Origin of the sequence: Burkholderia sp. AU27893, from assembly GCF_002223205.1 — a bacterium.
GTDB lineage: Bacteria > Pseudomonadota > Gammaproteobacteria > Burkholderiales > Burkholderiaceae > Burkholderia.
On sequence record NZ_NKFD01000001.1, the window covers coordinates 855,547 to 967,719 of the forward strand.

The 112,173-nt window shown below is 64.5% G+C and carries 110 protein-coding genes, 1 tRNA gene, 1 pseudogene and 1 riboswitch (2 of these 113 cut by a window edge); of the genes and pseudogenes, 64 read left to right on the plus strand and 48 right to left on the minus strand.

What is annotated here, in order from left to right; genetic code table 11:
* From CFB47_RS03925 to CFB47_RS03950, 7 genes are all read left to right on the plus strand, one after another.
* Positions 1-713, plus strand: the 3' portion of a protein-coding gene (locus CFB47_RS03925) for a hypothetical protein (RefSeq protein WP_009238819.1). 502 nt of this gene lie to the left of the window's left edge; only the last 713 of its 1,215 coding nucleotides appear in the window; its start codon lies beyond the left edge, outside the window; the stop codon is at positions 711-713.
* A 217-nt stretch (positions 714-930) separates the two neighbouring features.
* Positions 931-1,746 carry a hypothetical protein gene (locus CFB47_RS03930; protein WP_009238820.1) on the plus strand — a complete coding sequence of 272 codons (816 nt, stop codon included), beginning with the start codon at positions 931-933 and terminating at the stop codon, positions 1,744-1,746.
* On the plus strand, positions 1,743-2,426 hold the full coding sequence (locus CFB47_RS03935) for a hypothetical protein (protein ID WP_232295838.1): 684 nt from the start codon (positions 1,743-1,745) through the stop codon (positions 2,424-2,426). Before CFB47_RS03930 ends, CFB47_RS03935 begins: the two co-directional genes overlap by 4 nt.
* 54 nt (positions 2,427-2,480) lie before the next feature.
* A complete protein-coding gene (locus CFB47_RS03940) occupies positions 2,481-2,702 on the plus strand; it encodes a hypothetical protein (RefSeq protein WP_009238822.1) in 222 nt (73 codons plus the stop codon).
* Between the two features lie 49 nt (positions 2,703-2,751).
* Entirely contained in the window at positions 2,752-3,705 is a 954-nt protein-coding gene (locus CFB47_RS03945; protein WP_009238823.1) for a hypothetical protein, read from the plus strand.
* Between the two features lie 66 nt (positions 3,706-3,771).
* A complete protein-coding gene (locus CFB47_RS41070) occupies positions 3,772-3,942 on the plus strand; it encodes a hypothetical protein (RefSeq protein WP_009238824.1) in 171 nt (56 codons plus the stop codon).
* A 355-nt stretch (positions 3,943-4,297) separates the two neighbouring features.
* Complete coding sequence (locus tag CFB47_RS03950; protein ID WP_256946643.1) at positions 4,298-4,666, plus strand: hypothetical protein; 369 nt, start codon at positions 4,298-4,300, stop codon at positions 4,664-4,666.
* 55 nt (positions 4,667-4,721) lie between these two features.
* Here the strand turns inward: CFB47_RS03950 and istB are convergent, their stop codons facing one another.
* Both istB and istA read right to left on the minus strand, forming a co-directional pair.
* Complete coding sequence (istB, locus tag CFB47_RS03955) at positions 4,722-5,471, minus strand: IS21-like element IS408 family helper ATPase IstB (RefSeq protein WP_006397350.1); 750 nt, start codon at positions 5,469-5,471, stop codon at positions 4,722-4,724.
* Between the two features lie 16 nt (positions 5,472-5,487).
* Positions 5,488-7,044 (minus strand): IS21-like element IS408 family transposase, encoded by a 1,557-nt coding sequence (istA, locus tag CFB47_RS03960; RefSeq protein WP_011875599.1) that lies wholly within the window; start codon positions 7,042-7,044, stop codon positions 5,488-5,490.
* Positions 7,045-7,311: 267 nt separating this feature from the next.
* On the opposite strand from istA, the gene CFB47_RS03965 reads away from it, so the two are divergent.
* Positions 7,312-8,133, plus strand: coding sequence for a hypothetical protein (locus CFB47_RS03965; RefSeq protein WP_256946644.1), 822 nt, complete (start codon positions 7,312-7,314; stop codon positions 8,131-8,133).
* Between the two features lie 127 nt (positions 8,134-8,260).
* On the opposite strand, the gene CFB47_RS03970 is transcribed toward CFB47_RS03965, so the two are convergent.
* The 5 genes from CFB47_RS03970 to CFB47_RS40155 all read right to left on the minus strand — a co-directional run bounded on the left by CFB47_RS03970 (position 8,261) and on the right by CFB47_RS40155 (position 11,784).
* Entirely contained in the window at positions 8,261-8,926 is a 666-nt protein-coding gene (locus CFB47_RS03970; protein WP_009238826.1) for a serine/threonine protein phosphatase, read from the minus strand.
* Between the two features lie 71 nt (positions 8,927-8,997).
* Complete coding sequence (locus CFB47_RS03975; protein WP_165835806.1) at positions 8,998-9,357, minus strand: hypothetical protein; 360 nt, start codon at positions 9,355-9,357, stop codon at positions 8,998-9,000.
* A gap of 168 nt (positions 9,358-9,525) precedes the next feature.
* The gene (locus CFB47_RS40150) at positions 9,526-9,864 is read right to left on the minus strand and encodes a hypothetical protein (RefSeq protein WP_028646221.1); all 339 of its coding nucleotides are present in this window, start codon (positions 9,862-9,864) and stop codon (positions 9,526-9,528) included.
* A 138-nt stretch (positions 9,865-10,002) separates the two neighbouring features.
* The gene (locus CFB47_RS03980) at positions 10,003-10,503 is read right to left on the minus strand and encodes a hypothetical protein (RefSeq protein WP_089460478.1); all 501 of its coding nucleotides are present in this window, start codon (positions 10,501-10,503) and stop codon (positions 10,003-10,005) included.
* Positions 10,504-11,271: 768 nt separating this feature from the next.
* Complete coding sequence (locus tag CFB47_RS40155) at positions 11,272-11,784, minus strand: hypothetical protein (RefSeq protein WP_143330792.1); 513 nt, start codon at positions 11,782-11,784, stop codon at positions 11,272-11,274.
* Between the two features lie 144 nt (positions 11,785-11,928).
* On the opposite strand from CFB47_RS40155, the gene CFB47_RS03985 reads away from it, so the two are divergent.
* Complete coding sequence (locus tag CFB47_RS03985; protein WP_089460479.1) at positions 11,929-13,281, plus strand: hypothetical protein; 1,353 nt, start codon at positions 11,929-11,931, stop codon at positions 13,279-13,281.
* A 68-nt stretch (positions 13,282-13,349) separates the two neighbouring features.
* On the opposite strand, the gene CFB47_RS03990 is transcribed toward CFB47_RS03985, so the two are convergent.
* Positions 13,350-14,441 carry a hypothetical protein gene (locus CFB47_RS03990; RefSeq protein ID WP_089460480.1) on the minus strand — a complete coding sequence of 364 codons (1,092 nt, stop codon included), beginning with the start codon at positions 14,439-14,441 and terminating at the stop codon, positions 13,350-13,352.
* Positions 14,442-14,637: 196 nt separating this feature from the next.
* Here CFB47_RS03990 and CFB47_RS03995 point away from each other — a divergent pair, with 196 nt between their 5' ends.
* Both CFB47_RS03995 and CFB47_RS41075 read left to right on the plus strand, forming a co-directional pair.
* Positions 14,638-15,504, plus strand: coding sequence for a metal-dependent hydrolase (locus CFB47_RS03995; protein ID WP_009238832.1), 867 nt, complete (start codon positions 14,638-14,640; stop codon positions 15,502-15,504).
* Positions 15,505-15,511: 7 nt separating this feature from the next.
* Entirely contained in the window at positions 15,512-15,751 is a 240-nt protein-coding gene (locus tag CFB47_RS41075) for a hypothetical protein (RefSeq protein ID WP_157174168.1), read from the plus strand.
* A gap of 175 nt (positions 15,752-15,926) precedes the next feature.
* Here CFB47_RS41075 and CFB47_RS04005 read toward each other — a convergent pair whose 3' ends face one another.
* From CFB47_RS04005 to CFB47_RS04050, 11 genes and pseudogenes are all read right to left on the minus strand, one after another.
* Complete coding sequence (locus CFB47_RS04005; RefSeq protein ID WP_009238834.1) at positions 15,927-16,442, minus strand: hypothetical protein; 516 nt, start codon at positions 16,440-16,442, stop codon at positions 15,927-15,929.
* Between the two features lie 527 nt (positions 16,443-16,969).
* Positions 16,970-17,164, minus strand: a pseudogene (locus tag CFB47_RS40160) (metallophosphoesterase); the annotation flags it as partial.
* Positions 17,165-18,213: 1,049 nt separating this feature from the next.
* A tRNA-Lys gene (locus tag CFB47_RS04010) sits at positions 18,214-18,290 on the minus strand.
* 108 nt (positions 18,291-18,398) lie between these two features.
* Positions 18,399-19,148 carry a tol-pal system protein YbgF gene (gene ybgF / locus CFB47_RS04015; RefSeq protein ID WP_071333989.1) on the minus strand — a complete coding sequence of 250 codons (750 nt, stop codon included), beginning with the start codon at positions 19,146-19,148 and terminating at the stop codon, positions 18,399-18,401.
* A gap of 19 nt (positions 19,149-19,167) precedes the next feature.
* Positions 19,168-19,680 carry a peptidoglycan-associated lipoprotein Pal gene (gene pal / locus CFB47_RS04020; RefSeq protein WP_089439314.1) on the minus strand — a complete coding sequence of 171 codons (513 nt, stop codon included), beginning with the start codon at positions 19,678-19,680 and terminating at the stop codon, positions 19,168-19,170.
* A gap of 17 nt (positions 19,681-19,697) precedes the next feature.
* The gene (tolB, locus tag CFB47_RS04025) at positions 19,698-20,993 is read right to left on the minus strand and encodes a Tol-Pal system beta propeller repeat protein TolB (RefSeq protein ID WP_089439315.1); all 1,296 of its coding nucleotides are present in this window, start codon (positions 20,991-20,993) and stop codon (positions 19,698-19,700) included.
* Between the two features lie 109 nt (positions 20,994-21,102).
* Positions 21,103-22,176 carry a cell envelope integrity protein TolA gene (gene tolA / locus CFB47_RS04030; protein WP_089460481.1) on the minus strand — a complete coding sequence of 358 codons (1,074 nt, stop codon included), beginning with the start codon at positions 22,174-22,176 and terminating at the stop codon, positions 21,103-21,105.
* A complete protein-coding gene (gene tolR / locus CFB47_RS04035; protein WP_011351075.1) occupies positions 22,173-22,622 on the minus strand; it encodes a protein TolR in 450 nt (149 codons plus the stop codon). The genes tolA and tolR overlap by 4 nt, the downstream gene beginning before the upstream one ends.
* A gap of 10 nt (positions 22,623-22,632) precedes the next feature.
* Positions 22,633-23,310: a protein TolQ gene (gene tolQ / locus CFB47_RS04040; protein WP_021157170.1), complete on the minus strand. Its 678-nt coding sequence runs from the start codon at positions 23,308-23,310 to the stop codon at positions 22,633-22,635.
* Between the two features lie 129 nt (positions 23,311-23,439).
* Positions 23,440-23,925 (minus strand): tol-pal system-associated acyl-CoA thioesterase, encoded by a 486-nt coding sequence (ybgC, locus tag CFB47_RS04045; protein WP_089439317.1) that lies wholly within the window; start codon positions 23,923-23,925, stop codon positions 23,440-23,442.
* A 102-nt stretch (positions 23,926-24,027) separates the two neighbouring features.
* Positions 24,028-24,774 (minus strand): SDR family NAD(P)-dependent oxidoreductase, encoded by a 747-nt coding sequence (locus tag CFB47_RS04050; RefSeq protein WP_089460482.1) that lies wholly within the window; start codon positions 24,772-24,774, stop codon positions 24,028-24,030.
* 180 nt (positions 24,775-24,954) lie between these two features.
* A riboswitch (ZMP/ZTP riboswitch) is annotated at positions 24,955-25,055 on the plus strand.
* 137 nt (positions 25,056-25,192) lie between these two features.
* On the opposite strand from CFB47_RS04050, the gene glyA reads away from it, so the two are divergent.
* The 7 genes from glyA (at position 25,193) to CFB47_RS04090 (ending at position 29,978) form a co-directional block, all read left to right on the plus strand.
* On the plus strand, positions 25,193-26,440 hold the full coding sequence (gene glyA, locus CFB47_RS04060) for a serine hydroxymethyltransferase (RefSeq protein WP_021157166.1): 1,248 nt from the start codon (positions 25,193-25,195) through the stop codon (positions 26,438-26,440).
* Between the two features lie 6 nt (positions 26,441-26,446).
* Positions 26,447-26,926 (plus strand): transcriptional regulator NrdR, encoded by a 480-nt coding sequence (gene nrdR / locus CFB47_RS04065; protein WP_050011738.1) that lies wholly within the window; start codon positions 26,447-26,449, stop codon positions 26,924-26,926.
* Between the two features lie 153 nt (positions 26,927-27,079).
* Positions 27,080-27,643, plus strand: coding sequence for a GspH/FimT family pseudopilin (locus CFB47_RS04070; RefSeq protein ID WP_089460483.1), 564 nt, complete (start codon positions 27,080-27,082; stop codon positions 27,641-27,643).
* 5 nt (positions 27,644-27,648) lie between these two features.
* A complete protein-coding gene (locus CFB47_RS04075) occupies positions 27,649-28,050 on the plus strand; it encodes a hypothetical protein (RefSeq protein ID WP_089461344.1) in 402 nt (133 codons plus the stop codon).
* Complete coding sequence (locus CFB47_RS04080) at positions 28,040-28,873, plus strand: PilW family protein (protein WP_089460484.1); 834 nt, start codon at positions 28,040-28,042, stop codon at positions 28,871-28,873. The genes CFB47_RS04075 and CFB47_RS04080 overlap by 11 nt, the downstream gene beginning before the upstream one ends.
* 200 nt (positions 28,874-29,073) lie before the next feature.
* Positions 29,074-29,535, plus strand: coding sequence for a pilus assembly protein (locus tag CFB47_RS04085; RefSeq protein WP_089461345.1), 462 nt, complete (start codon positions 29,074-29,076; stop codon positions 29,533-29,535).
* Positions 29,532-29,978, plus strand: coding sequence for a type IV pilin protein (locus CFB47_RS04090; protein WP_089460485.1), 447 nt, complete (start codon positions 29,532-29,534; stop codon positions 29,976-29,978). The genes CFB47_RS04085 and CFB47_RS04090 overlap by 4 nt, the downstream gene beginning before the upstream one ends.
* Before the next feature lie 57 nt (positions 29,979-30,035).
* On the opposite strand, the gene CFB47_RS04095 is transcribed toward CFB47_RS04090, so the two are convergent.
* From CFB47_RS04095 to CFB47_RS40165, 4 genes are all read right to left on the minus strand, one after another.
* A complete protein-coding gene (locus CFB47_RS04095) occupies positions 30,036-30,479 on the minus strand; it encodes a DUF3318 domain-containing protein (protein WP_089439323.1) in 444 nt (147 codons plus the stop codon).
* Between the two features lie 43 nt (positions 30,480-30,522).
* Complete coding sequence (locus tag CFB47_RS04100) at positions 30,523-30,912, minus strand: phage holin family protein (protein ID WP_089439324.1); 390 nt, start codon at positions 30,910-30,912, stop codon at positions 30,523-30,525.
* A gap of 123 nt (positions 30,913-31,035) precedes the next feature.
* Complete coding sequence (locus tag CFB47_RS04105) at positions 31,036-31,338, minus strand: YqjD family protein (RefSeq protein ID WP_006494044.1); 303 nt, start codon at positions 31,336-31,338, stop codon at positions 31,036-31,038.
* A gap of 19 nt (positions 31,339-31,357) precedes the next feature.
* On the minus strand, positions 31,358-31,657 hold the full coding sequence (locus CFB47_RS40165) for a hypothetical protein (RefSeq protein WP_143330793.1): 300 nt from the start codon (positions 31,655-31,657) through the stop codon (positions 31,358-31,360).
* On the opposite strand from CFB47_RS40165, the gene CFB47_RS04110 reads away from it, so the two are divergent.
* Positions 31,656-32,294 (plus strand): peroxiredoxin, encoded by a 639-nt coding sequence (locus CFB47_RS04110; RefSeq protein WP_069247250.1) that lies wholly within the window; start codon positions 31,656-31,658, stop codon positions 32,292-32,294. The genes CFB47_RS40165 and CFB47_RS04110 overlap by 2 nt on opposite strands.
* Before the next feature lie 148 nt (positions 32,295-32,442).
* On the opposite strand, the gene CFB47_RS04115 is transcribed toward CFB47_RS04110, so the two are convergent.
* On the minus strand, positions 32,443-33,630 hold the full coding sequence (locus CFB47_RS04115) for an acyl-CoA dehydrogenase (protein WP_046545018.1): 1,188 nt from the start codon (positions 33,628-33,630) through the stop codon (positions 32,443-32,445).
* A 262-nt stretch (positions 33,631-33,892) separates the two neighbouring features.
* Between CFB47_RS04115 and CFB47_RS04120 the strand changes: the two genes are divergently transcribed.
* Both CFB47_RS04120 and CFB47_RS04125 read left to right on the plus strand, forming a co-directional pair.
* Positions 33,893-34,684, plus strand: a complete 792-nt coding sequence (locus tag CFB47_RS04120) for an IclR family transcriptional regulator (RefSeq protein WP_047850652.1) — start codon at positions 33,893-33,895, stop codon at positions 34,682-34,684.
* 133 nt (positions 34,685-34,817) lie between these two features.
* Complete coding sequence (locus CFB47_RS04125) at positions 34,818-35,228, plus strand: GFA family protein (RefSeq protein WP_089430670.1); 411 nt, start codon at positions 34,818-34,820, stop codon at positions 35,226-35,228.
* Positions 35,229-35,430: 202 nt separating this feature from the next.
* Here CFB47_RS04125 and CFB47_RS04130 read toward each other — a convergent pair whose 3' ends face one another.
* Positions 35,431-36,234 (minus strand): EAL domain-containing protein, encoded by an 804-nt coding sequence (locus CFB47_RS04130; RefSeq protein ID WP_089460486.1) that lies wholly within the window; start codon positions 36,232-36,234, stop codon positions 35,431-35,433.
* Positions 36,235-36,604: 370 nt separating this feature from the next.
* Between CFB47_RS04130 and CFB47_RS04140 the strand changes: the two genes are divergently transcribed.
* From CFB47_RS04140 to fahA, 5 genes are read left to right on the plus strand one after another with little or no spacing between them, the layout of a single operon-like run.
* Positions 36,605-38,257 carry an FAD-dependent oxidoreductase gene (locus tag CFB47_RS04140; protein WP_089461346.1) on the plus strand — a complete coding sequence of 551 codons (1,653 nt, stop codon included), beginning with the start codon at positions 36,605-36,607 and terminating at the stop codon, positions 38,255-38,257.
* Between the two features lie 28 nt (positions 38,258-38,285).
* A complete protein-coding gene (locus CFB47_RS04145; RefSeq protein ID WP_069247256.1) occupies positions 38,286-38,516 on the plus strand; it encodes a DUF2783 domain-containing protein in 231 nt (76 codons plus the stop codon).
* The gene (locus tag CFB47_RS04150) at positions 38,513-39,874 is read left to right on the plus strand and encodes an MFS transporter (protein WP_089460487.1); all 1,362 of its coding nucleotides are present in this window, start codon (positions 38,513-38,515) and stop codon (positions 39,872-39,874) included. Before CFB47_RS04145 ends, CFB47_RS04150 begins: the two co-directional genes overlap by 4 nt.
* A 15-nt stretch (positions 39,875-39,889) precedes the next feature.
* Positions 39,890-41,224, plus strand: coding sequence for a homogentisate 1,2-dioxygenase (gene hmgA / locus CFB47_RS04155; RefSeq protein WP_089439328.1), 1,335 nt, complete (start codon positions 39,890-39,892; stop codon positions 41,222-41,224).
* Entirely contained in the window at positions 41,221-42,525 is a 1,305-nt protein-coding gene (gene fahA / locus CFB47_RS04160; protein WP_089460488.1) for a fumarylacetoacetase, read from the plus strand. Before hmgA ends, fahA begins: the two co-directional genes overlap by 4 nt.
* A 255-nt stretch (positions 42,526-42,780) precedes the next feature.
* Here fahA and CFB47_RS04165 read toward each other — a convergent pair whose 3' ends face one another.
* The 5 genes from CFB47_RS04165 to CFB47_RS04185 all read right to left on the minus strand — a co-directional run bounded on the left by CFB47_RS04165 (position 42,781) and on the right by CFB47_RS04185 (position 48,396).
* A complete protein-coding gene (locus CFB47_RS04165; protein WP_089455672.1) occupies positions 42,781-43,941 on the minus strand; it encodes an MFS transporter in 1,161 nt (386 codons plus the stop codon).
* A gap of 93 nt (positions 43,942-44,034) precedes the next feature.
* Entirely contained in the window at positions 44,035-45,204 is a 1,170-nt protein-coding gene (locus CFB47_RS04170; protein ID WP_089460489.1) for an MFS transporter, read from the minus strand.
* 234 nt (positions 45,205-45,438) lie between these two features.
* Positions 45,439-46,203 (minus strand): 5,6-dimethylbenzimidazole synthase, encoded by a 765-nt coding sequence (gene bluB, locus CFB47_RS04175; protein ID WP_089460490.1) that lies wholly within the window; start codon positions 46,201-46,203, stop codon positions 45,439-45,441.
* A 180-nt stretch (positions 46,204-46,383) separates the two neighbouring features.
* Positions 46,384-47,382 carry a 2-hydroxyacid dehydrogenase gene (locus CFB47_RS04180; protein WP_089460491.1) on the minus strand — a complete coding sequence of 333 codons (999 nt, stop codon included), beginning with the start codon at positions 47,380-47,382 and terminating at the stop codon, positions 46,384-46,386.
* Positions 47,383-47,412: 30 nt separating this feature from the next.
* On the minus strand, positions 47,413-48,396 hold the full coding sequence (locus CFB47_RS04185) for a LysR family transcriptional regulator (protein ID WP_089460492.1): 984 nt from the start codon (positions 48,394-48,396) through the stop codon (positions 47,413-47,415).
* 753 nt (positions 48,397-49,149) lie between these two features.
* On the opposite strand from CFB47_RS04185, the gene CFB47_RS04190 reads away from it, so the two are divergent.
* Positions 49,150-50,361: an alanine--glyoxylate aminotransferase family protein gene (locus CFB47_RS04190; protein WP_039361540.1), complete on the plus strand. Its 1,212-nt coding sequence runs from the start codon at positions 49,150-49,152 to the stop codon at positions 50,359-50,361.
* A 28-nt stretch (positions 50,362-50,389) separates the two neighbouring features.
* Here the strand turns inward: CFB47_RS04190 and CFB47_RS04195 are convergent, their stop codons facing one another.
* A complete protein-coding gene (locus CFB47_RS04195; RefSeq protein ID WP_089460493.1) occupies positions 50,390-51,325 on the minus strand; it encodes a helix-turn-helix domain-containing protein in 936 nt (311 codons plus the stop codon).
* Positions 51,326-51,460: 135 nt separating this feature from the next.
* Here CFB47_RS04195 and CFB47_RS04200 point away from each other — a divergent pair, with 135 nt between their 5' ends.
* The 3 genes from CFB47_RS04200 (at position 51,461) to CFB47_RS04210 (ending at position 53,729) form a co-directional block, all read left to right on the plus strand.
* The gene (locus CFB47_RS04200; RefSeq protein WP_089455676.1) at positions 51,461-52,351 is read left to right on the plus strand and encodes a DMT family transporter; all 891 of its coding nucleotides are present in this window, start codon (positions 51,461-51,463) and stop codon (positions 52,349-52,351) included.
* Positions 52,352-52,475: 124 nt separating this feature from the next.
* Entirely contained in the window at positions 52,476-53,126 is a 651-nt protein-coding gene (locus tag CFB47_RS04205) for a hypothetical protein (protein WP_089461347.1), read from the plus strand.
* Positions 53,127-53,162: 36 nt separating this feature from the next.
* On the plus strand, positions 53,163-53,729 hold the full coding sequence (locus CFB47_RS04210) for an RES family NAD+ phosphorylase (RefSeq protein WP_256946645.1): 567 nt from the start codon (positions 53,163-53,165) through the stop codon (positions 53,727-53,729).
* A gap of 36 nt (positions 53,730-53,765) precedes the next feature.
* On the opposite strand, the gene CFB47_RS04215 is transcribed toward CFB47_RS04210, so the two are convergent.
* Positions 53,766-54,980: an MFS transporter gene (locus CFB47_RS04215; RefSeq protein WP_089460494.1), complete on the minus strand. Its 1,215-nt coding sequence runs from the start codon at positions 54,978-54,980 to the stop codon at positions 53,766-53,768.
* A gap of 337 nt (positions 54,981-55,317) precedes the next feature.
* Here CFB47_RS04215 and xdhA point away from each other — a divergent pair, with 337 nt between their 5' ends.
* The 4 genes from xdhA to CFB47_RS04235 all read left to right on the plus strand — a co-directional run bounded on the left by xdhA (position 55,318) and on the right by CFB47_RS04235 (position 60,572).
* Complete coding sequence (gene xdhA, locus CFB47_RS04220) at positions 55,318-56,868, plus strand: xanthine dehydrogenase small subunit (protein WP_089460495.1); 1,551 nt, start codon at positions 55,318-55,320, stop codon at positions 56,866-56,868.
* 18 nt (positions 56,869-56,886) lie between these two features.
* On the plus strand, positions 56,887-59,250 hold the full coding sequence (xdhB, locus tag CFB47_RS04225; RefSeq protein WP_089460496.1) for a xanthine dehydrogenase molybdopterin binding subunit: 2,364 nt from the start codon (positions 56,887-56,889) through the stop codon (positions 59,248-59,250).
* Positions 59,251-59,464: 214 nt separating this feature from the next.
* Positions 59,465-60,082 carry a xanthine dehydrogenase accessory protein XdhC gene (xdhC, locus tag CFB47_RS04230; protein WP_089460497.1) on the plus strand — a complete coding sequence of 206 codons (618 nt, stop codon included), beginning with the start codon at positions 59,465-59,467 and terminating at the stop codon, positions 60,080-60,082.
* An 88-nt stretch (positions 60,083-60,170) separates the two neighbouring features.
* Entirely contained in the window at positions 60,171-60,572 is a 402-nt protein-coding gene (locus tag CFB47_RS04235) for a nuclear transport factor 2 family protein (protein WP_089460498.1), read from the plus strand.
* 34 nt (positions 60,573-60,606) lie between these two features.
* Here the strand turns inward: CFB47_RS04235 and CFB47_RS04240 are convergent, their stop codons facing one another.
* From CFB47_RS04240 to CFB47_RS04250, 3 genes are all read right to left on the minus strand, one after another.
* Complete coding sequence (locus CFB47_RS04240) at positions 60,607-61,554, minus strand: LysR family transcriptional regulator (protein ID WP_089439341.1); 948 nt, start codon at positions 61,552-61,554, stop codon at positions 60,607-60,609.
* Positions 61,555-61,622: 68 nt separating this feature from the next.
* Positions 61,623-62,261 (minus strand): 2-hydroxychromene-2-carboxylate isomerase, encoded by a 639-nt coding sequence (locus CFB47_RS04245; protein ID WP_089439342.1) that lies wholly within the window; start codon positions 62,259-62,261, stop codon positions 61,623-61,625.
* Positions 62,262-62,355: 94 nt separating this feature from the next.
* Positions 62,356-63,798, minus strand: a complete 1,443-nt coding sequence (locus CFB47_RS04250) for a TAXI family TRAP transporter solute-binding subunit (RefSeq protein WP_089460499.1) — start codon at positions 63,796-63,798, stop codon at positions 62,356-62,358.
* A 438-nt stretch (positions 63,799-64,236) separates the two neighbouring features.
* On the opposite strand from CFB47_RS04250, the gene CFB47_RS04255 reads away from it, so the two are divergent.
* From CFB47_RS04255 to CFB47_RS04270, 3 genes are all read left to right on the plus strand, one after another.
* Positions 64,237-64,602, plus strand: coding sequence for a BON domain-containing protein (locus CFB47_RS04255; protein WP_089424630.1), 366 nt, complete (start codon positions 64,237-64,239; stop codon positions 64,600-64,602).
* Between the two features lie 136 nt (positions 64,603-64,738).
* Positions 64,739-66,829 carry a D-(-)-3-hydroxybutyrate oligomer hydrolase gene (locus CFB47_RS04260; protein ID WP_089460500.1) on the plus strand — a complete coding sequence of 697 codons (2,091 nt, stop codon included), beginning with the start codon at positions 64,739-64,741 and terminating at the stop codon, positions 66,827-66,829.
* A 615-nt stretch (positions 66,830-67,444) separates the two neighbouring features.
* A complete protein-coding gene (locus CFB47_RS04270) occupies positions 67,445-69,280 on the plus strand; it encodes a S10 family peptidase (protein ID WP_089430682.1) in 1,836 nt (611 codons plus the stop codon).
* Positions 69,281-69,422: 142 nt separating this feature from the next.
* Here CFB47_RS04270 and CFB47_RS04275 read toward each other — a convergent pair whose 3' ends face one another.
* The 5 genes from CFB47_RS04275 to CFB47_RS04295 all read right to left on the minus strand — a co-directional run bounded on the left by CFB47_RS04275 (position 69,423) and on the right by CFB47_RS04295 (position 74,830).
* The gene (locus CFB47_RS04275; protein WP_089455689.1) at positions 69,423-70,211 is read right to left on the minus strand and encodes a sulfite exporter TauE/SafE family protein; all 789 of its coding nucleotides are present in this window, start codon (positions 70,209-70,211) and stop codon (positions 69,423-69,425) included.
* A gap of 344 nt (positions 70,212-70,555) precedes the next feature.
* Positions 70,556-71,992: a DHA2 family efflux MFS transporter permease subunit gene (locus CFB47_RS04280; protein ID WP_089455690.1), complete on the minus strand. Its 1,437-nt coding sequence runs from the start codon at positions 71,990-71,992 to the stop codon at positions 70,556-70,558.
* Between the two features lie 136 nt (positions 71,993-72,128).
* Positions 72,129-72,860 carry a DsbA family oxidoreductase gene (locus CFB47_RS04285; RefSeq protein ID WP_089439350.1) on the minus strand — a complete coding sequence of 244 codons (732 nt, stop codon included), beginning with the start codon at positions 72,858-72,860 and terminating at the stop codon, positions 72,129-72,131.
* Positions 72,861-73,064: 204 nt separating this feature from the next.
* Positions 73,065-73,859, minus strand: coding sequence for a transcriptional regulator (locus tag CFB47_RS04290; protein ID WP_089439351.1), 795 nt, complete (start codon positions 73,857-73,859; stop codon positions 73,065-73,067).
* Positions 73,856-74,830, minus strand: coding sequence for an ornithine cyclodeaminase family protein (locus CFB47_RS04295; RefSeq protein WP_089460501.1), 975 nt, complete (start codon positions 74,828-74,830; stop codon positions 73,856-73,858). Before CFB47_RS04295 ends, CFB47_RS04290 begins: the two co-directional genes overlap by 4 nt.
* A 378-nt stretch (positions 74,831-75,208) precedes the next feature.
* Between CFB47_RS04295 and CFB47_RS04300 the strand changes: the two genes are divergently transcribed.
* The 9 genes from CFB47_RS04300 to CFB47_RS04345 all read left to right on the plus strand — a co-directional run bounded on the left by CFB47_RS04300 (position 75,209) and on the right by CFB47_RS04345 (position 84,618).
* Positions 75,209-75,988 carry an ABC transporter substrate-binding protein gene (locus CFB47_RS04300; protein WP_089460502.1) on the plus strand — a complete coding sequence of 260 codons (780 nt, stop codon included), beginning with the start codon at positions 75,209-75,211 and terminating at the stop codon, positions 75,986-75,988.
* A gap of 73 nt (positions 75,989-76,061) precedes the next feature.
* Positions 76,062-77,306 carry an FAD-binding oxidoreductase gene (locus CFB47_RS04305; protein ID WP_089460503.1) on the plus strand — a complete coding sequence of 415 codons (1,245 nt, stop codon included), beginning with the start codon at positions 76,062-76,064 and terminating at the stop codon, positions 77,304-77,306.
* Between the two features lie 485 nt (positions 77,307-77,791).
* The gene (locus CFB47_RS04315) at positions 77,792-80,977 is read left to right on the plus strand and encodes a hypothetical protein (protein WP_089460504.1); all 3,186 of its coding nucleotides are present in this window, start codon (positions 77,792-77,794) and stop codon (positions 80,975-80,977) included.
* A 294-nt stretch (positions 80,978-81,271) separates the two neighbouring features.
* The gene (locus CFB47_RS04320) at positions 81,272-81,631 is read left to right on the plus strand and encodes a hypothetical protein (RefSeq protein WP_089460505.1); all 360 of its coding nucleotides are present in this window, start codon (positions 81,272-81,274) and stop codon (positions 81,629-81,631) included.
* A gap of 34 nt (positions 81,632-81,665) precedes the next feature.
* A complete protein-coding gene (locus tag CFB47_RS04325) occupies positions 81,666-82,181 on the plus strand; it encodes a sigma-70 family RNA polymerase sigma factor (RefSeq protein WP_089439357.1) in 516 nt (171 codons plus the stop codon).
* Positions 82,178-82,960, plus strand: a complete 783-nt coding sequence (locus CFB47_RS04330) for an anti-sigma factor (RefSeq protein ID WP_089460506.1) — start codon at positions 82,178-82,180, stop codon at positions 82,958-82,960. Before CFB47_RS04325 ends, CFB47_RS04330 begins: the two co-directional genes overlap by 4 nt.
* A gap of 31 nt (positions 82,961-82,991) precedes the next feature.
* On the plus strand, positions 82,992-83,429 hold the full coding sequence (locus CFB47_RS04335) for a quinol oxidase (protein ID WP_179258918.1): 438 nt from the start codon (positions 82,992-82,994) through the stop codon (positions 83,427-83,429).
* On the plus strand, positions 83,426-84,058 hold the full coding sequence (locus CFB47_RS04340; protein WP_089460507.1) for a DUF1571 domain-containing protein: 633 nt from the start codon (positions 83,426-83,428) through the stop codon (positions 84,056-84,058). Before CFB47_RS04335 ends, CFB47_RS04340 begins: the two co-directional genes overlap by 4 nt.
* Before the next feature lie 44 nt (positions 84,059-84,102).
* Entirely contained in the window at positions 84,103-84,618 is a 516-nt protein-coding gene (locus tag CFB47_RS04345; RefSeq protein WP_089460508.1) for an SRPBCC family protein, read from the plus strand.
* Between the two features lie 86 nt (positions 84,619-84,704).
* Here the strand turns inward: CFB47_RS04345 and CFB47_RS04350 are convergent, their stop codons facing one another.
* The 6 genes from CFB47_RS04350 to CFB47_RS04375 form a co-directional block, all read right to left on the minus strand.
* On the minus strand, positions 84,705-85,754 hold the full coding sequence (locus tag CFB47_RS04350) for an ABC transporter ATP-binding protein (protein WP_089439361.1): 1,050 nt from the start codon (positions 85,752-85,754) through the stop codon (positions 84,705-84,707).
* 28 nt (positions 85,755-85,782) lie between these two features.
* Positions 85,783-87,381: an iron ABC transporter permease gene (locus CFB47_RS04355; RefSeq protein WP_089460509.1), complete on the minus strand. Its 1,599-nt coding sequence runs from the start codon at positions 87,379-87,381 to the stop codon at positions 85,783-85,785.
* A gap of 2 nt (positions 87,382-87,383) precedes the next feature.
* Complete coding sequence (locus CFB47_RS04360; protein WP_089439363.1) at positions 87,384-88,418, minus strand: iron ABC transporter substrate-binding protein; 1,035 nt, start codon at positions 88,416-88,418, stop codon at positions 87,384-87,386.
* A gap of 65 nt (positions 88,419-88,483) precedes the next feature.
* Positions 88,484-89,794 carry an iron uptake transporter deferrochelatase/peroxidase subunit gene (efeB, locus tag CFB47_RS04365; protein WP_089460510.1) on the minus strand — a complete coding sequence of 437 codons (1,311 nt, stop codon included), beginning with the start codon at positions 89,792-89,794 and terminating at the stop codon, positions 88,484-88,486.
* A gap of 11 nt (positions 89,795-89,805) precedes the next feature.
* Entirely contained in the window at positions 89,806-90,939 is a 1,134-nt protein-coding gene (locus tag CFB47_RS04370) for a hypothetical protein (RefSeq protein ID WP_089455703.1), read from the minus strand.
* A gap of 65 nt (positions 90,940-91,004) precedes the next feature.
* Positions 91,005-92,471 (minus strand): carbohydrate porin, encoded by a 1,467-nt coding sequence (locus tag CFB47_RS04375; protein ID WP_089460511.1) that lies wholly within the window; start codon positions 92,469-92,471, stop codon positions 91,005-91,007.
* 680 nt (positions 92,472-93,151) lie between these two features.
* On the opposite strand from CFB47_RS04375, the gene groES reads away from it, so the two are divergent.
* Together groES and groL are read left to right on the plus strand one after the other, a co-directional pair.
* Positions 93,152-93,445: a co-chaperone GroES gene (groES, locus tag CFB47_RS04380; protein ID WP_039361157.1), complete on the plus strand. Its 294-nt coding sequence runs from the start codon at positions 93,152-93,154 to the stop codon at positions 93,443-93,445.
* A gap of 46 nt (positions 93,446-93,491) precedes the next feature.
* A complete protein-coding gene (gene groL / locus CFB47_RS04385) occupies positions 93,492-95,132 on the plus strand; it encodes a chaperonin GroEL (RefSeq protein ID WP_039361154.1) in 1,641 nt (546 codons plus the stop codon).
* Positions 95,133-95,321: 189 nt separating this feature from the next.
* Here groL and CFB47_RS04390 read toward each other — a convergent pair whose 3' ends face one another.
* A complete protein-coding gene (locus CFB47_RS04390; RefSeq protein WP_089439368.1) occupies positions 95,322-96,188 on the minus strand; it encodes a hydroxymethylpyrimidine/phosphomethylpyrimidine kinase in 867 nt (288 codons plus the stop codon).
* A gap of 254 nt (positions 96,189-96,442) precedes the next feature.
* Here CFB47_RS04390 and CFB47_RS04395 point away from each other — a divergent pair, with 254 nt between their 5' ends.
* The 8 genes from CFB47_RS04395 (at position 96,443) to CFB47_RS04430 (ending at position 103,052) form a co-directional block, all read left to right on the plus strand.
* Positions 96,443-96,613 (plus strand): rubredoxin, encoded by a 171-nt coding sequence (locus CFB47_RS04395; protein WP_004186709.1) that lies wholly within the window; start codon positions 96,443-96,445, stop codon positions 96,611-96,613.
* A gap of 104 nt (positions 96,614-96,717) precedes the next feature.
* Positions 96,718-98,019 (plus strand): hypothetical protein, encoded by a 1,302-nt coding sequence (locus tag CFB47_RS04400; protein WP_089460512.1) that lies wholly within the window; start codon positions 96,718-96,720, stop codon positions 98,017-98,019.
* A gap of 194 nt (positions 98,020-98,213) precedes the next feature.
* On the plus strand, positions 98,214-98,792 hold the full coding sequence (locus tag CFB47_RS04405; RefSeq protein WP_011351143.1) for a YqgE/AlgH family protein: 579 nt from the start codon (positions 98,214-98,216) through the stop codon (positions 98,790-98,792).
* Positions 98,789-99,238: a Holliday junction resolvase RuvX gene (gene ruvX / locus CFB47_RS04410; RefSeq protein ID WP_011351144.1), complete on the plus strand. Its 450-nt coding sequence runs from the start codon at positions 98,789-98,791 to the stop codon at positions 99,236-99,238. The genes CFB47_RS04405 and ruvX overlap by 4 nt, the downstream gene beginning before the upstream one ends.
* Positions 99,225-99,737, plus strand: coding sequence for a bifunctional pyr operon transcriptional regulator/uracil phosphoribosyltransferase PyrR (gene pyrR / locus CFB47_RS04415; RefSeq protein WP_039361132.1), 513 nt, complete (start codon positions 99,225-99,227; stop codon positions 99,735-99,737). Before ruvX ends, pyrR begins: the two co-directional genes overlap by 14 nt.
* A gap of 73 nt (positions 99,738-99,810) precedes the next feature.
* Positions 99,811-100,842, plus strand: a complete 1,032-nt coding sequence (locus CFB47_RS04420) for an aspartate carbamoyltransferase catalytic subunit (RefSeq protein ID WP_006476735.1) — start codon at positions 99,811-99,813, stop codon at positions 100,840-100,842.
* 52 nt (positions 100,843-100,894) lie between these two features.
* Positions 100,895-102,175 carry a dihydroorotase gene (locus CFB47_RS04425; protein WP_089460513.1) on the plus strand — a complete coding sequence of 427 codons (1,281 nt, stop codon included), beginning with the start codon at positions 100,895-100,897 and terminating at the stop codon, positions 102,173-102,175.
* 19 nt (positions 102,176-102,194) lie between these two features.
* On the plus strand, positions 102,195-103,052 hold the full coding sequence (locus CFB47_RS04430; protein WP_089460514.1) for a 1-acyl-sn-glycerol-3-phosphate acyltransferase: 858 nt from the start codon (positions 102,195-102,197) through the stop codon (positions 103,050-103,052).
* Positions 103,053-103,084: 32 nt separating this feature from the next.
* Here the strand turns inward: CFB47_RS04430 and CFB47_RS04435 are convergent, their stop codons facing one another.
* Positions 103,085-103,924, minus strand: coding sequence for a symmetrical bis(5'-nucleosyl)-tetraphosphatase (locus CFB47_RS04435; protein ID WP_089460515.1), 840 nt, complete (start codon positions 103,922-103,924; stop codon positions 103,085-103,087).
* 338 nt (positions 103,925-104,262) lie between these two features.
* On the opposite strand from CFB47_RS04435, the gene rfbB reads away from it, so the two are divergent.
* From rfbB to CFB47_RS04475, 8 genes are all read left to right on the plus strand, one after another.
* Positions 104,263-105,324 (plus strand): dTDP-glucose 4,6-dehydratase, encoded by a 1,062-nt coding sequence (gene rfbB / locus CFB47_RS04440; protein WP_089455709.1) that lies wholly within the window; start codon positions 104,263-104,265, stop codon positions 105,322-105,324.
* Positions 105,325-105,335: 11 nt separating this feature from the next.
* Positions 105,336-106,229, plus strand: coding sequence for a glucose-1-phosphate thymidylyltransferase RfbA (rfbA, locus tag CFB47_RS04445; protein WP_089439374.1), 894 nt, complete (start codon positions 105,336-105,338; stop codon positions 106,227-106,229).
* Positions 106,214-106,762 (plus strand): dTDP-4-dehydrorhamnose 3,5-epimerase, encoded by a 549-nt coding sequence (rfbC, locus tag CFB47_RS04450; protein WP_089460516.1) that lies wholly within the window; start codon positions 106,214-106,216, stop codon positions 106,760-106,762. The genes rfbA and rfbC overlap by 16 nt, the downstream gene beginning before the upstream one ends.
* Positions 106,759-107,655, plus strand: coding sequence for a dTDP-4-dehydrorhamnose reductase (gene rfbD, locus CFB47_RS04455; protein ID WP_089439376.1), 897 nt, complete (start codon positions 106,759-106,761; stop codon positions 107,653-107,655). The genes rfbC and rfbD overlap by 4 nt, the downstream gene beginning before the upstream one ends.
* A gap of 76 nt (positions 107,656-107,731) precedes the next feature.
* Positions 107,732-108,538 (plus strand): ABC transporter permease, encoded by an 807-nt coding sequence (locus CFB47_RS04460; RefSeq protein WP_089455712.1) that lies wholly within the window; start codon positions 107,732-107,734, stop codon positions 108,536-108,538.
* Positions 108,528-109,841, plus strand: a complete 1,314-nt coding sequence (locus CFB47_RS04465; RefSeq protein ID WP_089439378.1) for an ABC transporter ATP-binding protein — start codon at positions 108,528-108,530, stop codon at positions 109,839-109,841. Before CFB47_RS04460 ends, CFB47_RS04465 begins: the two co-directional genes overlap by 11 nt.
* A 79-nt stretch (positions 109,842-109,920) precedes the next feature.
* Positions 109,921-111,066 carry a DegT/DnrJ/EryC1/StrS aminotransferase family protein gene (locus CFB47_RS04470; RefSeq protein ID WP_089460517.1) on the plus strand — a complete coding sequence of 382 codons (1,146 nt, stop codon included), beginning with the start codon at positions 109,921-109,923 and terminating at the stop codon, positions 111,064-111,066.
* Positions 111,053-112,173: the 5' portion of a glycosyltransferase gene (locus CFB47_RS04475; RefSeq protein ID WP_089455713.1), read on the plus strand. It continues 190 nt past the right edge of the window; 1,121 of the gene's 1,311 nt are visible here — the first part of the coding sequence; it begins with the start codon at positions 111,053-111,055; the stop codon falls past the right edge of the window. Before CFB47_RS04470 ends, CFB47_RS04475 begins: the two co-directional genes overlap by 14 nt.

Consider the following 112,173-nt stretch of genomic DNA (forward strand, 5'->3'; position numbering starts at 1 on the left):
TTGCAGGCTCGGGCTATTCCGTTCCTTCGGACACGACCAAACTGGCCGGCGACTATTTCTTCATTGGCACATCCCGCAATGCCAGCAACGGCGGAGTTCCAGCGTTCATGGGCGGCACGTTCCGCATCGCGGCCAATGGAACCGATGTCACGCTGTGCGATAGCGGCCTGATCAACGCGTCGGGTACCTGCAATGCCGTTTCAGGTTCGAGCACGCCGGGCCAGTACGCCCTCAAGCTGGTGAAGAACGCCGCCGATGGTTTGATCCACGTCCAACAGAACGGCTCGGATTTCGGCATTTTGAGTTTCCAGGCGGGTGACCGCGGTCCCGTTCTGGTCATCGACCGCTTTGGCTACAACCAGGACACTCCCCCGGTGCTGCGCACGGGCGTGTTCTACGCGGGCAAGCAGCAAGTGCTTTCGGGTACCGAACTCAACGGCACGTGGACATGCTCGGATCGAGGGGCGGTCTTCGGCACGGTCACGATCAATGGCACCACCGTGAAAACGGCGGATACCTCCGGGGCGTCCACGGCAGAAACGCTGTACTTCAACGACATCAGCACCAACACCGGGCTGGTTGCCGCCAATGGTGCAGCGACCTCGGTCGTGAACGGTCAGGCTCCCAGCGCTGGCGTGATCGTGCTGCCGCTGTCATCCAGCATGTTCGCTGTCGAGCGCGACGCCGCACAGTCCGTCGGCGTGTGCCGTTGACGATTCTGGATTTCTGCGTCAAACATTTGCTCGCCCACGGGATGCTAGACATCCCGTGAAGCCCCTTTTTCGGAGTGCCCCTTCATGCGCAATTTATGTCGGACTGCCGTGATGGCAATATGACGGCCACCTCTGATGGAAAAAAAGGATGCGTGCCGTGAGGAACGCCAGGCAATGCTGTTCCACCTTGACGTAGTCAACCCATGTTGAGATACCAATGAAAACAGAGGCTTACGTAGAACATGGCAAGTGGGTGACGGACCACATTGCTCCGATCAATGCGGTCATGACGATCTCCACTGCCGTTTTCATTCCGCTCCTGGACGTCCTGCGCCCATACTTTCCCTACATTGGCTATGTGGCTGGCCTGGCGGTTCTTGTGTTCCTCGCCCTGCTGGTCATGAAGGTGCTGGGGATTCCAAGAGGTAAGCAGTTGCAAACCAGCATTGTTATCTGCTCTGGGGTATGCGCAGCAGCCTTTAGCGTGGGAGCCATTGCCAGCGCTCGCCATGCCGATCAAGGCGGGGCAATAGCAGCCAGTGCGCCTTGGGTGGCCCAACTTCAGCAGACCCTCTTGGACATAAAGGATGGCAAGAGCGATAACCCTCGCGTGGAGCTCAAGAACATGGGCGTGGAATGGACGCCTGGCAATCTGCTCCAAGCCTCCAAGGATGGCGACACGAAAGTGGTGGAGCTGTTCTTGAAGGGAGGGATGCCCGTGACCCTTAATGGCACCGGGAATGATCGACAACTACCATTCTATGTCGTTGCGAACAATTATCCCAAAGCCAAGGAGCAGCTAAAGCTCTTCAAGGAAAATGGCGTGGATCTGAACGATCCGCAGCTTGCTGCTTTCAATAATACGGATCTATCCACGCAGCCGCCGAATCTTTACGCTGTAGCCAAGGATCATAGGCATGAAGAACTGGCGTCCTATCTTGCCGAGCTTGGTGTGAAAACGGACGGCTACCCCGCTTGGCAGAAGAGGAAAGAGGAGATGCAGAAGAAGAATAAAGGAATATATCTTTCTTGAAAATAGATAAATTATTTAATAATAAAATGAAGACAACAATTGATGCTCCGATTCAGCCGAAAAGAAAGTGTCGGGTGGAGAAAGTGTCGGATCATGAGGCGGTCATTCATTTTCGCACGGGCTGTTGGCATACGATATTCGACTGGCTGCTTATCGGTATCATTCTTGTCGCTACGTTCGTCGCGTGCGTAATCGCTGGAGGTGCTTTGTCATCTGTAATCGGAAGTATATTTTTGCACCAGAATTGGTTGCTGAGCGAATGGTGGCGAGACGTGATTTTGATATTTGGTCTTTATATCATGTTTGCAATCTGGTTCATAAAGCAAACATGGCCAGGAAAGGCGGCGATCACAGTGATTCCTGAGGGTGTCAAATGGGAGGCGCACCAAGTGACATTTGATGATGTGTTAGAGCTATCCGTGACGTCCGTGACAGAAAAATCAGCAGACCGTTATAGTCGCCTCGTTTTGTCGTTAACTAATAAAGCTCGTGCATCCCTCTCCCACGGTTGGACAAAGGGGTCGATTTTGCGAGACGTCCGAGACACCATTCTTGAGATTGGCCTGATGTTTCAGCCCCAGGGCGCGGGTCGCCATGTCGTCATGCGATCTATCGGTTCGAGCACTCTACCGCCCTCAAGAAAACTTGAGGATTACATAGCAGGATTGGAGAATCGTTGATTGCAATTGACGTGGCTGGATTTATAGAGCATTTTCACGTGATTTGGAGAGGAAATGTCAGATAAAACTGGAGTGAGATTCGTCATGGGCCTGCCTGAGCAACAAGAAGCCGAAAACCGAACCCATGCCATAACAATCCCTCGGAAAAATCCGCAAAATAATGAGCCACATGACAAAATATGGGAACGCTTGCTCAACACCGAGGAGAGCAAAGAGTTTCTTGACGGAGAGGTAAGGAAAGCTGCAAATTTCGTAGGTAAAAATCAGGTCGAGTGAAGTCCTATGCAGTATCCTTTCAGGAATAAACAGAGAACGGGAGATTGTTATGGGATTTTTTAAAACCGCTGCTACGTTGCATGCGCTGGAAAAGGTCGCCGATAATGAAAGAGCGCAAGCAAAGCAGAATCAAATCATCAATGAACAGAACGACAGAATTACCGGCCTGGAAGAAGAACTAAGGCGTGCCAGAAGAGCCAACGACAACTATCTCCCCGCTCCTTCGGGTCGAGAAATGGACCTGGAAAGAAAGGTTCAAGAATTAGGGGATATTGAAAATCTTCTGGCTCGTCCGATGAAGGAGATTGCGGAGAAGAATTTTTTCTTCAAACATACTTACATGAAACAGCAGGAGTTACTGTCTAACTGGATGGTCTCACAGAAAGCTTTTCATGAAATTGCGCTTCGGTACGGAAAAGCGCTGGGGAAGAGTGTTGAAGAAGTATTGGTTGAGGTCAGGCAGGCAGAAACGACCGTCATTGAAGGACGGGCGGAATTTGGTTCTCCAATGAATCCAATGGCAAAGGAGGCATTGGGATATGGCGCACGCCATGCTGTCAAGGTTGAGAGCGAAGAGAAAGAAAAGAAGAAAAGGTTCTTAAAGATTCAACGCGGTTGGTTGGCGGATTGGGAGGATCTCGAGAAGAAGCGTCCTCTCTCGAAAGAAGAGACGGATAAGCGGGATGATCTCATCAAGGAAATCGGCGACATGGAAGCCGAGCTTGCCATGCCGCCTGCTACTCCTGAACTCCACGTGAAATCCGCTTTTTCTTATATTGAGGAGGCGCAGGCGGAGGCGAAAAGGGGCGAGGCGGAAGAATTCGAGAGAAGAAGAAAGGCACAAAGAGAGGCCGATGAGAGTCATTTGGGGAGTGTTGAAAGATCATTGGAGAGATGGAGGCTTGTGGAAAAACAAAGGGAATTGACGAGTGAGGATAAAGAAAAAATTGGACGTATACAAAATTTGTTGAAAGAATGTAAAGAAAGACTTGGATTGGCGTGAGGCACGCAACACACCTTGCGATAAGGTGATCTGATGTATTAATTGATTTTCTAAGCGGAGCTTGCCATGCAATTCGATGAAAATCCCCGTTGGGTGATAAATCAAGCGGAAGCTCTGCTCAAGCTTCTTGAGCTTGGCGAAGCTGAGATCGCCAAAGGAAATTTCTGTACGGCCGAAGATTTCTTTGCAGAAATGGACCAACTTGATGACGCTAACAACGGCAAAATTGATCAGTGACGGAAGCGGCCCCCCTCAACACACGCTCCGCGAGACTTGCTGACGGCAGACCTTACGAAGAACCTGCATGGCGACCGGATGCAACGCGAAAGCATGTTGGAAATATCAAAGTCGCACGCCTGTCGAGACTGGAGTGGTGAGAATAATGCGCTTGATAAGAAAATTTATGCTCCCAATGGAATTGGGCCCGTCGTTGAGGGCTGGCTTCGTATATTGCAAGGCTTGAGGTAAAGCAGGTGGCTATTCCGTGTGAGGGAGGGTGAGGGGTGCGTAGGGTTGTAATAATAAATTTCACATTAGAGTTTTATTTTTTGGTGTAGCAGTCAGAAAGAAAAATCAAGAATAGGACCAGTCAATGAATATTTTCTACCCTCCAGTTGCTTTGGCGGTCGTTGCGATTCTCTATTTCAGGAGAAGCAGATATCCGTTCATGTTAACTTTTGGACAAAAGGTAACCAAGGTAGTTCTCCAAACTGGGCTCATATTGATCGGTGTTTTTCTTGTTGCTGTTCTAAGCGAGGTGGGGCGGCGTCTAACGGGAAATGATCCGGGACTGATGTCTGATCATGCCTTTCTCGATCTGATGATTATTACTATTGCCGCTTATTTCGTCACCTGCTATAGGGGGCATCCAAAAGGGAGTCCAATAGCTAAGCTTCGGAGCTTCTTGGCTACCTTGACTGCGGATTTCGGCGATGGTGATCAATCGTTTCGGCGAACGTGATCAGTCTGGAAGGTGGTGTTGCGCGGTCAATGGATTATAGCGACGGTGATCACGATCAGGCGTCAGCGGACTCGGATTTCGTTTTCTTTCTCATCGAATCGCCCTTGACCGGAAGCTTGTGGGCCTGATGCACGAGCCGATCGAGAATCGCATCGGCGAGCGTGGGGTCCTGCAGCCACGCGTGCCAGTGTTCGAGCGGCAACTGGCTGGTGATCACAGTCGAGCGCGTACCGACACGATCATCAAGTACCTCAAGCAGATCATTGCGCGCCGCCTGGTCGAGATCCTGCAAGCCCCAATCGTCGAGGATCAGCACATCAATCTTCGCGAGTTGCGCAAGCCGACGTGTGAAGCTGCCGTCGCCGTGCGCGATTTTCAGCTCTTCGAACAGCCGCGCGACGCGCACATAGAACACGGAGAAGCCCTGCCGGCACGCCTGCTGGCCGAACGCGCAAGCGAGCCACGTCTTGCCCGCGCCGGTGGGGCCGGTCAGGATCAGGTTCTGAGCATTGCGCACCCAGTCGCAGCCGGCGAGCGTGGCGACGATGCGCTGGTCCAGCCCACGGGTTTGCCGGTATTCAATGTCTTCGACGCAGGCCTGTGGGTTCTTGAGCTTCGCGGCGCGCAGCAAACGTTCGAGTCGTCGCGTATCACGCCAGGCCAGCTCGCGATCTACGAGCATGCCCACGCGTTCCTCGAATGACAGGCTGGTGCTTGCCGTGAGCGTTGACTGCTCCTCGAACGCGCGAGCCATGCCGTCCAGTTTGAGCGCCTTTAGCTGGGTAAGGGTGTGCTGCATCAACATCGTGACCTCCTTCGGGTCAGTGGTAGTAGTCGGGGCCGCGCACGTTCTCGTGCTCGGGCGAGCGCCATTCGGCGGGCGTGGTCGGGAGCGAGGGCTGCAGGTCAAGTCCCGCTTCCAGGATTGACAGCACGGAGCGACGCGTGGGCGAGCCGATCTTCAATGCACGCTGGCATGCGGCCTCGAGGCGGTGTTTGCCGTACTTGCGCGCGAGCGAGAGAAGACCGAGACAGGCGCGATAGCCCATCTCGGGGTGAGGTTTGTTGGTCAGCAGATGCCGCACGACAGCCTCGGCGCCGGGGCCGACGGATGCGCCCCAGTTGAGCAGGCGCCCAGGCGTCCATTCCATGTGCGCGCGATGCGCAGCCGGCATGTGTTCGGCGATGGTCGTGTGTTTGCCTTTGAGGCGCGAGCGAGCGTGCGCAGCGACACGCTTGCCGCCATGCAGGATCTCTACGCCGTGGCGTGTGATACGCGCCCAGACCTCCTGCCGTGCGAGGCTATGCGGGACGCTGTAATAGTGGCCGCCGACATCGACGTGGTAATCGATGTTCACACGGCACTTCTGGAAGGTGGCGATCTCGTAGCGACGCACGGGCAACGGGCGCAGGACGGGTTGGTCCAGCCGTTCGAACCATTCACGCCGGTTGCCTTCGAGCCGCTTGAACGGGCGCTGGTTTAGGTCGGCGATCAGTTCTGCAATCGCCTTGTTGAGTTCAGCCAGACTGTAGAAGCGATAGTGGCGCAGTCGGGCCAGCACCCAGCGCTCGACGATCTGCACGCCGACTTCGACCTTGGCCTTGTCCTGCGGTTTGCGCGGACGCGCCGGCAGCATCGCGGTGCCGTAGTGGTTCACGAAGTCCTGCGTGGTCGTGCCGAGTCCGGGTTCGTAACGGTCGGGTCGCGCGATCAGCGCCTTCGGGTTGTCGGGCACGAGCAGCTCGGGCACGCCGCCAATGAACTCTAGCGCATCGCACAGGCTGCCGATCCAGTCCGCCATCGTCTCGGTGCGCGTCGCGCACGCGAACGTGTAGTTGGATGCGCCGAGCACGGCAACGAACACGTGCGCCTCGAACTCGACGCCGCCATCGCTCGCCAGGACCGGCACGGTGGGACCCGCGAAGTCCGCGAACAGCTTCTCGCCGGCGCGGTGCTGCTGACGCATCGAGCGCTTGATCGACTTCGCCCAGTCCTTGTACTTCTGGCAGAACTGCGTGTAGCGGTACGTCCGCTGGCCGGGGTTCGCTTCAGCGTATTCTTCCCACAGCAGTTGCAGCGTCACGCCCTTGCGGCGCAGCTCGCGATGCAATGCCGTGTAGTCGGGCTCGATGCGTCGCGTCGTCGTCGCCGCGGCATTGGTTGCCGCAGGCCTCAGGCGCGCGTCCAGTTCGTCGTCGGACATTGCTTCGGCTGCCGCCCAATCGAGTCCCGCCTGGCTGGCTTGGGCCGCGAACTTCGAGACGGCACCGACGCTGATGCCGATAGCCCGGCTGATCTGCCGATGCGTCAGGCCACACGCCCACTTTAGTCGCAGGACTTCCTTCAATTTGCGCATGCTCATCCGAGGTGTCGGCATCGGCACTTCTCCCGCAAAAAAGGGAGCAGGCTAACGCCGTCGGTGAATACATGCGCAACGCCACCGCCAGACTCAAACCCGGATTACGTTCCGGTTACGTGATCACCCGTTTCGGTCCCGTGATCGCTCATTCCGGCATCGTGATCACGCGTTTCGGAAACCTGTGATCAGCGATCACGATCAACCGAAACGGGTGATCACGATCATTCGGAATCCATGATCACGATCCGCCGAAATGCGTGATCACGTTCGCCGGAATACGCAACCTTGACTGCAATTTTGGTCAGTCTTTTAGTTTTTGGCATCGTTGCAAGCAATATGAACATGGCAGCGGCATCTCTAATTCCATCATTACTTATGGTGTTTGGTGCTACTGATAAACTTATCCTTAGAGAGATGAGTGTTCAGCAAGGGGCCGCTGTTTCGCCTACCCACTATATCTCAAAGAATTTTGAAATTAAACTTATCGACAACTCTTCTGCCGAGAAGTTGGAGGATAGATTTTCTGTGTATTTGCGATATGATTCTGGAAAGAATCATGGAAGACTAATTGCGGACCTCAAGAAACGCTATGGCGATGAAATTGAGCCGAACAAGGTGGTGGCAGATTTTGATGGCCATATCGTAGCCTACGGGGTTGAATTTTCAGGTGACAAGCTGTTGTATGCCGAATACGGCTGTGCATTTAGTTGGGGCTGTCAAGAAAAGGTGGTTACCCGAACGGGTAGAGATGTGAAACGCACCGTAGTAGGGGGTGGCACTAGTTTGGGCATGACGACTGGTGGAGAAATGGTCTTTGTTAGCAATCCAACAACGACTGTGACTGAGTATGGCGACACGTACACCTACGACAATAGATATGGTATTTTTGAGTTTTTCATGTTTTTTGATGAGGTTGCTTCAATTTCTCCTGTCTCGAATTCAGACCCGTTTTCGGGATATGAGCGAAATGATGAAGGGCGCGACGATTTGAGTAAGCAATTGTTTGTTAAATATTTTGATAAGAATGGTATTGAAACTCTAGGGGGCGTCCTTTCTCAAATAAGAAAGGTATTGATCGAGTCTGGAAATGGGGTTAGGAGGCGGTGAGGCATAAAAAAGCGCCTTCGGGCGTTTTTTTGTTAGATAGATTGTCCTGGTAGCTCGAATCTAATGGAGGTATGCCGCGAGTAAGAGCTATTCATAAATTCAATCTTCGTCAACAGATAGATGTCAATCAGAATTTGGCAGGGTTAATTTGTAGGGTGGCAAGTTCTAAGAACATGAAGTGCCCCCGAGGGGTCCAGCCGCCTGTATCCAAGTAGTGGACGTTTCCTAGCAATAGCGCCTCTGAAACAGTGGTGTGTCCCACAACCACTGCCCGTACGTCCGGAATGATTGGAGCATGAGCGCGCCGTTTCATGTATCGCTGGCGGCTCCATAGAATGTGTTCTTTGACCTCTTCTATTTCTTCACGAGAGGCATCATTGTGCATTTTCTCCCACATGTCGCGCCACGTTGACTCTGATAGGTCCGCATGAACCAAGCCAACGAGGCCACCTGATGTTTCAACCTGTATGGCATAGGGTAGTTCAGCTAAGGCTGTTACATAGGCAAGCTGGTCTTCGTGGCTCATGCTCATAAGCCGTTCTCCGCCATGCCTCTTGTAATCGTCTACACTTTCCCCCATATGGCCCCAGACAATTGCCATTTCCTCATGGTTGCCTTGGACAGCATGGAACCAAGGCTTTTCTACTCCAACATGGATGCTTGGATAAACTAAGGCAATGAAGATCCCCTCCCCCAAGGTAAGGTTCGTATCGACAAGAAAGGCTACTGGCTCACCAGCAAAAAGGAACTGAACGTAAGGGTTGGTAGACGCCGTATCGTGATTGGATTCCATTGTGACACTCACATGAAGTTGGACGTCTTCGCCAAGTCATGTGGTTGAGGGTCATACAGGTATAGCTTGACTTATTCATAGTCCAAAGAACTTGCGTTGTCAGGATTCTTGTACTTTTTATCGATCTCAGCCGCAGCTCGTACTCGCTTAACTGTTCTAGCCTTGTCCAAACCCTTGCTTTCCTCAACCTCGATAAGTGGGTTCTCTTCGTCACAATCAGGAGTCATTTCCCAAACAGGAATAAAGGCAGCAAGAGCTTTAATATTTTCTGGTGTGGCAGGTGCAGTGAAAAGCGAGGCACCTACTGTGAGATACAACAACTTGGTGCCATTGGGTAGTGTTTGGACCGTGACATGCCCAAATCCCATGAGCTGCTGACACTCAATAGGTGTTGCTGGCTTCTGACCTACAAGGGTGATGGTTTGGGTCACGAAGACATCCTTAATGACGAAGGCGATTGAGGAAAATATTCCGCTCGGTAGTGTATATGATAGTGACATATGTTGCTCCTGTTTAAAAGCAACATACAAAGTCCTATGTGGATGTCAAGAGGAAGCAACGAACTAGAAAGCTCATTCTATCAATTTAATACACTAGTCTTATTGCTTATTTTTGGGTGATACCGAAAGATCATCATCATGATTCTGTTCTTGCAGAGATTCCTGAGCACCCGGTGCAGGCTCTTGTCCCCAAGGCAATCCTGAGCCAATGATCAAGGCATTGAGTTCAGCAGAGTATGGCTCATGGGATGGAGCACCTTCACCACTTGGATAGGCGATTACCAAGAAAGGCTTTCCGTTCCAAGTCAAAACTACAATGCGCTCAATCTTTGATGCATCCAACTGACCGCCTTTACGAGGAAGCATAGGTTTTTTTCTCTTTGCAAGAACTAGTTTGAATCTACGATAAATGGCCTTCTTTATTCTTCTTATGCTCATGTATGTCTCCTCTCTATCTGAGAATCATACAAACTCCTATATGGATGTCAATATATATAGGAACATACGACAAAAGCACCCGAAGGTGCTTTTATGAGGGTGGTTATACCCATAGTGTTCCCAAAAAACTTATTCTTTTCAGGCGGAATGAGTGGCTTTGGCTGCTTTTTCTTCACGAGCCTTCTTGCGATTCAAATTCTTTTTATCACCATCAGGTAAATCGTTACCGAACTGCGATTGGCCATTAAGAATGATTTCCTTGGCTGCCATGCCTTCCGCCTGAATTTCTTCAGGGGTTTTACCAGCAAGGGCGCCATACTTCATAGCCAATTCTTTAAAGGCACGTTGGGAAAGCACCCAGTTAGACAACAACTCTTGTTGCTTTTCATAGGTTTCGCGGAAACGCCCATTCTTAGCAGCAATCTCAGCCATAGGCTTGGACAGAAGTGCTTCCAATTCGTTAGCACGATTGCGTTGGAATGCTGCACCAGCCTCCGCCATCCCCGCATCTTCTTGGGAGCGGCGCAATGCGTCCCCCATGCTATCAAGAGCACGGCCTTGACGATCAATGGTGCGGCCTTGTTCGCCCATCTTTTCCAAGGTATGTAAAGTACCGATAGTATTCAAAAAGTCGCTCATTTTCTTATTCCTTTTAGATCCACAAATCGTTAAATTTGTCAAGCATTATCTGTACACTACCGTACAAATTAAGAAAAAGCAAATTTTATTGAGTTTTCAAGCGATTACTGCCTATCTTGAATAAAGTTTTGCTGAGAGAGCTTTCTTTTTGCAACCCATCTAGTGAAAAACAACCACCTCCCAGACCACGTTCTATGAATGAAGATAGGACAGACAATCATGAAGAGAAGTCCCGCCAAGACATATTTTACCGCCTTTACATCAAAACTTAGTGTCTTTAGTAAAACCACTCCACCTATCCCAAACATCATGGAGCCAACTAGAATTGTTGCAAGGCAGATAACTGTTACTCCAATCTTCAACCACCTTACTATGAACTCACACAACCAATCTACTAACCTGTCCAGTTCATCCATATTCAATCCCCAACCAATTGAATAGATGTATGAAACTGAGTAGTCCTTGTCAATGCTCTAACAGCGTTACCGTGGATCGCAAAATAGTCTGAAATAGACTATAGCACATGTGCTTCCCAGCCAACGAAGCATGGCACCAGGTGCATTGTCGAGATACCTGTAAGAAGTGACAGGGTGAGGCAAAACTGACAGTATTGGGGTCCCGCAACCCTACCCCACTGCTCCCCTCAAAAAAGAGCCTTTATGCTGCTTTCTCCCAATCAGTTGACAGCAGAGAAGGATGCACATTTTTCTCAGACGAATAAAAGAAAGCACCTTTCGGTGCTTCTTATCTTCTCTCATCCACTATGTTTCAACCAGGAGTGCCAGTGCTTCCGATTTGTTTAGGCATATGCAGATCCCATGAGGTGTCTCTCATATTCCTAATATTGCTCTTGATTTTTTCAATCGCTGCACTGTCAGCCTCAGGATCTAACCTACCACCACTCTTCCATTTGGCAGCAAGGTATTCGCCGGAGACCTTTCTATCCAACTGAAGCTCTGCCATAGTGTCCTTAAACTGCTTGGGATTATCAAACAGCCCCTTGTTTTCTGCCTGAGCAATTTGCTCCTCAACAATAGGCAACTTCACAGCAAGAACATCCCTATTTTTCCCATTATATGCAAAGGCGGTGTACTCTCCCTTCATATAGTCATGTGCAGGCTGGAAAACGGTTGTGTTGAGGTGATTGAAAGCATAACTATCAATCTCGTTTGAAATTCCACTGTCAGCCAGAACTTGAACACCAGCCAAAGCGACTCCTGCAACAACAGCCGTTGCCCCTAATGTTTTGAATGCACTCGCTGCAAATCTATTCATTTTCATATTAACACCATTTAGTTATATCTTTCATCTTAGCCCAGAAATCATCAAAGTCAATTCTACTAGGCAAACAAAACCCAAGCACTTGGCCTTTAGAAAATCCTCGTTATAATTGATGGCATAACAAGAACAAAATAAGGACATGCCATGTCAAAATTTGAACAATTATTGGAAGGTGGTGAGGTAACAGTAAAGACCGTTGGCCAACCAAAGAATGGTGGCGTCATCAACAAGATGATCGTTGGTTTGACTGCTGCTTTCGCTATTGGTGGAGCTGGACTATACATTCACAATCACTCAGCCCAACCAGAAGCTCCAAACACACCTACTGCCCAACAACCGACAACCACCGTCAAGGATCAGGGTGTCTTGGCTGCGCTCAAGGACAAGATCGCTCCTGCCGCTCACAAGGCAGAGACAAAGTTCCCCATCTACGAGGCATCCCCCTTGGTCAACAGCAAAAACAAGGAGGTCTTGAACCAAGCCGGGAACTTTGAGCTGCCCAGCGGATTGGCAAACAACCAGGTTGCACGCAAGGTGTCTCAGATCCAGTTCTCTGACGAGAATTACTATCTGGCGTTGACCAGTGAGGCTGAGGGCTACCGCTCTACCGTCTACAACGATGTGGGCTTATATGCGACTGGCAACGGCTACAACCTCTCAGTGCAGAGCAAGCACTACAACGAGAACCTATTAAAGGCGATCTCCAAGGATAAAAATCTCGTGGGTCAGTTGAGTTCTCTAGCAGGCAAGCACTTCGATCCTGCCACAGCCGGTGCCTACAAGGGCCTAGGAATCGTTCCTCAGCGTTCCATGCAGATCTCCCAGCTCATGGGGGAGAAGTTTGAGGAAGGGGTCATCAACAACATAGCCAAGCACATGGCGAAGAACCCAGAAGCAATCCAGCTTCACAACCAGACCCACAAGCCCTACCAGCAGTTGGCACAGGAGATGGAGGCCAGCTTGGCACCCAACGAGCGTGCTGCAATGCTCTACCACACCTACAAGGTGGGAGAAGGCGGTTCCGCGAAGTATGGCGAGCTCCACAAGGCATTGATCCACTACGGCTTGAGCAAGAACCGAACACCAGATATGGCCAAAGAGGTTGCTGACAAGTTCACCTACAAATACACCATGAACGGTCAGACCTTCAGCGATGAAAGAGCCTCGATCCTTATAGGCACCATGTTCGCCTCCAAAGATGGATTCGGTTATGTGATTGGGCAGAATGTAGCCCCAAGAAATTTCAGCGATCTCACCTCTGCTATCAAGAGAGCGAACTTGGGCGAAAGTGCTACACCAGGCGAGCTAAAGATTCCCGATCCTGTTGGTGAGGAGAAAGCCAAACTGGAAGCTGACGGCAAGCCATTCGATATGGAGCTTTCTACACCAGATGCAGATAGCTTATCAACAAAAACAGATATTCAGAACAGCATCAAGAACATGAGAGCTAAAGCTCATCATGCTCCTGCTTCAGGAGGATTCCATCCCGGAATATAATTTTAGTAGATATTTAGTACATGTAAAAAGGGAGCCTTATAGCTCCCTTCTCTTTTTATCGCATGTATTTAGATACCAGGGTGGAAACCACCTTGATTGTTGCTATGGTGAATTTTCTTTGGCTTTTGAGGCTGAACCTGCTCTTGGCTCTGAACATTTATCTGAGCTTCGGGAAGACTCTCACTGCTTGGAATGACAATCTGTTGTGCAATAGGTTTGCCTTGTGCAGTCAGTTGCTTGATGAGATCCCCAAGAGGGTCTGCCAACTGCTCACCAGTAGGCTTGGTCAGATCGACTCCCAACTGGGTCAACAAGCTTTGATCCTGAGGCAATGCACCAGCACCAACAAGGTAGTCAAAGGTAGCGGGATCAAGGAACAAGCTGATGATCAAGCTCTTGGTCTTGGTGTCCTCGATATCCTTTCCATTGACACGAACAATGTAGTTGATGTGTTCGGTGACTGCTTTGGCATTCTCAGCAGTCTGATTGTCAGCATAAGTGTTGACTGCCTTGATCAAGCCTTTGTAACGAGCAACCCCCTTCGCCCCAACCTTGGAAGTGAACAACAACAAGGCATTCTGTTGGTGTTCAGGCAAGGTCTTGAATCCCTTGATCTGGTCGACCAGAGGCTTTTCAAGTTCAGGACGGTTGACAAGTAGCTGAGCCAACATCGCATTGACCTTATCTAGCTTGGCATTGGTTTCATCGTTCTGCTTCTTGATGATCTCGGTATCCTGCTTGATATCGACCAGATACTTGTCCTGCCAAGTCTTGATGACTGGCACAAAGTGGGCAATCACTCCATTGGGGCTACCCATGGCATAGCTGGCACAAGCTGCAACACTGGTGAAGCCGAAAGCGGTCAGGCACAAACGAAGGCGTTTTTTGATCTGCTCGGTGGACTGTTTGTTCTTTTTGCCTAGGTACAAGATAACGGAACCAACACCCGTTGCAACGGCACCAGCCAACAAATATTCGCTATGGCGACCAATGATATCAATGGCACCACTTCCAATTGCTGATACTGCGATTGGGAAATTATAGAAAGCATTAGGGAGACCAATATGGTCACGAACAAAAATCCATGTCTTGTTCTGCCCACCCTCCTTCTTAACATCGAAATTCACATTACTTAATTCTTGCTGTTGGTTCTCACTCATCTCTCGCCCCCGTTGAAAATTAGTACACTATCGTACAACTTTGAAAAATGCAAATTTGTCAAGCACTTAGCAACACCCAACTTTAGGATGGGATTGTCTCACCGTCCCAACTCTGCCCGTCAGCACCCGCCTCAAATTTGACAAGAATAAAGTTTTTTCATAAAAGAGAATGAGGAGCCTAATGTGAAGGAGTGCCATGTTAATAGCAAGAAAACTGAAGGTGGAATTTGGGGATGATTTACCTTCTTGCATCGTAAAAGACAACCCATTCCTATCCGCCTTTCTCATAACAATGTCTTTCTATCTACCTGTAGGTGAGAAGTACATCATGTCTTCGCTGGGTGGAGCAATTAAGCATCTGGACAAGGATAAGGATAGCGAGCTCATCAAGGAAATCAAAGTCTTCATTCACCAGGAATCCTTCCACAAGGACCTGCATGATTCAATGAATGCCGTCTTCGAGAGAAAGACCAAGAACAAGATTGGCGAATGGATTAACAAAAAGATTGAAGAGCATAAAGACGACTATATCAAAGGGCGAGTTGGACTAACGATGGCATCTGAACATACTACTTGCCTATTGGCAAACTGGTTGATCAACAACAGACATCAATTCCAAAGTGCTGACGAAAGAATCTACAAAGTGACAATTTGGCATTGTGCCGAAGAGATCGAACATAGAGCAACCGCATTCAAGGTCTCCCCCACTGAGCCATACATTCACTGCGCAACCCAAATGTTGCTGCTTTTTGCTTTATACGAGACAGGCTTTATAGCAGGCAAGCAGTTGTATCACGGTGTCTATACAGACTACAAAAGGTTCAGCATCTCCAGGTTCTTCCGAATCTTCCCTCCCTGCTGGTTGATGCTCGGGCTGAGCTTTCTTCTCATGCCCAATTCCATGCTGTACCTTCGTGAAGGTGGGAACGTGTTCTCCGACATAGCCTCTCTGGACTTAGGCGACAAAATTTTCTATTACGCCTCACACGTCTTCCTGCTCATCAACCTCCTATTCTATGTGTCCTACGACAAGGCAACTCATAGCTTAGATTCCCTATCATGAGACCATCATGGAAAAGGTGGAAGCGATCAAAGAGTGTGGAGTAGATCTATCAGAAACTACCGCTCGTGAATTAGGTGAGTTGGTAGGTGCTGAGAACATTAGTCGATTCCGAGGAGTTCTCTATTCCAATGCCGTTCCCTATAAGCGGGTGCGTGAGCTGCTGACACTCAATAGGTGTTGTTGGCTTCTGACCTACAAGGGTGATGGTTTGGGTCACGAAGACATCCTTAATGACGAAGGCGATTGAGGAAAATATTCCGCTTGGTAGTGTATATGATAGTGACATATGTTGCTCCTGTTTAAAAGCAACATACAAAGTCCTATATGAATGTCAATATCTAGACGAACATACGACAAAAGCACCCGAAGGTGCTTTTATGAGGGTGGTCATACCCATAGTGTTCCCAAAAAACTTATTCTTTTCAGGCGGAATGACTGGCTTTGTTTTGTGCTGCTTGAGCCTGCTTTTCTTCACGAGCCTTCTTGCGTTTGACAGCTACTTTTGTTTCTTCGTTCACCTTGTTGCCAAACTGGGATTGGTCATCAAGAATAGCTTTTTCAGCAGCATCGCTTTCAGCATTGATCTCTTCACGAGTCTTGCCAGCCAAAGCACCATACTTCATGGCAAGTTCTTTGAAGGCACGCTGAGAGACGATCCATGAAGCCAACATCTCTTGCTGCTTATCGTAGGTTTCGCGGAAACGACCATTCTTTGCAGCAATCTCAGCCATGGGCTTGGACAGAAGTGCTTCCAATTCGTTAGCACGATTGCGTTGGAATGCTGCACCAGCCTCAGCCATCCCCGCATCTTCTTGGGAGCGGCGCAATGCGTCCCCCATGTTATCAAGAGCACGGCCTTGACGATCAATGGTGCGGCCTTGTTCGCCCATCTTTTCCAAGGTATGCAAAGTACCGATAGTATTCAAAAAGTCGCTCATTTTCTTATTCCTTTTAGATCCACAAATCGTTAAATTTGTCAAGCACTAATTGTACACTACCGTACAAATTAAGAAAAAGCAAATTTTATTGAGTTTTCAAGCGATTACTGTCTATCTTGAATAAAGTTTTCTGAGAGAGCTTTCTTTTTGCAACCCATCTGGTGAAGAACAACCACCTACCAGACCATGTTCTATGAATGAAGATAGGACAGACAATCATGAAGAGAAGTCCCACCAAGACATATTCTACCGCCTTTACATCAAAACTTAGTGTCTTTAGTAAAACCACTCCACCTATCCCAAACATCATGGAGCCAACTAGGATTGTGGCAAGACAGGCAACTGTGATTCCAATCTTAAACCACTTTACTAAGAAGTCCCACAACCAATCTACTATCTTCTCAAATTCATCCATATTCAATCCCCAACCAATTGAATAGATGTATGAAACTGAGCGGTGCTTGTCAATGCTCCAACAGAGTTACCGTGGATCGCAAAATAGTCTGAAATAGACTATAGCACATTTCAAGCCATTCAAGAATCAAATGGCATTCGGGGCCTCGATCAACCAAGTCACCAACTGAGAACAGCCTATCTTTGGATGGGTCAAACTCTATAGTATTCAATGCACTATTCAAGCGAGAGAAGCAACCATGAATGTCGCCCACGGCAAAATCTCGCCCGATTGAATTGGGACCAAAGTGTTTGACGAACTTTGTCATTGGTGGGAGGGGCTGTTGAGCGATAAACTTGATTATATCGCATTGCGCCTATTTTAGATAAGAAATCGGCTTAATGATGAGCTTTAATTGCCGTCGTTTGGCTATATTTATTTGTGGGGTATATTTCCTGGGGAGGTTGCATATTTTTATGTTTTTTGTATGAATATCTAGCTGACTGGGCTTGTTCTATTTTCTCGTAAATCATATTGACTGGTGTTGGTAAAGCCTTAATTTTATTGTGCAAGAAAATTCAGTTCGGGACTTTGCTCAACTTTCGAGGTCAATGTCGTTTACTTTTCTATATCGAAACAGAATGCCGCGAGGCATAACCTATTGAGTGGGCGCGTCGACTACCGCCGATAATACTGACGGCTATCACAATTTAACTATTTCGCCATGCGGTAGGGACTTTCCGCGCCACTGTAGTCAAGGACAGCGATCGCACGTCTATCGGTAGGAGCGAGATTTTCGTTACAGGCTACTTCTTCGTCCTTTGATCGCGGCGAGCATCAGCCTCTGCCGTGGACGATACCTTCTGACCGTCCAGCCAATCTTGAACGTCCCTGACAAGGTAGGCGACACGCCTTGGCTTGCGAACGAATTTTGGTCCCTTGCCTGAAACCCGCCATTTCCTTAGGGTGCTCAGGCTTTCCCTGATCCAGTCTGCCAGCTCCTCCTCCGTGATCAATTGATCGGGAGTAAATGCAACAGGAGCGGAAGGTTGAATCTGCTGAGATTGAGCGGAGAGACACTCCACCGCGACAGCGAGCTGCCCAATGGTAGCGGCAGCGTCCTGAGGCAACTGCCTAAGTCTGAAGAGAAGCTCGGATGGATGCATGGTCATCTGGCAGGTTGGGAAGGATGCCAGATGCTTGCGTACTCAATCGAAAAATGGAGCCCCCGTGCAAGAACAGCCTTGGGACAGCAGTGTGCACTACCCAGAGAACATTAACTGGGCGGGGCTGTAGCCTAATGAGTAGTTTTTGTAGCTTAACAGAAACGCAGCCCAAATGAACAAGGGCTTAGCATGCGCTAAGCCCTTGATTTTATGGTGGGATGGGAGGGACTCGAACCCTCGACTCTCTGATTAAAAGTCAGATACTCTAACCAACTGAGTTACCACCCCACGTTCTTGAAACCTGTTGGTTCGTTGCTTCAACAACTTGGGCAACGACCCAAAGAGCAAAAGATTATAGCGACGGATTGTCAGGCTGTCAACAACCCGCCGCGATAATTATTTGATCGACTCGATCTTGCCCTGCGCGGTCTGCGCTGCGTTCGACCCGGCGTACTGCGACACGACCTGCTCGAACGTCTTCTTCGCGGCCGCCTTCTGGCCTTGTTCGAGCTGGTTCGTGCCGATTGCCACCAGGGCGTCGGCTGCGCGCGGATGTTGCGGGAACTTGCTGACGATCCCTTGCCACGTTGCAGTCGAACCGCGGTAGTCGCGCAGCGCGTATTGCGCATTGCCGTACCAGTACTGCGCGGTCGGCTGGTAGGGGCTCTGCGGATACTTCGCGATGAACGCGCGGAACGAAGCCGCGGCCGCCTTGAAGTTGCCGTTGCGGAACTGCTGCTGCGCCGCATTGAGCGCATCCGTTTCACCCGGCTGCACGGTGCCTTCGACACCATCGATCGTCGCCTGCTGCGGCTCGAACTTCTTGAGCCGCGTGTCGAGATCCTGGTAGTACTCCTTCTGCTGCCGCTCGAGCGTCGTCAGCCGGTTCGTCAGGTCCTCGTTCTCGCCGCGCAGCGTCGCGACCTGCTGGTTCAGCTGGTCGAGACGGCCGGATTGATCGAGGATCGTACGCTGGGCGGCGGACAACTGGCTCGCCAGGTTGTCGGTTTTGCTGCGCAGATCGAGCACGGCGCGGCGCGCTTCGTTGTCGTCGAACACGCCGGCGTGCGCCGGCGCGGCCGACCACGCCGCGCCAGCGACGCAGAATGCTGCGGCAACGCGCAGCAGGGATACACGGTGCGTCATACGGCGATTCTTCCGTTACTTACTGTTGGTAGACGAGGTCGGCGCGACGGTTCTGCGCCCACGATGCTTCGTCGTGACCCGTTGCCTGCGGCTTTTCCTTGCCGAGGCTCACGGCTTCCATTTGCGAATCGTTCACGCCGAGCAGTGCCATCGCGCGACGGACGGCTTCCGCACGCTTCTGGCCCAGCGCGAGGTTGTACTCGCTCGTGCCGCGCTCGTCGGTGTTGCCCTGGATCAGCACGTGGCGCTGCGGGTGGCTCTTCAGGTACTGAGCGTGCTGCTGCATCAGCGGCTGGTACTCGTCCTTCACCGAATAGCTGTCGAAGTCGAAGTAGATGCTGCGCTTCGCGAGCGGGCTGTTCGGGTCGTTCAGCGGATCGACGTTCACTTGCGCGACGTTGTCGGCGCTCGGCTGCGTGCTGACCGCACCGCCGGCATTCGCCTTGTCGTCGAGCTTCACGCCCGACTTGCACGCTGCGAGCGCGCTGATCATCATCACGGCCAGGGCCAGACGAGCTTTATTCGACATCATGTTTACTCTCCTTGTGGTCATTGCATGAAGGGCCCCCACGACGGCTCACGTACGGAGCCGCCCTGGACGGACAGGATTTGCGGCGGCGCGCTGCCGTCCGAGGGCACTGCTGCCAGAACATTGCGACCACCCGACTGGGTAGCGTACAGAAGGTACTGGCCGTTTGCCGCGAAGCTCGGCGATTCGTCGCGATTCGTATTCGTGATGGCGTTCGCCGCGCCGGACTGCAGATCCTGAACGTACAGCTTGAAGCCCCCGCCCGTGCGGGAGATGTAAGCGAGCAGCTTGCCGTCCGGGCTGATACGCGGACTCGTGTTGTAGCTGCCGGTGAAAGTCACGCGCTGCGCGGCACCGGCGCTTTCGCCCTGTGCCGGCATCCGGTAGATCTGCGGCGCGCCGCCGCGATCGCTCGTGAAGTAGATCCAGCGGCCGTCCGGCGAGTAGAACGGCTCGGTGTCGATCGAGCTGCTCTGCGTGAGGCGGCGCAGGCCGCCGCCCGTCGAGTTGACCGTATAGATTTGCGTGTTGCCCGTCAGCGACAGCGCGACGGCCAGCGTGTTGCTGTCCGGCGACCAGGCCGGTGCGCTGTTGTTGCCCTTCTGGTCGGAGACGATGTAGCGATGGCCGGTCGGCAGGTCGTGGATGTAGACGATCGGCTTCTTGCGCTCGAACGAGACATACGCGACCTTCGTGCCGCTCGGCGACCAGGACGGCGAGATGATCGGTTCGGTGCTCGACAGCGCGATGCGCGCGTTCTGGCCGTCCGAATCCGAGATCTGCAACTGGTAGCGGTTACCGGTCTTGATCACGTACGACAGGCGCGTGGCGAACACGCCGCGCACGCCGAGCAGCTTCTGGTAGATGTAGTCGGCGATCTTGTGGCCGGCCGTGCGCAGCGTGGTGTCGGTGGCCGTCAGGGACAAGCCGCCGAGGCTTTGCTGCTTCACGGTGTCGTACAGGATGAAGTTGACCTTGTACTGGCCGTTCGCCTCGCGGTTCACGCTACCGGCGACGAACGCATTCGCGCCCTTGGCCTTCCATGCGCCGAGATCGACCGACGCGCTCTCCGGCACGGGCGTGCTGCCGGCGTCGATGTTGGTGAATTTGCCGCTGCGGGCGAGGTCGGCGCGGACGATCGACGTGACCTGCTGCGGCAGGTTCGCCTCATTCGCGAAATTCGCCGTGGCGATGGGGAACTGGGTCGACCCGACACCGGTGATCAGCACGTTGACCTGGGCGTTAGCGGCGCTGCCCGCCGTAATCAGACACGAGGCCACGAGTGCCCTGAAACCTAGCTTTGTCATCAAACTCATGCTTCTTGCTTCCCGTATGGCTTGGATCGCTGCGCAACGGCAGAGACAGTAAAAATACCCGATTCGTTCCCGTCCGACAGCGACGCCCGGAGTGTAAGCGCATTTCTTTTCACTCCGCCGCCTTGAAGGTAATCGTAATGTCCGACGGGGTACGACCGTTAGAATCGGGCGGCAACGGGACCGAAGCGTGGATTGCACTCACCACGGCTTGATCCCACCCCGAATTCCCGCTGGAGCGGGAAACCGATGCGCTCAATACGTCACCGGACGGCGTGCACCGAATCTTGACGACGGTGGTCAGGCCTGCTCGCTCACCGCCCCAAACGATGTTCGGTTTGACGCGGCGGCGCACCTTGTCGGCATAGCCGGGCGTCGCGGCATTGCCGCCTGAGCCCGTGCCCGTGCCGCTTTTCGCGAGGCCTTCGCCGCCGCCTTCACCGGCGCCGGACAGGCCCTGCATCTGTGCCAGGCGTGCGCTGCGCTCGCGGTCGAGCTTCGCGTTCGCTGCCGCTTCGGCCTTCGCGCGCGCCGTGGCTTCGGCCTTCGCCTTGGCCTGGGCTTCCGCCTTTGCCTTCGCGGCCGCGTCGGCCTTCGCCTTCGCCGCCTGCTGCGCTTCGAGCTGCGCCTGCTTCTGTTGCTGGAGTTTCTGCTGTTCGAGCTTCTGCTGCTCGGCGAGCTTCTGCTGCTCGGCGAGCTGCTGTTGCTTGAGCTTGTCGGCCTGCTTCTGCTTGTCGCGTTCCGCGGCCTTCTGCGCGGCGAGTGCGGCTGCCTGCTGCGCCGCGAGCTGCGCGCGCCGGGCTTCCTCTTCCCGCTGGGCCTTCAGTTGCTGCGCGCGGCGCTGCTGCTCGAGCAATGCTTCACGCGCGGCCGCTTCCTGCTGCCGCTTCTTCTGCTGCAGCGCGATGTCGGCCTGCTCGTCGCGCACCGGGGGAGGGGGCGGCGCGACCTTCACGGGCGGTGCGGGTGTGACAACGGGCCGCGGCGCCGGGACATCGGGTACCTCGGTCCACAGCTCGGCTTCGGCGCCGGCCGGCGTGCTGTTCTGCCACTGCACGCCGTGATACAGAAACAGCGCGAGCAGCACGTGCATCAGCGCGGCGAGCGCGAATGCGCGCCAGGTGCCGCGCTCGCGGGGAGGCTGAGGCGGGTAGGCGGAGCTGCGCGTGGATTGCTGCCGGTTCATTGCGATTTGACGAGGAGGCCGACGCGCTTGACGCCGCGCGCCTTCAGATCGGACATCACGGTCATGACGGCATCGTACTGCACCGTCTTGTCGGCCGCGATCACGACCGGCTGATCGGGATGGTCAGCCTGCCGGGCCACGATGAAGCTGTCGAGCTCGGCCTTCGTCATCGTGTCTTCCTGGGTCGCGCCCGAGTCGCCCTTGTACTTGACGCTCATCGTTCGATCGGCCTTGATGTTGACGACGACGGGCGGCGTCTGCTCCTGCGGCGCGGCGTTGCCGACGGTCGGCAGGTTGATGATCGACGGGGCGACGAGCGGTGCGGTGACCATGAAGATCACGAGCAGCACCAGCATCACGTCGATGTACGGCACGACGTTGATGTCGGCCATTGCGCGGCGCGAGCGGCCGCCGCGCATGCTGGATCGGATGGGACTTCCTGCCATGGCGCGCTCCTTACTGGGCCTGACGCTGCAGGATGTTCGAGAACTCTTCGATGAAGGTCTCGAAGCGGATCGCGAGGCGGTCGATGTCGTGCGCGTAGCGGTTGTACGCGACCACCGCCGGAATCGCGGCGAACAGGCCGATCGCGGTGGCGACGAGCGCCTCGGCGATGCCCGGTGCGACGTTGGCGAGCGTGGCCTGCTGCACGTTCGCGAGGCCGCGGAACGAGTTCATGATCCCCCAGACCGTGCCGAACAGACCGATGTACGGGCTGACCGAGCCGACCGAGGCGAGGAACGCGAGGTTCGCCTCGAGCACGTCCATTTCACGCTGGAACGACGCGCGCATCGCGCGGCGCGCACCGTCGAGCACGAGGCCCGGATCGCTGATGCGCTTTTCCTTCGCCTTCAGGAATTCGCGCATGCCCGATTCGAAGATCCGCTCGAGCGCGCCGATCGTGTGGCGGTTGTTGGCTGCGCTCTGGTACAGCGCCTGCAGGTCGCCGCCCGACCAGAAATCCTTCTCGAAGCGTTCGGTCTGCGCGCGTGCGCGGCGGATCGCAAACCACTTGCGGAAGATGAAGGTCCACGACATCAGCGACAGCAGCAGCAGCAGCCCCATCACGGCCTGGGCCAGCACGCTCGCATTGAGGACGAGGGAAATGATCGACAGGTCTTGAGAAGTGTTCATAGAGGTTTGAGTAACGTCCCTTCGGGGCGCCGGTATGCGTGCGGCGCGGCGCGCCGGCCATGCCTGGCGCCGAACCTTGCTTAGTATCGAATCAGAAAGGCAAGTTCATAGGCTTTGTCTAAACGGCGCTCATGCGAGCTTCGTTGACAGTGCAGTCTGCCCGTCGTCGATGACGGGCCCGCGCTGCAGCGCGTCGAGCACGGCCGGCGGGATGGCCGCGGGCCGGATGCCGGTACGGTCGACGCAGCCGAGACGGATGTGCCCGGCCACGAGCAGCGTGTCTCCGCACCAGGCTTCCTGCGCGAATTCCACCGACGCGCGGCCGATGCGTCCGGGCCGGCTCGTGATCGCCAGCGTGTCGTCGAGTCGCGCCGGGGCGCGGTAGTCGAGCGACGTGCTGCGGACGACGAAGATCGCGTCGGTATCGTCGGCGAGCTGGCGCTGGTCGATGCCGCATGCGCGCAGCCACTCGGTGCGGGCGCGTTCGAAGAACTTCAGGTAGTTGGCATAGAAGACGATGCCGCCTGCGTCGGTATCCTCGTAGTACACGCGCACCGGCCAGATGAAGCCGGAGGGCGCTTCCGGGGAGCGGGTAGGCTGGGTCATGGCGCGCATTCTACCGGAAGGCAAGGGCCTGATTCGTAACCGATTCGTAACGGAATGTAGTATGTCGTAGCACACCGCGGGCCGGCCCGGAAGGGCCGGGCCCGCGTGGCTTCAGCCGCGGTGGACGGTCGGGCCGCCGGGGGCTTGCGCGACCGGCATCAGCTCGATCGTGTTGATGTTGACATGCGCCGGGCGCGTCGCGATCCAGTAGATCGTGTCGGCGATGTCGTCGGGCATCAGCGGCTGCACATTGTTGTAGACGTTCGCCGCTTTCGCGTCGTCGCCGCGATAGCGGACGTTCGAGAATTCGGTGCCGCCGCACAGGCCGGGCTCGATGTCGGTGACGCGCAGCGGCGTGCCGAGCAGGTCGGCGCGCAGGTTCAGGCTGAATTGTCTGACGAAAGCCTTGGTCGCGCCGTAGACGTTCCCGCCCGCATAAGGGTACGAACCCGCGACCGAGCCGATATTGAAGATGTGGCCGCGGCCGCGGTCGATCATGCCGGGCAGCAGCGCGTGCGTAACCGTGACGAGGCCCGTGCAGTTCGTGTCGATCATCGTGTGCCATTCGTCGAGACTGGCCTTTTGGGCCGGCTCGACGCCGAGCGCGAGGCCGGCGTTGTTGACGAGCACGTCGAGCGCCGCGAATTCGGCGGGAAGGGCGGCCGGTACGGCCTCGACGGCCGCACGATCGCGGACGTCGAGCTCGAGCGGCAGAAGGGAATCGCCGAGTTCGGCGGCGAGCGCATCGAGACGATCCTTGCGGCGCGCGGTCGCGACGACGCGGTGGCCTCCCTTGACGAAGGCACGGGCGATGGCGGCGCCGAAGCCGGCGGACGCGCCTGTGACGAACACGATCATTGCTGCTCCTGGTGGATGACAAAATAGCGAGTGGTATCCCGCAAGCCTACTGAGATTGCCGCACCGCGGCAAGGCGGCACAGCGTTCCCGCACGGGCGCGTAGAGTCTGGCCCCAATTGCTTCCGGCGCACCGCCGTGCGGTTGCCTATTCATGACGCATCCAATACACTAACGCGCTCATCACCCCTGCGTGACTGGCGATAGAACCCTTCGGGTTCAAGGTGGAGCATCCCACCGTGAAGCGCGGGGCGCCGTTTTTGCCGTTCGCCTGGGCAGCCGTTGTGCGCCGTCGCGTGCATCGCCGGTGGCTGTCCTGCCTCGCGTCATACGGATTCTTCCGCCACGTCGAGCTGGTCCCGCCAGCAGCGCACCGTACTCGGCCGCTCCGGTCAACCTGTACACACTTAACGGAAACCGTATGTTTGACAGAGCCCAAAGCACCATTGCGAACGTCGATCCCGAAATCTTTGCCGCGATCGAACAGGAAAACCGCCGCCAGGAAGATCACATCGAGCTGATCGCGTCGGAAAACTACACGAGCCCGGCGGTGATGGCCGCACAGGGTTCGCAACTCACGAACAAGTACGCCGAAGGGTATCCGGGCAAGCGCTACTACGGCGGCTGCGAATACGTCGATGTGGTCGAGCAGCTGGCGATCGACCGCGTGAAGCAACTGTTCGGCGCGGAAGCCGCGAACGTGCAGCCGAACTCGGGCTCGCAGGCGAACCAGGGCGTGTTCTTCGCGATGCTCAAGCCGGGCGACACGATCATGGGCATGAGCCTCGCGCACGGCGGCCACCTGACGCACGGCTCGCCGGTGAACATGTCGGGCAAGTGGTTCAACGTGGTGAGCTACGGCCTGAACGAAAACGAAGACATCGACTACGAAGCGGCCGAGAAGCTCGCGCAAGAACACAAGCCGAAGCTGATCGTCGCGGGCGCGTCGGCGTTCTCGCTGAAGATCGATTTCGAACGCCTGGCGAAGATCGCGAAGTCGGTCGGTGCGTACCTGATGGTCGACATGGCCCACTACGCCGGCCTGATCGCAGCGGGCGTGTACCCGAACCCGGTGCCGCACGCGGACTTCGTGACGACGACGACGCACAAGAGCCTGCGCGGCCCGCGCGGCGGCGTGATCCTGATGAAGGCGGAATACGAGAAGCCGATCAACTCGGCGATCTTCCCGGGGATCCAGGGCGGCCCGCTGATGCACGTGATCGCGGGCAAGGCGGTGGCGTTCAAGGAAGCGCTGTCGCCGGAGTTCAAGGCGTACCAGGAGAAGGTGGTCGAGAACGCCCGCGTGCTGGCTGAAACGCTGGTGAAGCGTGGCCTGCGGATCGTGTCGGGCCGCACGGAAAGCCACGTGATGCTGGTGGACCTGCGTGCGAAGAACATCACGGGCAAGGCAGCGGAAGCGGCACTGGGCGCGGCGCACATCACGGTGAACAAGAACGCGATCCCGAACGACCCGGAAAAGCCGTTCGTGACGAGCGGCGTGCGCCTGGGCTCGCCGGCGATGACGACGCGCGGCTTCGGTCCGGCGGAAGCGGAGCAGGTGGGCAACCTGATCGCGGACGTGCTGGACAATCCGGAAGATGCAGCGACGATCGAGCGCGTGCGCGCGCAGGTCGCCGAGCTGACCAAGCGTTTCCCGGTCTATCGCTGATCGACGATGCGCTGCCCGTTCTGCCGGCATGACGACACGCAGGTCGTGGATTCCCGCGTGTCCGAAGATGGCGCCGCGATCCGGCGGCGCCGTCGCTGCTCGGCTTGCGACAAGCGCTTCACGACGTACGAGCGGGTCGAGCTGTCGCTGCCGTTCGTCGTGAAGAAGGACGGCAGCCGCACGGAATTCGACCGTCGCAAGATCGTCGCCAGCATGCAACTCGCGCTGCGCAAGCGGCCGGTTGCTGCCGACGCGATCGACGCGGCGGTCGCCCGCATCGAATATCAACTGCTCGCGACAGGCGAGCGCGAAGTGCGTAGCGAGAAACTCGGCGAACTCGTGATGAACGAGTTGCGCGGGCTCGATACGATCGCTTATGTCCGCTTCGCATCGGTGTATCGCCAGTTCGAGGACGTTTCCGAATTTGCCGACGTGATCGAAGAGTTCCGTCGCGCCTCTCCCGCCAAGACTCCCCGTAAGCGCTGACGCGCTGCGTTCGTTCATCGTCTTCTCCGTTGGATCAGTTCGCGCCGATTGTGTCGGTCGCGATCGCATGCCACCAGTCAGCCATTCGGCAAATGGTGCGTGTCCGCACGTGTCGCTACAGTCGTCGCATCACCTTGGCGAAGGACGACTGCGATGGGACTGCACGCTCAACCCCTGAAAACTGTATTGCGACGCGCGGGCGGATTCACGCTCGTCGAACTGATGGTCGCCATCTCGCTGGCGGCCGGGCTCGCGCTTTATGCTGCGCCCGCGTTCGACCAATGGCGCATGCGCGAACGTGTGGACGCACGCTCGCGCGCGTTGCTCGGTGCGCTGTCGTTTGCACGTACCGAGGCGACGCGCCTCGGCGTGCGCGTCACGCTGTGCCGCGCGGGTAGCGCCGGCACCTGTCTGCGTGCGGGTGAACGGTGCGATCCGGCTGAATGGTCGTGCGACTGGATCGTCAGCGGGCAGGTCGACGGGCAGTCGCGCGTGCTGCGGCGCTATCCGCGCGATGCCGAGGTGGCCGTCGCGGGTGCCGCGCACGATCTCGCGTTCGCACCGCCGGTCGGTCAGGCAATCGGTGGCATCCGGCGCTTCGAATTGCGTCCGCGACGCGACGTGCCGGGGGCGGATGACGCGCATGCATCGCGTTGCGTGCGGATCGCGGCAGGCGGCCGGGCGCGGGTTGTCGCCGGTCGTTGCGACGCGGCGTGAGCTTCATGCGCAACGCCATGCGCGGCACGTCGCTGATCGAAGCGATGCTGGCCATCGCGCTGCTCGCGACCGTCATGCTGGCTGTAGCGGGCAGCCAGCTTGCGATGGCGCGTGCGCAGCGCGCGACGATCTGGCGTGAACGCGCGCTGTGGCTGGCCGATGCACGCATCGAGCGCATGCATGTCGCTGCGGAGGCCGGTGATGACCTCGCGGCGCGGGCCGCAGCGTCGCTGCCCGGCGGCACGATGACGCGCGGTGACGGGCCGGATGGCGTTCGCTACACGGTTGTCGGCTGGCGTGGCGGCAATGCGGCCGCCGGGCCGCGATGCGAAGCGACGGGAAGCTCGGCGCAACCGCCGTCGTGCGTCCGGATTCCGTATCGGGAGGCGGAAGCCGATGAACGCTGATCGCCGCATGCGTGCACATACGTTGCTTGAAGTGTTGATTGCGATGACCGTCGGTCTGCTCGTGCTCGCGGCGGCCGGTGCGCTGTACCACGCGCAGCGCGTCGCACAGCGGCGCGCGGACGACGGGTTCCGGATGCGCGATGCGGCTGGCACCGCACTGATGCTGATTGGCCAGCAGATCCAGATGGCCGGATTTTGGCCGCTCGATTTGGAAGGTGTCTCGTCGTTGCCACCCGTGTTCGGCTGTTCGATGGCGCGCGTCAGGGGAGAGGGCGCGCAGGTACGGTGCGAGCCTGTGCGCGGTGCGTCGGACGCGTTGCTGATCCGCTACGTCGGCGATGCCGTGTCGACGTGGCTCACCGTGAGCGGCCACGTGTCGGATTGCCTCGGGCAGGGTGTCGGCGTGTCCGGCGAACGTGCGCCGGTGGAGAACCGCTTCGATGTGCACATCAGTCCGTCGACGGGCGAGCCTGAACTGTATTGCGAAGGAAGCGGCCGTCCGGGCACGCCGCAGCCGCTCGTGTCGGGAATCGATCAGTTGCGGGTGCGCTATCTTCGCCGCGGCGGCGCGCAGTTGGTCGAGGCCGATGCATTGCGCGGCGACGACTGGCACGATGTCGTGGCCGTGCATGTCTGCGTGCGGGCGCGCGGCGAACCGACGGGCGAACCGGTGCGGCACGTCGACTGCGACGGCCGTACTGTCGTTGCGCAAGACGGCCGCGCGCGTCTGACGCTCGATCGCATCGTCGCGTTGCGCAATGCCGCGCGCACATTCGACGATACGTCGCGTGACGCCACGGATGAAACCGAGGTGCCGCGATGAACGGAACGGGGCAGACGCGGGAGAAGTCGCGGTGCGTCGCGACACGCAACCTGCATGAGCGAATCGAAACACGCCGTGACGATCCGCGGCAGGCAGCAGGTGCGAAAGTCCAAACAGCGAGCCAGCAAGCGCCGCACACACGTTTGCGGTCAGCCAGCCGCGATTGGCGTCGCGACGCGGGCCTCGCATTGCCTGCGGTGATCGCGGTTGGCGCGGCGGTGGCGGCGCTGACCGGCACGTGGTTCGAAGCCGCACTGACGGAATCGCGCCGCACGCGCGCGTTATCCGATCGGCTGGTCGCGTTCCACGCGGCCGATGCCGCACTGGCAGCGTGCACCGCGCGATTGCGCCGGGGCGCGGCCCCATACGTGAGCGAAGGCGAGTCGCACGCGGAGCCCGACGCGTGGCGGCGCATGCCGGCGCTGGTGGCCGCCGAAGCGTTCGCGCCGTTCGCCGGATGGCCGATGGCCGTTCAACCGCCACGATGCCTGATCGAAGCGTGGCGCGGGGCGGGGCCGGCCGGCGGCCGCGCTTACGTCGTCACCGCGCGCGGCGTCGGTGCGCATGCATCGAGCGCAGTCTGGCTGCAGCATCAGGTCGCGATCCGTGATGGACACGTCGTCGCCCTGCACTGGCGTCGCGTCGCGACAGTGCTGCGATGAACGGTCGCGCGTGTGTGTATCGCTCGGCGGGATTCACGCTGATCGAACTGATGATCGTGCTCGCGATCGTTGCGGTGCTGGCCGGATGGGGCATCCCGTCGTATCGCGAGCATGTCGTGCGCGTTCATCGCGCGTCGGCGGTCGCCGCGTTGTACCGCGCGGCCCAATATCTCGAAACACTGGACGGTGTGCCGCCATCGGCATTGCCGATGGCGCTCACGCAAGCGCCGCCGGACGGGCGCGCGGTCTATCGATTGGCGCTCAGGCGGCCGGACCGCGACGAATCACCGGTGAGTTATGACCTGGAGGCCATCCCGCTCGACACGGGCCCGATGCACGGCGATGCGTGCGGTGCATTCACGCTGCGTTCGGACGGGACGAAAGGCAATGCGCGAAGTGATGGTGCCGACGGACAGATCGCGGCATGCTGGGGCGTGCGTTGAGTGCGGCCGGAAGGCGCGCCACGGCGCTTGGCCGTGCGCGCAGGATGCCGAAGGCGGTCAGTCGTCCTGCGTGTCGAGGCCACGCTCGTCGCGGGACTGCTTCCAGATCCGGTAGACCTCCCATGCAGCGAAACCGAGGGTGCCCCACTTCAGCGCGGGGCCGGCACTCGCGCGCAGCAGCGAGCGAACGGGTTTGGCGAGCACGAGCGATGCAAGCGAGCTCAGCATCGGATACTGGTTGACGAGCTGTCCGAGGTTCGCGTTCAGGTTCTTGGCAGACTGGCTGAACTTGTTGCTGGACAGGCCGGGGATGAACACCTTGAGCCAGCTGAAGCGCGTCACCGCGCGGCGCATGTCGCCGGCGGCTTCCGCGAGTTCGAGCCGCTCGACTTCGGATCGCAGGATCAGCAGTTCCTTGCGGAGCGCGCGATGCTGCGACGCGCTCCAGTTCGATCGCGACGAATGGGAGCGGGGTGGATTGCCCGTGATGTTCTGGCTCATGGCGCGTCGGCGAAGTAGGTGGGAGGGGGGAGCGCGATTGCGTTCACGGCTTGCCGCGGAACAGTTCGCGGTCTTTCTCGAGTTCGGCGAGCGTCGCCTCGAATACGGTCGGCGCGTCGCGCAGGCCCGAGCGGGCCTTTAGCGCGCATGCGATTCCGCCCGCGGCATACAGCGCGGTGATCGCCGCGAGCGACTGCCAGCGGTAGGTATCCCAGAACGCGATCGCGATGAGCACGGTCAGGCTGATGAGCGCCATCGTGGCGAGCATCATCGCGGCGAGCCCGAGGAACAGCACGCCCATCAGGCGCTCCTTCTCCTCGGCAAGCTCGATGCCCACCAGTTCGAGGCGTGTTTGCAGAAGGCCGATCGCGGAGCCGACGAGGCGGCGCAGCGGTCCTTGGCCGGACGGCTGCGAGGGGGTGTCTGTCGTCATGGGTAAGGTGCGTGCGCGTGCAGTGTGCAGCCAAGACAAAGCCGGCAGGCGGAAACCGCCGGCTGGCTTCGACGCCCGCAAGCCGCGCGACGCGGCCCACGGGACGAAACAGCGCAGAGCGCGTTACTTGCGGTTGATCAGCAGGCCGATCAGCACGCCCACGCCGGCGGCAACGCCGATCGACGTCCACGGATGCTCGTGCACGTAGTCGTCGGTCGCGCGTGCGGCCTTCTTGCCTTTCTCGACCACCACGACCTGGACGTCGGCTGCCTTTTCCTTGGCCTGCTTGAGGCGCGACATGGCTTTCTCGCGCAGCTCGGCCGCACGGTCGCCCGTGCTGCTCGCAGCTTGCTTGAGCAGGTCTTCGGCGTCCGAGAGAACGGTTTTGATATCCGACATCAGTTTCTCCTTGTTGATTTCCGACATTGCAACTCCCTTCGTGCTGTCATGCTGCAGGTTCACATCGTAGCGAAACGCCTGCCTGCTGGCGAGCCGGGAAGACACACAACGGCAGTGCAAGACCGCATGGTAAACGACTTGTAATCATGAACAGAGCGGCAAACGGGGTGAAAAGTTTCCCAGCGGCCGCCTGTCCGGCACCGGCATCAGGCAAAAATGACAAAAAAGTATGAATATCAAACGGAATAATCGTTCGCACGCCCCATTGCTTCCCGTAAGCTGACAGACTTTCCCGCGCCGATCCGGGCGCGGTTTCAACCAGCATCGTTCGAGGAGGGAACATCATGAGTCTGCGTCTTGGCGACATCGCACCGGATTTCGAGCAGGAATCGAGCCTGGGCCCGATCAAGTTTCACGAATGGCTCGGCAACAGCTGGGGCGTCCTGTTCTCCCATCCGGCCGACTACACGCCGGTGTGCACGACCGAACTCGGGCTGACCTCGAAGCTGAAGGGCGAATTCGAGAAACGCAATGTAAAAGTGATCGCGCTGTCGGTCGACGGTGTCGAGTCGCACAAGGGCTGGATCAACGACATCAACGACACGCAGTCGACGGTCGTCGGCTTCCCGATCATCGCCGATGCGGACCGCAAGGTTTCGCAGCTGTACGACATGATCCACCCGAACGCGAACGAAACGCTGACGGTGCGTTCGCTGTTCGTGATCGACCCGAACAAGAAGGTGCGGCTCACCATCACGTACCCGGCCAGCACGGGGCGCAACTTCGACGAAGTGCTGCGCGTGATCGACTCGCTGCAGCTGACCGACAACTACAAGGTCGCGACGCCCGGCAACTGGAAGGATGGCGACGACGTCGTGATCGTCCCGTCGCTGCAGGATCCGGAAGAGCTGAAGAAGCGTTTCCCGAAGGGCTTCAACGCGGTGCGTCCGTATCTGCGCCTCACGCCCCAGCCGAACAAGTAAGCATCGGCTGCAGAGGAACACGATACCGGGCCGGCGGCCCGGTGCGCGGATCCGATGAAAAACGGCCCGCCCGGCATGATTGCCGGGCGGGCCGTGTCTTTTGCGCGAGCGCGGCGCGGCGCGGTTGCCGCGCGCCGCATCCGGACGATCAGAAGAATGCCTGGATGCCCGTCTGCGCGCGGCCGAGGATCAGTGCGTGGATGTCGTGCGTGCCTTCGTAGGTGTTGACCACTTCGAGGTTCACGAGGTGGCGCGCGACGCCGAATTCGTCGGAGATACCGTTGCCGCCGAGCATGTCGCGCGCGAGTCGTGCGATGTCGAGCGCCTTGCCGCACGAGTTGCGCTTCATGATCGACGTGATCTCGACGGCCGCCGTGCCTTCGTCCTTCATCCGGCCGAGGCGCAGCACGCCTTGCAGGCCGAGGGTGATTTCGGTCTGCATGTCGGCGAGCTTCTTCTGGATCAGCTGGTTCGCGGCGAGCGGCCGGCCGAACTGCTGGCGGTCGAGCACGTACTGGCGCGCGGTATGCCAGCAGGACTCGGCGGCGCCGAGCGCGCCCCATGCGATCCCGTAGCGCGCCGAGTTCAGGCACGTGAACGGGCCGCGCAGGCCGCTCACGTTCGGCATCAGGTTCTCTTCCGGCACGAACACCTCGTCGAGGACGATCTCGCCGGTGATCGACGCGCGCAGCCCGACCTTGCCGTGGATCGCGGGCGCCGACAGGCCTTTCCAGCCTTTCTCGAGGATGAAGCCGCGGATCGCGTCCTTGCCGTTCTCTTCGAGCTTCGCCCACACGACGAACACGTCGGCGATCGGCGAGTTCGTGATCCACATCTTCGCGCCGGACAGCGAGTAGCCGCCGGGCACTTTCTTCGCGCGGGTGACCATGCTGCCCGGATCGGACCCGTGGTTCGGCTCGGTCAGCCCGAAGCAGCCGATCCATTCGCCGGTGGCGAGTTTCGGCAAGTATTTCTGCTTCTGCGCGTCGGAGCCGAATTCGTGGATCGGGACCATCACGAGCGACGACTGCACGGACATCATCGACCGGTAGCCTGAATCGACGCGCTCGACTTCGCGGGCGATCAGGCCGTAGCTCACGTAGTTGAGGCCGGGGCCGCCGTATTCCTCGGGAATCGTCGGGCCGAGCAGGCCGACTTCGCCCATTTCGCGGAAGATTTCGGCGTCGGTGCGTTCGTGGCGGAACGCTTCGGTGACGCGCGGTGCGAGCTTGTCCTGCGCGTACGCTTGCGCGGCATCACGCACCATCCGCTCTTCTTCCGTCAGTTGCTGGTCGAGCAGCAGCGGATCGTCCCAATGAAAAGTTGCAGCACTCATCGTCTCATCTCCTGTCGACCCGAGTTAGCGCTTTAGCGCTTACTCGGGTCCCATGCTTCGCGGTCGACCCGAGTTGGCACTTCAGCGCTTCCCCGGGCCTCATGCTTTGCGGTCGACCCGAGTTAGCACTCCAGCGCTTCCCCGGGTCCCACGCTTTACGGTCGGTCCCTGATTCAGCCGGGTTTATTGCCTGAGAGTTTGCTTGACGGAAGTTCCGCTGTGCGGAACAATGTTTTGCAAATCGACCCCAGTGTAGCACCAGATGACACTTTCAACCATCGACGAAACCACGATCGACGAACGCAAGTTCGTCGTCGCGCTTGCGCGCGGGCTCGACTTGCTGCGCGCATTCCGGCCCGGGGAGACGATGCTCGGCAACCGCGACTTCGCGGAGCGCACCGGGCTGCCGAAGGCGACGGTGAACCGGCTCGCCTACACGCTGACCGTGCTCGGCTACCTGCGTTACGACGAGACGCTCGGAAAGTATGCGCTCGACGCCGGCGTGCTGTCGCTCGGCTACGCGCTGCTGTCGGGCTCGGGCACGATCGACCTCGCACGGCCGCACATGCAGGCGCTCGCGCGCGACATCGGCGCGGCCGTGTCGCTCGGCTGCCGCGATGGGCTCGACATGATCTATCTGGAGACGATCCGCAGCGAGACCGCACTGACGCTCGGGCTTGCGCCCGGTTCGCGGCTGTCGATGCTGACGAGCTCGATGGGGCGCGCGTACCTGGCCGTGCAGCCGGAAGACGTGCGCCGCGCGCTTTATGCGGAGCTGCATCGTGCGGCTGGCGGCGCGGCCGACGCCGATGCGCTCGTCGCCGCTGCGCAGCAGGCGGTGGCCGAGTTCTCGGCGGGGGGCTGCTGCTATTCGTTCCGGGCGTGGCACATGGACGTCAACGCGGCGGCCGTGCCGTTTCGCGAGCCGCGCGAAGGGCGCTGGCTGATCCTGAGCTGCAGCGGCCCCGCATCGTCGATGGACGAGGACGTGTTCCGTACGCAGGTCGGGCCGAAGCTGAAGGCGCTCGCGCAGCGACTCGGGCAGACGGCCTAAGCGAGGGGCGCACGCGGTGGGGGTGCCGTCGCCGGTACGGTCGGCAGCGTACGAGCGTGACACCGCCGCCGGTTGTGCCACGAACGAACCGCGCGCATGATCGTTCGCCAGCTCACCGACGAAGAGGCTTGCCATGTCTCACGCAGAATCGATGGAAGGCGGATGCGCATGTGGCGCGATCCGGTACCGGATCACCCATGTTCCGGCCGACGCCGGTTTTTGCCACTGTCGGCTCTGTCAGCGCACGACCGGCGCGGCGGTCGTCGCGTCGGCATCGGTGCCGATCGACGCGTTCGAATATCTGCAAGGCGAGCCGACGGTGTATGCGTCGAGCGCGTGGGGCGAGCGGCGCTTCTGCGGCCGTTGCGGCGCGCAGCTCGAATACCGGCTCAGTGATGCACCCAGGACGGTCGAGATCAATTACGCGACGCTCGACGAGCCGTCGCGGCTGCGTCCGGCCTGGCATGTCTGGTATGGGGATCGCTTTCCGGGCATCGAGATCGACGACGATCTGCCCAAGTACGATGACGGTGGAAGGGCGTAAGCGGTAGGTCAGCGCCGACATCGGTTTTGCCGGAAACGAAGCGCGCGTTCCCGCGAAGCCGGTCTTTCCACGAGGCCGGCAACCGCCCGCAGGATCTCGGACGACGGGGCAAGCCAGACGGCCCGACTCCCCCGTTACATCACCTGCATTCAACTGTCGGCACGCGACGCCCCGCGTGGGCGAACCCCTCATCCACCGAGGCTCAGGCCGTCACGACCTTCGCGAACACGGGCCCCTGCATGAATCGCACGTCGTACTGTCGCAGCAGCTCGCACTGCGTTTCGTCGACGACGCCGTCGAAGATCAGCGGAATCCGCACGCGCTGCGCATACGCGACGAGCGCCTTGACCATCCCGTCGCGCAACGCGATGCCCGCATCCATCTTGATGTAGTCCGGGCGCGCCATCTCCGATTCGACCGCGAGGATGCGGCCCGGGTCCGGCAGCTTGTCCGCGACCTTGAAGCCGTGATGCTGATAGCTGCGCGTCAGGTAGCCGAGGAAGGTCTTGTGCGCGACCGCGACCGCCGGCAGCTCGATCACGATCCGCTCGGTCGGCAGCCCGAAGCGCTGCAGCACCGACGAGAAATGCTTGCCGTGGTCGTACTTCACGCTTTTCAGCAGCCGTTCGTGCACGCGCAGGAACAGCAGCCCGTGGCGCTGTGCGCCAAAGAAATTGATGGCATGCAGCGCGCGCGACAGGCGGTCGATCGCGACGAGCGTCTGGTCGTCGACGGCCGAGTCGACCGGATCGTGCGGCGCACCCGTGACGACCGTCACGGCCTGGAAGCCGAGCTCGTCGCCGTAGCGCTCGATCGCGTCGGCGAACGACGTCGATTGCGGTGCACCGGGCATCGTCACGTCGTAGATCGGTTCGTAGGCGCTGCCGAGCGTGCGCTCCGGCAGGTTCGCGCTTGCGGTGCCGCCATCGGCGAGCGCGAGGTGATCCCGCAGATACGGCAGTTGCCCGGCACGGGCGACCAGCTCGGGAATGGTGGGCGGAATCATCGGCGTAAGAAGGAAAAACGGCGGCCGAACGGGCCGCCTCGTAGCTTGATATTAGCAGTGCCGGCCAAGCTCGGCTTGGCGTTTCGCTCATATGGTTATCCCGTCCGCGACGCTTCGCCTAGGGTTTACGTTGATTTCACTATTCGTAATTGGTTTTACTATTCGTAAATCCAGGATTTGTCGCCGATCAAGAAATGCGGCATGCGGGCGCCGCGAAACGGCGCCGTTCACGAATCAACAGGAAGCAAGGAGCGAGACGTGGCGGTTGACAGGAATGGCACGCGGGAGAGCGGCGCGGCGCGCCGGCAGGCGACGGGCGGGATGACGGGCGCGCCGGCCCGTGTCCGGCAGGGTTGAGGAGCGGATGGCGATGAGCATCGATTACCAGACGCTGAAGTTCGAATACCGCCCGCGTGCGCAGGACACGGCCGTTCACCCGGTGATCGTCGTCGGCGCGGGCCCGGTGGGCCTCGCGGCCGCGATCGACCTCGCGCAGCAGGGCGTGAGCGTCGTGCTGCTCGACGACGACGACACGCTGTCGACCGGTTCGCGCGCGATCTGCTTCGCGAAGCGCACGCTCGAGATCTTCGACCGGCTTGGCTGCGGCGAGCGCTTCGTCGACAAGGGCGTGAGCTGGCACGTCGGCAAGGTGTTCCTGCAGGACGAGCAGCTTTATGCGTTCGACCTGCTGCCCGAGGAAGGGCATGCGCGCCCCGCGTTCATCAACCTGCAGCAGTACTACGTCGAAGGCTACCTGGCCGATCGCGCGTTCGAGTTGCCCAATATCGATATCCGCTGGAAGCACAAGGTCACGGGTATCGACCAGTCGGCCGAACACGCGGTGCTGACGATCGAGACGCCGGAAGGCATCGCGACGCTGCGCGCGCAGTACGTGATCGCGGCCGACGGTTCGCGCAGCCCGATGCGCACGATGATGGGCCTCGAAAGCCACGGCCGCACGTTCAAGGATCGCTTCCTGATCGCCGACGTGAAGATGAAGGCCGAGTTTCCGACCGAGCGCTGGTTCTGGTTCGACCCGCCGTTCCACCCGAATCAGTCGGTGCTGCTGCATCGCCAGCCCGACAACGTGTGGCGCATCGACTTCCAGCTCGGCTGGGATGCCGACCCCGTCGCCGAGAAGCAGCCGGAGCGCGTGATCCCGCGCGTGCGCGCGCTGCTCGGGCCGGACGTCGAGTTCGAGCTCGAATGGGTGAGCGTCTATACGTTCCGCTGCCAGCGGATGGAATCGTTCCGGCACGGCCGCGTGTTGTTCGCGGGCGATTCCGCGCACGGCGTGTCGCCGTTCGGCGCGCGCGGCGCGAACAGCGGCGTGCAGGATGCCGACAACCTCGCGTGGAAGCTGAAGCTCGTGCTCGATGGCCGCTCGGCCGACAGCCTGCTCGATACGTATGCGAGCGAGCGTGAATTCGCGGCCGACGAGAACATCCGCAACTCGACGCGCTCGACCGACTTCATCACGCCGAAGAGCCCGGTGTCGCGCGTGTTCCGCGATGCGACGCTGAAGCTCGCACGCGACTGCGAGTTCGCGCGCAAGCTCGTGAACAGCGGCCGCCTGTCGGTGCCGGCGGTGCTCGCCGATTCGCCGCTGAACACGCCGGACCGCAACGGCGACGCCTTCGCGGGCGCAATGCGGCCGGGCGCGGCGGCGGCCGATGCGCCGGTGCGGGCGCAGGGTGTGCCGGGCTGGCTGCTGCGGCATCTGGGCAGCGGTTTCACCGGCGTGCTGTTCGGGTTGCCGGGCGATGCGGCCGCGCTCGCGCAGGCGCTCGACGGCCTCGCGCTGCCGGTGCGGCCCGTGCTCGTCGTGCCGGCCGGGCATGCGCAGCCGGTCGCGGGTGTCGACGTCGTGGAGGACGTCGACGGCTTTGCTGCACGGCGCTACGACGCGCAGCCCGGCACGTTCTACCTGCTGCGTCCCGACCAGCACGTGTGCGCGCGGATGCGCATGCTCGACCGTCAGGCGCTGGCCGACGCGCTGGCGCGCGCGACCTGCGCATGCTGAAAACGATAAAGACACCGGAGACTCCGTCATGCCCCCACTCGACACCCGCCCGCGCCTGGCCGACCCGGACGCGTTCTACGAAGCGCTGATCGACATGCATCGCGACCTGTCCGACGCCGACAGCCAGCTCGTCAACGCGAAGCTGATCCTGCTGCTCGCGAACCAGATCGGCGACGCCGACGTGCTGCGCGAAGCGATGGCGCTCGCGCGCCAGGGCGTGACGCCGCCCGTGCATCCGGCTGCCGAGGTGACGCAATGAGCGCGGCGCCGGCCGACGCGCGCGTGCTCGAAGTCGAGCGCGTGATCGACGACACCCATCGCCCGGGCTTCCACTGGATGCTGCTCGTGTTGTGCGGGCTGTGCCTCGTGATCGACGGTTTCGATGCGCAGGCGATGGGCTACGTCGCACCGAGCGTGATCGCCGAATGGGGCGTGCCGAAGCAGGCGCTGGGGCCCGTGTTCAGCGCGAGCCTGTTCGGGATGCTGCTCGGCGCGCTCGGGCTGTCGGTGCTGGCCGACCGGATCGGACGGCGCCCGGTGCTGATCGGCTCGACGCTGTTCTTCGCGGTGACGATGCTCGCGACGCCGTTCGCGAGTTCGATTCCGGTGCTGATGGCGCTGCGCTTCGTCACGGGCCTCGGCCTCGGCTGCATCATGCCGAACGCGATGGCGCTGGTCGGCGAGTTCAGCCCGGCCGCGCATCGCGTGAAGCGGATGATGATCGTGTCGTGCGGTTTCACGCTCGGCGCGGCGATCGGCGGCTTCATCAGCGCCGCGCTGATTCCGGCGCTCGGCTGGCGGTCGGTGTTCTTCGTCGGCGGCGCGGTGCCGCTCGTGCTGACGATCGCGATGGTCGCGCGGCTGCCGGAGTCGCTGCAGTTCCTGGTGCTGAAAGGGCGCGTCGCGCAGGCACGCGAGTGGCTCGCGCATTTCGCGCCGCAGGCCGGCATCGATGCGAACACGCGGCTCGTCGTGCGCGAGCGCGCCGCGACCGGTGCGCCGGTCGCCGAACTGTTCAGCCACGGCCGCCTGCCGGTCACGCTGCTGCTGTGGGCGATCAGCTTCATGAACCTGATCGATCTGTACTTCCTGTCGAACTGGCTGCCGACCGTGATGCGCGACGCGGGCTATTCGCCGGGCACGGCGGTGATCGTCGGCACGGTGCTGCAGACGGGCGGCGTGATCGGCACGCTGTCGCTCGGCTGGTTCATCGAACGCTACGGCTTCGTGCGCGTGCTGTTCGCCTGCTTCGCGTGCGCGGCCGTGTCGGTGGGGCTGATCGGCTCGGTCGCGCATGCGCTGCCGTGGCTGCTGGTGGTGGTGTTCGCAGGCGGGTTCTGCGTGGTCGGCGGGCAGCCGGCCGTGAACGCGCTCGCGGGCCAGTATTACCCGACGTCGCTGCGCTCGACGGGCATCGGCTGGAGCCTCGGCATCGGCCGGATCGGCTCGGTGCTCGGGCCGCTCGTCGGCGGACAACTGATTGCGCTCAATTGGTCGAACGGTGCGCTGTTCCATGCGGCCGCGGTGCCCGTGCTGTGCTCGGCGCTGTTCGTCCTCGGGCTTGCCGGTGTGACGCGGCGAAGCGGTGCGCAGGCGCCGAACGCCGCGATGAATTGAGGGAGAAAGGAAACGATGACGCTTGACCTGTCGAAACCGGCAACCGCCGGCTACCAGAGCGGTTTCGCGAACGAATTCGCGACCGAGGCACTGCCCGGCGCGCTGCCGCACGGCCGCAACTCGCCGCAGCGCGCGCCGTACGGGTTGTACGCGGAGCAGCTGTCGGGCACGGCGTTCACCGCGCCGCGCGGCCACAACCGCCGCTCGTGGCTGTACCGCATCCGCCCGGCGGCCGTGCACCGGCCGTTCGAGCCGTACGCGGGGCCGCAGCGGCTCGTGTCGGAGTTCGGCGATTCGGCCGACGTGCCGCCGACACCGCCGAACCAGCTGCGCTGGGATCCGCTGCCGATGCCGGCCGAGCCGACCGATTTCGTCGACGGCCTCGTGACGATGGCCGGCAACGGTTCGGCCGCCGCGATGAACGGCTGCGCGATCCACCTGTACGCGGCGAACCGCTCGATGCAGGACCGCTTCTTCTACAGCGCGGACGGCGAACTGCTGATCGTGCCGCAGCAGGGGCGCCTGTTCATCGCGACCGAATTCGGCCGCGTCGACGTCGAGCCGTTCGAGATCGCGGTGATCCCGCGCGGCGTGCGTTTTGCCGTCACGCTGCCGGACGGCGATGCGCGCGGCTACATCTGCGAGAACTTCGGCGCGCAACTGCGCCTGCCGGATCTCGGCCCGATCGGCTCGAACGGTCTCGCGAACCCGCGCGACTTCCTGACGCCGCAAGCCGCGTATGAAGACCGCGAGGGCGCGTTCGAGCTGATCGCGAAGCTGAACGGCCGGCTGTGGCGCGCGGACATCGGCCATTCGCCGCTCGACGTCGTCGCGTGGCACGGCAACTACGCGCCCTACAAGTACGACCTGCGCCTGTTCAACACGATCGGCTCGATCAGCTACGACCATCCCGATCCGTCGATCTTCCTGGTGCTGCAGTCGCAGAGCGACACGCCGGGCGTCGACACGATCGACTTCGTGATCTTCCCGCCGCGCTGGCTCGCGGCCGAGGATACGTTCCGCCCGCCCTGGTTCCACCGCAACGTCGCGAGCGAATTCATGGGGCTCGTGCACGGCGCTTATGACGCGAAGGCCGAAGGCTTCGTGCCGGGCGGCGCGAGCCTGCACAACTGCATGTCGGGCCACGGGCCCGACGCGGACACGTTCGAGAAGGCATCGGCGAGCGACACGACGAAGCCGCACAAGGTCGACGCGACGATGGCGTTCATGTTCGAAACCCGCACGCTGATCCGGCCGACGCGCTACGCGCTCGACACCGCGCAGCTGCAGGCCGACTACTTCGAATGCTGGCAAGGCATCAAGAAACACTTCAACCCGGAGCAACGATGAGCGATACCCAAGACTGGCGCGCGACGCTCGACCCGGCCCGCAAGAGCTGGGTCGAGACGGCGAACGACGCCGCCTGCGATTTCCCGATCCAGAACCTGCCGTTCGGGATCTTCAGCGATGCGAAGCAAGCGTCGCGCCGTGCAGGCGTGGCGCTCGGCGACCAGATCGTCGATCTCGCGGCGCTCGCGCGCGCGGGCCTCGTGACGCTGCCGGCCGGTGCCGACGTGTTCGCGGCACCGACGCTCAATGCATTCATCGCGCTCGGCCGTGACGCATGGCGTAGCGTGCGCGTGCAGCTGTCCGATCTGTTTTCGCGCGACAACGCGCGGTTGCGCGACGATACGGCGCTGCGCGCACAGGTGCTCGTCGCGCAGCGCGACGCGACGCTGCATCTGCCGGTCGACATTCCCGGCTATACCGATTTCTATTCGTCGAAGGAGCATGCGACCAACGTCGGCTCGATGTTCCGTGATCCGAAGAATGCGCTGCTGCCGAACTGGTCGGAGATGCCGATCGGCTACAACGGCCGCGCGTCGTCGGTGGTCGTGAGCGGCACGCCGGTGCGGCGCCCGAACGGGCAACTGAAGTTGCCCGACCAGGAGCGCCCGGTATTCGGTGCGTGCCGCAAGCTCGACATCGAACTGGAGACGGGTTTCATCGTCGGGAAGGGCAATGCGCTCGGCGAGCCGATCGCGTGCGAGGACGCGGAAGCGCATATCTTCGGGATGGTGCTGCTTAACGACTGGAGCGCGCGCGACATCCAGCAGTGGGAATACGTGCCGCTCGGGCCGTTCAATTCGAAGGGCTTCGCGACGACGATCTCGCCGTGGATCGTCACGCTCGACGCGCTCGAACCGTTCCGCGTCGCGCAGCCGGAGCAGTCGCCGCAGCCGCTCGCGTATCTGCAGCACGCGGGCAAGCATGGGTTCGACATCGCGCTGGAAGTGACGCTGCGCGCGGAAGGGGCGGCCGAAGCCACGTCGATTTGCCGCACGAACTTCAAGCACATGTACTGGACGATGGCGCAGCAGCTCGCGCATCACACGGTCGCGGGCTGCAACACGCGCGTGGGTGACCTGATGGGTTCGGGCACGATCAGCGGGCCGACGAAGGATTCGTTCGGCAGTCTGCTCGAACTGACGTGGAACGGCAAGGAGCCGGTCGCGCTGAACGGTGGCGGCAGCCGCACGTTCATCGAGGACGGCGACGAGCTGACGCTTGCCGGCTGGTGCCAGGGCGACGGTTATCGGGTCGGTTTCGGCACGTGTGCGGGGAAGATTTTGCCGGCGCGCAGCGCGTGACGGATCGCAGCGCGAAACGTTATGCGTAGGTCACGTGTGGATCGCGCGTAGTCCGGAAGGACAGGGCGGCCCGCATTGCGCGGGCCGTTTTCGTTTACCGCGGGAGGGACGCGAGCGGGCTGACGCGTATCGGTGCATGATGCTGCGCGCCAACGCCAACGCCAACGCCAACGCCAACGCCAACGCCAACGCCAACGCCAACGCCAACGCCAACGCCAACGCCAACGCCAACGCCAACGCCAACGCCAATCTGCATCAGACCGCGCGCTGCAGCGCGACGCGGCGCTCCCACAGCGCGGCCGCGACGAACGCCGCGACGCAGACGACCAGCACGCCGACCAGCGCGTGGCTGCCCAGTTGTTCCATCAGCGCGCCGGCGACCAACGGGCCGCCGAAGCTCGCGGCGCTCCACGACGCCGACACCAGCGAGCTCGCGGTGACGAGCGCCGCACCGCGGAAGCGTTCGCCGCACGCGACGAGCGACAGCGTGTAGATGCTGCCGGCCGCCGCGCCGAGCACGAACAGCAACGGCCAGCACAGCCACGGATTGGCGATCACGAACGGCAGCAGCGGCAGGCCGGCGAGCACGATCCAGCCTGCGCCGAGGTGCACGCGTTCGCGGCCGAGCTTGTCCGCGAGCCAGCCGATCGGGAACTGCATCGCGGTATCGCCGAACAGCATGATCGACGCGAGCAGCACGGCGGTGGCGCTCGCGACGCCGTGATCCATCGCGTAGAGCGGCAGCAGCGAGAGCGCGAGCGTATCGAACAGCGCGAAGAAGCCGGTGCCGATGATCAACGCGGGCATGCGCGGCAGGATGTCGAGCCAGCGGCCGTGCGCTTCGTGATGCGCGTCGTCGCCGGCGAGCGGCGCGCGCCGGATCGTCGCGAGCGTCGGCAGCGCGAGCAGGAACAGCGCGCCGCACAGCGCGAAGCGGATGCTCGTCGCGCCGGCGATCTGGCTTACGAGCACGGGGCCCGCCATCTGGAACAGCGTGAAATTGGTCGCGTAGATCGCGACGACGCGGCCGCGCGTCGAATCATCGGCGAGCTGGTTGACCCACGCCTCGCCGATCGTGAACAGCAGCATCAGCGCGGCGCCGCACAGCACGCGCAGCGCGCCCCACAGGATCAGGTTCGACGTGAACTGCATCAGCGCGGTGGCCGCCGCGAGCAACACGACCGACACGACGATCGCGCGGCGCGAGCCGATGTGCCGTGCAAGCGCGGTGACGAACGGGACGATCGCGAGGCCGCCGAGCGCCTGCGCGGCCGTCAACATGCCGACGACGTTGGTGCCGTGTCCGGCTTCGGTCAGCGCGAGCGCGGTGAGCGGCAGCGTGGCGCCGGTGCCGAGACCGACGACCGCGACGCTCAGGATGAGTGCGAGGAAATCGCGATTAAGAATGGCTTTCATCGGCGGGGATGCTACACCGCGGATCTTGAAAGGTCCATGAAGGCCATCAGCTTTGAGTGGAGTTGTGCCCGCAACGATTTCAGCAGGGTTGCGTCACACGTACTCGGTCGGCACGGCCACCGGCCGACGTTCGAGCGACGCCGACCACAGCGTGAGCGCGAGCGCCGCGACGGCCATCGCGACGCCGACCCACGGCAGGTTCACGAGCGACACGCCGGAGCCGATCGCCATCCCGCCGAGCCATGCGCCGGTCGCGTTGCCGAGGTTGAACGCACCCTGGTTCAGCGTCGACGCGAGGTTCGGCGCGTCGCTGGCGCGGTCGACGATCAGGATCTGCAGCGGCGGCACGATCGCGAACGCGAGGATGCCCCACACGAAGATCGTCGCGAGCGCGGCGAACGGCAGGTGCATCGTGCCCGCGAACAGCGCGAGGACCACGCCGATCAGCGCGAGCGTCGCGATCAGCGACGGCATCCGGCGCCAGTCGGCGAGCTTGCCGCCGAGCGTGCCGCCCACCGTCAGCCCGAGGCCGAACAACAGCAGCACGTAGGTGACCTGGCGCGGCGAGAAGCCCGTCACATCCTCGAGGATCGGCGTGATGTACGTGAACACGCTGAACAGGCTGGCCGACGCGAGCACGCTGATGCCGAGCACCATCAGCACCTGCGGATGCTTCAGCACGCTGAATTCGCGCGTGATGCTGGTGTCGGGCATCGCAAGGTTCTTCGGCAGGCAGACGGCGAGCGCGGCGGCCGCGGCGATGCCGATGCCGGTGACGGCCCAGAACGTCGCGCGCCAGCCGTATGCCTGGCCGAGCGCGGTGCCGAGCGGCACGCCGAGCACATTCGCGAGCGTGAGGCCGGTGAACATCAACGCGATCGCCTGCGCGCGACGGTTCGGCGCGACGAGGTTGCTCGCGACCACCGAGCCGATCCCGAAGAACGCGCCGTGGCAGAACGCCGTGACGACGCGCGCGGCCATCAGCACCGCATAGCCCGGGGCGATCGCGCAGAACAGGTTGCCCGCGATGAACAGCCCGATCAGGCCCATCAGCGCGCGCTTGCGTGGCATCTTCGCGGTGACGATCGCGAGGATCGGCGCACCGATCGTCACGCCGAGCGCATAGCCCGACACGAGCATGCCGGCGGCCGGGATCGACACGCCGAGATCGCGCGCGACATTGGGCAGCAGCCCCATGATCACGAACTCGGTGGTACCGATTCCAAATGCGGCGACGGCGAGGGCGAAAAGAGGTAAGGGCATCGCGGTGGGCTCGGGAAAAGCCGCCGCTCGGGCGGGCGCAGGATGCGCGGGACGGGCGGACGGTAAGGCGAACGACAGTCGCGATTCTACTTCAGTGAAAACCCCTATGCTTGGGGCCAAAACGGTTGTTGCCGGGGTGCGACGGGATTGTCCGCGTGGCGCTCACAGTGTGGGATTCGGCGGGGTTGGCGGCGGTGAAATTCCGGGGGCGGAACGATGGCCGCGGCGGACTCGTCAGGCGATGCGTTCGGGAGAGTCGTCGACGCTTTCGGTTGATGCGCATGCCAGGTCTGTGCCCGTTTCCGTTGCCGCGTCCGCTACGTCGGCGGGCGACGAAGGCGACCCTGCGGCATCGATCGCGGCCGGATCGTCCCAGCCGTTCTCGAACAGGCACGCTTCGATCGGCATCCGCGCGGCCCAACGCTCCTGCTCGAGCATCGGCTTCGCATAGAACGCGTCGACGTGCCCGACGCACAGCACGGCGATCGGCTTCGCGCCGTCGGGCATGCGCAGCAGCGTGCGCAGCGCATCGACGTCGAACAGCGATACCCAGCCCATCCCGAGCCCTTCGGCGCGGGCCGCGAGCCACATGTTCTGGATCGCGCAAGCCGCGGACGCGAGATCCATCTCCGGCAGCGTGCGACGGCCGAACACGTGGCGCTCGCGACCGTCGGCGAGCGCGACGACCAGCAGCTCGCCGCATTCGCGTACGCCTTCGACCTTCAGCCGCATGAATTCGTCCTGGCGCTCGCCGAGTGCGTCGGCGGTTGCGCAGCGCTCGGCCTCGACCAGTGCGTGGATCGCGGTGCGCAGCGCCGGATCGGTGATGCGGATGAAGCGCCACGGCTGCATGAAGCCGACGCTCGGTGCGTGATGCGCCGCGCGCAGCAGGCGCGCGAGCACGGCGGGATCGACGGGTGCCGGCGTGAAATGGCGCATGTCGCGCCGTTCGAAAATGGCGCGGTAGACGGCGGCGATGTCGGAGTCGTCGAAACGCATGGACGGGAGGAGGCGGGATAACGTCGGCGCAACGATAGCAGACGGCGCACGCGCCGCGTTACATCATTTGAAACAAAGCACGAAATTGTTGACGCAAAAGGTCGTGTTTTCAGCGGCGATCAAAAGCAAACGATTGCGGTATCGCTTGCCGCCATGAAATGAGCCGGATTCGTCGATTTCTCAGCGATTCGCGGTCACGACGTTCTGCGCCGTGCCGGCATGCCATGCCTCGATGTTCAACAGCGTGGTGTGCGCGATCTCGGCGAGCGCCTCGCGCGTGAAGAATGCCTGGTGGGACGTGACGATCACGTTCGGGAACGTCAGCAGCCGCGCGAGCACGTCGTCCTGCAGCGGCAGGTCGGAGTGATCCTCGAAGAAGAGCCCGCTTTCCTCTTCGTACACGTCGAGCCCGAGATGGCCGAGCTGGCCGCTCTTGAGTGCGTCGACCAGTGCCTGCGCGTCGACGAGGCCGCCGCGCCCGGTGTTGATCAGCATCGCGCCGTGCTTCATCCGCGCGAGCGTCCGTTCGTTGATCAGATGGTGCGTCGACGGCAGCAACGGGCAGTGCAGGCTGACGATGTCGGCGTGGTGCAGCAATTCGTCGAGCGCGACATAGCGCGCGCCGAACGCGATCAGCTCGTCGTTGTACGGCGGCACCGAATGCGCGAGCACATGCATCCCGAAGCCCATCATGATCTTCGCGAACACGCTGCCGATGATGCCGGTGCCGATCACGCCGACGGTCTTGCCGTGCAGGTCGAAGCCGAGCAGGCCGTTCAGCGAGAAGTCGCCCTCGCGGGTGCGCGCGACGGCGCGCGGCAGGCGGCGGTTGAGGGCGAGGATCAGCGCGACCGCGTGCTCGGCAACCGCGTGCGGTGAATAGGCAGGCACGCGCACGACCGTGATGCCGAGCCGCTCGGCGGCCGCCAGGTCGACATGGTTGAAGCCCGCCGAGCGCAGCGCGATCAGGCGCGTGCCGCCGTCCGCCAGCCGTTCGAGGACGGCAGCGTCGACGGTGTCGTTGACGAACGGGCAGACGACGTCATAGCCATGCGCAAGGATCGCGGTTTCCGCGTCGAGGTGCGACGGCTGGAAGTGCAGCCGATAGCCGAACTGCCGGTTGGCGGCAGCAAACGAATCGTCGTCGTACTGCCGGCTGCTGAACAGGATCACGCGCACGCTGCACCTCCGAAGGCTGACGCGCGCAGTTTACTGCAGCCCCGTGACGATGTCGGAGCGGTCGGGCCCGCGCGACGGCCGCAGGAAGCCGTAATCGGTGTGTTCGCGGGCCGGCTGCGCGCTGAAGTGATCGAGCGCGTGCTCGACGAAGCTGCGCGTGCGGGCCGGCACGTACTGGCGGTTCGGGTAGACGAGCGACAACTGCGTGTCGGGATCGTCGATCCGGTAGCCGGCCATGAGCCGCACGAGCGCGCCGCTGGCGAGCGCGCTGGCGACGCACGGCTCGGGCAGCACCGCGATGCCCGCACCGGCCACGGCGGCCGCGTGGACGAGCGCGAGCTGGTTGACCGTGCAGGCCGGACGCACCGTGACGGAATGCGCGACGCCGTCGTGGCCGACCAGTTGCCACGCGGGCGCATGCTGGTGCGGTGCGAGCGTGACCCAGTCGTGGCCCGGCAGGTCGTCGGGCAGCCGCGGCTCGCCGCGTCGCTCGAGATAGGCCGGCGCCGCGACCGCAACGAACGGATTCGGTGAAAGGGCGTGGCCGATCAGCGTCGGGTTGCCGTCGAGCCGGTTGCCCGTGACGATGCCGACGTCGTACCCGGAATCGAGCACGTCGAGCGGCCCCTCTGCGACGGTCAGCTGCACGCGCAACTCGGGGTAGCGGCGCCGGAAGCTGCTGACGAGCGGCGTCAGCGCAAGCGGCGACAGCAGGCCCGACGCGACGACGCGCAGCGTGCCGGCCGGTTCGCGCACGGCATGCGCGACGGACGACTCGAGGTGATCGAATTCCTCGAGCAGCGCCCGGCAGCCGTCGAGGTAGCGTACGCCGGCCTCGGTGAGCGACAGGTTCCGCGTGGTGCGGTGGATCAGCCGGGTGTTCAGGTGGCCCTCGAGCATCGCGATCGAACGCGTGACGAGTGCATTGGACACGCCGAGATGGTGCGCCGCGCGCCGGAAGCTCTGTTGCTCGGCGACGCAGACGAATACACGCATGGTCTGAATCTGGTTCATGGCTTGCGTATTTTTGGCCCGGTTGATTGATTATGGTTGTGGTTTTGCGCTGCGCGACCTCGAAAGCGCCTCGCGCGGCCCTCGGTTTTCCATCGTATCGAAAAATCGTTTTCTTCGATTCCGCAGACGATTGTTCAATACCGCGCGATATCCGTCAACCTGAGAAAAGCGGCGGGTTGCGGAAAATCGAAATCGGGAGTAACGCGTTAAACGTCGTGCTGTCTGGTATGCCTGCCGTTCAAAGGTGGTGCGATATTGGGCACGCATGTTGGGTGCGAATATTGTCTATTTAATTCAACGAGTTGAGAGATATTTTTGTGAGTTTGTTCAGGTGTTGATGGGAGGCGCGCCCCAATTCATGCTGCACTAGTGGATGTTTTCGATGGTGCGAGGGTTTTGCGTATCGGATTCCGCGCGATGATTTTCATCACGGATCGGGTCTATTTCAATCGATACGGAAGTCGCACTGAAGCGGAGAAATCGACGGGGCACGGTGTTATTGGCGAAGAAAATCGTGCGCTTGATGCACGCGTGGAACCGTTTCACACCGTTGCCGGCAATCCTTTTTCAATCCGGATGACTGGTATGCGACCCGCGCACGGCCGGCTGGCCCGGTTCGGCGACCGGGCCACCATCGCGCTGTCCGGCCGCGCGTGCCTCTTGCGCGAGGCGGCGGAACGCGGAATGATCGATCAGTTCGCCCCGCAGCGCGGCGGGCGTCCGTGCACGTCCTTTCCTCACCTTTTACCAGCCATGTCCATCGATTACTCGCCGATTCCCTGTCCCGTCGTCGTGCCGCTCGACGCGATCCTGCCCGAAGAACCGCTGCTGATGATGGGGGCCGGCCCGGTCCCGATTCCGGCCGCCGTCGCGAAGGCGAACACGGTCGTGATCAACCACCTCGGCGCGACGATGGCGAAGATCATCGAGCAGGTGAAGGAAATGGCGCGCTACGTGTTCCAGACCCGCACGAAGTGGGTGCTCGGCGTCGCGGGCCCCGGTTCGGCCGCGATGGAAATGGCGATCTCGAACCTCGCGTGGCGCGGCACGCGCGTGCTGTCGATCCGCAACGGCTTCTTCAGCGCGCGGATGGCCGAGATGGCCACGCGCGTCGGCGCCGACGTCGCGACGCTCGAAGTGGCCGACCGCGCGGTCGCCAGCCTCGACGAGATCGCGGACGCAATCGCGCGCGAGCGGCCCGAGATCGTCACGATCGTGCAGGGCGAGACGTCGAATACCGTATGGAACCGCGACCTGCGCGACATCGCGGCGCTCGCGAAGGCGGCCGGCGCGCTGGTCGTGGTCGACGCCGTGTGCACGCTGTCGACGATGCCGCTCGAGATGGACGCGTGGGGCATCGACGCGGTGATCACCGGCGGCCAGAAGGGGTTGTCGTCGATCCCGGGCGTGTCGCTGATCGCGTTCTCCGACGCCGCATGGGAGCGGATGAAGACTCGCCCCGAGCCGAACGCGCACTGGTGTCTCGACATGGCGCTCGCGGAGAACTTCTGGCACAACGCCGGCTATCACTACACGGCGCCCGTGTCCGGCGTGCTCGCGCTGCACGAGGCGCTGCGGCTCGTCTGCGCGGAGACGCTCGAAAGCCGCTTCGCGCGCCACCTGCGCTGCTCGCTCGCGCTGCAGGCGGGCGTCGAGTCGATGGGGCTCAAGCTCTACGCGCCGAAGGACTGCCGACTCAATTCAGTGGTCGGGATCGAGACGCCGGAAGGGCTCACGCCCGGAATGGTCTGCGGCCATATCTCGAAGCAGTACCAGGTCGAGATCTCGGGCTCGTTCGGCTTGCCGATCGTACGGATCGGGCAGATGGGCGAGCAGTGCCGCGAACACAACCTGTTCCGCACGCTGCATGCGTTCGGCCGCACGATGGTCGACCTGAAGGTGCCGGTCGACCTGCCGGCCGGTGTCGCGGCGCTCGAACAGGAACTGTCGCGGCGCGGCGCGTAAGCGGGGAAACGGGAAAAAGGGGCCGCGCTCAGCGGCCCTGCATCGCGCGTCGGTACGTATTCGGCGTCGTGCCATGTGCGTCGCGAAAGCGATGGCTGAAGTGGCCGGCGTTCGCATAGCCGCAGTCGGCCGCGATCTGCGCGAGCGGCAGCGCCGTCGTGCGCAGCAGCTCGCGTGCCCGCGCGAGGCGCTGTTCGGCCACCCACGCGTGCGGCGCGCGGCCGAACGACAGCCGGAACATCCGCGAGAAGTGGTACTCGGACAGTGCGGCGACATCGGCGAGTTCGCCGAGCGTCAGCGGTTGCGTCAGGTACGTGTCGATGTAGTCGCGCACGCGGCGGCGCACGGCCGGTGCGAGCCCGCCGCGGAACGACGTGTCGGTGCGGGTCGTGCTCTGCCCGCGCAGCAGCAGGCTCAGCACCTCGTGCGCGGTCTCGTTCACGCGCAGCCGTTCGTCGGCATCGTCCCAGCCGTCCAGCGCGAGCGAGCGCAGCAGCGCGGCGACGCGCGCATCCTCGAAATAAGTGCGGTCGGCGAGCTTCAGCTCGCGAGGCTCGCGGTCGAGTTCGCGGATCGCGCGCTGCGTGAAGTGCTCGGGCAGGAAATACAGGTGGATGAAGTGCATCTCGCCGCGCACCCACCAGCGCGATTCATGGTCGCCCGGCAGCGCGCACAGCAGGCTCGGCGCGCCGTAGCGCGGCACGCGCTGGCGTTCGGTCCGGTAACCGCCGTCGAGGTAGCACGACAGCGTGTGGTGGCCCGGCTGCTCGTAGACCGTCTCGCTTTCGTCGGTGATCCGCGTCCATTCGGCGATCGCCAGGTGATCGCCGAGCCACGCGAAGCGCTCGAGCGTCGCGTTCGCGTCCGCGAGCGTGCGGCAGACCGACTGCAGGCCGAACGGCAGATCGCCGCCAGTCGGAGCGGTGGGGTGGTCGACGGGGGGCGCGGAAAGGGAGAGGCTCATGATGGCCCGAGTATAAGCGGGCGCGCGGCGCCGCGTGCGGCGGCCCGAAAAAGACCGCAATTCCGGACAATCGGCGCGCGCCGGGCGGCGGCATAGTCGGGATCCGTTTCACCTGCTTTCTGGATCGTTGCCGCCATGAACCTGTCGCTTTATTTCGTCACCGTGCTGATCTGGGGCACCACCTGGATCGCGATCAAATGGCAGCTCGGCGCCGTGCCGCCGCCCGTGTCGATCGCCTGGCGCTTCTGGCTCGCGGCCGCCGTGCTGTTCGCGTTGTTGCGCGTGATGCGCCGGCCGGTGCGCCCGCCGCGCGAAGCGTGGCGCTTTCTCCTCGCGCAGGGCTTTGCACTGTTCTGCCTGAATTTCCTGTGCTTCTACTATGCGGAGCAGGTCGTGCCGAGCGGCCTCGTCGCGGTGATCTTCTCGACCGCGCCGCTGCTGAACTCGATCAACGGCCGGCTGTTCATGGGCCGTCCGCTGCGGCCATCGGCGATCGCCGGTGCGCTGCTCGGGCTGGCGGGCATCGCGTGCCTGTTCTGGCAGCAGATGGCCGGCCATCTCGACGACCACGCGACCTGGATGGGGCTCGCCATCGCGTTCGCGGGCACGATGTGTTTCTCGATCGGCAACCTGCTGTCGAGCCGGATGCAGTCGATGGGGCTGCACCCGCTCGCGACCAACGGCTGGGCGATGCTGATCGGCGCGGCGATCCTGACCGTCGGCAGCATGGTGGCCGGGATGCCGTTCACGCTCGACACGAGCCCGCGTTATCTCGGCGCGCTCGTCTACCTGGCCGTGCCCGGTTCGGTGATCGGCTTTACCGCTTATCTGACCCTCGTCGGCCGGATCGGGCCGGAGCGCGCCGCGTACTGCACGGTGCTGTTCCCGATCGTCGCGCTGGCCGTGTCGACGGTATTTGAGGGCTACCAGTGGTCGCCGCTCGCGGTGGTCGGGCTGCTGCTGGTGGTGGCCGGCAACCTGGTCGCGTTCGACCTGACGCGGCGGTTGTTTTTGCGGGCGGCGTGAGACGTTCGGGGCTGCGCGAACGCACGATCGAGGAACGTGGCGCACGGTCGATTCGGTTGACACGGTTGACTTGGTTTCGAGTCGGGGCTACGCTTGATCATTCCGGTCGTGACGGGAGGTGATGATGATTGCGCGGGCTCATACGCTGGAAGGGACGGCCGTCGTTCTTGACGTCGAGACGGAGGAAGCGCTGCGCAGCGCTGTCGGCGCGGCGACCATGCTCGGCCCGGATCGCGCGCGGGCGCTGCTCAGCCTGTCAGACGAGCAATTGGGGCACCTGTTCAAGGTCGGCATCGCGCAGGTCATCGATCTGGCCGGCACGATCACGTTCGGCATCGCTGCGGCCGCGACGCGCGACAGGAAGCCGACCGCCGGGAAGAAGCGGGCGGCGGGCGTCGTCGCCGATCCGGAGCGGCAGGTGCAGGCGGAACGGCGCACGCTGGTCGCCGACGGCAAGCTGCTGCCTGCCGCGCACACATGGGTCGGCCTCGGCATGACGCGGCAGGCGCTCAGCAAGGCCGTGGCGTCCGGCCGGATCTTCACGGTCGATGTCGGCGCCGCACAGTACTACCCGGCCTTCTACCTGGCGGGGGACATCGATCGCAAGACGTTGGGCAAGGTGACCCAATGTCTGGGCGGTTTGCCGGGATGGAGCAAATGGCAGTTCTTCACGACGCCGAAGGCGTCGCTGGGCAACGTTACGCCACTCGTCGCGCTGTCGCGCGGGAAGGTGGATGAAGTCGAGCGTGCCGCCACGGCGTTCGCCGAGCGCTAGGTGGTGCGTTTTCTGACGGCGCCGGGGGAACATTTCGTGAGCGCAACGCTGGTGACTCGCGACGTTGCGCCGGCGGCGCTGGTGCGTATCTCGCGATATGCGACCGGCGAGCCTTACTTCGGGAAATCGGGCGGTAATCGCCTCGACGATCCGCGCATGCGGCGGCGGTACGGCACGAGCTATTTCGGCTTCGATCTGCATTGCGCATTCGCCGAGACGGTGCTGCACGACGAAGTCGCCGATCTGGTGCTGGGCGGTTTTCCGCTCGTGACGACCGAACTCGATCGCTACGTCCTTTCATTTGACGGCGCGCCGCTGACCGTCGCCGTCCTGCACGGCTTGCCGCTGAAGAATCTCGGTGGTGACGGTGCGTTGTCGACCATCGCACCGTACGACGTTCCGCAACAGTGGTCGCTTGCCGTCCACCGGCATCCCCGTCGCGTCGACGGGTTTTTGTACATGTCGCGCCATCTCAACACGTCGGAAGCGCTCGTGCTGTTCGATCGTGCCAAACCGAAGCTCTCGCTCGGGCGCGCCGTTCCATTCAGGCGTCATCCCGATGCTGCCGGCGTATTGCGGGACTTCAACATACTGCTGCGTTGACCCCGCGTGGCGCGCGCGGCAACGCGCCTCCGCTTCTCATGCCGTCGCGCCGCTCTCCGCCACCCGCGCCTGCCGCTGGTACAGCACCATCGACAGCGCGACACCGGCCGCCGCCGCCACCGCCGCGAACAGGAACACCTGCGGATAGCCGAACGCGCCCGCGACATAGCCGGCGAGCGGGCCCGTGATGCCGAGCGACAGGTCGAGGAACACCGAGTACGCGGACAGCGCCGCGCCGCGGCTCGCGGGCGGCACGAGCGCGACGGCCTCGACGCCGAGCGCCGGGAAGATCAGCGCGAAGCCGAAGCCGGTCAGCGCGGCGCCGACGAGCGCGATGTGCGGCACCGGCGCGAGCCACAGCAGCAACAGGCCCGAACATTCGAATGCGAACGACACGATCGCGACGCGGAAGCCGCCATATGTCTTGATCGTGTTCGCGAACAGCAGGCGCGCGCCGATGAACAACGTGCCGAACACGGTCAACGACAGGGCGGCGTTCGGCCAGTGGCGCGCCGCGTAGTACAGCGTGACGAAGGTCGCGATCGAGCCGAAGCCGGCCGAGCCGAGCGCGAGGCCGAGGCCGTGCGGCAGTACCCGCGTAAACACGCTCGCATACGACATCCGTTCGCCGTGCACGAGCGGCACCGAAGCGATCAGGCGCGCCAGGTAGAAGCCGATTGCGGCCAGCGCGATCACGATCACGCCGATCAGCGCCGGATTCAGCGTATTCGCGATTGCGACGCCGACCGGCGCGCCGAGCGCGAGCGCGCCGTAGGTCGCGATGCCGTTCCACGAGATCACCTTCGCGTTGTGCGTGACGCCGACCCGCCCGATGCCCCACAGGATCGCGCCGGTGCCGCACAGGCTCTCGCCGACGCCGAGTACGAGCCGGCTCGCGACCAGCAGCACGAGGCTCGCGACCGGCCAGTGCGCGAGCAGCAGCGCGACGAGCAGCAGCACGCCCGACACACCGCAACCGACCAGCCCGCGCAACACCGTCTGCTTCGGGCCGAGCGTATCGGCCAGGCGCCCGGCGAGCGGCCGCGACGCGAGCGTCGCGAAATACTGGACGCTGATCGCACCACCCGCGACGATCGCGGAAAAGCCGAGGTCGTCATGGACGAAGCCCGGCAGCACCGCGAGCGGTAGGCCGATAGTCAGGTAGCAGATGAACGTGAAGCAGACGACGGACACGATTTGCAGCGTGACCGCGAACCCGCTGCGCGGCGGTGTGGCGGAATCGGTTGACATGGGGTCGGAACGAATGAACGAAACGGACAGAGGACGGCGAAAAAGGGAATCGGGATTTTCCCATGGAACCGGTTTTCCCGCAGGTACCATTTAGTTAATCGCGACCTGTTTTCGGGGACACCGGACGGTCGCGAGCGCGCAGGAAAGGGGCCGGGAGCGCCGTGTGGAAAGGCCGCCGGGCGGGCCCGGCGCTCATATCGCGGCAGTTATATGGGCCCCATGCGTGATGGGCTATGGGTTGCGAAATTTGATGGTGATAGCGTGCAAACTGTCAGAAAAACGTCGGTCGAGCGCACAGCGCGGGCCGCCTTGCCCCCATTTGAAGAACCATCGAGACATGAGTGAGCCGATCCGCTTCTACCATCGTCACGCGATCCGCGAAGTCAGCGGCGCGGACGTTACCCGCACCGTGCTGCAATACCTGCGCGAGGACGCGCATTGCACCGGCACCAAGGAAGGCTGCGCGGAAGGCGACTGCGGCGCGTGCACGGTCGTCGTCGGCGAACTGACCGACGCCGGCGCGGTCGAGTTCAAGGCCGTCAACGCATGCATCCAGTTCCTGCCGACGCTGGACGGCAAGGCGCTGCTGACGGTCGAGGACCTGCGTCAGCCGGACGGTGCGCTGCATCCGGTGCAGCAGGCGATGGTCGACTGCCACGGTTCGCAATGCGGGTTCTGCACGCCCGGCTTCGTGATGTCGATGTGGGCGCTGTATGAGAAGCACGGCCACGAGGGCTGCGGCCGTGCCGGCACGTGCGCGAAGGCGAAGGACGTACCGACGCGCACCGAGATCGCCGATGCGCTGACGGGCAACCTGTGCCGCTGCACCGGCTATCGTCCGATCGTCGATGCGGCCGTGCAGATGTTCGATGCACCGGCACCGTCGGCGCCGGTCGACACGGCCGCGCTGGCCCGCGCGCTCACGTCGCTCAAGCGCGACGAGACGTTCGACTACACGACGATCAACGGCGCGCGCTTCGCGGCGCCGCGCACGCTCGACGCGCTGGCCGCGCTGAAGGTCGAGCGGCCCGACGCGCGCATCCTGGCAGGCAGCACCGACATCGGTTTGTGGGTCACCAAGCAGATGCGCCGGCTCGACGACCTGATCTACGTCGGCCAGATCGCCGAACTGCAGAACATCGTGCACGGCGACGACTGGATCGAAATCGGTGCTGGCGTGACGGTCGAGAAAGGGTATGCGGCGCTGGCTGGCCCGTATCCGGAACTGACCGAGATGTGGAAGCGCTTCGCGTCGCTGCCGATCCGCAACGCGGGCACGATCGGCGGGAACGTCGCGAACGGCTCGCCGATCGGCGATTCGATGCCGGGCCTGATCGCGCTCGGCGCGCGCGTGGTGCTGCGCGGCGGCGACACGGTGCGCGAACTACCGCTCGAGGCGCTGTACACGGGCTATCAGCAGAAGGACATGGCGCCGCACGAATTCGTCGTCGGCCTGAAGGTGCCGACCCGCACCGGCGCGCGCGAGAAGCTGCAGTTCCGCACGTACAAGCTGTCGAAGCGGTTCGACTCTGACATCTCGGCCGTGTGCGCGGCGTTCGCGTTCATCGCGGACGGCGACACGATCCGCGAGCCGCGCGTCGCGTTCGGCGGGATGGCGGCGACGCCGAAGCGCGCGGCCCAGACGGAAGCCGTGCTCGACGGCGCGCAGTGGCACGAAGCCACCGCGCAGGCCGCGATGCAGGCGCTCGAGCGCGACTACCAGCCGCTGTCCGACATGCGCGCGACGAGCACGTACCGTCTCGATACCGCGAAGAACCTGATGTATCGCTTCTGGCTGGAGACGCGCCCGCACGACCCGCTGCCGCCGCAAGCCCTGAATGTGCGTGAAGTGGCCGCCGAACCCGGCACCGACGCGGCGCGCGTCTGAAGACGGAGAACACCGAACATGAACCAGCAAGCAGAACCGTTCCTGAGCACCCTCGACCCGCAAGCCGACGCCGCGCAGGTCCACGTATCGCGCGCGCACGAATCCGCGCACCTGCACGTCAGCGGGCGTGCCACCTACACCGACGACATCCCGGTCGTCGCGGGCACGCTGCACGCGGCGCTCGGCCTGTCGGCGAAACCGCACGCGAAGATCGTGTCGATGAACTTCGACGCGGTGCGCGCGACGCCCGGCGTGGTCGCCGTGTTCACGGCCGACGACATCCCGGGCGTCAACGATTGCGGCCCGATCATTCACGACGACCCGGTGCTCGCGAAGGGCATCGTGCAGTTCGTCGGCCAGCCGATGTTCATCGTCGTCGCGACGTCGCATGAAACCGCGCGGCTCGCCGCGCGCCGCGCCCAGGTCGACTACGAGGAGCTGCCGGCGATCCTCACCGCGCAGGAAGCGCGCGCGGCCGAAACCTACGTGATCCCGCCGCTGAAGCTCGCGCGCGGCGACGCGGTCGCGCGGCTCGCCGTCGCGCCGCATCGCGAGTCGGGCGAAATGCTGCTCGGCGGCCAGGAGCAGTTCTATCTCGAAGGGCAGATCGCGTACGCCGTGCCGAAGGACGACGACGGGATGCACGTGTACTGCTCGACGCAGCACCCGAGCGAGATGCAGCACCTCGTCGCGCACGTGCTCGGCGTCGCGTCGCACAACGTGCTCGTCGAGTGCCGCCGGATGGGCGGCGGGTTCGGCGGCAAGGAATCGCAGTCGGGCCTGTTCGCGTGCTGCGCGGCGCTTGCGGCGTGGAAGCTGCTGTGCCCGGTGAAGCTGCGTCCGGACCGTGACGACGACATGATGATCACCGGCAAGCGGCACGACTTCCATTACCGCTTCGACGTCGGCTACGACGATGACGGCCGCATCGACGGCGTCGCGCTCGACATGACGTCGCGCTGCGGTTTCTCGGCCGACCTGTCGGGCCCGGTGATGACGCGCGCGGTGTGCCACTTCGACAACGCGTACTGGCTGGGCGACGTGAACATCGCCGGCTACTGCGGCAAGACCAACACGCAGTCGAATACCGCGTTCCGCGGCTTCGGCGGCCCGCAGGGGGCGTTCGCGATCGAGTACATCCTCGACGACATCGCGCGCGCGCTCGATCGCGATCCGCTCGACGTCCGCTATGCGAACCTGTACGGCAAGACCGAACGCAACGTCACGCCGTACGGGCAGACGGTCGAGGACAACGTGCTGCAGGAGCTGCTCGGCGAACTCGAGGCGACGAGCGACTACCGCGCGCGGCGTGCGGGCGTGCGCGAATTCAACGCACGCAACACGGTGCTGAAGAAGGGCATCGCGATCACGCCGGTGAAGTTCGGCATCGCGTTCAACGTCACGCACTTCAACCAGGCCGGCGCGCTGGTGCATATCTATACCGACGGCTCGGTGCTCGTGAACCACGGCGGCACGGAGATGGGGCAGGGGCTCAACACGAAGGTCGCGCAGGTCGTCGCGCACGAGCTCGGCATCCGCTTCGGCCGGATCCGCGTGACGGCAACCGACACCAGCAAGGTCGCGAACACGTCCGCGACCGCTGCGTCGACGGGCTCGGACCTGAACGGCAAGGCTGCGCAGGATGCGGCGCGCCAGTTGCGCGAGCGGCTCGCGGTGTTCGCGGCGAAGCAGTTCGGCGACGGCAAGGTCGATGCGGCCGATGTGAAGTTCGCCAACGACATCGTGTGGGTGGGCGGCAACGGCGTGCCGTTCGGCGAAGTGATCGCAAAGGCGTACCTCGCGCGCGTGCAGCTGTGGTCCGACGGTTTCTACGCGACGCCGAAGCTGTACTGGGATCAGTCGAAGCTGCAGGGCCGGCCGTTCTACTACTACTCGTACGGCGCGGCCGTGTCGGAAGTCGTGATCGACACGCTGACCGGCGAGATGCGCACGCTGCGCGTCGATGCGCTGCACGACGTGGGCGCGTCGCTGAACCCGGCGCTCGACATCGGCCAGGTCGAAGGCGCGTTCGTCCAGGGGATGGGCTGGCTGACGACCGAGGAGCTGTGGTGGAACAAGGGCGGCAAGCTGATGACGCATGCGCCGTCCACGTACAAGATCCCGACGGTGAACGACACGCCGCCCGAATTCAACGTGAAGCTGTTCAACAACCGCAACGTCGAGGACAGCATCCACCGTTCGAAGGCCGTCGGCGAGCCGCCGCTGCTGTTGCCGTTCTCGGTGTTCTTCGCGGTGCGCGATGCGGTGGCCGCGGTCGGCGACTACAAGGTGAACCCGCCGCTCGATGCGCCGGCGACCGGCGAGTCGATCCTGCGTGCGGTCAGCGCGGTGCGGGCGGCACGCGCCGCACAGGCAGACTGAGATGAAACGGTCTCCACGTTCTCCTCGTTCACTGTCGACCGGAGTTGGCGCTTCAGCGCTTGCTCCGGTCCCATGCACGGCCCCCCCGAGGGGGCGGTCAGCCTCCTTGGGGCGGCCCGGCGGAGGCTGAGATGAAACAGCACCCACGCTCACTTCGTTCGCTGCCCCCCGAGGGGGCGGTCAGCCTCCTTGGGGCGGCCCGGCGGAGGCCGACATGAACGGCCCCGCCCGCTCGCTCCGCACCGCGTCGGACCCGGCGTTCGCGCCGGGCACCGGCCAGCGCAACCGCGCGACCGGCACGCCGGCGCCGATGCACATCGTGCTGTTCGGCGCCGGGCACGTCGGTCACGCGCTCGTCACGCTGCTCGGCGCGCTGCCGTGCGTGGTGCAGTGGGTCGACACGCGCGACGAGCTGTTCCCGGACGAATGTCCGCCGAACGTGCAGCCGGAGCCGACCGACACGCCGGAGGCCGTCGTCGACGCCGCGCCGCCCGGCGCGTACTTCCTCGTGATGACGCACAACCACGCGCTCGACTTCTCGCTCGCCGCGCAGATCATGCGGCGGCGCGACTACGCGTACTTCGGGATGATCGGCTCGCGCACCAAGCGCGTGAAGTTCGAGCGCCGGCTTGCCGCGCGCGGCGTCGATCCGGCGCGACTCGCGGAGATGGTGTGCCCGATCGGTGTCGCGGGGATCGTCGACAAGGCGCCGGGCGCGATCGCGGTGGCCGTGTGCGCGGAGCTGCTGCAGGCACGCTCAGGCATGCCGGTGGCCGACGCGAAGGCCGCCGCTTCGGGGCGTGCGCGCGACGACGTGTCCTGCGCGAGGTAGCGCCGCGCGGCCAGCGCAGGGCCGCGCGATTTTGCATACACTGCACGACGACGCGCGGCATCGGGCCGCGCCTTACCGTGCACGTGCCATGTCCGATCATCAGGTTTATCTCGACGCGCTCGATGCGAGCCTCGTCGCCATCGAGCGCTGGCTGTCCGGCGTCGATACCGCACCCGAGGCGCTCGATGCGCTGCTCGCCGCGTTTTCCGCCGAATTCACGATGATCCTGACCGACGGCCGCGAGGTCGATCACGACGGTACGCGCGCGTTGTTCGACAAGCTCGCCGGCGCGAAGCCGGGGCTGCGCATCACGCTGTCGGACATCCGGGTGCTCGCGGCCGATGCGTCGCATGCGACCGTCACCTATCTCGAAGCGCAGCACGCGGCGTCGGGCGAGCTGCCCGCGCGCCGCGCTACCGCCGTGTTCGAGCGCGACGCGGCGGGCGTCGTGCGCTGGGCCCATCTGCAGGAAACCTTCTGTACGGCCTGAGCTCGAGCGGCCGTGCCGCGCTTTGTGCCGCGGCTCAGCGCTTGCGGCTGCGGGGAACCGTCAGCTCGTCGGACACGCTCTGCATCAGCGCGCACAGCCACGCGATGTCGGTCGGGCGGTCGGGCTGAGGATGCGTGAGCAGGTAGCTCTTGATGCGCGGGAACGGCACGGGCGGCGTGACGACCACGAGCGGCAGCAACTGCGCATAGTGCGTCGCGAAGCGCCGCGTCGTCGTGAAGATCAGGTCCGACTGCAGCAGTACCTGCGGCACGATGCCGAAGTAGGGCAGCGTCGTCACGATGCGCCGCGTGAGGCGCGCGCGTGCCAGGCCGATCTCGATCGCGTTGCGCTTGTCGCCGGTGTACGGCGTCGGCGCGACGTGTGCGGCTGACGCATACGCTTCGCGCGTGAGCGGCTCGCGTGCGAGCGGATGCGCATCGCGCATCAGGCACACGATCGTGTCGGAGAACAGGTCCTGGCGTGCGAACTGCGGGTCGGGCTTCGGCCAGTTGCCGATCACGAGATCGAGTGCGCCCGATTCGAGCGCGCCCGCGTGATCGAGCGCGGGATTCAGCGAATCGATTTCCAGATGCGCATGCGGCGCCGCGTCGCGAAAGCGCTCGATCAGCGTCGGCATGAAGAAATCGTTCAGGTAATCGGGGGCGGCGACGCGGAACGTGCGCCGTGCGGACGACGGATCGAAGTCGCCGTGCGGCGTCGCGATGAAGTCGACCTCGCGCAGCGCGCGCTGCGCGGCCTCGAGCAGCGACGCGCCGTATTCGGTCGGCACCATGCCGGATTTGCCGCGCACGAGGATCGGGTCGTTCAGCGTCTCGCGCAGCTTGCGCAGCGCGGTGCTGATCGCCGGCTGGGTCTGGTTCAGCCGCAGCGCGGCCTGCGTCACGCTGCGCTCGAGCAGCAGCGTGCGCAACACGCGCACGAGCCAGATATCGAGCGAGGCGGTACGGTCGTTTTCTTCCATCGTAGAAGGGGATTCCGGGGAAGCGTAACCTTACCGCAGCCGCACGTTGGCGTGCGTGATACCGGCCATCACACGCGGCCCTTCGGCAGCACGCTGATCCGCTTGACCTCGCGCGATTCGAGCCAGTTCGGCGTGCGCGCGCAGTACAGCACCATCGGCAGCGCGTCCTCGCCCCAGAACAGCTGCTGGTTCATCCAGAACGTCGGCACGCCGAACACGCCGAGCGCGATCGCGTCGTCGGTGTTGCGGCGCAACTGCGCGCTCGTCTCCTCGAATTCGATCAGCTCGTCGCCATGGCCGACGCCGACGCGCTCGCACAGTGCCGCGAAGCCTTCCGGCGTCGACGGGTCGTTGCCGTCGTGCCAGATGAAGCGGAACATTTCCAGCACGGTCGCGATGTCGGCGCGCAGCGCGATCGCGAGGCGCAACACCTTGTCGGAATCGAACGGATGGGCGGGCGGCATCTTGAAGCGGATGCCGAGCTGCTCGGCGCGAAACAGTGCGTGACGGTACGTGAACACGCGCTTGGCGGGCACGTCCGCGCTCGAGCGCTGCCCCCAGTGGCGCTGCAGGTCGGGCAGCGACACCGCGACGGGCTCGAACGGCACGTCCGGCCATTTGTCGAGCTGTTCGAGGAGCAGGTAGGAGAACGGCGACACGAAGTCGTAGAACCAGGCGGGTTGGGCGGTGTCGAGGCCGGTTGTCATGGCGATCTCCAGAGGGTGGGGCGAGCGGCGCCTGGCGGCGGCCTCCATGTTACGCGGCGGCGCGCGCATGCGGCAATGATCGCGGATCGTCCGCTTACGCGGAACCGGGAGTCGCCCGAGGGGGCGTGCCGGCCGGCGGCGCGGCTTCGGCACGTGCCTGCGGCGGGCCGCCGGCGCCCGGCGGGCTGGCCGGTGTGTCCTGGTCGTGCGCGGTGAGCCGTTCGCGCACGAAGCCGATGTGCTCGCGCAGCACGTAGAACTGCCCGGCATAAGCGAGCGGCATCTTCATCCGGTTCACTGCTTCCTCGATGTCGTCGAGCTCGTCGAGCAACTGCACGCGTTCCTCGGCCGTGTGCTCGCCGAGCGCGCTGCGCTCGAGCGCGATCAGCGCACCGTACCAGCGGTAGATGCGCGAGCGCACGCGCCAGCCGTACAGCGACGGCACGAGCCGCAGCCCGGGGATCAGCACGACGATCAGCGGCACGACCACGACGAGCAGCCGGTCGACGAGGCTCGCGACCCAGAACGGCAGCCGCCGGTACAGGAAGGTCTTGCCTGATTTGTAGTAGCGCGCGGCGTCGTCGGAGAGCGGGAAGCCGCGCGTGACGGGCGACGGGAATTCACCCGCGTGCTGCAGGATCGTCGCGTGGCCGTGCACCTCGCGCGCGGCCTCGATCAGCAGGTCGGACAACGCGGGGTGCAGCGCGTCGCGCGCGACGAGTTCGATGGTCGGCGCGACCGTGTGGATGTCGGCGGGCGGCAGGTTCCGGCCGAGATCGTAGACCCCCATCGGCAGCGTGATCGCGGTCAGGTACGGAAAACGCCGCGCGTACGCCTCGGCCTGCGTGAACGAATACACGTGCACGCCGGGCGCGCGGAACAGTTTCGCCATCACCGGGATCTGCGTCGAGTCGCCGGACAGGAACGCCGCGTCGATCTTGCCGTCGAGCAGCGCGGTGGCCGCGTCCTCGCCGGCGGTCGGCAGCAGCTCGGTCGAGCCGCCCGGCACGATGCCGTTCATCTTCAGCAGCGCGAGGCTCAGCTCGCGCGCGCCGCTGCCCTCCGCGCCGAGCGCGAGCCGCTTGCCCTTGAAGTCGGACAGGCGCGCGACGACCGGGCCGCGATACATGATCGCGAGCGGCACGTAGCCGATGCTGCCGAGCGACACGAGGTGTTCGTCGCGCTCCTTCGGACCGATGCCGCTCTGCACGAAACCGACGTCGACCGGCGCGTTCGGGTTCGACAGCCGCGCGAGGTTCTGGGCGGACCCTTCGGACGACTGGACGTCGAGCGTGACGCCGTTCTTCGCGAGGATCGTCTTGTATTTCTGCGCGGCGTTCCAGTACGTGCTGCCGGGCGGCCCGGACGAGATCACGAGCGTGGACGGCGGGGCCGGCTGGATCAGCTTGACCGCGAGCCAGACGGCCGCGCCGGCGAGCAGCACGGTAGGGCCGATCGACAGCGCGAGGTCGCGCCACGACACCGCGACGAAGCGGGCGAGGATGCGGCGAGGCGGGCGAGGGCGGGCTGGCTTCATGGGGGCGGTGGATGACGCTGGCGTGACGTATCGGTGACGATCGGACGGTGGTCATGGACGACGCCGATGCTCGCGGCGATGGTACCCGGTTTCACCGGGCGTGCGCGAGTGGGGCGGCCTGGCGCGGCCCCGCGGCGACAGCGGCGGGCTACCCCGCGTCAAAAGCTTTGCGCTTCCGCGGGCGCTGGATTACATTGTGCGACGCAGCCGCGCCCGATTTGCGCGCGACCCGGCACGCAATGAGACCGGGCGCGTTCGGCCGGCGGCTGTCCGGCCCGGCCGGCCCGCTTTCGCGTGCGCCTGCCGCCAGCCCGTCTCGCCTCTCTCGTATCGCCGTGGAAAACACCGGCTGTCCCGCCCGTTCGCGCGCGGGCCGGCTGCTTTTGGGGGTAATCGGCCGTACTGTGCACGGCCGTTCCGGAGTGATAAGGAGATAGCATGAAGTCGATCGTGTTGAGAGCGTTGGGTGTCGCCGCCGTGGCGGCCTGTCTGTCGGGCAGCGTGTATGCGCAGTCGAGCGACGCCGCGGCAACGGAAGCGCCCGCGGCCGCGACCAGCGCGCCGAAGGCCGCCGCGAAGACCGCGAAGAAGGCGAACCGCAAGCTGGGCTATGCGGTGCGCAAGGCCATTACGAAGGCGGGCGGCATCGACGTGGCGAACATCGTCGTGCGCTCGAAGGGCGGCGCGATCACGCTGGAGGGCACGGTGCCCGACCAGGCCCAGATCGACAAGGCGGAAGAGGCGGCGAAGGGCGTGAGCGGCGTGACGTCGGTGTCGAACAAGCTGACGGTTCAGCAGCAGTAACGCCGGGCGGCGGCGCGCGAGCGCCGCATGCGCCCGTTTTCAGGCGGGCCCCGGCATGCCGGGGCCCGTTTGCGCTTGAGAGGCCGCAAGCCGCACGAAGCGGCGGCGGACCGATAACGATATCGAGAGGGCGGCGATGACGAGACTCGGGTGGGGCAGGCGGATGGTTTTCGGCGCGGCGCTGGCCGCGGTCGCGATACTCGGCGCCTGTAACGGCGACGAGTCGGCCGAGCGCAACCGGTTGCCCGGTTTCGTGTCCGGCAGCGTGCGCACGACGGCCTATGACGGCGCGAGCGACGACCTGCTGACGGCCGGCCTCGGCAAGACGGGCCTTGGCGCGGCGAGCGCTCCCGGCTTCGCGAATGCCGCCCGGCCGACGGCCGCCGAGCTGCGCCGCCTCGCGATCTGGTCGAACTACCGCGCGCTCGTCGACATGAGCGCAAACGGCGGCTACGGCCGCTTCTGGGGGCCGAACGTCGACCTCGACGGCAACGACACGCTCGGCGAAGGCAAGATTCCCGGCACCGAATATCTCGCGTACGCCGACGACGGCAGCGGCAGCAAGAACGTCACGCTGCTCGTGCAGGTGCCCGCCAGTTTCAATCCCGCGCAGCCGTGCATCGTCACCGCGACGTCGTCGGGCTCGCGCGGCGTGTACGGCGCGATTTCCGCGGCCGGCGAATGGGCGCTCAAGCGCGGCTGCGCGGTCGCCTACAACGACAAGGGCGGCGGCAACGGCGCGCACGAGCTGATGTCGGACACCATCACGCTGATCGACGGCACGCTCGCCAACGCAGTGCTGGCCGGCACCGCGAGCCTGTTCACCGCGAACGTCACCAGCGGCGATCTCGCCACGTTCAATTCCCGCTTCCCGAACCGCTATGCGTTCAAGCACGCGCATTCGCAGCAGAATCCCGAGCAGGACTGGGGGCGCGTGACGCTGCAGTCGGTCGAGTTCGCGTACTGGGCGCTCAACGAGCAGTTCGGGCCGCTGGTCGACGGCTCGCATCACGGCGTGCGCTATCGCGCGGGCGACATCACGACGATCGCCGCGTCGGTCAGCAACGGCGGCGGCGCGTCGCTCGCGGCGGCCGAACAGGACAACCGCGGCTGGATCACCGCGGTCGTGGTCGGCGAGCCGCAGATCAACGTGCGGATGGCGCCGAACGCGGTCGTGCGCTCGGGCGGTCAGCCCGTGCCGTCGTTCGGCCGGCCGCTGGCCGACTACGCGACGCTCGCGAACCTGCTGGAGCCGTGCGCGGCCGCGTCGGCGTCGCTTGCCGACGCACCGTACCTGAGCGCGCTGCCGGCGGCGACCACGGAGTCGATCCGCACCCAGCGCTGCGCGACGCTCGCCGCGGCCGGGCTCGTGTCGGGCGCCGATACGCAAAGCCAGGCCGCCGACGCGCTCGCGCAGCTCCACGCGGCTGGCTACCTCGCCGATTCCGACCTGCTGCAGGCGCCGATGTGGGATTCGCAGGCGATTCCGGCGATCGCGGTCACGTATGCGAACGCGTACACGCGCTCGCGCGTCACCGACAACTTGTGCAATTTCAGCTTCGCGACGACGAACCCGGCGACGGGCGCCGTCGCCGCGCCCGCCACGTCGCCGATGCCGGCGGTGTTCGGCGTCGGCAACGGCGTGCCGCCGACGGCCGGCATCAACCTCGTGTTCAACACGGGCGCGGGCGTCGACCACCGGCTCGCGACGCCCGACGGGAGCTTCGCGGGCGCGCTGTGCCTGCGCCAGCTCTGGACGAACGGGATGCTCGGGATGCCCGCGAACGTCGACGCGGTGCGCGTGAACGCGAACCTGCAGGGCAAGCCGGCGATCATCGTGCAGGGCCGCAGCGACGCGCTCGTGCCCGTGAACCACGCGTCGCGCGCGTATGTCGCGCAGAACGGCATCAGCGAAGGCGGGCGCAGCCAGCTCGTGTTCTACGAGGTGACGAACGGCCAGCACTTCGACGCGTTCCTGCCGGTGCCGGGCTTCGACACGCGCTTCGTGCCGGTTCATTACTACAACTTGCAGGCACTGAACCTGATGTGGAAGCACCTGAAGAACGGCGCGCCGTTGCCGCCGTCGCAGGTGATCCGCACGGTGCCGCGCGGCGGCACGCCAGGCGCCGCGCCCGCGCTGACGAGCGCGAACCTGCCGCCGATCTCGGCCGCGCCGGGCGCGAACGCGATTCCCGTCGGCGCCGGCGCGATCGACGTGCCGCTCTGACGGCGCGCGCCGCGCCGCCCTCACGAAGCCGGACCGTCGTCCGGCTTTTTCTTTCGGGGGCTCTGGAATCGGTCCCGAACTGCCTTTTATCGGAATGGCGAGCGCCGTAACAAATTATTACTTTACGGGGATAAATCGGAACCCTAATATGCGCCGGTATTTTCACTTAATTTAATAAATTCCAGATACGAGATATTCCTTTCCGTTTAGTTAATCGATCCTTTCGATTTTATTAAATCGGCTCGAGTCGCGATTGATCGTCGTTTTGCGATTAATCGGCATCTCGCCGAGGGGGATTGTTCGTCTGTTCGAAGCGAGGCGACCTTGCTGGGTCTGGCCTGGCGGGGCATCCCTTTGCCGTCGATTTTGTGCGTACGCAAATGCGCTGAATGAATCGGTATTGCTGCGGATTATCGAATTGTCGTTCGCAATGGAATTGATTTCATTGTGCAGTCGCAAAAAAATATGGGTGGGGTAAATCATGCCGGTCGGTATTCGCCGAACCGGTAAAAAACTCGGAGTGCGTCGCATAACGAATGCATTCCCGGTGCGGAGCGCCGGCGCAAATGATCCTTTGCGACCGGCGGTATTTATCGTTCTGTTCGAGAGGCAATAATGACGACACGGAAGTCCTTGAAAGACGGTTTCGCGCTATTCGGAACGACACTGAGCGTGCCGCTCGCCGCGGCTGCGGCCGCTGCGCTGCTCGTCACGGGGTGCGGCGGCGACGACGGGTCGAGCCCGGCTGCTTCGGCTGCCGCCGCCGCCGCGACGTCGGCCGGCGCCAGCACGTCGGCCAACACCACCGCAACGGCCGCCGCGGCCGACCAGCCGTACGTCGACAACGACGTGTACGGCACCGGGCCGAACGACGCGGTCACGGATTCCACGGAAGGGGCGGCCGTCGTGCACCGGACGGTCACGATCGGCGGCAAGACCATCAAGTACACGGCCACCACGGGCCACCTGACGACGATCGATCCGGTCACGTCGGCACCGAACGCGAAGATGTTCTACGTCGCGTACACGCAGGACAATCCGGATCCGTCGAAGCCGCGCCCGGTCACGTTCTTCTACAACGGCGGCCCCGGCTCGTCGTCGGTCTACCTGCTGCTCGGCTCGTACGGGCCGAAGCGCCTGCAGTCGTCGTTCCCGAACTTCACGCCGCCCGCGCCGTACAAGCTGCTCGACAACCCGGACAGCCTGCTCGACCGTACCGACCTCGTGTTCATCAACCCGGTCGGCACCGGTTACTCGGCGGCGATCGCCCCGGCGAAGAACAAGGACTTCTGGGGCACCGACCAGGACGCCCGCTCGATCGACCGCTTCATCCAGCGCTACCTGACCAAGTACTCGCGCTGGAATTCGCCGAAGTTCCTGTACGGCGAGTCGTACGGCACCGCGCGCAGCGCGGTCGTGTCGTGGGTGCTGCATGAGGACGGCATCGACCTGAACGGGATCACGCTGCAGTCGTCGATCCTCGACTACGCGAACGCGCTGTCCGCGCCGGGCACGTTCCCGACGCTCGCGGCCGATGCGTTCTACTGGAAGAAGACGACGCTCAACCCGACGCCGACCGACCTCGACGCGTACATGGTCCAGGCCCGCAACTACGCGGACAACACGCTCGCGCCGCTCGCGCAGAAGCCGAACCCGCAGGACGGCGGCTTCGTGAACGTGCGCCTGAACCTGAACCTGCAGACCGCGCAGCAGATGGGCGCGTACATCGGCACGGATCCGACGTCGCTGATCCAGACGTTCGGCAACCCGGCCGCGCTCGGCAACGTGCCGTCGTCGAACGACAACCCGCCGTACACGTTCTTCCTGACGCTCGTGCCGGGCACGCAGATCGGCCAGTACGACGGTCGCGCGAACTTCACGGGCAAGGGCATCGCGCCGTACATCCTGCCGAACTCGGGCAGCAACGATCCGTCGATTACGAACGTCGGCGGCGCGTACACGGTGCTGTGGAACAGCTACATCAACACCGACCTCAAGTACACGTCGACGTCGTCGTTCGTGGACCTGAACGACCAGGTCTTCAACAACTGGGACTTCAGCCACACGGATCCGACCGGCGCGAACAAGGGCGGCGGCAATACGCTGTACACGGCGGGCGACCTGGCGTCGACGATGAGCGTGAACCCGGACCTGAAGGTGCTGTCGGCAAACGGCTATTTCGACGCCGTCACGCCGTTCCACCAGACGGAGCTGACGCTCGCGCAGATGCCGCTCGACCCGACGCTCAAGGCGCAGAACCTGACGATCAAGAACTACCCGTCGGGCCACATGATCTACCTGAACGACGCGTCGCGGACCGCGCTGAAGGGTGATCTCGCCAACTTCTACGACGGCATCCTCGCCAATCGCACGGCGCTGCAGCGCGTGCTGAAGCTGCAGATGCGCACGCAACAGCTCAAGCAGCAGAAGTTGCAGCAGCAGGGGCAGTAAGCGCTGTGGGCGGCTTGCGCCGCCCCGGATGGACGACAGCCCGATCGGCGCAGGCCGGTCGGGCTGTTTTTATGTGCGGCGGGCGATGGGCCGGCCGCGAAATGGCATCAACCCGTTGAGGACAGCGCAGTCGCGCCGCGTGTTACGCCAGCACGAGCCGCACGCCAACCGCGACGAGCGTCGAGGCGAGCAGGTTGCGCAGCAGCCGCTCGGGCGCGCGCGCCGACAGCAGGCTGCCGAGCACGATGCCGGGCAGCGAGCCGAGCAGCAGCGACAGCAGCATCGACCAGTCGACCGAGCCGAGCAGCCAGTGCCCCATGCCCGCGACGAGCGTGAGCGGCACCGCGTGCGCGATGTCGGAGCCGACGATGCGGGTGGTCGCGAGCGCTGGATACAGCAGCAGAAGCACGGTCACGCCGATCGCGCCCGCGCCGACCGACGTCATCGACACGAGCATGCCGAGCACGGCGCCCGTCAGCACGGTCGACCACAGCGTGCGCGCGGGGCTCGGCACGAGCGGATTGCGTGCGGCGAACGCGGTGAGCTGTGGCCGGAAGATCAGCGCGAGCGACGTGAGCAGCAGCGCGATGCCGAGCACGAGCTGGATCATCCGCGCGGTGCCCGGCGTGTTCATCCCGTGCGTATGCAGCCACCACAGCGTGACGGCCGCGGCCGGGACGCTGCCCGCCGCGAGCCGGCCCGTGATGCGCCAGTCGATCGAGCCTTTCAGGCCATGGACGAGCGTGCCGGTGGCCTTGGTCGCGGCCGCGTACAGCAGGTCGGTGCCGACCGCCGTTGCCGGGTGGACGCCGAACAGCAGCACGAGGATCGGCGTCATCAACGAACCACCGCCAACGCCCGTCAGGCCGACGAGGATGCCGACGAACAGGCCGGACAACGAGTACAGCAAATCGATATGGGGAAGCGACATCGGAAGCGGACAGTTATGCGGCGACGGTTATGCGGCGTTCGGCGGCGGCACGTGGCCGCGGCGCGCGCGTCAAAGTCCGCCATTGTCGCAAATGTGGCGGGTCGATGTACGACTGCGTTAGAAATCGGTGGGGAAAGCCCGTGGCGCGGGCATCCGGCCTGAAATAAAACAGGCGTTTGAGCGGAGCGGGGGCGGGGTGGCCGTCTTCCTCGCGACTGATCCGCCCGAAACGCCCGGTGAAGCGAGAGCGAGTGTCCGGCCCGGCACGTATAAAAAAGGGCGCGACGGTGCGCGCCCTGGTTCGAGAGGGGCGGCGGTCGATGCCACCCGCCGCCGGTCGCCGGTCAGTGCATCGCGGGGCCGACGCCGCCGACCGCGCCCTGCTGCCGGATGCGCAGCGCGAGGCCGATCAGCGCGGCGGCGGCGGCGAACGCCGCGCCGAACGCGAAGGCCGCATGGTAGCCGCCGTTCAGCGCGTCGAGCGGCGCGTGCGTCGCCGCGAGCACGTCGGTGCGGGCGGCCGCGAGGCTCGCGAGCACGGCGAGGCCGAGCGCGCCGCCCATCATGAACGCGGTGTTGACGATCCCCGACGCGAGCCCGGAATCGGCCGGATCGACGTCGCTCATCGCGGCGAGCAGCATCGGGTTGAACGCGACGCCCGCGCCGATGCCGAGCAGCGTCATGCCGGGCAGCACGTGCCAGACGAAGCCGCCGTCCACCGGCGCACGCGAGAACAGTGCGAGGCCGCACGCCGCGATCAGCAGGCCGGCCGCGATCGGGCCGCGGATGCCGAAGCGCATCACGATCCGCGCGGATAGCCCGAGCGAGAACGCGGCCATGATCAGGTTCGCCGGCAGGAACGCGAGGCCGACCTGCAGCGGCCCGTAGCCGAGCACGCGCTGCATGTACAGCGCGGACAGGAAGAACCACGCGAACATCGCGGCCGCCCACAGCACGGCGATCACGTTCGCGAGCGCGACGTTGCGCGAGGCGAACAGCGAGAGCGGCATCAGCGGATGTGCGGCGCGTGCCTCGATCGCGATGAACAGCGCGAGCAGCGCGGCGGCCGCGCCGATCAGCGCGACGGTCTGCGTCGACAGCCAGCCGGCCTCGTTGCCGCCGACGATCCCGTAGACAGCGAGCATCAGCGATGCAGTGACGGTGATCGCACCCGCGACGTCGAGCCGCGCGTTGCCGGCCGGCGCGCGCAGGCGTGGCAGCAGCGCGACGCACATCGCATAGACCGCGATGCCGATCGGCAGGTTGACGAGGAAGATCCAGTGCCACGACAGCGAGCTCGTCAGCAGCCCGCCGAGCAGCACGCCGATGCTGCCGCCACCCGCGCAGACGAAGCCGTACACGCCCATCGCGCGGGCGCGTTCGCCGGGCTCGGTGAAGAGATTCATGATCAGCGACAGCGCGACGGCCGATACGACCGCGCCGCCGATCCCCTGCACCGCGCGCGCGGCGATCAGCATCGCCTGCGATTGCGCGAGGCCGCACGCGAGCGATGCGAGCGTGAAGACGACGAGGCCGGCGAGGAACATGCGCCGCTGGCCGTACAGGTCGCCGAGCCGTCCACCGAGCAGCAGGCAGCCGCCGAACGTCAGCAGGTACGCGTTGACGACCCACACGAGGGCCGTCTCGGTGAAATGGAGGTCGGTGCTGATCGACGGCAGTGCAACGTTCACGATCGTGCTGTCGAGCACGATCATCAGCACGCCGAGGCAGAGGACGATCAGCGCGTACCAGCGCTTCTCGCCGTGAATCCCGTGGGTCATGGGCTTGCCGCCTTCTGATAGTTATTTGAAAGGCTGCATTGTAGACCCCCTCGGCGCGGGCTTCCTGCCGGTTTGTGGCAGCAGCGATGCGTAGTCGCGCGTCCGCGCGGGACGCGCGCGATGGATGTGACGGGCGTTACGAGCGCGCCGGCAGTTCGCAGCCATCGGGGCCGCACGCGGCTGCGTCGCCGCCGTCGAGTTCGACGATGCCGTCGCGCCATGCCTGGTCGAGCGCCTGCGCGAACGCGTCGGCCGGTTGCGCCCCCGACACCGCGTAGCGGCCGCCGAACACGAACAGCGGCACGCCGCGCCCGCCGATCTGCGCGGCGCGCGCGGCATCGGCTTCGACTTCGGCGCGGTACAGGTCGCTGCGCAGCACGGCTTCGACGGCCGAGCGCTCGAGCCCCGCTTCGACCGCGAATTCGGTCAGCTCGGCGTGATCGAACAGCGAGCCGTGCTCGCAGAAATACGCGCGGTACAGCCGCTCGGTCAGCGCGTGCGCGCGGCCCGTCGCCTCCGCGAGCTTCACGAGCCGGTGCCCGTCGAGCGTATCGCCGACGAGCGTGCCGGGCAGGTCGTAGCGCAGCCCGACGCTCGCGGCCGCATCGGTCACCTGGTGCAGCATCTGGTCGACCTGCGCGGGCGACATCCGGTACTTGCCGCCGAGCATCGCCTCGACCGGCTCGACGGGCTGGCCGGGCATCAGCCGGTACGCGCGCAGCGCGACGTCGACGCGGTCGGCGTGCGCGAACGCGGCGAGCGCCTCGTCGAAGCGGCGCTTGCCGATCCAGCACCACGGGCAGATCAGGTCGGACCAGATTTCGACGGTCAGGGTCGGGCGGGCAGTCGGGGCGGGAGCGGTCGTCATGGGCAATTCCGGGCAGCAAAAAATGTAACCGGGACTATATCATTTTGTACTTCGACGCTTCGTCCCGGCCGGGCGGCCATGCGGTCATATGAAGCGGGCGCCCGGCGTATCACGAAGCATAGACGCGGAAGCGGCGCCCCGATAGCGAATGCCGAGGCCCGGCCGTCGCCGCGTGCGGCGGCGAACCGGCCCGAAGGGGGGCGCTTACGCGTCGCCCTGCGTTTCCTTCAGGTGCTTGAGGTGCTTGTAGACCGTCGCGCGGCCCATCCCGAGCACGTTCGCGACGTAGTTCGCCGCGCTCTTGCCGCGGAACGCGCCCTCCGCGTAAAGCGCTTCGACGAGCTCGCGCCGGTGCTCGCGCGTGAGCCCGTTCAGCCCGACCTGCCGCTCGCGCAGCCAGCCGTGCAGGAACGTGTTGATGCGCTCCTGCCAGTCGTCGCGGAACAGCTCGTCCGGCTGCGCGACGACGCCCGCGCCCTTGATGAACAGGTCGAGCGTCGCGCGCACCTCGTCGAACACCGCGATGTTGAAGTTGATGCACATCATCCCGGCCGGGCGGCCTTCGTCGTCGAACAGCACGTTGCTCACGCAGCGCATCCGCCGGCCGTCCCAGTTCAGCTTCTCGTACGGGCCGATCACGCGCTCACGCGCGGAATGATCGATTTCCTCGAGTGCGGAATCGTCGCCGACCTCGCGCTTGGACAGGTTGTTTGCGAGATACAGCACGGTCTGGTCGTGCAGGTCGTGAATCACGACTTCCGCGTACGGGAAGAACAGCGCGGCGATACCGTCGGCGATCGGCGCATAGCGGGTGAGCAGCAGGTCTTTGACGGGGGATTTCTTCTTGCGCATCGGGTTCGCCATCTCGGGTGGGCGGGAGCCGGGCAGCGCATCGGGCCGGCGTGCCGGCGCACCGTTGGCCGGCATGCCCGTGCGCCCGCGCGCGGCCGCCGCGGCGGTTGCGCCATTGTATCGGCCCCGCGCGCGCGTGCCGCTCATGCGCGTGCCAGGTGCGTGTACAGCGCGTGCGCGATCGCGATGTCCTCGAGCCCGAGGCCGATCGAGCGGAAGAACGCGTGACGGGCATACGACGGTGCCGGGCAGGTGCCGGCGACGAGCGCGGGCAGGTCGCCGGCGATCCGCGCGGCGTCCCAGCCGTGTTCGGCCGCCGCGATCTGCATCTCGCCGGCGCTCGCGGGCGTCGTATGCCGGTAGTCGCAGTACACGTCCATGTCGGGCAGCCAGGCGGGCGGGATCTCGTGGGCGCGCGCGACGTTCGTGCTGATCGACGTGACGAGCGCGGGGCGCGTGAGCATCCCGTCGCCGAGCACGGGCGTGCCCGACGACGTGCACAGCATCACGACGTCCGCGTCGCGCACGCAGGCTTCGACGCTCGCCGCGGCGCGCGCGCGCGGATCGAGTTGCGCGAGTGCCGCCTGCTGCGCCGCGTCGCCGGCGAGCGACGGCGAGTACACGCGGATCGTCTCCCAGTCGCGCAAGGCCGCCGTGTGCCGCAGGTGCGCGAGGCCGGCCGCGCCCGCGCCGACGATCGCGAGATGGCGCGCGGCGCGCGGCGTGAGGCAGTCGACCGCGAGCGCGGTCGTGCCGGCCGTGCGCTCGATGGTGAGCAGCCCGGCGTCGCACCACATCAACGGCTGGCCCGTGCGCATCGACATCAGCGCGGTCCACGCGGTGACGATCGGTTTCCCGTCGGGCTTGCCGCCCGTCACGACATACGGCGACAGCTTCGCGCCGAATACCTGCGCGTCGGCGAGCGCGCCGAGATACGTGATGAAGTCGCCGGCCTGGTCGGGAAACAGCGTCAGCGTTTGCGGCGGCTGCACCGCGCGCGCCGCGGCGAGCGACGCGAACATGCTGCGCAGCGTGCCGAGCACGTCGAGCGACGGCAGGGCCGCGCGCACCGCGGCTTCGTCGACGGTCAGCGGCAGGGTCGGGGCGGTTTGCGTCATGGGGACATCTCCGGTCGGGGCCGGACAGGACAGTCTCGATCGACGGTGTCCGGCAGTGTTCGTGATGGACGAAAAGTCTAATATAGACAAACGAAGTCGGGAGAATTTTTCTTTTCGAGATGCCGTTCCGTCGCGTGGTTCGGAAAAATGGCAGGTAAATCAATGGGGTAAGGACGGGTATCGAATTTTCGACGTCGCGTATCGGGGCACGATTCTCGTATCCCCTATAGTCTATAGTAGACTTTGAGTCTATATTTCGTGTGCAGGACACGACACGTCGCCGCGTGGCGGCTGCCTGGTTCGAATGCCGATCCGACCTCCGGCCCGGGCCGTCGTGTACCGATCTTCATCGCCTCAATCCGGAACGGAAGGACCGTCATGAACTGGAAGCTCTCCTTTTGCGCCGCTGCGGCGCTTGCCTGCGCGGCCGTCACGGCCCATGCGGAACAGACCACGTTGCGCTTCGGCATCGAAGCCGCCTATCCGCCGTTCGAGAGCAAGACGCCGGCCGGCCAGCTGCAGGGCTTCGACGTCGACATCGGCAACGCGGTGTGCGCGAAGCTGAACATGAAATGCGTGTGGGTCGAGAATGCGTTCGACGGCCTGATCCCGGCGCTGCAGGCGCGCAAGTTCGACGTGATCAACTCGGCGATGAACATCACGTCGAAGCGCCGGCAGAGCATCGACTTCACGCCGGCGATCTACGTGGTGCCGATCGTGACGATCGCGAAGCACGGTTCGCCGTTGCGGCCCGACGTCGCGAGCCTGCGCGGCAAGCACGTCGGCGTGCTGCAGGGCTCGTCGCAGGAGGATTTCCTGAAGGCGCACTGGGCCAACGCGGGCGTGGCCGTCGTGTCGTACCAGGATCAGGACCAGATTTATGCCGACCTCGTCGCGGGGCGTCTCGACGCGGCCGTGCAGGAAGCGCAGACCGCGCAGGACGGTTTCCTCGACAAGCCGGCCGGGCGCGACTACCAGATCGTCGGCGAGCCGCTGAAGGATCCGGCGACGCTCGGTGAAGGCACGGGCTTCGGGATGCGCAAGAACGACAAGGCGCTGCAGGCGAAGGTCGTCGGCGCGCTCGACGCGCTGAAGAAGGACGGCACGCTCAGCGCGCTGTCGCAGAAGTACTTCAAGCGCGACATCGTCTCGAAGTAATCGCAATCACCGCCGTGCGCCGGCCGCCGCGCCGGCGCGTGTCGCATCGAATCTCGACGCAGTACGGGGAACCATGGATTTCGACGTCATCGTTCTGGGGGCCGGCATCGTCGGCGTGTCGTCGGCGCTGCATCTGCAGGATCGCGGGCTGCGCGTCGCGCTCGTCGATCGGCGCGCGCCCGGCGAGGAAACGAGCCACGGCAATGCGGGGCTGATCGAGCGCTCGTCGGTCGTGCCGTACGCGTTTCCGCGCCGGCTCGGCACGCTGCTGCGCTATGCGCGCAACCGCTCGGTCGATCTCTACTGGGACTACCGCGCGCTGCCCGCATATGCGGGCTGGCTCTCGCGCTTCTGGCGCGAATCGTCGCCGCAGCGGCTCGCGGCCGCCGCGCGCGACCTGTTACCGCTCGTCGCGGCGAGCGTCGTGGAGCACGACGCGTTGCTCGCGCGCACCGATGCGCAGCCGCTCGTGCACGACGGCGGGTGGATCGAGGCGTTCCGTTCGCCCGCGCTGTTCGATGCGGAAACGCGCGCGCAGCAGCGCGTGGCCGACGCGCACGGGCTGCGGATGACGGTGCTCGACGCACGTGCGTTGCGGGCGCGCGAGCCCGGTATCGGCGACGCGTTCTGCGGCGCATTCCACTGGCAGGACCCGAAGACCGTGTCGAGCCCGGGCGGGCTGACCAAGGCCTACGCGCGGCTGTTCGAGCGCGACGGCGGCACGTTCGCACTCGGCGATGCCAGGACGCTCGTGCAGGTGGATGACGGCTGGCAGGTCGGTACCGAGCACGGGCCGATTTCGGCGCGCTCGGCCGTGGTGGCGCTCGGGCCGTGGTCCGATCACGTGTTCGAGCCGCTCGGCTACCGAATTCCGCTGCGCGCGAAGCGCGGCTATCACATGCACTACCGGCCGACGCGCGCGCCGCTGAACGTGCCCGTGTGCGATACCGAGGCAGGTTTCGTCGTCGCGCCGATGGAAGGCGGCCGCCTGCGGCTCACCACCGGCGTCGAGATCGCGCCGCGCGGCGCACCGCCGACCGGCGTGCAACTCGCGCGCGCCGAACCGTTGGCGCGTGACGCGTTCGGCATCGGCGAGCGGCTCGATCCCGAGCCGTGGCTCGGGATGCGGCCGTGCACGCCCGACATGCGCCCGGTGATCGGGCCCGCGCCGCGCCATCGCCACCTGTGGTTCGCGTTCGGTCATTGCCATCACGGGCTCACGCTCGGCCCCGCAAGCGGACGCCTGCTCGCCGAAATGATGACGGGCGCGCCGACCTATATCGATCCCCATCCGTACCGGCCCGCGCGTTTCGGCTGATCCGGCGGCGCGCGTTGCGTCGCGCGCGCCGGCCTTCACAATGTTTCAGTTTGCTATCCGAATTATCGGAAATCGTGCGATCGGAAATGATCTGCGTAATCGGCAAGAAAGATAATCGCGAAATAAATAAAATCAACAAATCGGCGATTTATCAATGCATTTTCATATTGGTGAAATGCGTAATGAGCAGCCGCTCGTGACGGTGTCGCACGTCGTTGCAGCGGATGTTCCGGTGTTACGCGGAATGTACCCGGAACACGTTACCACGGGGCTCGCAAACGTTACGTTACATCCGCGTTCCGTCGACCTTTTTCATCAGATGATTGCGGCGCCAGGGCCGTGTATTTCGTCTGAAATCGATTAAAAAGGCGTTATTGGCCGTCAATAGGCAGACGAATCAATCCTGTTTTTCGAATTGGCACACTTCGTGCAATCGGTCCCCATGCTTTATCAACGTTGTGCCAACCGAGATGGGGAAAATAAAGATGGGACACAATTTGAAATTGACGGGTGTAGCGCTGTCGGTCGCGACGGTGTTCGGGGTACTGGCTTCGGGTTCCGCGATGGCGGGGGCCCTTGATGCGCTGCCGATTCCGCAAGTGATCGTCAACCCGCCGACGAACAGCGTGTCGGTCGGGTTGGTCGCGACGGGGACGTCGCCGCTGGGCTCGGTCACCGTGGCGGCAGGCGGGGCAGGCGCGATCCAGACGTCGCTGGGCGATCCCGGCCAGGTACTGTCGGGCGCCGTGGGGGCGGTGACGAGCGCACTCGGCGGTGGCGGCGGCACGGTGCAGCCGCTCGCGCCGGTCCAGGGTGTGCTGAATCAGGTGACGGGTGCGCTGAGCGGCGGCAACCCGGCAGGTGCGTTGACCGGTGCGCTGAATACGGCGACGGGGACGCTGAGCAATGCGGTTGGCACGGTAACGGGGGCACTGGGTAATGTCGGCGGTGGGGCGAACCCGCTGGCGCCGGTTCAAGGTGTTGTCAATCAAGTAACGGGTGCGCTCGGTGGCGGCAACCCGGCGGGTGCATTGACTGGCGCACTCGGTACGGTGACGGGCGCACTGGGGGGCATCGGCGGTGGCGCGGACCCGCTGGCGCCGGTGCAAGGTGTCGTTAATCAAGTGACGGGCGCGCTCGGTGGCGGAAATCCGGCTGGCGCGTTGACCGGGGCACTTGGTACGGTGACGGGTGCACTGGGCGGTATCGGCGGTGGTTCGAACCCGCTGGCGCCGGTGCAAGGCGTCGTCAATCAAGTGACGGGTGCACTCGGCAGCGGCAACCCGGCAGGTGCATTGACTGGCGCACTCGGTACGGTGACGGGCGCGCTGGGCGGTATCGGCGGTGGTTCAAATCCGCTGGCGCCGGTTCAGGGTGTCGTGAATCAAGTGACGGGTGCGCTCGGTGGCGGCAACCCGGCAGGCGCACTGACCGGTGCCCTTGGCACGGTGACGGGCGCGCTGGGCGGTATCGGCGGTGGTTCAAATCCGCTGGCGCCGGTTCAAGGTGTCGTCAATCAAGTGACGGGTGCGCTCGGTAGCGGCAACCCGGCAGGTGCGTTGACCGGTGCGCTGAACACGGCGACCGGGGCACTGAGCAACGCACTCGGTACGGCAACGGGTGCGCTCGGCGGTATCGGCGGCGGCTCGAACCCGCTGGCGCCGGTTCAAGGTGTCGTCAATCAAGTGACGGGTGCGCTCGGTAGCGGCAACCCGGCTGGCGCGTTGACTGGTGCCCTTGGCACGGTGACGGGTGCACTGGGCGGTATCGGTGGCGGCTCGAACCCGCTGGCGCCGGTTCAAGGTGTCGTCAATCAAGTGACGGGTGCGCTCGGTGGCGGCAACCCGGCAGGCGCACTGACCGGCGCGCTCGGCGCGGTGACGGGTGCGCTGGGCGGTATCGGCGGCGGCGCGGATCCGCTGGCACCGGTACAAGGCGTCGTGAACCAAGTCACGGGCGCGCTCGGCAGCGGCAATCCGGCCGGTGCACTGACCGGCGCTCTCGGCACGGTGACGGGTGCACTGGGTGGTATCGGTGGCGGCTCGAACCCGTTGGCACCGGTACAAGGTGTCGTGAATCAAGTGACGGGCGCACTCGGCAGCGGCAACCCGGCCGGTGCACTGACCGGTGCCCTCGGCACGGTGACGGGCGCACTGGGCGGCATCGGCGGCGGCTCGAACCCGCTTGCGCCGGTACAAGGCGTCGTGAATCAAGTCACGGGCGCACTCGGCAGCGGCAATCCGGCAGGCGCGCTGACCGGCGCTCTCGGCACGGTGACGGGTGCACTGGGTGGTATCGGTGGCGGCTCGAATCCGTTGGCACCGGTACAAGGCGTCGTGAATCAAGTGACGGGCGCGCTCGGCAGCGGCAATCCGGCAGGCGCGCTGACCGGCGCTCTCGGCACGGTGACGGGCGCACTGGGCGGCATCGGTGGCGGCTCGAACCCGCTGGCACCGGTACAAGGCGTCGTGAACCAAGTCACGGGCGCACTCGGCAGCGGCAATCCGGCAGGCGCACTGACCGGCGCACTCGGCACGGTGACGGGCGCACTGGGCGGCATCGGTGGCGGCTCGAACCCGCTGGCGCCGATCCAGAGCGTCGTCGACCAGGTCACGGGTACGCTCGGTAGCGGCAACCCGGCCGGTGCACTGAGCAACGCGGTCAACACGATCACGGGCACGCTCGGCAACGTCGGCGGCGCGGGAAGCCCGCTGGCGCCGGTGCAGGGCGTCGTCACGCAGCTCGCCGGCACGCTCGGCGGTGCGGGAAGCCCGCTGGCGCCGGTGCAAGGCGTCGTGAACCAGGTCGTCGGCACGCTGTCCGGCGCCGGTGGCGGTAGCCCGATCACGCCGATCACGAACCTCGTCAACGGCCTGCAGAACGCGCTGCCGACGGGCGGCAACGCAGTCGGCGCGCTGAACGGCGCACTGGGCTCGGTGACGGGCGCACTCGGCAACCTCGGCGGCTCGAACCCGCTGGCACCGGTACAGGGCGTCGTGAACCAGGTCGTCGGCACGCTCGGCAGCAGCAACGCCGTCGGCACGGCCACGAACGCACTGGGTAACGCGGTCGGCTCCGTCGTGGGCGCACTCGGCAACCTCGGCGGTTCGAACCCGCTGGCGCCGGTACAGGGCGTCGTGAACCAGGTGGTCGGCACGCTCGGCAACCTCGGCGGCTCGAACCCGCTGGCGCCGGTGCAAGGCGTCGTCAACCAGGTCGTCGGCACGCTGTCGGGCGCGACGGGCAGCAACCCGATCGCACCGATCACGAACCTCGTGAGCGGCCTGACGGGCGGCAGCAACCCGGCCGGCGCACTGACCGGTGCGCTCGGTTCGGTGACGGGCGCACTCGCGAACGGTCCGGCGGCCCTCGGGCAGGCGGCCGGCGCGCTGTCGGGCGCGGCCGGTTCGACGGCAGCGGCGGGCGGCAGCCTGCTCGGCTCGGGCGCGAACGCGGCCGGCGGCACGGCGGGTGCCGTCGGCTCGCTGCTGACGACGGGCGCCAACGCGACGGCGACGGTCGTCAACGCGGTCGGCACGACGGTGGGCACGGCGCTCGGCTCCGCGCCGGGCCTGTCGGTCACGCCGCATTCGGGCAACAGCGCGCCGGGCAACCCGCTCGCGCCGGTGTCGTCGCTGCTCCAGTCGCTGACGGGCGCACTGCCGAAGTAACTTCCCGCGCACGCACGGCGGAGCCGGATCTGCCGCCGTGCGCAACGGGCCGCACAACGCGGCATGACATCGCTGTCATGCCGCGTTGTCTTTTGGTGCCCCTTTTTCTTTCGTCGCACGAATGGTTGCTGCTGCCGCCAGCGACGCTCGCCGGCCGGCGTGGAATAACCGGTCGCCTCCATCCGTTTACCTACCGAATCCCGGCAGCGCCGGCCGGCCGGATAATGGTCGTGACGAAGCCGATTGTCCCGGCCGGTTCCGCCGTGTCGCGATGCCGTGTCAAGGAGAAAGGGCATGAAACGGATACTCGTCGTCGCCGCGCTGACGGCGTCAATCGTGCGGCCGGCCGCCGCGGAACCACCGCGAGCCGGCGAAGGAAAGCTCGTCGACGCAGATCGCATGACGCTGTACGTGTTCGATCGCGATGCGCCCGGCAAGAGCGCGTGCGACAGCGCGTGCGCGGCCAACTGGCCGCCTGCGCGCGCCGACGCGTACGACAAGCCAGTGGGCGCGCTGAGCCTCGTCGCGCGGGACGACGGCAGCAAGCAATGGGCGTACCGCGGGCGCCCGCTCTATCGCTGGAAGCTGGATCACAAGCCCGGCGACGCGGGCGGCGACGGGGTCGGCGGCATGTGGCACGTCGCGCGTCCGTGACGACGCGTGGTGGGGCGCTACGCGAGGCATCCTGATGAGCTACGAATCGGATCTGCTGGTGTGGTTGCCGCATCTCACGCGTTATGCGCGTGCGCTGACGGGTGACCGCGCCTGGGCGGACGATCTCGTGCAGGACACGCTCGAGCGGGCGCTGAACCGCCCGCCGCGCGACGGCGGCAACCTGCGCGCGTGGCTGCTGACGTTGCTGCGGCACCGCTTCATCGACCAGTTGCGCGCGCGGCACGAGATCGCGGTCGACGACGCGACGGCGCCGTGGCAGACGATGGCCGCACCGGCCGGCGAAATCGGCGGGCTGGTGCTGCGCGACGTGCAGCGCGCGCTGTACCGGCTGCCGGTCGAACAGCGCGAGGTGCTGCTGCTGGTCGCGCTTGAGGAATTGAGCTATCGCGATGCCGCGGCGGTGCTCGGCGTCCCGGTGGGAACGGTGATGTCGCGGCTTGCACGGGCGCGCGGGCAGATGCGCGTGCTGTTGTCCGACGAGCCGCCGGCGCACGGCACGGCGGCATTACGGGTGATCGGGAAAACATGATGGACGATCCGCACAAGCCTTCGAACGAGCGGGACGACGATGCGTCGGCGCAACTGCTGTCCGCGTTGCTGGATGGCGAGCTGTCCGGGCACGAGCGTCGCGAGGTGCTCGAGCGCGTGCTGGCCGATCCGCAGGAGGCCGAACGATTCGCGCATTATCGGGCGCAGCGCGACGCGCTGCAGGCGCTGTTCCCGCTGCCGGCCGCCGCGCCCGCGCTGTTCGTGCAACGTCGTGCGCCGCGCCGGCGCGGGATCGCCTATGCGTTCGCGGGGCTCGCGGCCGGGCTGCTGATCGGTGTCGCGCTGCATACGGGCTGGGTGGCGTTTGGTGGTGAACCGGCGTTCGCCGCACGCGCGGATGCCGCCTATGCGACGTACGTGACCGACCGCGACCATCCGGTCGAGGTCGGGGCGGGCGACCCTGACCATCTCGTCGCGTGGCTGTCCGCGCGTCTCGGGCGGCCCGTGCGTGCGCCGTCGCTCCACGAATACGGTTACCGGTTGCTCGGCGGCCGGCTGCTCCCCGGCGAACCGGGGCCGGCCGCGCAACTCATGTACCAGCGCGCGGACGGCGAGCGCGTGACGCTGTACATGACGGCCTACGACACACGGCGTCTCGCGCCGAAGGCGATGTCGGCCGGCGGCCGCTACACGTATTTCTGGTCGGATCGCGGGATGGGCTACGCATTGTCCGGCCAGGGCGACGAACGGCGCCTGCGCGAACTCGCGATCGACGCGTGCGGCGCGCTAGGCGGCCCGACCGACGCGTGGAAGGGGTAACGCGCGTGGCGCCGCCGGCAGGGAGCAGGTGATGAAGACGACGATGACGAAGGGGCGCGTGCCGATGCTGGCGCTGGCGCTGGCGGCGCTCGTCGCGGGCACGGCGCTTGCGCAGGCGGACGGTGATACGCCGCTGCGCGTGCCCGTCGGCGCCGACGGCGTGCAACGGGTGGCGATCGTCGGCGGCAGCTATTTCTTCCGACCGAACCACGTGATCGTGCGGGCGCACGTGCCGGTCGAGCTGACCGTGTCGGCCGAGCCCGGCCCGGTGCCGCACAGCTTCGAAATCGATGCGCCGCAGGCCGGCATCGCGGTGCACACCGCGCTCGGCACGACGCCGAAGACGTTTCGCTTCACGCCGACGCAGCCGGGCCGGTTCGCCTACTATTGCACGCATCGGCTGCTGTTTTTCAGGAGCCATCGCGAGCGCGGGATGGAAGGCGTGCTCGATGTCGAGGCGGCGCCGTGATCGCCGCGTTGCTGGCCGCGAGCCTGATAGGAGCGAGCATGACCGCCGATCCCGTGACCGTTGCGCAGGCGCATTTCGACCACGTCCGCTCGTACCGCGCGACGATCCGCTCGTCCGCGCGCGGCGGCGAGCGCACCGAAATCCATTACGCGTACCTGAAACCGGGCTTCGTCCGGATGGATTTCGTGTCGCCGCATCACGGCGCGGTGCTCGCGTACGATCCCGACGACGGCAAGGTGCGGCTGCGTCCGTTCGGCGTGCATGCGCCGCCCGCGCTGACGCTGTCGCCGTCCAATCCGCTCGTGCGCGACCGCAGCGGCCACCGGGTCGACCGGTCGGACGTCGGCGAGCTGCTGCGCAACGTCCATGCGCTGCAGGAAGGCGGCGCGACGGTGACCGAAGGCGAGGAGGCCGTCGGCGGCCGGACCGCGCTGCGCGTGTCGGTCACGGGCGCGCCCGCGCACGCGGTCGACGGCGTGCATCGCTACCGGCTGTGGCTCGATACCGAGGACGGCTTTCCGCTGAAGGTCGTCAGTTTCGCGGACGGTGACGACGTGCCGCTCGAAACCGTGACGCTCGACGATATCGAAATCGACGTCGCGTTTCCCGAACGCTTCTTCGCGCCCTGAGCGGTGCGCTGACTCATGCCCGTGACGGGCATGCCGGAGGCTGCATGGCGGAATACCGGTTCTCGACGACCTGGCGCGTGGACGCGCCGCTCGCGCCGGTGTGGGACGCGATCTACCAGGTCGACCGCTGGCCCGACTGGTGGAAGGGCGCCGTGCGCACCGTCGAGATCGAGCCGGGCGACGCGCGCGGCGTCGGCGCGCTGCACCGTTATACGTGGAAGGGGGCGCTGCCGTACCGGTTGACCTTCGACATGCGCGTGCGACGCGTCGAGCCGCCGCATGTGCTCGAAGGCCGCGCGAGCGGCGCGATCGAAGGCGACGGATGCTGGTCGTTCGTCGCCGACGGCGCACGTACGATCGTGCGCTACGACTGGCACATCCGCACGCACGTGCGCTGGATGAATTGGCTGGAGCCGCTCGGTCGCCCGCTGTTCCGATGGAACCACGACATCGTGATGCGCGAAGGCGCGAAGGGGCTCGCGCGGCTGCTGGGCGCGACGGTCGAGACGGAGGGCCGGACCTTCCGGCCGTTGCCGGATGCGGGCTGCGCCGATGCCTGAACGCGGGTGAACGCGAGCAAACGCAAGTAAGCGCGAGCAAACGCACGTAAGCGCAAGTAAGCGCCCGCAGCGACGGCCCGCGCCGCTCAGCGCGCGTACGCCATCACCGCGCCATCCACCACCAATGCGACACGTTCGCCGACGGCCGGACACCGGTGTCCCGGCACGCGTGCGCGCACGCGTACGTCGCCATCGGCATCGAGGCGCACGAGCACGTCGGCGTCCTGGCCCGCGAACTGCGCGGCTTCGACACGCGCCGTATGGCCGCGCGCCGCGTCGCCGTGCGTGACCGGCACGATGCCGATCTGCTCGGGACGCAGCATCGCATCGGCCGGCCCGTCGGGCAGCGGCGCGACGAGCGGCAGGTCGCCGAGCGCGCAGGCGATGCGCATGTTGCGCACACGCCCGGCGAGCAGCACCGCCTGCCCGACGAACGACGCGACGTCGCGCGTGACGGGCTGCCGGTACAGCGTCTGCGGTGCGGCCGTCTGCACGAGCCGGCCGTGCCACATCACCGCCACTTCGTCGCCGAGCGTCATCGCCTCGGGCTGGTCGTGCGTGACGAGCACCGAGGTCGCGCCTGCCGCGGCGAGCGCATCGGCGACCGCGCTGCGCGTTTCGTGGCGCAGCGACGTGTCGAGCGCGGAGAACGGTTCGTCGAGGATCACGAGCGACGGCTCGGGCGCGAGCGCACGAGCGAGCGCGACGCGCTGCTGCTGTCCGCCGGACAGTTGCTGCGGCGCACGGCTCGCATACGACGCGGGCAGCCCGACCATCTCGAGCAGTTCGTCGACGCGATGATGGCGCCGCCGCGCCGCGCGCGGCAGCCCGAACGCGATGTTGTCGGCCACCGACAGATGCGGAAACAGCGCGCCTTCCTGCGGCACGTAGCCGATCCGGCGCTGCTCGGGCGGTACGTGCACGTCGGGCGCCGCCACGCGGCGCCCGTCGATTTCGACGGTGCCGCGCTCGGCGCGCTCGAAGCCGCACAGCACGCGCAGCAGGGTCGTCTTGCCGCTGCCGGACGGGCCGAGCAGCGCGAGGCGCGAGCCGCGCCGCACCGTGAGGTCGATGTCGTGCAGGACGGTATGCGATCCGAACGATTTCGACAGGCCGTGGATGCGTAGTTCGCTCATGGGCGGTTCCGGGGAAAAAGGGCGGCGCTCAGTCGCGCACCGACGCGCGGCCGAGCAGCAGGAACAGCAGTCCCGATGCGCCGAGCGACAGCGCGACGAGCAGCGCCGCGTAGGGCGCCGCGGCGGAGAATGCAAGCGTTGCCGTATCGCTCCACACCTGCGTCGCGAGCGTGCGGGTGCCGATCGGCGACAGCAGCAGCGTCGCGTTGAGTTCCGTCACGACCGAGATGAACACCATCGTCGCGGCCGCGCCGAGGCCGGGCGCCGCGAGCGGCAGCACCACGCGCGTGAGCGTCGCGCGCCAGCCGAGGCCGAGCGAGCGTGCGGTTTCCTCGAGCCGGACCTGCACGTGCGACAGCGCGGCGCGCACGCTGACGACCGCGAGCGGCAGGAACAGGATCGCGTACGCGGCGACGAGCGCCGGAGCGCTCTGGTAGAGCGGCTGCAGCAGCCGCACGGTGATCGACACGATCGCCAGCGCGACGACGATGCCTGGCACGCCCTGCACGGTCATCGCGGTGCGCTCGAGGAGCGTCGCGACGCGGCCCGGATAGCGGACCAGCAGGAACGCGAGCGGCAGCGCGAGCAGCGTCGTGACGGCTGCCGCCATCAGGCCATAGCCGGACGACGCGAGCGTGGCCTGCCACAGCAGCTCGGGCAACACGTCGGCCGGCGTGACGGCGGCTGCGCCCTGTTGCGTGAGCCAGTAGCCGATCATCGCGAGCGGCACGCCGAGCGTTGCTGCCGCGAGCGCGGCGAACGCGACGGTGACGGGGCCGCGCAGACGGCCGAGCGGATAACGCATCGCGACGCGGCGCGCGGCGCGGTGCGTATGACCGTAGCGCGCATGGCCGCGAGCGCGAGCCTCGATCGCGAGGCACAGCAGGCATAGCGCGATCAGCACGCAGCCGAGCAGCGAGGCGCCGCCGCCGTCGAACGCGGTGCGGTATTCCGCATAGATCTCGGTCGTGAACGTGCGAAAACGCAGCAACTGGAATGCGCCGAACTCGGACAGCACGCCGAGCGCGACGAGCAGCATCCCGCCGCACAGCGCGGGGCGCAGCTGCGGCAGCACGACACGGAAGAAGGTATGCCACGGCGAGCAGCCGAGCGTGCGCGCGCTTTCTTCCAGCGCGGGATCGAGCTCGCGCAGCGCGGCGGCCACCGGCAGGTAGACGAGCGGGAAGTATGCGGAGCTCAGCACGATCAGCGCGCCGAGGAAATCCTGCAGGTCGAGGCTCAGCGATACCCACGCATAGCTCGTGATGAACGGCGGCACCGCGAGCGGCGCGGCCGCGAGCGCGGTCCACAGCGGCCGCGCGGGCAGGTCGGTGCGCTCGATGAACCACGCGAGCGCCGTGCCGAGCAGCGTGCACGCGAGGGTCACGGCGAGCGTGATCGACAGCGTGTTGACCAGCAGTTCGCCGACGAGCGGGCGCCACAGCAGCTCGATCGCATCGTCGACACCGAAGGTGGCCGCGCGATACAGCGTGAAGCCGAGCGGCAGCAGGATCGCGAGCGGCCCGCACGCAGCCGCGGCGACGAGCGCGCGTGACGGGCGGCGCCGTGTCGCGGTGGGCTCGCCGTCGCGTGCGGTGCTTGCCGTGCGGGACACGGCGTCGCTCATGGTCAGAGCAGGCCGGCCTGGCGCAGCAGCTTGCCGGCCTGGCTGTCGTCGCCGAGCTGTTCGAACGATAGTGCCGGCGGGCTCAGTTCGTTGAACGGCTTCAGGATCGGATCGGGCGCGACGCCCGGATGCAGCGGATACTCGAAGCTGATATGGCCGCCGGCCATCAGTTTCTGCGCGCGCTCGCTGACGAGATACGCGACGAACTTCTGCGCTTCCGGCTGGTGCTTCGACGCCTTCAGCACCGCGGCGCCGGACACGTTGACGGCCCCGCCGACGTCGCCCTTGCCGAAGTGGTAGATCGCGCTGCGGGTCGACTTGTCGCCGAGCTCGGCGTGCAGGCGATCCCAGTAGTAGTTGTTGACGATGCCGGTCAGCACGCCGCCGCGGTTGACGGCCGCCGTCACGCCTTCGTCGTCGTCGAAGATCTGCGCGTTGGCCTTCAGGCCCTTCAGCCATTGCAGCGTCGCGGCTTCACCGTGCAGCGCGAGCACCGCGCTCACGAGCGGCAGGAAGTCCGCGTCGCTCGGCGCGACGCCGACCTTGCCCTTCCATTCCGGCTTCGCGAGATCGAGCAGCGAAGCGGGCAGCTGCTGCGGCTGGATTTTCGCGGTGTTGTAGATGAGCACGTTCTCGCGCGCGAGCACGCCGACCCAGTTGCCGTCGGCCGGGTTGAAGCGCGCGGGCACCGACTGCAGCGTGGCGGCGTCGGTCTTCGCGAACAGGCCCTTGCGGTCGAGCAGCACGAGCTCCGGCGAGTTCTCGGTGAAGTACACGTCGGCCGGCGTGCGGTCGCCTTCCGCGACGAGTTGCGCGGCGAGCGCCGGGCCTTCGCCCGAGCGCACCTTCACGGTGATGCCGCTCTGCGCTTCGAAGTCCTTGACGAGCTGGTTGACGACCTGCTCGTGCTGCGCGTTGTACAGCGTGAGCGTCGCGGCATGTGCACGCGCCGCGTGCAGCGCGCCGGTCAGCATCAGCGCGGCGGCCGCCGCGGAAATCAGGTGCCGCAGCGGGCGGCTAACGGGTGAAGTGTTCATGTGGTTTTCAGCAGGTTGCACCCGGCCGGGCCGGGAAGGTGTGCGTTGCCTTGCGTTGTGCGTCGTCATGCCTCGAACAGCGCGGCGCCGATGTACGAACCCGGTTGCGCGCCCGGCGGGCACGCGAAGATCGCGCTGCCGACGTGCGTGGTGAACTGGTTCATGATGTCCAGCTTCGCGAGCTTCTCGTTGATCGGAATGAAGCCCTTGCGCGGGTCGCGCTGGTGCGCGACGAACATCAGCCCCGCGTCGTACTCGGTCTGCTGGCGCCACGGCGGCCAGCGCTCGATGTAGAAGTTCGTGCTGTCGTTGTACGAGTACGCACGGCGCAGGATCTGCGCGCCGTTGTTCAACTGCGGCGACGCGAGACGCGCGTGAGAATTGTCGGGAATCACCGGGTTGCCGTCCTTGTCGGCCGCATCGAGATCGAGTGCCTCGAACTCGTGCTTCTGGCCGAGCGGCGCGCCGCTGTACTTGTGACGGCCGACCACCTGCTCCTGGAAGCCGAGCTCCGTGTTGTCCCAGTGCTCGAGCGTGATGCGGATCCGGCGCACGACCGTGTAGGTGCCGCCGTTCATCCATGCCGGGCCTTCGCTGCCGGCCCACACGAATTCGTTCATCGCGGCCGGGTCGGACATCGGCGGGTTCATCGTGCCGTCCTTGAAGCCCATCAGGTTGCGCGGCGTTTCGCCGGGCTTGCCCGACGTGAAGCCGGCCTGGCCCCAGCGCATCTGCGTTGCCTTCGCGCCGAGGCGCACGAGCTGGCGCACCGCGTGGAACGCGACCTGCGCGTCGTCCGCGCACGCCTGGATGAACAGGTCGCCGCCGGTCTTTTCCGGCAGCAACTGGTCGCCGTTGAAACGCGGCAGGTCGACCAGCGCGGCGGGGCGATGCTTCGCGAGGCCATAGCGGTCCTTGCCGGCGAGCGCGAACATGCCGGGGCCGAAGCCGAACGTGATCGTCAGGCGCGCGGGGCCGAGGCCGAGCGCGTCGCCCCCGTCCGCCGGCGCGACTTCGTCGCTGCCCGTCGTGGCGAGCGGTTGCGCGGTATCGCCGCGCGTCATGCGCGCGGCGGCGTCGGTCCAGGTTTTCAGCAGCGCGATGACGTCCGCGCGCTGGGCCGTCGTCAGGTCGAGCGCCGCGAAATACGCATGGCGCTGCTGCGGCGTCGTGATGCCGCTCTGGTGCTTGCCGTAGAACGGCTCGACGCCGTCATGCGCGGAAGCGGGCGTGGGTGCGGGCGCGGCGGCCGGCGCATCCGCGGCCTGCGCGGCCGGGATCGACGCCGCCGCGAGGCCGGCGGCCACCGCGGCGCCGCCCGCCTTCAGGAAGCCGCGCCGTGCGGGGCGCGGTGGCTGGTTGGAATCGTCTGCCATGATGGGTTCCGTTACTTCGCGAGCAACAGCGTGTTGACGTCGTCGGCGACGTAGTAGAAGCCGTCGCCTTCGGGCGTCATCGCGATGCCGAACAGGTTGCCGTTGCCGGGGGGCGTCTGCGCCTTGTCGGTATTGATCCAGCGCGCGTAGATCTGCTTGCCGGCAACCGGGTCGATCTCGACGACCTGGCCGTTCTGCGCGTTGGTCGCGAGCAGGTGGCCGTTCGGTGCGGTGGCAAGCGCGAGCGGGCGGCGCAGGAAGCCGTCGGCGGTGACCTGGCGGCCGACGCCCGCGCTGGTGTCGCGTGTGAGCGGATCGTCGATTTCGACGATGCGGTTGCCGATCGCGTCCGACACGTACAGCTTCTTCTGGTCGCCCGACAGCGCGAGGCCGGTCGGGCCGACTAGGAACACGCCCTTGTCGGCCTGCGCGCCGAGGCCGCTCGCGACGACCGTTTCCTGCTTGATCACCGGCGGCTTGCCGGCCGGCACGTCGAGGTCGAGACGCAGCACGGTCGCCTGCTTGTAGACGGGCGGGTTGCCGTCCGCGCCGCCGACGCCGAAGCCGGCCATGCTGACGAACAGCGTCGCGCTGTCGCCGCGGTCGACCACGGCCATGTTGCCCCACGGGTCGTTGATGTTCGGGGTCGACCACGTCGACGCGATCTTGCCTTGCGGATCGAGCACGATCAGGCAGCCGGCGCCCTTGGTGTTGGTCGTGCCGTCGTTGCTCGGCGTGCTGCCGACGATCACCCAGCCGGATTTCAGCATCGTCATCGCCGTCGACAGGCCGACGCCGCCGGGGCAGGCCTTCAGGTCGCGCGGAATCGACGCGAACAGGCTCAGCTGCTTGGTCGACGGGCGGTAGTTGACGATCGTGCTGCCGGTGCCTTGCAGGTTCGCCGCGTTGTTGAAGTTGTCGACGAGCACGTCGCCCGCCTGGATCGTGCCGGCCGACACCGGCGCGACCGCGATCGCGTACGGGTTCTGGTCGCCGTTGTCCGGCACCGTGTTGACGAGCGTGGTGTGGCGATGCACGGTCTCGAGGAAACCTTGCGGCTCGGCGAGTGCGCCGGCGGCGGCCGTCAGCGCGGCGGCGGCCAGTGCGCCCGTCGCGAGGCGGCGAAGCGGGGCGGATTGAATCATGTGAATCTCCTGGGGAGCGCGCCGTCCGGGCGGCGCGCGAAAATGGTCGGCGTGGGCGCGTCCGCTCAGAACGTGATCGTCGTCCGCGCGCCGATCACGAACGTGTTGCGCAGCGGCTGGGTCGCGTCGCTCGGGTTCTGGCCGGCGCCGGCATTGAACGTGTACTGCGCGTCGGCCTGGACGATCCACCACGGGTTGACCTGGTACTGGTAGGTCGCCTCGAGCGTGGTCTCGCGGGTGCGCACGCCGTACGGGCCGGTCGCGAACGCTCGCGCGGCCTGGTCGAGGTCGGTCACGTGGTTGCCGACCTGGATGTACGTGACGCCGAGGCCGACGCTGTCGTTGTCGCGGCCGGCGAACGGCGCCTTCAGCACGATCCCCGCGTTGGCGGAGAAGCTCACCAGGTTGCGGTCGCCCGGCGCGCCCATCACGCGCGCAAACACGCCGAGGCTGCGCGGGCCGGTCGGGTCGGGGCGCCAGATCATCTGGTCGGCCACTGCGTAGAAGCTGTAGTTGCCGTGACGCTGCTGCGCGTCGCCGTTCGACGCGGGGTCCGCGAGCGAGAGCCCGTCGGTGCCGACGTTCTGGTCCGCGAAGCGGCCGTTGTGATACCAGACGCCGATCTTGTAGGTACCCGGCAGCCCGTTCGAGCGGCCGGTGTCCATTTCGCCGTCGGACGGCTGGTTCAGCGCGTACTGCAACTCGCCGATATAGAGCGCGCCGTTGTGCAGGTTGAAGTTGGTGCCGCTCAGGTTGCTCGGGTTGTTGCCGAGCGGATCGCCGTCGAACACGCCCGCGAGCGCGGTGAGCTTCGGCGTGATCTGCGCGCGTACGCGCACGCCGAGGCCCGCGAGCGGATACGCAGGGCCGCCGTTCGGCAGGTCGTAGGAGGGCAGCGCGGGCCAGCCGAACATCGTGTTGACGAACGTGTTCGCATACGTGCTGACCATGAATTCCTGGTCCAGGCTCTGCTGGCCGATCTTCACGTCGACGCGCTTGTCGAGGAACGACTGCTGGTACCACAGCTCCCACAGGCGCGTCGTGCCCTGCGCCTCGATGCCGCTCGCGGTGTTGAGCGTGCCGAGGTTGCGCGCACTCAGGTTGGTGCCGTGGATCTGCAGCGCGCTGACGTTGAACGTGCCGCCGGGCAGGCCGATTGCCTTCTGCGTGTCGACCGTCAAGGTGGCGGTCGTCAGCCCGTCGTAGGCGCCGCCGCGGTTCAGGCCGCCGCGCAGGTTCGCGAGGTACTCGCTGGTTTCGGTGATCTGCAGCGTCGCGCCGTACTTGCCGAGCCACGGGCGGATGCCGCCCATGTCGCCGAGCAGGCTCTGGCGCGTCCAGATGCCGGTCCACATGTTGGTCGGCTTCGCCTGGATCGCCAGGTCGGCCTCGGGGGCTTCCGGCTGGGCGTCGACCGGCACGTCGGCGAACGCCGCGCCGCTCGCGAACGAGGCACACGCGAGGATGGCCGCGCAGGCGGCGGGGCGCATCCGGGCACGGATGTTGTCTCCCTGGAACGACGCAAACTTCATATCAAATCCCTGGTTCTATTTAGTCTGGAGTCCTGCTTGTCGGTCGCTGCCCGGACGCTCGGCACCGATCGGCCAGGGCATGAAGATGAACGCAACGCGGCGCATCGTAGGAGTGTCGAATGGGAATGTCAATGTAAACGAGAATGATTCGCATCTAAATTACTGAATGTAATCCACGTCCTTACGGATGTGGCCTGACACGTATTTAGTGGAGAGGTAAACCGTAAATATCGGCGTAATGAAAATGAATGCTTCGATGCGGATCGATGGGTCCGCTGCGCGGGGCGCAGGAGGCGACCGGCGGGTGCGGGATCGCGGGTGCCGGCGGATGGAATCGACGCCGCTGCGGCATTTATCGAGTGATGCCGGCGATCGCGGGAACTCCGTGCTTTCCCGGTGTCCAAACGGGGCTGGATGAGATTCCGGGGCCGCGCAGCCTCGCCGGAAAGGCCGGGTGGTGCGTTTAATGGTTTGTTTTGAAAGGGTTTTTTGTCGGATCCGCGTGCTTTTTTCGCCTCGTCCCCGCTCCGAAAATTCGTCCGGTTCCCCTTCTTGAATTTGTCAAAACCCGTCCATATAATTAGCACTCGCTGCACGAGAGTGCTAACAATTCTCTGCCGGGCGATAAGCCGGGCAGATTCCCTAAGCGTTCTTCAATCTCAGTCAAGAGAGGAGTGAATATGAACCTTCGTCCTTTGCACGATCGCGTGATCGTCAAGCGCCTGGATCAGGAAACCAAGACCGCCTCGGGCATCGTGATCCCCGACGCCGCTGCTGAAAAGCCGGACCAGGGTGAAGTCCTGGCCGTCGGCCCGGGCAAGCGCGACGACAAGGGCGCCCCGATCGCGCTCGACGTGAAGGTCGGCGATCGCGTCCTGTTCGGCAAGTACGCAGGCCAGACCGTGAAGGTCGACGGCAGCGAACTGCTGGTCATGCGCGAAGAAGACATCATGGCCGTGGTCAACGCGAAGTAAGCGTCCACTGACGGTACATATTCCCAAGAATTCAAGGAGTTAGAAGATGGCAGCTAAAGACGTCGTATTCGGCGATTCCGCCCGTTCGAAGATGGTCGAAGGCGTGAACATTCTCGCCAACGCAGTTAAGGTCACGCTGGGTCCGAAGGGCCGCAACGTGGTGCTCGAGCGCAGCTTCGGCGGCCCGACGGTCACCAAGGACGGTGTGTCGGTCGCGAAGGAAATCGAGCTGAAGGACAAGCTCCAGAACATGGGCGCGCAAATGGTCAAGGAAGTCGCTTCCAAGACCAGCGACAACGCAGGCGACGGCACGACGACGGCAACCGTCCTCGCGCAATCGATCGTTCGCGAAGGCATGAAGTACGTCGCATCGGGCATGAACCCGATGGACCTGAAGCGCGGCATCGACAAGGCAGTCGCAGCGGCTGTCGAAGAGCTGAAGAAGATCAGCAAGCCGTGCACGACGAACAAGGAAATCGCACAGGTCGGCTCGATCTCGGCGAACAGCGACACGTCGATCGGCGATCGCATCGCTGAAGCGATGGACAAGGTCGGCAAGGAAGGCGTCATCACCGTCGAAGACGGCAAGTCGCTGGCTGACGAACTCGACGTCGTCGAAGGTATGCAATTCGACCGCGGCTACCTGTCGCCGTACTTCATCAACAACCCGGAAAAGCAAGTCGCTGTCCTCGACAACCCGTTCGTGCTGCTGCACGACAAGAAGGTGTCGAACATCCGTGATCTGCTGCCGGTACTCGAGCAAGTCGCGAAGGCTGGCCGTCCGCTGCTGATCATCGCTGAAGACATCGAAGGCGAAGCGCTCGCAACGCTGGTCGTCAACAACATCCGCGGCATCCTGAAGACCGTTGCGGTCAAGGCGCCGGGCTTCGGCGACCGCCGCAAGGCGATGCTGGAAGACATCGCGATCCTGACCGGCGGCCAGGTGATCGCGGAAGAAACCGGCCTGACGCTCGAGAAGGCAACGCTGGCAGAACTGGGCCAGGCGAAGCGCATCGAAGTGGGCAAGGAAAACACGACGATCATCGACGGCGCAGGCGAAGCCGTGAACATCGAAGCACGCGTGAAGCAAGTGCGCGCGCAAATCGAAGAAGCGACGTCGGACTACGACCGTGAAAAGCTGCAAGAGCGCGTGGCCAAGCTGGCTGGCGGTGTTGCAGTGATCAAGGTTGGTGCAGCGACCGAAGTCGAAATGAAGGAAAAGAAGGCACGTGTCGAAGACGCACTGCACGCAACGCGCGCAGCTGTGGAAGAAGGCATCGTGGCAGGTGGCGGCGTTGCGCTGATCCGCGCTCGCACCGCGATCGCAGGCCTGACCGGCGCTAACGCCGATCAAAACGCCGGCATCAAGATCGTGCTGCGCGCAATGGAAGAGCCGCTGCGCCAGATCGTCACGAACGGCGGCGAAGAAGCCAGCGTCGTGGTGGCGGCAGTTGCTGCAGGCCAGGGCAACTACGGCTACAACGCAGCGACGGGCGAGTACGTCGACATGGTCGAAGCCGGTGTGGTCGACCCGACCAAGGTCACGCGTACCGCACTGCAGAACGCAGCGTCGGTTGCAGGCCTGCTGCTGACGACGGACGCAGCTGTTGCTGAACTGCCGAAGGAAGACGCACCGATGCCGGGCGGCATGCCGGGCGGCATGGGCGGCATGGGCATGGACATGTAATCGACTTCGGTCGATGGTGTCCGGGGCGCGCAGCGATGCGTGCTCCAGCCAAAGAAAAAGACCCGCAGCGATGCGGGTCTTTTTTTATGTGCGCGTGGATTTCGATGCGTGCGAGGGGCGGCCCGGGATGTCACGTCCCCAGGGGGGGCGACATGGGGCGACCGCGGGGCATGCCCCGTCACGCTTGCCTCAATGCCGATGCGACGTCCTCGGCACCGCGTCGGCCTTCACGGCCGGCGGCGTATCCGAATCCTCGTTGCTGCGCGCCCAGAAGAATCGATCCGGCAGGTACGCCCCCATGCCGGGCCGGAACGCATCGCGCGTGGCCTGGTACAGGTATTCCTGCGCTTCGCGAACCGCTTCGGGCGGCTCCTGGCCGTTCGCAAGCAACGCCGCGATGGCCGCGCCCAGCGTGTCCGTGATGCCCATCAGGCGGTGCGGCGAGCGATCCCACATGTCCTCGCGGAGCTGGCCTTCCTCGCCGTACAGCGTATTGACGAGCCGGTGCGAGCCCGTCTCGGACGACAGGATGTACTCGCAGCCCTGCGACAGCAGGTGCGAGACCGCCGCGTCGAGATTCGGCGCCTCGGCGTCGCCGTCCGGCTGCGCGAGCGCGATCAGCGTCGCGTAGTCGGCGACCAGCAGCGTGGTTTGCGGCGCCAGCAGGTCGGCGATCGATTCGCGCAGGTCGTCGGCTGCGAGCACGTGCTCGTCGTCGAGCGTGAAGTCGGGCGCGAGCACGAGCGGCACGCCGTCGTAGTCGGCGACGACTTCGGCGATCGCGCTCACGACTTCCGCGCGCGTCGCCGCGCCGATCTTGAACGCCGCAACCGGCATGTCTTCGAGCAGCATGCGCGCCTGGGCAGCGACCACGTCGGGATCGAGGCCGGTCACTTCGTCGCAGGCGGCCGAGTCGCGCACGGTGTAGCCCGTCAGGACGGACACGCCGTGACAGCCCATGCTCGCCAGGGTCAACAGATCGGCTTGAATGCCAGAGCCGCCGGTGGGGTCGGACAGGCCAAAGGTGAGGACGATCGGAGGGGCGTTGCTGGACATGTAAAAATGGGGCAAGAGAAAAACGGGAAAGCGACGGGCATGCGGACGGCGAGGCGAAATGGGCGTTTTCGGCCCTGTGTTGCCCGGCAGGCCGCACTTTTCAGCCATTATGCGGCGGAATCCGGCCCGCACGACGGATTTTTTAGCGCAGCGCAACGTAGTCGCGTTACTCCAGCGCGATTGCTAGGCAGTCCGGCCCCGACACGGTACCATCATGGCTCCCGAATTTACCGACTTTCCCGACGCGGCTTAAGATGGAATACAAGAGCTGGATGTGCCTGATTTGTGGCTGGATATACGACGAAGAAGCCGGGCTGCCGGAAGAGGGCATTGCCCCGGGCACGCGCTGGGAAGACGTCCCGATCAACTGGACGTGTCCTGAATGCGGCGCCCGCAAGGAAGACTTCGAGATGGTCCAGATCTGACCGGACCCTTGGCCCACGGACACACCGCTCAGGCCTCGCATCGACCCGGCGCTCATGCGTCGAGGCTCGCGCGAGCGACTTGACGATGACAGGCGCGCGTGTCCATGAGGCCAGAACCGGCGAACGTTCCCCACCCTGACGCACAGCCCAACCCGCGCGGCGGAGCCGTGCGCGCGGCCGACGCATGGCTTGCGGCGGCCGCCGACGCTTTCGAGCATCGCGACGACGCGGCCGCACCGCTGTCCGCTGCTGCGGCCGTGCTCGCGGAAGCCGGCTGGCTGCCGGCCGCGCGTTTCGCGGGGCAGCTGTCGGCCGCCGTGCCGCTCGTCGCCGCCGAGCCGACCTCGGCCGGCTGGCGTGCCGCGCTGCGCGATTTCCGCGCGGCCGTCGCACGCCACAACCTGCGCGAGCTCGCCTGCTCGCCGGTTCTCTTCGAACATTTCCGTGCCTTGCGTGCGCAAAGCGCCGCCGACCTGCGCACGCAGGCGCCGCTCGACGCGCTCGCGCTCGTCGGCCGCGCGGTGCCGCCCGCCACGCTGCGTGTGCTGCCCGACGCGTTCGCGACCCGGATTCGTGCCCGCTACGAACAGGCGTTGCTTGGCGTGCTGCGCGCGGAACACGGCGCACCCGACGCGGCACTCGACGAACTCGATGCGATGCTGGCCGCGCTCGCCGGCGACGAGCCATACGATTTCTGGCGGCTCGCGGCCGCATGCGTGCGCGCGCTGCGCGCCAGCGGCGCACCCGAGCTGAAGCGCTTTCTCGCGCGTACGAACCTGCTGCTCGGCGAGCACGCGCAGGGCCGGCGCAGTGCGCCGCCCGAACTCGTGCGGGAAACGGTGGCGCTGCTGTGGCGCGATTTCGCGCTGTTCGGCGCCGCGGCCGAGGATGTCGCGCTCGTCGACGTGCTGCACGACTACGGATTGACGGTCGACTGGCACGTCGCCGGCACGCCGGCGTCCGAAGCGCTGTGGGAGGCCGATGCCGCCCGGGCCGAACGCGACGCAGTTGCCGCCGCGCCGACTCGCGCACTCGGCGTCGTGACGGTCAATGCGCATGCCTATGAGGATTTCCTGCAGACGGCCGATGCGTCGATGGCCGACCTCGCGGCCGATCCGGCCGGAGCCGACGCGGGTGCCGCGTGGCATGCGTCCGGCGCCGCCTACCGGGTCGGCACGGCCGCGTGCGCGCTCGGGCTCGGCCACGCGGCGCTGCTGGCCGACACGCTTGGCCTCGCGTGGCGGCGTGCGGCGCACGGTGTGCCGCTTGCCGACGGCGGCCTCGATGCGCATGGCCACGCGTCCGACATGCTGCGCGCGGCGCTGCTGAAGATTGCGGCCGGCGTTGCGCCGCCGGACCTCACGGCGGCGTCCGGCACGCTCGGCGCGGCGCTCGGCCGGGCCTGACGAACGAGGGGACGAAGAAGGGGACGAACACGCGCCGGCGGCCCTTGCCGCGCGGGTCCGCAACACGCTGCCGACAGCGCCCGCGCGCGTGTTAGAGTGCCGTGTGATCCGTGCGCGCCGTTGCCAGCGCGGTGCGGCGTTGCTTGTTGATCGCGGCCCGGTCAGGCCGCGACGTCTTTGCTAAAATTCAAACCATGTCAAAGCCTTCCGATCGCATCAATCTCACCAACCAGTTCCTGATCGCCATGCCGAACATGGCCGATCCGACGTTCTCGGGAACGGTGGTCTATCTTTGCGATCACAGCGAGCGCGGTGCGCTCGGCCTCGTCATCAATCGTCCTACCGACATCGACCTCGAATCGCTGTTCAACCGCATCGACCTGAAGCTCGACATCGAGCCGCTGCTGCACATCCCGGTGTACTTCGGCGGCCCGGTCCAGACCGAGCGCGGTTTCGTGTTGCACGAGCCGGTGGAGGGCGCGAGCTACAACTCGTCGATGTCCGTCGAGGGTGGGCTGGAGATGACCACGTCGAAGGACGTGCTCGAGGCGGTCGCGACGGGCACCGGCCCGAAACGCTTCCTGCTGACGCTCGGCCATGCGGGCTGGGGGGCAGGGCAGCTCGAGGAAGAAATTTCCCGCAACGGCTGGCTGACGGTCGCCGCCGATCCGCGCATCGTGTTCGACACGCCGGCCGAAGAGCGCTTCGAAGCTGCACTCGGCCTGCTCGGCGTCAGCTCGTCGATGCTGTCCGGCGAAGCAGGGCACGCATGAGTGGCGCGAGCGCGCGCGATGCGACGCTCCTCGCGTTCGACTACGGCGAAAAACGTATCGGCGTCGCGGTCGGCAATGCGCTGACGCGCTCGGCCCGTGCGCTCGTCGTGATCCAGAACCTGAACCGCGAACACCGCTTCAAGGCGGTCGGCGACCTGCTGGCCGAATGGCGGCCGGACGCGCTCGTCGTCGGCCTGCCGATGCATCCGGACGGCACGCCGCACGACATGACGCAGCAGGCGAAGCGCTTCGGCAACCAGCTGAACGGCCGCTTCGGGCTGCCCGTCACGTGGGTCGACGAGCGCTATTCGTCGGTCGAGGCCGAGGCCGGGCTGCGCGAGCGCAACGTGCGCGGCCGCGCACGGGCCGAGATGCTCGATGCCGAGGCCGCGCGCGTCATCCTTCAACAGTATCTCGATCAATTGTCCGACCATGAGCACCATTGACGCCGAGGCGCTTTACCGCGTCCTGCTCGACCAGATCCGCGCCGCGTACGGCACGGCGTTCGCCGAACCGGGCGGCCCGCGGCTCGCCGGCATTCACAGCGGCGGCGCATGGCTTGCCGAGCGCCTCGCGCGCGATCTCGGTGCGCCCGCGTTCGGCGTCGTGAACGTCGCGCTGCACCGCGACGATTACGCGAAGAAGGGGCTGCACAGCCAGGCCAGCCCGACGTCGCTGCCGTTCGAGATCGACGGCGCGCGCATCGTGCTCGTCGACGACGTGCTGTTTACCGGGCGCACCGTGCGCGCGGCACTCAACGAGCTGTTCGACTATGGCCGTCCGGCCGCGGTCGAGCTCGCGGTGCTCGCTGATCGCGGCGGCCGCGAGCTGCCGGTCGCCGCGCGCTTTGCGGGCGGCGCGCTCGACGTGCCGGCCGGCGCGACGCTCGTGCTCGCACGCGACGATGCGCAGTTCACGCTGCGCGTCGAGGCGCACGGCGCCTGAACGACACGCGAACCGTATCCCGGGCCGCTGGTTTGCACCGCGGCCCGTTTGCATAGTTGGAATCACGCACACCATGACCACCGACACCACTGGCCGCACCGGCAATCCCGCCGCGGCCGCGAGCCCCGACCGGTTCCGCTACGGCTTCCTGAAGGGCAACCCGCAGCTCACGAAAAACGGCGAGCTGAAGCACCTGCTGTCGATCGAGGGCCTGCCGCGCTCGATCGTCAACCATATCCTCGATACGGCCGAGCAGTTCGTCAGCGTGACGGACCGTGAAGTGAAGAAGGTGCCGCTGCTGCGCGGCAAGTCCGTGTTCAACCTGTTCTTCGAGAACTCGACGCGCACGCGCACGACCTTCGAGATCGCCGCGACGCGCCTGTCGGCCGACGTGCTGAACCTGAACATCAATGCATCGTCGACGAGCAAGGGCGAATCGCTGCTCGACACGATCAACAACCTGTCGGCGATGCATGCCGACCTGTTCGTCGTGCGCCATGCGTCGAGCGGCGCGCCGTACCTGATCGCCGAGCACTGCGCACCGCACGTGCACGTGATCAACGCCGGCGACGGCCGCCATGCGCACCCGACGCAGGGCCTGCTCGACATGTACACGATCCGTCACTACAAGCGCGACTTCACGAAGCTGCGCGTGGCGATCGTCGGCGACATCCTGCATTCGCGTGTCGCGCGCTCCGACATCCATGCACTCACCACGCTCGGCGTGCCGGAAGTGCGCGCGATCGGCCCGCGCACGCTGCTGCCGGGTGGCCTCGAACAGATGGGCGTGAAGGTGTTCCACAACCTCGACGAAGGGCTGAAGGGCGTCGACGTGATCATCATGCTGCGCCTGCAGAACGAGCGGATGAGCGGCGCGTTGCTGCCGTCCGCGCAGGAATACTTCAAGACCTGGGGCCTGACGCCCGAGCGCCTCGCGCTCGCCGCGCCCGACGCGATCGTGATGCACCCCGGCCCGATGAACCGCGGCGTCGAGATCGATTCGCAGGTCGCCGATGGCCCGCAGTCGGTGATCCTCAACCAGGTCACGTTCGGCATCGCCGTGCGGATGGCGGTGATGGGCATCGTCGCCGGCAACAGCGACTGAGCCCGCTTTCGCGCATCCTTATTCACGCAATCAACGCATTCACTGACAGCGCATGAAGATTCATATCAAAGGCGGCACGCTGATCGATCCGGTCGCCGGCACCGAGCAGCAGGCCGACGTATTCGTCGCGGACGGCAAGATCGCCGCGCTCGGCACGGCGGCGCCGGCCGGTTTCAACGCGGACAACACGATCGACGCGGCGGGCATGATCGTCGCGCCCGGCCTCGTCGACCTGTGCTCGCGGCTGCGCGAGCCCGGCTACGAGCACAAGGCGACGCTTGCGTCCGAGATGGCCGCGGCCGTCGCGGGCGGTGTCACGACCCTCGTGTGCCCGCCGGATACCGACCCCGTGCTGGACGAGCCGGGCCTCGTCGAGATGCTCAAGTTCCGTGCGCGCAACCTGCACCAGGCGAACGTGCACCCGCTCGGCGCGCTGACGGTCGGCCTCAAGGGCGAGGTGATCACCGAGATGGTCGCGCTGACCGAGTCCGGCTGTGTCGGCTTCACGCACGCCAACGTGCCGGTGCGCGACACGCAGGTGCTGCTGCGCGCGCTGCAGTACGCGAGCACCTACGGCTACACCACGTGGCTGCGCCCGCAAGACGCGTTCATCGGCCGCGGCGGTGTCGCCGCGAGCGGCGCGCTGGCGTCGCGGCTCGGGCTGTCCGGCGTGCCGGTCGCGGCCGAGACGATCGCGCTGCACACGATTTTCGAACTGATGCGCGTGACGGGTGCACGCGTGCACCTCGCGCGGTTGTCGTCGGCGGCCGGCCTCGCGCTCGTGCGCGAGGCGAAGGCCGAGGGGCTGCCCGTGACCTGCGACGTCGGTGTGAATCACGTGCACCTGATCGACGTCGACATCGGCTACTTCGATTCGCAGTTCCGGCTCGATCCGCCGCTGCGCAGCGAGCGCGACCGCGAAGCGATTCGCGTGGCGCTCGCCGACGGCACGATCGATGCGATCTGCTCCGACCACACGCCGGTCGACGACGACGAGAAGCTGTTGCCGTTCGGCGAAGCGACGCCGGGCGCGACCGGGCTCGAACTGCTGCTGTCGCTGACGCTGAAGTGGGCCGAGGAGACGCGTACGCCGCTCGCGCAGGCGCTGCGCCGCATCACGTCCGCGCCGGCTGACGTGCTGAAGCTGCCGGCTGGCCGCCTCACCGAAGGCGGTGCGGCCGACCTGTGCGTGTTCGACCCGCGCGCCCATTGGCGCGTCGAGCCGCGTGCGCTGAAGAGCCAGGGCCACAACTCGCCGTTCCTCGGCTACGAACTGCCGGCCACCGTGCGCGCGACGCTCGTGGCCGGGCAGATTGCGTTCGAGCGCCACTGAACCACGCCGGACTATCGCCATGATTGCCCTTCGCAAGCTGCGTCTCGTTTTCCACCTGTTGCGCGGCATGGTGATCGTCGCGCTGCGTTTCTCGCACGTCACGCCGGCGCGCCGCGCCGAGCTGATACGCCGCTGGTCGCTCAAGCTGCTGCGGATCTGCGGGATGCGTCTCGTCGTCCATAACGACAGCGCGCGGCTCGACGCGAGTGCGCTCGTGGTCGGCAATCACGTGTCGTGGCTCGACATCTACACGGTCAACGCGTGGCGGCCGACGCCGTTCGTGTCGAAGGCCGAGGTGCGGCAGTGGCCGGTGGTCGGCTGGCTCGCCGAGAAGCTCGACACCGTGTTCCTGCAGCGCGAGAAGCGCACCGAGGCGATGCGCGTCATGCACGAGATGGCCGAGCGCCTGCGCAACGGCGGGCTGATGTGCGTGTTCCCGGAAGGGACGACGACCGACGGGCAGGAACTGCTGCCGTTCCACGCGAACCTGTTCCAGGCCGCGGTGTCGGCCGGCTGCGCGGTGCAGCCGATCTGCCTGATGTACGAGGATGCGCAGGGGCGGCAGTCGGTTGCGCCGGCCTATACGGGCGAACTGGCGCTGGGCACGTCGCTCGACATGGTGTTGCGCGGCGGGCCGCTCGTCGCGCACCTTTATGTGTGTGAACCGATTGCACCGGGCGGCGACCGGCGGGCGACGTCTGCGGCGGCGCGTGATGCGATCGGGGCTGCGCTCGTGAAGTTGCAGGCGAAGGTTGGCAAACCGACGGCCGAGTCGCTCGCGGAATTGCAGAAGCATGCGTATCCGGCGACCGAGGTTGGTGCCGGCGCGGCTGGGCATGAGGCGACCGACGCACCGGTGCCGGGGCGAGAGGGGTGACGCGCTTCCCGGCGACGCGAATCAGCCTTTAATCACTCGCCGCCCGGCGCGCGGCACGCATCGCACTGCACCTGCGTGACCGTGCGCTGCGCCGGATCGGCCGTCAGCTGTACGGCCGACAGCTGGTTACCCCACACACACCCCGAATCGAGCGCGACGACGTTCTCGCGCACCATCAGGCCGAGCGCGGCCCAGTGGCCGAACACGATCGTCACGTCCTCGGTGCGGCGCCCCGGTACGTCGAACCACGGCAGGTAGCCGGGCGGCGCGCTGTCGGGGCCGCCGTTCGCCTTGAAGTCCATCGCACCGTCGGGCGTGCAGAAGCGCACGCGCGTGAACGCGTTGAACGCGACGCGCATCCGGTCACGTTTCTTCAGATCAGGGCTCCATTGATTCGGCTCGTTGCCGTACAGCTTCTGCAGCGTGTCGCGCCAGTCGGGCGCGCGCAGCGCGCGCTGGAGTTCGTCGGCGAGTTCGAGCACGAGCGTGGCATCCCACTGTGGCAGCACACCCGCATGGACGAGCAGCATCCCGTTCTCGGCATGCACGAACGGGCGGTGGCGGACCCAGTCGAGCAGCGCATCGGCATCGGGCGCGTCGAGGATCTCGCCGATGGTGTCGCCCGGGCGCTCGGTGCGCAGGCCGGCGGAGACCGCTAGCAGGTGCAGGTCGTGATTGCCGAGCACGACCGTCGCGCGCGGGCCGAGGTCGACGAGTGCGCGCAGCGAGGCGAGGGAATCCGGGCCGCGGTTGACGACGTCGCCGGCGATCCACAGCGGCGTGTCGGCGGGGGCTGAAAGCTTTTCGAGTAAAGACTGGAAAGCGGAATGACAGCCTTGGATGTCGCCGATGGCGATGGGGGCAGGAAGCATGAGGGTCAGATCGTACCGAAACGAGGTGAACTGGGGAAAATCGTATGAATATACGTTGGCGCAACGGCTGATCCACATCGGGCGGCCCGCCAGGCATGCTATTTTTCGTGGCGCAAAGGGCCTCGCGCTGTATCAAGTTGTTAGCAGCATGGAGTTGGCACCGGCTGGATTCCTATAATTGACATTTTCACTCCGAAATTAACATCTCGTGACTTTGCTCGTATGGCGACCGGTTAAAATGCCGGGCCTGATCGGCCGAGACTTGGCCACTGTGACATGACAAGAAGTGCGATGAGCGCCTGCCAGGCGCGCCGCACATTATTATTAGAGGGTGTTTCATGATCCTGGTTACCGGCGGCGCGGGTTTTATCGGTGCCAATTTTGTACTCGACTGGATGGATGTGTCCGATGAGGCCGTGCTCAACGTCGACAAGCTGACCTATGCGGGCAACCTGCGTACGCTGGCGCCGCTCGACGGGAATCCGGATCATGTGTTCGCTCGTGTCGATATCTGCGATCGTGCGGCACTCGACGCGCTGTTTGCCGAGCACAAGCCGCGCGCAGTGATCCACTTTGCGGCCGAGAGTCACGTCGATCGTTCGATCCACGGGCCGGCCGATTTCGTGCAGACCAATGTCGTCGGTACGTTTACGCTGCTCGAAGCGGCACGCTCGCACTGGAACGGCCTAAACGATGCGGACAAGGAGGCGTTCCGCTTCCTGCACGTGTCGACCGACGAGGTGTTCGGGTCGCTGTCCGCGACCGATCCCCAGTTCTCGGAAACGACGCCTTACGCCCCGAACAGCCCCTATTCGGCGACGAAGGCCGGCTCCGACCACCTGGTGCGTGCGTATCACCACACGTACGGTCTGCCGACGCTCACGACGAACTGCTCGAACAACTACGGCCCGTACCAGTTCCCGGAGAAGCTGATTCCGCTGATGATCGCGAACGCGCTCGCGGGCAAGCCGTTGCCGGTCTACGGCGATGGCCAGAACGTGCGCGACTGGCTGTACGTCGGCGACCACTGCAGCGCGATCCGCGAAGTGCTTGCGCGCGGCGTGCCGGGCGAGACGTACAACATCGGCGGCTGGAACGAGAAGAAGAACCTCGACGTCGTGCACACGCTCTGTGATCTGCTCGACGCGGCGCGGCCGAAGGCGACGGGATCGTATCGCGACCAGATCACCTATGTGAAGGATCGTCCCGGCCATGACCGCCGCTACGCGATCGATGCGCGCAAGCTCGAGCGCGAGCTCGGCTGGAAGCCGGCCGAGACGTTCGAGACGGGGCTCGCGAAAACCGTGCGCTGGTATCTCGACAATCAGGTATGGGTGGACGAGGTCGCGTCCGGCGATTACCGCAAGTGGGTCGAAACGAACTATGCGCAACGCACGTGAGGGGCTGATCGATGGCACGTAAAGGCATTATTCTCGCCGGCGGCTCGGGCACGCGGCTGTACCCGATTACCCACTCGGTGTCGAAGCAGCTACTGCCGGTGTACGACAAGCCGATGATTTACTACCCGCTTTCGACGTTGATGCTCGCGGGCATTCGCGACGTGCTGGTCATTTCGACGCCGGCGGACACGCCGCGCTTCGAGGCGTTGCTGGGCGACGGCTCGAAGTGGGGGATGAACCTGCAGTACGCGGTTCAGCCGTCGCCCGACGGGCTCGCGCAGGCGTTCATCATCGGGCGGGACTTCATCGGCAACGATCCGAGCGCACTGGTTCTCGGCGACAACATCTTCCACGGTCACGATCTCGCGAAGCAGCTTCACGCGGCGAATGGGCGTACCGAAAGCGCGACCGTCTTTGCCTATCACGTGCAGGATCCGGAGCGCTACGGCATCGTCGAATTCGACGACCAGATGCGCGCGATGTCGATCGAGGAGAAGCCGGCCCAGCCGCGCTCCCGCTACGCCGTGACTGGCCTCTATTTCTACGACAACGACGTGTGCGACATTGCGGCCGACATCAAGCCGTCAGCGCGCGGCGAGCTCGAAATCACCGACGTCAATTCCCGTTATCTCGCGGCAGGGAAGCTGCAGGTGGAGATCATGGGGCGCGGCTACGCATGGCTTGACACGGGCACGCACGATTCGCTGATGGAGGCTGCAGCTTTCATCGCGACCCTGCAGAAGCGCCAGGGCCTCGTGGTCGCATGCCCCGAGGAGATTGCTTACCGAATGGGCTGGATCGATGCCGAGCGCCTGCTGACGCTTGCCGCGCCTCTTGCCAAGAACGCGTACGGGCAATATCTGAAGAACCTACTGACGGACAAGATTCTATGGCAATCACGGTAACTTCCACGGCAATTCCAGACGTCAAGCTGATCGAGCCCAAGGTCTTCGGCGACGCTCGCGGGTATTTCTTCGAGAGCTTCAATCAGCGGGAATTCCGTGAGCAGGTTGCGGATGTCGAGTTCGTTCAGGACAACGAGTCGCGCTCGGTCAAGTCCGTGCTGCGCGGGATGCATTATCAGGTCCGTCATGCGCAGGGCAAGCTGGTCCGCGTCGTCGAAGGCAAGGTGTTCGACGTCGCCGTCGATCTGCGTCGTTCTTCGCCGACGTTCGGCAAATGGGTCGGCAGCGTTCTGTCCGCGGAAAATCACCTGCAGATGTGGGTGCCTGCCGGATTTGCGCACGGCTTTCTGGTGATGTCCGAGGCGGCGACGTTTCAATACAAGACGACCGATTTCTGGTATCCCGAATTCGAGCGCGTGCTGCTGTGGAACGACACACACGTTGGCATCGACTGGCCGCTCGACGGCGCTCCGGTGATCGCACCGAAGGATCTCGCCGGTACCGTGCTGGCGGATCTGGAGACCTACGCATGAAGATTCTCGTGACGGGGGCGAACGGGCAGGTCGGATGGGAGCTCGTGCGTGCGCTGCAACCGCTGGGCGAGGTGGTAGCCGCGACACGTCAAGTCGTTGATCTCGGCGATGCGGCGGCCGTCGCTGCATATGTCGACGCGCTCGCGCCCGATCTCGTGGTCAATGCGGCTGCGTATACCGCGGTGGATCGCGCCGAGGACGAGCCCGACACTGCATTTGCAATCAATCGCGATGCGGCGGGCGCGCTCGCGCGCGCCGCGCGGAAGTGTGGCGCGTTGCTGATCCACTTCTCGACCGACTATGTGTTCGACGGGAGCAAGCGAACGCCGTATGCCGAGAGCGACGACGTGCGCCCGCTGAACGCTTACGGTGCGAGCAAGCTGGCCGGCGAACAGGCGATCGCCGACGCCGGCGGAGACTGGCTCGTGTTCCGCACGTCGTGGGTCTACGCGTCGCGCGGCCAGAATTTCTTGCGCACGATGCTTCGGCTGGGTGCGAGTCGCGAGACGCTGTCGGTCGTCAGCGATCAGTTCGGCGCGCCGACGAGCGCACGCATGATTGCGGACCTGACCGCGCACGCGGCGGCGAAAGCGCTCGTCGAGCGGCGGGCGGAATCGTTCGCGAGCGGCCTCTATCACATGACGGCGCAGGGCTCGACGACCTGGCACGCGTTCGCGGAAGCCATTTTTGCCGGCGCCAGAAGCCTGTCCCCACAGACAGGCCTGTCTGTCCGGGAAGTGAAGCCGATCCCCGCAGCCGAGTATCCGGCGAAGACGCCGCGTCCGACCTTCTCGGTGCTCGACAACACGCGGTTCGACGAGCGTTTCGGATTGCACCGACCGCAGTGGTCGGACGGGCTTGCGCTCGTCCTCGCGGAACTGTTCGATGCCTGATGCTGCCCGGTCCGGGCGGCGCACATCACACTACATGCCGAGTCGTTCGTGCGGCATGGTTTAGCTAGAGATTGTCATGCGGGAAATCATTCAACCATCACTTCCTATCTGGCGGCATCGCCGCCTGATCCTCCAAATGGCGCGCCGCGAAGTGGTCGGCCGATATCGCGGCTCGGTGCTCGGCCTGCTGTGGTCGTTCTTCAACCCGTTGTTGCTGCTGACCGTCTACACGTTTGTGTTCAGCGTGATTTTCAAGGCACGCTGGAATACCGGATCTGATTCGAAGACGGAATTTGCAGTCGTGCTGTTCGTCGGGATGATCATGTTCCAGGTGTTCTCGGAAGCCGTGAACCGTGCGCCATCACTGATCATCAGTAACGCGAACTACGTGAAGAAGGTCGTGTTTCCGCTCGAGGTGCTGCCTGTCGTCGCGCTGCTCGTCGCGCTGTTCCATGCCGCGATCAGCTTCTGCGTGCTGGTGCTCGCGATGCTCGTGCTGGGTTTCCAGGTGCATCTCACGATCCTGTATTTCCCGCTGATCGTCTTGCCGTTCATCCTGTTCACCCTCGGTGTCTGCTGGTTCCTGGCGTCGCTGGGCGTGTTCATCCAGGACATCGGCCAGTCGATCGGGCTCGTGACGACGGTGCTGATGTTCTTGACGCCGGTGTTTTATCCGGTGAGCTCACTGCCGGCCAGTTACCAGCATATCGTCGGAATGAATCCGATCGCGTTCGTCATCGAGCAAAGCCGCAACGTCGTGATCTTTGGAACCGTGCCGAGCTGGACCGGTGTGTCGGTGATGATGATCGTCAGTATCGGCGTCGCGGTACTGGGCTACCAATGGTTTAATCGCACGCGGAAAGGATTCGCAGATGTCCTCTGATCTTGCAGTCAGCGTGAAGGATCTGAGCAAGGTCTTTCATATTTACGATAACCCGCGTGCACGCCTGATGCAGATGCTGTTCGGCTCCCGCAAGCAGTATTACCGGGAGTTCTGGGCGTTGCGCGATGTCTCGTTCGATATCGCGCGCGGCGAGACCGTGGGGATTGTCGGTCACAACGGCTCGGGAAAGTCCACGCTGCTCCAGGTGATCTCTGGGACGCTCGCGCCGAGCGCCGGCACAGTCGAAACGAACGGCAAGGTTGCCGCGCTGCTCGAACTCGGGTCGGGATTCAATCCCGAGTTCACCGGTCGCGAAAACGTGATGCTGTACGGCCAGATTCTCGGGATGAGCGAGGAAGAGCTGGAAGAGAAGTATCCGGCCATCGTCGATTTCTCCGAGATCGGCGATTTCGTCAACCAGCCGCTGAAGACGTACTCGTCGGGCATGTACGTGCGCCTCGCATTCTCGGTCGCGATCCACGTCAATCCGGACATCCTGATCGTCGACGAGGCGCTGTCGGTCGGTGACGCGCTGTTCCAGGCGAAGTGCATGGCCGTGATGAAGAAGCTGATGGATCGGGGCACGACGCTGCTGTTCGTCAGCCACGACCCCGGTTCGGTGAAGGCGCTGTGCAACCGCGCGATCCTGCTCGATCACGGCAACATGCTTGCTGTCGGATCGACGGACCATGTGATCGAGTCGTATTACTCGTCTTATGTCCGCAAGAAGCAGCACGTGATTGCCGACGACGAGGCGCCGTCGACGCAGATCGCCGAGCTCGATGCCGATCTCAACGACGGCGCGGACGAATTCCAGAAGCAGGCGGCGTTCCAGCGGATCCGCAATGGCCGCGCAAGCTTCGTCAACGTGCAGTTGTTGAACGAACAGGGACGCGCGACACGCCAGGTTACCTACGGCGACACCGTGACGTTGAGAATGATCGTGAGCGTCGAGGAAGATCTGCCGCTGCTGGCATTCGGCTATCACCTGCGCGACAAGAACGGTTTCGATATCGCGTACTCGGACACCGGCCTCGAGCACGCGCATTTGTACGACGTGCATGCGGGTGAAGTCCACGTGGTCGACTGGACGTTCAAGGTATCGCTGCGCGGCGGCGATTACAGCATCAGCGCGGCCACATCAGTGCCGACCGACCTGAGCATTGGCCAGGTCGACACGTGCGATCATGTGCCGATCGCCGTGCAATTCAACGTCTCGCGCGGCACCTATCTGCCGCTTTATGGCGCCGTACATTTCGACAACAAGGTCCAGACGCGGCTGTTGTCGAAGACGGTGGCCTGACGCAGCGTTGGCCGGTAGTGGATCCGGCGCCGGGGCCGGCGCGTGCGGATCCGCACGAGGAATCAATCAGGAGCGCCCTATGAGACAAAAGCCGGATGGTTTCGCCAGTCCGATCTATGTGACGAAACCGATGTTGCCGCCGCTTGGCGAGTTCACGTCGCAGTTGGAAGACATCTGGGACAGCGCCTGGCTGACGAATGGCGGTGCGAAGCACGTTGAGCTGGAGGCGGCGCTCGCGAAGCGGCTCGGTGCACGGCACTTCTCGCTTTTCAACAACGGGACGAGCGCGTTGCTCGTCGCCTGCCAGGCGCTGCGGCTCGCCGGTGAAGTCATTACGACGCCGTTCACGTTTCCCGCGACGCCGCATGTGCTGCACTGGAACAACGTGACGCCGGTGTTTTGCGACATCGACGAGGAAACGCTGACCATTGACCCTGCCGTGGCCGAAGCGCTGATCACGCCGCGCACGACGGGTGTGCTCGGCGTGCACGTGTATGGGATGCCGTGCGACGTGAAGGCTTTTGAGCGCATTCGTGAGCAGTACGGTGTCAAAGTGCTCTACGACGGCGCGCACGCATTCGGCACGGAAATCGACGGCAAGCCGGTCGCCGAGTTCGGCGATGCGACGATGTACAGCTTCCACGCGACGAAGCTGTTTCACTCGGCCGAGGGCGGCGGGCTGGCAATGGCTGACGAGGCGATGAAGCGGCGCGTCGATCTGCTTAAGAATTTCGGAATCTTGAACGAGACCGAAGTCATCATGCCGGGTACGAATGGCAAGATGAACGAAGTACAGGCGGCACTGGGTCTCGTCAATCTTGCCCATTACGACGCGGAGCATGCCGCGCGGCAGCGCGTTGCACAGGTTTACCTGAGTCGCCTGGACGAGATTCCCGGCATCACATGCTTCCGCCTGCCTCCGAACGTTGGCCACAGCATGCAGTATTTCATCGTGCGCGTGAACGCACAGGCATGCGGCGTGTCGCGCGACCGGTTGTACGACACGCTGAAGCAGTTCAACGTATTTTCGCGGCGCTATTTCTACCCGCTATGTAGTGAGCACAATTGCTATCGCGCGCTGCCGAGCGCCGATCCCGGGCGCTTGCCGGTTGCGACGCGAGTGTCGCGTGAAGTACTCGCGTTGCCGCTGTACGGCGAGATTGGGGAAGACGGGGCGAATCGCATCGTCGACATCATTCAATACATCTGCAATGGCAAACAATAATTATTCGATCGGGGATTCGCGGCCGCGTGTCAGCGTTCTCACGACGTCTTACAACTACGGCAGATTCATCGGGGAGACGATCCGGTCGGTGCTGTCCCAGACGTACGCGTCGTGGGAGCTGATCATTGTCGACGACTGTTCGACAGACGATTCCTGGGAGGTCATCCAGCAGTTCGATGATCCGCGGATTCGCGCGGTGCGCCAGGAGCGCAACCAGGGCGCGTGCGCGGCGTACAACACGGCGCTGCGTCTCGCGTCCGGTGAATTCATCGCGAGCCTGGATTCTGACGACGTGTTCGTGCCCGAGAAGCTTGCGGCGCAGGTTGCGTTCATGGACGCCCATCCGGATGTCGATATCTGCGGCAGCTTCATGGCGGAAATCGATGCATCGAGCCAGCCGGTCGACCCCGACAAATGCTTTTATGCGCCGTGGTTCAATCAGGATCTCGACCTGAACGCGCCCGACAGCTGGGTGTGGGAGAACCACCTGTGCCATTCGACCGTGCTGATCAGGAGGTCCACGCACGACCGGATCGGCTTTTTCCGGGAGGACCTGACCTACTCGCCGGACTGGGATTTCTGGCTGCGTTCGCTTGCCGGTGGCGCCCGGTTTCATGTGATGAAGGACGCGCTCCTCCTTTACCGTGCGCACGGTGGCAACGTGACGCACCGCAATCGCGATGCGCTGATGTGGGAGTATGCGGATATCTCCGGCGGCGTCGTGCATCCGTACCTCGAGCGGATCGAGCGCTTCGACCTGCTCCGCAAGAGCATGGAGTCGTTCGTCGGGCGCTTCTTCGAGATTGACGGCGACTGGCGGCGGTTCCTGGAGCTGATCGAGATGCTGCGCGTGTACGACCGTCACGAGGACACGTTCAGGATTCCGCCGCATCTGTTCTTCAATGGCGAACTGACCGCGTTCGTCACGAGACTCGCGTCCGGGTGGTCGCCGCAGGCTTTTGCCGCCGTTCGCGAGCGTTTGTCGAAGCCGGAGGGCGAGTACGATGGTTCGGCGCCGGCACCGGCGGCGAACGCGCAGGCGGCTGCAGGCGCCGCGACGTTTCAACTGCTGATTCGAGGTGAGCGCGACCGTGCGCTTGCCGAACT

Coding starts and splice junctions, on each gene's coding strand:
- CFB47_RS04185 (WP_089460492.1), bottom strand. CDS start 48,396: ATGAACCAGATTCAGACCATGCGTGTATTCGTCTGCGTCGCCGAGCAA.
- CFB47_RS04270 (WP_089430682.1), top strand. CDS start 67,445: ATGACGACACGGAAGTCCTTGAAAGACGGTTTCGCGCTATTCGGAACG.
- CFB47_RS04395 (WP_004186709.1), top strand. CDS start 96,443: ATGGAATACAAGAGCTGGATGTGCCTGATTTGTGGCTGGATATACGAC.
- CFB47_RS04405 (WP_011351143.1), top strand. CDS start 98,214: ATGTCAAAGCCTTCCGATCGCATCAATCTCACCAACCAGTTCCTGATC.
- CFB47_RS04390 (WP_089439368.1), bottom strand. CDS start 96,188: ATGTCCAGCAACGCCCCTCCGATCGTCCTCACCTTTGGCCTGTCCGAC.
- CFB47_RS04255 (WP_089424630.1), top strand. CDS start 64,237: ATGAAGTCGATCGTGTTGAGAGCGTTGGGTGTCGCCGCCGTGGCGGCC.
- CFB47_RS04295 (WP_089460501.1), bottom strand. CDS start 74,830: ATGACGCAAACCGCCCCGACCCTGCCGCTGACCGTCGACGAAGCCGCG.
- CFB47_RS04315 (WP_089460504.1), top strand. CDS start 77,792: ATGGGACACAATTTGAAATTGACGGGTGTAGCGCTGTCGGTCGCGACG.
- pal (WP_089439314.1), bottom strand. CDS start 19,680: ATGATGTCGAATAAAGCTCGTCTGGCCCTGGCCGTGATGATGATCAGC.
- CFB47_RS03930 (WP_009238820.1), top strand. CDS start 931: ATGAAAACAGAGGCTTACGTAGAACATGGCAAGTGGGTGACGGACCAC.
- CFB47_RS04350 (WP_089439361.1), bottom strand. CDS start 85,754: ATGAGCGAACTACGCATCCACGGCCTGTCGAAATCGTTCGGATCGCAT.
- CFB47_RS04145 (WP_069247256.1), top strand. CDS start 38,286: ATGCCCCCACTCGACACCCGCCCGCGCCTGGCCGACCCGGACGCGTTC.
- CFB47_RS04250 (WP_089460499.1), bottom strand. CDS start 63,798: ATGAAGCCAGCCCGCCCTCGCCCGCCTCGCCGCATCCTCGCCCGCTTC.
- CFB47_RS04215 (WP_089460494.1), bottom strand. CDS start 54,980: ATGTCAACCGATTCCGCCACACCGCCGCGCAGCGGGTTCGCGGTCACG.
- rfbA (WP_089439374.1), top strand. CDS start 105,336: ATGGCACGTAAAGGCATTATTCTCGCCGGCGGCTCGGGCACGCGGCTG.
- groES (WP_039361157.1), top strand. CDS start 93,152: ATGAACCTTCGTCCTTTGCACGATCGCGTGATCGTCAAGCGCCTGGAT.
- CFB47_RS04080 (WP_089460484.1), top strand. CDS start 28,040: ATGAACGCTGATCGCCGCATGCGTGCACATACGTTGCTTGAAGTGTTG.
- CFB47_RS04100 (WP_089439324.1), bottom strand. CDS start 30,912: ATGACGACAGACACCCCCTCGCAGCCGTCCGGCCAAGGACCGCTGCGC.
- CFB47_RS04245 (WP_089439342.1), bottom strand. CDS start 62,261: ATGACAACCGGCCTCGACACCGCCCAACCCGCCTGGTTCTACGACTTC.
- CFB47_RS04165 (WP_089455672.1), bottom strand. CDS start 43,941: ATGAAAGCCATTCTTAATCGCGATTTCCTCGCACTCATCCTGAGCGTC.
- CFB47_RS04170 (WP_089460489.1), bottom strand. CDS start 45,204: ATGCCCTTACCTCTTTTCGCCCTCGCCGTCGCCGCATTTGGAATCGGT.
- CFB47_RS04150 (WP_089460487.1), top strand. CDS start 38,513: ATGAGCGCGGCGCCGGCCGACGCGCGCGTGCTCGAAGTCGAGCGCGTG.
- CFB47_RS04205 (WP_089461347.1), top strand. CDS start 52,476: ATGATTGCGCGGGCTCATACGCTGGAAGGGACGGCCGTCGTTCTTGAC.
- CFB47_RS04110 (WP_069247250.1), top strand. CDS start 31,656: ATGAGTCTGCGTCTTGGCGACATCGCACCGGATTTCGAGCAGGAATCG.
- rfbD (WP_089439376.1), top strand. CDS start 106,759: ATGAAGATTCTCGTGACGGGGGCGAACGGGCAGGTCGGATGGGAGCTC.
- CFB47_RS41070 (WP_009238824.1), top strand. CDS start 3,772: ATGCAATTCGATGAAAATCCCCGTTGGGTGATAAATCAAGCGGAAGCT.
- rfbB (WP_089455709.1), top strand. CDS start 104,263: ATGATCCTGGTTACCGGCGGCGCGGGTTTTATCGGTGCCAATTTTGTA.
- tolR (WP_011351075.1), bottom strand. CDS start 22,622: ATGGCAGGAAGTCCCATCCGATCCAGCATGCGCGGCGGCCGCTCGCGC.
- CFB47_RS04425 (WP_089460513.1), top strand. CDS start 100,895: ATGAAGATTCATATCAAAGGCGGCACGCTGATCGATCCGGTCGCCGGC.
- rfbC (WP_089460516.1), top strand. CDS start 106,214: ATGGCAATCACGGTAACTTCCACGGCAATTCCAGACGTCAAGCTGATC.
- ruvX (WP_011351144.1), top strand. CDS start 98,789: ATGAGTGGCGCGAGCGCGCGCGATGCGACGCTCCTCGCGTTCGACTAC.
- CFB47_RS04360 (WP_089439363.1), bottom strand. CDS start 88,418: ATGAACACTTCACCCGTTAGCCGCCCGCTGCGGCACCTGATTTCCGCG.
- CFB47_RS04275 (WP_089455689.1), bottom strand. CDS start 70,211: ATGTCGCTTCCCCATATCGATTTGCTGTACTCGTTGTCCGGCCTGTTC.
- CFB47_RS40155 (WP_143330792.1), bottom strand. CDS start 11,784: ATGAAAATGAATAGATTTGCAGCGAGTGCATTCAAAACATTAGGGGCA.
- CFB47_RS03945 (WP_009238823.1), top strand. CDS start 2,752: ATGGGATTTTTTAAAACCGCTGCTACGTTGCATGCGCTGGAAAAGGTC.
- CFB47_RS04235 (WP_089460498.1), top strand. CDS start 60,171: ATGTCCGATCATCAGGTTTATCTCGACGCGCTCGATGCGAGCCTCGTC.
- CFB47_RS04130 (WP_089460486.1), bottom strand. CDS start 36,234: ATGATTCCGCCCACCATTCCCGAGCTGGTCGCCCGTGCCGGGCAACTG.
- CFB47_RS04115 (WP_046545018.1), bottom strand. CDS start 33,630: ATGAGTGCTGCAACTTTTCATTGGGACGATCCGCTGCTGCTCGACCAG.
- CFB47_RS04050 (WP_089460482.1), bottom strand. CDS start 24,774: ATGATCGTGTTCGTCACAGGCGCGTCCGCCGGCTTCGGCGCCGCCATC.
- CFB47_RS40150 (WP_028646221.1), bottom strand. CDS start 9,864: ATGAGCATAAGAAGAATAAAGAAGGCCATTTATCGTAGATTCAAACTA.
- CFB47_RS04330 (WP_089460506.1), top strand. CDS start 82,178: ATGATGGACGATCCGCACAAGCCTTCGAACGAGCGGGACGACGATGCG.
- CFB47_RS04120 (WP_047850652.1), top strand. CDS start 33,893: ATGACACTTTCAACCATCGACGAAACCACGATCGACGAACGCAAGTTC.
- istB (WP_006397350.1), bottom strand. CDS start 5,471: ATGTTGATGCAGCACACCCTTACCCAGCTAAAGGCGCTCAAACTGGAC.
- CFB47_RS04400 (WP_089460512.1), top strand. CDS start 96,718: ATGAGGCCAGAACCGGCGAACGTTCCCCACCCTGACGCACAGCCCAAC.
- ybgF (WP_071333989.1), bottom strand. CDS start 19,148: ATGACGCACCGTGTATCCCTGCTGCGCGTTGCCGCAGCATTCTGCGTC.
- CFB47_RS04070 (WP_089460483.1), top strand. CDS start 27,080: ATGGGACTGCACGCTCAACCCCTGAAAACTGTATTGCGACGCGCGGGC.
- ybgC (WP_089439317.1), bottom strand. CDS start 23,925: ATGCGCGCCATGACCCAGCCTACCCGCTCCCCGGAAGCGCCCTCCGGC.
- xdhC (WP_089460497.1), top strand. CDS start 59,465: ATGAACGGCCCCGCCCGCTCGCTCCGCACCGCGTCGGACCCGGCGTTC.
- CFB47_RS04345 (WP_089460508.1), top strand. CDS start 84,103: ATGGCGGAATACCGGTTCTCGACGACCTGGCGCGTGGACGCGCCGCTC.
- CFB47_RS03990 (WP_089460480.1), bottom strand. CDS start 14,441: ATGAGTGAGAACCAACAGCAAGAATTAAGTAATGTGAATTTCGATGTT.
- CFB47_RS04200 (WP_089455676.1), top strand. CDS start 51,461: ATGAACCTGTCGCTTTATTTCGTCACCGTGCTGATCTGGGGCACCACC.
- CFB47_RS04420 (WP_006476735.1), top strand. CDS start 99,811: ATGACCACCGACACCACTGGCCGCACCGGCAATCCCGCCGCGGCCGCG.
- CFB47_RS04470 (WP_089460517.1), top strand. CDS start 109,921: ATGAGACAAAAGCCGGATGGTTTCGCCAGTCCGATCTATGTGACGAAA.
- nrdR (WP_050011738.1), top strand. CDS start 26,447: ATGCGCTGCCCGTTCTGCCGGCATGACGACACGCAGGTCGTGGATTCC.
- CFB47_RS04075 (WP_089461344.1), top strand. CDS start 27,649: ATGCGCAACGCCATGCGCGGCACGTCGCTGATCGAAGCGATGCTGGCC.
- CFB47_RS04465 (WP_089439378.1), top strand. CDS start 108,528: ATGTCCTCTGATCTTGCAGTCAGCGTGAAGGATCTGAGCAAGGTCTTT.
- CFB47_RS04370 (WP_089455703.1), bottom strand. CDS start 90,939: ATGATTCAATCCGCCCCGCTTCGCCGCCTCGCGACGGGCGCACTGGCC.
- CFB47_RS04005 (WP_009238834.1), bottom strand. CDS start 16,442: ATGAGCGACTTTTTGAATACTATCGGTACTTTGCATACCTTGGAAAAG.
- CFB47_RS04460 (WP_089455712.1), top strand. CDS start 107,732: ATGCGGGAAATCATTCAACCATCACTTCCTATCTGGCGGCATCGCCGC.
- CFB47_RS04095 (WP_089439323.1), bottom strand. CDS start 30,479: ATGAGCCAGAACATCACGGGCAATCCACCCCGCTCCCATTCGTCGCGA.
- CFB47_RS04290 (WP_089439351.1), bottom strand. CDS start 73,859: ATGAGCGGCACGCGCGCGCGGGGCCGATACAATGGCGCAACCGCCGCG.
- CFB47_RS04335 (WP_179258918.1), top strand. CDS start 82,992: ATGAAGACGACGATGACGAAGGGGCGCGTGCCGATGCTGGCGCTGGCG.
- CFB47_RS04190 (WP_039361540.1), top strand. CDS start 49,150: ATGTCCATCGATTACTCGCCGATTCCCTGTCCCGTCGTCGTGCCGCTC.
- groL (WP_039361154.1), top strand. CDS start 93,492: ATGGCAGCTAAAGACGTCGTATTCGGCGATTCCGCCCGTTCGAAGATG.
- CFB47_RS03970 (WP_009238826.1), bottom strand. CDS start 8,926: ATGGAATCCAATCACGATACGGCGTCTACCAACCCTTACGTTCAGTTC.
- CFB47_RS40165 (WP_143330793.1), bottom strand. CDS start 31,657: ATGATGTTCCCTCCTCGAACGATGCTGGTTGAAACCGCGCCCGGATCG.
- CFB47_RS04430 (WP_089460514.1), top strand. CDS start 102,195: ATGATTGCCCTTCGCAAGCTGCGTCTCGTTTTCCACCTGTTGCGCGGC.
- CFB47_RS04325 (WP_089439357.1), top strand. CDS start 81,666: ATGAGCTACGAATCGGATCTGCTGGTGTGGTTGCCGCATCTCACGCGT.
- CFB47_RS04105 (WP_006494044.1), bottom strand. CDS start 31,338: ATGTCGGAAATCAACAAGGAGAAACTGATGTCGGATATCAAAACCGTT.
- CFB47_RS03995 (WP_009238832.1), top strand. CDS start 14,638: ATGTTAATAGCAAGAAAACTGAAGGTGGAATTTGGGGATGATTTACCT.
- CFB47_RS04375 (WP_089460511.1), bottom strand. CDS start 92,471: ATGAAGTTTGCGTCGTTCCAGGGAGACAACATCCGTGCCCGGATGCGC.
- tolB (WP_089439315.1), bottom strand. CDS start 20,993: ATGAGTTTGATGACAAAGCTAGGTTTCAGGGCACTCGTGGCCTCGTGT.
- tolQ (WP_021157170.1), bottom strand. CDS start 23,310: ATGAACACTTCTCAAGACCTGTCGATCATTTCCCTCGTCCTCAATGCG.
- CFB47_RS04435 (WP_089460515.1), bottom strand. CDS start 103,924: ATGCTTCCTGCCCCCATCGCCATCGGCGACATCCAAGGCTGTCATTCC.
- CFB47_RS04195 (WP_089460493.1), bottom strand. CDS start 51,325: ATGAGCCTCTCCCTTTCCGCGCCCCCCGTCGACCACCCCACCGCTCCG.
- CFB47_RS03950 (WP_256946643.1), top strand. CDS start 4,298: ATGAATATTTTCTACCCTCCAGTTGCTTTGGCGGTCGTTGCGATTCTC.
- hmgA (WP_089439328.1), top strand. CDS start 39,890: ATGACGCTTGACCTGTCGAAACCGGCAACCGCCGGCTACCAGAGCGGT.
- pyrR (WP_039361132.1), top strand. CDS start 99,225: ATGAGCACCATTGACGCCGAGGCGCTTTACCGCGTCCTGCTCGACCAG.
- CFB47_RS03985 (WP_089460479.1), top strand. CDS start 11,929: ATGTCAAAATTTGAACAATTATTGGAAGGTGGTGAGGTAACAGTAAAG.
- CFB47_RS04140 (WP_089461346.1), top strand. CDS start 36,605: ATGAGCATCGATTACCAGACGCTGAAGTTCGAATACCGCCCGCGTGCG.
- CFB47_RS03980 (WP_089460478.1), bottom strand. CDS start 10,503: ATGAGCGACTTTTTGAATACTATCGGTACTTTACATACCTTGGAAAAG.
- CFB47_RS04355 (WP_089460509.1), bottom strand. CDS start 87,381: ATGAGCGACGCCGTGTCCCGCACGGCAAGCACCGCACGCGACGGCGAG.
- CFB47_RS03940 (WP_009238822.1), top strand. CDS start 2,481: ATGTCAGATAAAACTGGAGTGAGATTCGTCATGGGCCTGCCTGAGCAA.
- CFB47_RS04090 (WP_089460485.1), top strand. CDS start 29,532: ATGAACGGTCGCGCGTGTGTGTATCGCTCGGCGGGATTCACGCTGATC.
- CFB47_RS04285 (WP_089439350.1), bottom strand. CDS start 72,860: ATGACGACCGCTCCCGCCCCGACTGCCCGCCCGACCCTGACCGTCGAA.
- CFB47_RS04280 (WP_089455690.1), bottom strand. CDS start 71,992: ATGACCCACGGGATTCACGGCGAGAAGCGCTGGTACGCGCTGATCGTC.
- CFB47_RS41075 (WP_157174168.1), top strand. CDS start 15,512: ATGGAAAAGGTGGAAGCGATCAAAGAGTGTGGAGTAGATCTATCAGAA.
- bluB (WP_089460490.1), bottom strand. CDS start 46,203: ATGCGTTTCGACGACTCCGACATCGCCGCCGTCTACCGCGCCATTTTC.
- CFB47_RS04240 (WP_089439341.1), bottom strand. CDS start 61,554: ATGGAAGAAAACGACCGTACCGCCTCGCTCGATATCTGGCTCGTGCGC.
- tolA (WP_089460481.1), bottom strand. CDS start 22,176: ATGAACCGGCAGCAATCCACGCGCAGCTCCGCCTACCCGCCTCAGCCT.
- xdhA (WP_089460495.1), top strand. CDS start 55,318: ATGAGTGAGCCGATCCGCTTCTACCATCGTCACGCGATCCGCGAAGTC.
- istA (WP_011875599.1), bottom strand. CDS start 7,044: ATGCCGACACCTCGGATGAGCATGCGCAAATTGAAGGAAGTCCTGCGA.
- CFB47_RS04305 (WP_089460503.1), top strand. CDS start 76,062: ATGGATTTCGACGTCATCGTTCTGGGGGCCGGCATCGTCGGCGTGTCG.
- CFB47_RS04260 (WP_089460500.1), top strand. CDS start 64,739: ATGACGAGACTCGGGTGGGGCAGGCGGATGGTTTTCGGCGCGGCGCTG.
- xdhB (WP_089460496.1), top strand. CDS start 56,887: ATGAACCAGCAAGCAGAACCGTTCCTGAGCACCCTCGACCCGCAAGCC.
- CFB47_RS04320 (WP_089460505.1), top strand. CDS start 81,272: ATGAAACGGATACTCGTCGTCGCCGCGCTGACGGCGTCAATCGTGCGG.
- CFB47_RS04125 (WP_089430670.1), top strand. CDS start 34,818: ATGTCTCACGCAGAATCGATGGAAGGCGGATGCGCATGTGGCGCGATC.
- efeB (WP_089460510.1), bottom strand. CDS start 89,794: ATGGCAGACGATTCCAACCAGCCACCGCGCCCCGCACGGCGCGGCTTC.
- glyA (WP_021157166.1), top strand. CDS start 25,193: ATGTTTGACAGAGCCCAAAGCACCATTGCGAACGTCGATCCCGAAATC.
- CFB47_RS04300 (WP_089460502.1), top strand. CDS start 75,209: ATGAACTGGAAGCTCTCCTTTTGCGCCGCTGCGGCGCTTGCCTGCGCG.
- fahA (WP_089460488.1), top strand. CDS start 41,221: ATGAGCGATACCCAAGACTGGCGCGCGACGCTCGACCCGGCCCGCAAG.